This window comes from Arthrobacter koreensis, from assembly GCF_009193255.1.
Taxonomy (GTDB): domain Bacteria; phylum Actinomycetota; class Actinomycetes; order Actinomycetales; family Micrococcaceae; genus Arthrobacter_B; species Arthrobacter_B koreensis.
Genome location: NZ_WACG01000003.1, coordinates 1 through 112884 on the forward strand (window position 1 = coordinate 1; position 112884 = coordinate 112884).

Annotated in this window: 107 protein-coding genes, 6 tRNA genes and 1 other RNA gene (1 of these 114 only partly in view); 42 read left to right on the plus strand and 72 right to left on the minus strand. The window is 65.5% G+C overall.

Annotation, left to right across the window (positions count from 1 at the left end; translation table 11 throughout):
• Positions 1-215: 215 nt before the first annotated feature.
• The 5 genes from GD628_RS09915 to GD628_RS09935 all read right to left on the minus strand — a co-directional run bounded on the left by GD628_RS09915 (position 216) and on the right by GD628_RS09935 (position 4475).
• Entirely contained in the window at positions 216-1262 is a 1047-nt protein-coding gene (locus tag GD628_RS09915; protein WP_152274622.1) for a hypothetical protein, read from the minus strand.
• A gap of 55 nt (positions 1263-1317) precedes the next feature.
• Complete coding sequence (locus tag GD628_RS09920; protein ID WP_152274623.1) at positions 1318-1971, minus strand: hypothetical protein; 654 nt, start codon at positions 1969-1971, stop codon at positions 1318-1320.
• 111 nt (positions 1972-2082) lie between these two features.
• Entirely contained in the window at positions 2083-2874 is a 792-nt protein-coding gene (locus GD628_RS09925) for a pullulanase X25 domain-containing protein (RefSeq protein WP_091604343.1), read from the minus strand.
• Between the two features lie 41 nt (positions 2875-2915).
• The gene (locus GD628_RS09930; RefSeq protein ID WP_226802476.1) at positions 2916-3686 is read right to left on the minus strand and encodes a lipoate--protein ligase family protein; all 771 of its coding nucleotides are present in this window, start codon (positions 3684-3686) and stop codon (positions 2916-2918) included.
• 3 nt (positions 3687-3689) lie between these two features.
• Positions 3690-4475 (minus strand): thioesterase family protein, encoded by a 786-nt coding sequence (locus GD628_RS09935; RefSeq protein WP_152274624.1) that lies wholly within the window; start codon positions 4473-4475, stop codon positions 3690-3692.
• 188 nt (positions 4476-4663) lie between these two features.
• On the opposite strand from GD628_RS09935, the gene GD628_RS09940 reads away from it, so the two are divergent.
• The gene (locus GD628_RS09940; RefSeq protein ID WP_152274625.1) at positions 4664-5632 is read left to right on the plus strand and encodes an aldo/keto reductase; all 969 of its coding nucleotides are present in this window, start codon (positions 4664-4666) and stop codon (positions 5630-5632) included.
• Positions 5633-5647: 15 nt separating this feature from the next.
• On the opposite strand, the gene GD628_RS09945 is transcribed toward GD628_RS09940, so the two are convergent.
• Positions 5648-6361 carry an SOS response-associated peptidase gene (locus tag GD628_RS09945; protein ID WP_152274626.1) on the minus strand — a complete coding sequence of 238 codons (714 nt, stop codon included), beginning with the start codon at positions 6359-6361 and terminating at the stop codon, positions 5648-5650.
• A gap of 93 nt (positions 6362-6454) precedes the next feature.
• On the opposite strand from GD628_RS09945, the gene GD628_RS16675 reads away from it, so the two are divergent.
• Both GD628_RS16675 and GD628_RS16485 read left to right on the plus strand, forming a co-directional pair.
• Positions 6455-6799 (plus strand): hypothetical protein, encoded by a 345-nt coding sequence (locus tag GD628_RS16675; RefSeq protein WP_152274627.1) that lies wholly within the window; start codon positions 6455-6457, stop codon positions 6797-6799.
• A 33-nt stretch (positions 6800-6832) separates the two neighbouring features.
• Positions 6833-6979: a hypothetical protein gene (locus tag GD628_RS16485; RefSeq protein WP_176697574.1), complete on the plus strand. Its 147-nt coding sequence runs from the start codon at positions 6833-6835 to the stop codon at positions 6977-6979.
• A gap of 45 nt (positions 6980-7024) precedes the next feature.
• On the opposite strand, the gene GD628_RS09955 is transcribed toward GD628_RS16485, so the two are convergent.
• The 4 genes from GD628_RS09955 to GD628_RS09965 form a co-directional block, all read right to left on the minus strand.
• Positions 7025-7417 (minus strand): VOC family protein, encoded by a 393-nt coding sequence (locus tag GD628_RS09955; RefSeq protein WP_091604331.1) that lies wholly within the window; start codon positions 7415-7417, stop codon positions 7025-7027.
• Positions 7414-7743, minus strand: a complete 330-nt coding sequence (locus GD628_RS09960; protein ID WP_152274628.1) for an ArsR/SmtB family transcription factor — start codon at positions 7741-7743, stop codon at positions 7414-7416. Before GD628_RS09960 ends, GD628_RS09955 begins: the two co-directional genes overlap by 4 nt.
• A 62-nt stretch (positions 7744-7805) precedes the next feature.
• Entirely contained in the window at positions 7806-7955 is a 150-nt protein-coding gene (locus GD628_RS16490; protein ID WP_176697573.1) for a hypothetical protein, read from the minus strand.
• A gap of 70 nt (positions 7956-8025) precedes the next feature.
• The gene (locus tag GD628_RS09965) at positions 8026-8727 is read right to left on the minus strand and encodes a nucleoside/nucleotide kinase family protein (protein ID WP_226802477.1); all 702 of its coding nucleotides are present in this window, start codon (positions 8725-8727) and stop codon (positions 8026-8028) included.
• 89 nt (positions 8728-8816) lie between these two features.
• Between GD628_RS09965 and GD628_RS09970 the strand changes: the two genes are divergently transcribed.
• On the plus strand, positions 8817-9230 hold the full coding sequence (locus tag GD628_RS09970; protein ID WP_152274629.1) for a LexA family protein: 414 nt from the start codon (positions 8817-8819) through the stop codon (positions 9228-9230).
• Positions 9223-10548 carry a Y-family DNA polymerase gene (locus tag GD628_RS09975; RefSeq protein WP_152274630.1) on the plus strand — a complete coding sequence of 442 codons (1326 nt, stop codon included), beginning with the start codon at positions 9223-9225 and terminating at the stop codon, positions 10546-10548. The genes GD628_RS09970 and GD628_RS09975 overlap by 8 nt, the downstream gene beginning before the upstream one ends.
• Positions 10549-10583: 35 nt before the next feature.
• Here GD628_RS09975 and GD628_RS09980 read toward each other — a convergent pair whose 3' ends face one another.
• The 7 genes from GD628_RS09980 to GD628_RS10010 all read right to left on the minus strand — a co-directional run bounded on the left by GD628_RS09980 (position 10584) and on the right by GD628_RS10010 (position 16756).
• Complete coding sequence (locus GD628_RS09980; RefSeq protein WP_152274631.1) at positions 10584-12179, minus strand: Na+/H+ antiporter; 1596 nt, start codon at positions 12177-12179, stop codon at positions 10584-10586.
• 82 nt (positions 12180-12261) lie between these two features.
• Complete coding sequence (locus GD628_RS09985; protein WP_152274632.1) at positions 12262-12864, minus strand: GNAT family N-acetyltransferase; 603 nt, start codon at positions 12862-12864, stop codon at positions 12262-12264.
• A 60-nt stretch (positions 12865-12924) separates the two neighbouring features.
• The gene (locus GD628_RS09990) at positions 12925-13521 is read right to left on the minus strand and encodes a DnaJ family domain-containing protein (protein ID WP_152274633.1); all 597 of its coding nucleotides are present in this window, start codon (positions 13519-13521) and stop codon (positions 12925-12927) included.
• A 26-nt stretch (positions 13522-13547) separates the two neighbouring features.
• Positions 13548-14537 (minus strand): aldo/keto reductase, encoded by a 990-nt coding sequence (locus GD628_RS09995; RefSeq protein ID WP_152274634.1) that lies wholly within the window; start codon positions 14535-14537, stop codon positions 13548-13550.
• A gap of 135 nt (positions 14538-14672) precedes the next feature.
• Entirely contained in the window at positions 14673-15152 is a 480-nt protein-coding gene (locus GD628_RS10000; RefSeq protein WP_152274635.1) for a YbaK/EbsC family protein, read from the minus strand.
• Positions 15153-15242: 90 nt separating this feature from the next.
• Positions 15243-16118, minus strand: coding sequence for an aldo/keto reductase (locus GD628_RS10005; protein ID WP_091604302.1), 876 nt, complete (start codon positions 16116-16118; stop codon positions 15243-15245).
• Between the two features lie 68 nt (positions 16119-16186).
• Positions 16187-16756, minus strand: coding sequence for a CGNR zinc finger domain-containing protein (locus tag GD628_RS10010; protein ID WP_152274636.1), 570 nt, complete (start codon positions 16754-16756; stop codon positions 16187-16189).
• A gap of 26 nt (positions 16757-16782) precedes the next feature.
• On the opposite strand from GD628_RS10010, the gene GD628_RS10015 reads away from it, so the two are divergent.
• The gene (locus GD628_RS10015) at positions 16783-16995 is read left to right on the plus strand and encodes a hypothetical protein (RefSeq protein WP_152274637.1); all 213 of its coding nucleotides are present in this window, start codon (positions 16783-16785) and stop codon (positions 16993-16995) included.
• Here the strand turns inward: GD628_RS10015 and GD628_RS10020 are convergent.
• The 3 genes from GD628_RS10020 to GD628_RS10030 all read right to left on the minus strand — a co-directional run bounded on the left by GD628_RS10020 (position 16992) and on the right by GD628_RS10030 (position 19676).
• Positions 16992-17681, minus strand: coding sequence for a M15 family metallopeptidase (locus GD628_RS10020; protein ID WP_152274638.1), 690 nt, complete (start codon positions 17679-17681; stop codon positions 16992-16994). The genes GD628_RS10015 and GD628_RS10020 overlap by 4 nt on opposite strands.
• Before the next feature lie 61 nt (positions 17682-17742).
• Positions 17743-19131, minus strand: coding sequence for a flavin monoamine oxidase family protein (locus GD628_RS10025; RefSeq protein ID WP_226802478.1), 1389 nt, complete (start codon positions 19129-19131; stop codon positions 17743-17745).
• A gap of 113 nt (positions 19132-19244) precedes the next feature.
• Positions 19245-19676, minus strand: a complete 432-nt coding sequence (locus GD628_RS10030; protein ID WP_141653656.1) for a hypothetical protein — start codon at positions 19674-19676, stop codon at positions 19245-19247.
• A gap of 172 nt (positions 19677-19848) precedes the next feature.
• Here GD628_RS10030 and arfB point away from each other — a divergent pair, with 172 nt between their 5' ends.
• Positions 19849-20271, plus strand: a complete 423-nt coding sequence (gene arfB, locus GD628_RS10035) for an alternative ribosome rescue aminoacyl-tRNA hydrolase ArfB (protein ID WP_152274639.1) — start codon at positions 19849-19851, stop codon at positions 20269-20271.
• Positions 20272-20464: 193 nt separating this feature from the next.
• Positions 20465-25039 carry a metallophosphoesterase gene (locus GD628_RS10040; RefSeq protein ID WP_152274640.1) on the plus strand — a complete coding sequence of 1525 codons (4575 nt, stop codon included), beginning with the start codon at positions 20465-20467 and terminating at the stop codon, positions 25037-25039.
• A 99-nt stretch (positions 25040-25138) separates the two neighbouring features.
• On the opposite strand, the gene nrdF is transcribed toward GD628_RS10040, so the two are convergent.
• The 4 genes from nrdF to nrdH all read right to left on the minus strand — a co-directional run bounded on the left by nrdF (position 25139) and on the right by nrdH (position 29196).
• Positions 25139-26113 (minus strand): class 1b ribonucleoside-diphosphate reductase subunit beta, encoded by a 975-nt coding sequence (nrdF, locus tag GD628_RS10045; RefSeq protein WP_091604277.1) that lies wholly within the window; start codon positions 26111-26113, stop codon positions 25139-25141.
• A gap of 39 nt (positions 26114-26152) precedes the next feature.
• A complete protein-coding gene (gene nrdE / locus GD628_RS10050) occupies positions 26153-28291 on the minus strand; it encodes a class 1b ribonucleoside-diphosphate reductase subunit alpha (protein ID WP_176697597.1) in 2139 nt (712 codons plus the stop codon).
• Positions 28288-28836, minus strand: a complete 549-nt coding sequence (nrdI, locus tag GD628_RS10055) for a class Ib ribonucleoside-diphosphate reductase assembly flavoprotein NrdI (RefSeq protein ID WP_152274641.1) — start codon at positions 28834-28836, stop codon at positions 28288-28290. Before nrdI ends, nrdE begins: the two co-directional genes overlap by 4 nt.
• Before the next feature lie 114 nt (positions 28837-28950).
• On the minus strand, positions 28951-29196 hold the full coding sequence (nrdH, locus tag GD628_RS10060; protein WP_091605847.1) for a glutaredoxin-like protein NrdH: 246 nt from the start codon (positions 29194-29196) through the stop codon (positions 28951-28953).
• Positions 29197-29541: 345 nt separating this feature from the next.
• On the opposite strand from nrdH, the gene GD628_RS10065 reads away from it, so the two are divergent.
• Both GD628_RS10065 and GD628_RS10070 read left to right on the plus strand, forming a co-directional pair.
• Complete coding sequence (locus GD628_RS10065) at positions 29542-30483, plus strand: LysR family transcriptional regulator (RefSeq protein WP_152274642.1); 942 nt, start codon at positions 29542-29544, stop codon at positions 30481-30483.
• A gap of 78 nt (positions 30484-30561) precedes the next feature.
• Complete coding sequence (locus GD628_RS10070; protein WP_091604266.1) at positions 30562-31656, plus strand: FUSC family protein; 1095 nt, start codon at positions 30562-30564, stop codon at positions 31654-31656.
• On the opposite strand, the gene GD628_RS10075 is transcribed toward GD628_RS10070, so the two are convergent.
• Together GD628_RS10075 and GD628_RS10080 are read right to left on the minus strand one after the other, a co-directional pair.
• Complete coding sequence (locus GD628_RS10075) at positions 31653-32741, minus strand: App1 family protein (RefSeq protein WP_226802479.1); 1089 nt, start codon at positions 32739-32741, stop codon at positions 31653-31655. The two genes, GD628_RS10070 and GD628_RS10075, sit on opposite strands and share 4 nt — an antisense overlap.
• Before the next feature lie 119 nt (positions 32742-32860).
• Positions 32861-33931, minus strand: a complete 1071-nt coding sequence (locus tag GD628_RS10080; RefSeq protein WP_091604261.1) for a fatty acid desaturase family protein — start codon at positions 33929-33931, stop codon at positions 32861-32863.
• A 227-nt stretch (positions 33932-34158) separates the two neighbouring features.
• On the opposite strand from GD628_RS10080, the gene GD628_RS10085 reads away from it, so the two are divergent.
• The 4 genes from GD628_RS10085 to GD628_RS10100 all read left to right on the plus strand — a co-directional run bounded on the left by GD628_RS10085 (position 34159) and on the right by GD628_RS10100 (position 38616).
• On the plus strand, positions 34159-35121 hold the full coding sequence (locus GD628_RS10085; RefSeq protein ID WP_091604259.1) for a patatin-like phospholipase family protein: 963 nt from the start codon (positions 34159-34161) through the stop codon (positions 35119-35121).
• Between the two features lie 42 nt (positions 35122-35163).
• Positions 35164-35949, plus strand: a complete 786-nt coding sequence (locus GD628_RS10090; protein WP_152274643.1) for a MerR family transcriptional regulator — start codon at positions 35164-35166, stop codon at positions 35947-35949.
• Between the two features lie 79 nt (positions 35950-36028).
• Positions 36029-37273 (plus strand): amino acid deaminase/aldolase, encoded by a 1245-nt coding sequence (locus GD628_RS10095; protein WP_152274706.1) that lies wholly within the window; start codon positions 36029-36031, stop codon positions 37271-37273.
• Positions 37270-38616: a D-arabinono-1,4-lactone oxidase gene (locus tag GD628_RS10100; protein ID WP_226802480.1), complete on the plus strand. Its 1347-nt coding sequence runs from the start codon at positions 37270-37272 to the stop codon at positions 38614-38616. The genes GD628_RS10095 and GD628_RS10100 overlap by 4 nt, the downstream gene beginning before the upstream one ends.
• Positions 38617-38620: 4 nt before the next feature.
• Here the strand turns inward: GD628_RS10100 and GD628_RS10105 are convergent, their stop codons facing one another.
• Positions 38621-40249, minus strand: a complete 1629-nt coding sequence (locus GD628_RS10105; protein ID WP_091604253.1) for an MDR family MFS transporter — start codon at positions 40247-40249, stop codon at positions 38621-38623.
• A 114-nt stretch (positions 40250-40363) separates the two neighbouring features.
• Between GD628_RS10105 and GD628_RS10110 the strand changes: the two genes are divergently transcribed.
• Positions 40364-41062, plus strand: coding sequence for a lysoplasmalogenase family protein (locus GD628_RS10110; RefSeq protein ID WP_226802481.1), 699 nt, complete (start codon positions 40364-40366; stop codon positions 41060-41062).
• Here GD628_RS10110 and GD628_RS10115 read toward each other — a convergent pair.
• On the minus strand, positions 41059-41961 hold the full coding sequence (locus GD628_RS10115) for an NUDIX domain-containing protein (protein WP_152274645.1): 903 nt from the start codon (positions 41959-41961) through the stop codon (positions 41059-41061). The genes GD628_RS10110 and GD628_RS10115 overlap by 4 nt on opposite strands.
• 140 nt (positions 41962-42101) lie before the next feature.
• On the opposite strand from GD628_RS10115, the gene GD628_RS10120 reads away from it, so the two are divergent.
• Entirely contained in the window at positions 42102-43196 is a 1095-nt protein-coding gene (locus tag GD628_RS10120) for a saccharopine dehydrogenase NADP-binding domain-containing protein (RefSeq protein ID WP_152274646.1), read from the plus strand.
• Positions 43197-43254: 58 nt separating this feature from the next.
• On the opposite strand, the gene GD628_RS10125 is transcribed toward GD628_RS10120, so the two are convergent.
• The 12 genes from GD628_RS10125 to GD628_RS10180 form a co-directional block, all read right to left on the minus strand.
• A tRNA-Ala gene (locus GD628_RS10125) sits at positions 43255-43330 on the minus strand.
• A 70-nt stretch (positions 43331-43400) separates the two neighbouring features.
• A tRNA-Ala gene (locus GD628_RS10130) sits at positions 43401-43473 on the minus strand.
• A 179-nt stretch (positions 43474-43652) separates the two neighbouring features.
• On the minus strand, positions 43653-44039 hold the full coding sequence (gene rsfS / locus GD628_RS10135) for a ribosome silencing factor (RefSeq protein ID WP_152274647.1): 387 nt from the start codon (positions 44037-44039) through the stop codon (positions 43653-43655).
• Positions 44040-44057: 18 nt separating this feature from the next.
• Positions 44058-45515, minus strand: coding sequence for a hypothetical protein (locus GD628_RS10140; protein WP_152274648.1), 1458 nt, complete (start codon positions 45513-45515; stop codon positions 44058-44060).
• Between the two features lie 25 nt (positions 45516-45540).
• Positions 45541-46197 (minus strand): nicotinate-nucleotide adenylyltransferase, encoded by a 657-nt coding sequence (gene nadD / locus GD628_RS10145; RefSeq protein WP_091604238.1) that lies wholly within the window; start codon positions 46195-46197, stop codon positions 45541-45543.
• A 30-nt stretch (positions 46198-46227) separates the two neighbouring features.
• Complete coding sequence (locus tag GD628_RS10150) at positions 46228-46461, minus strand: hypothetical protein (RefSeq protein ID WP_091604235.1); 234 nt, start codon at positions 46459-46461, stop codon at positions 46228-46230.
• A 106-nt stretch (positions 46462-46567) separates the two neighbouring features.
• Positions 46568-47884, minus strand: coding sequence for a glutamate-5-semialdehyde dehydrogenase (locus GD628_RS10155; protein ID WP_152274649.1), 1317 nt, complete (start codon positions 47882-47884; stop codon positions 46568-46570).
• A complete protein-coding gene (gene proB / locus GD628_RS10160; protein ID WP_193313242.1) occupies positions 47881-49122 on the minus strand; it encodes a glutamate 5-kinase in 1242 nt (413 codons plus the stop codon). The genes GD628_RS10155 and proB overlap by 4 nt, the downstream gene beginning before the upstream one ends.
• A 52-nt stretch (positions 49123-49174) precedes the next feature.
• Positions 49175-50746 carry a GTPase ObgE gene (gene obgE / locus GD628_RS10165; RefSeq protein ID WP_091604229.1) on the minus strand — a complete coding sequence of 524 codons (1572 nt, stop codon included), beginning with the start codon at positions 50744-50746 and terminating at the stop codon, positions 49175-49177.
• Positions 50747-50852: 106 nt separating this feature from the next.
• Positions 50853-51110, minus strand: coding sequence for a 50S ribosomal protein L27 (rpmA, locus tag GD628_RS10170; RefSeq protein ID WP_055240884.1), 258 nt, complete (start codon positions 51108-51110; stop codon positions 50853-50855).
• Positions 51111-51204: 94 nt separating this feature from the next.
• Positions 51205-51516 carry a 50S ribosomal protein L21 gene (gene rplU / locus GD628_RS10175; RefSeq protein ID WP_055240883.1) on the minus strand — a complete coding sequence of 104 codons (312 nt, stop codon included), beginning with the start codon at positions 51514-51516 and terminating at the stop codon, positions 51205-51207.
• Between the two features lie 351 nt (positions 51517-51867).
• The gene (locus GD628_RS10180) at positions 51868-55260 is read right to left on the minus strand and encodes an Rne/Rng family ribonuclease (protein WP_152274650.1); all 3393 of its coding nucleotides are present in this window, start codon (positions 55258-55260) and stop codon (positions 51868-51870) included.
• A gap of 422 nt (positions 55261-55682) precedes the next feature.
• Between GD628_RS10180 and GD628_RS10185 the strand changes: the two genes are divergently transcribed.
• Positions 55683-56333, plus strand: a complete 651-nt coding sequence (locus GD628_RS10185) for a vitamin K epoxide reductase family protein (protein WP_420837571.1) — start codon at positions 55683-55685, stop codon at positions 56331-56333.
• 22 nt (positions 56334-56355) lie between these two features.
• Here the strand turns inward: GD628_RS10185 and GD628_RS10190 are convergent, their stop codons facing one another.
• From GD628_RS10190 to GD628_RS16495, 7 genes are all read right to left on the minus strand, one after another.
• Entirely contained in the window at positions 56356-56997 is a 642-nt protein-coding gene (locus GD628_RS10190) for a CG0192-related protein (protein ID WP_091604222.1), read from the minus strand.
• A gap of 92 nt (positions 56998-57089) precedes the next feature.
• Entirely contained in the window at positions 57090-57509 is a 420-nt protein-coding gene (gene ndk, locus GD628_RS10195; protein WP_091604219.1) for a nucleoside-diphosphate kinase, read from the minus strand.
• A 53-nt stretch (positions 57510-57562) separates the two neighbouring features.
• A complete protein-coding gene (locus tag GD628_RS10200; protein WP_091604216.1) occupies positions 57563-58021 on the minus strand; it encodes a DUF4233 domain-containing protein in 459 nt (152 codons plus the stop codon).
• Positions 58022-58025: 4 nt separating this feature from the next.
• Positions 58026-59405 (minus strand): bifunctional folylpolyglutamate synthase/dihydrofolate synthase, encoded by a 1380-nt coding sequence (locus tag GD628_RS10205; RefSeq protein ID WP_152274651.1) that lies wholly within the window; start codon positions 59403-59405, stop codon positions 58026-58028.
• Positions 59405-62689 (minus strand): isoleucine--tRNA ligase, encoded by a 3285-nt coding sequence (ileS, locus tag GD628_RS10210; RefSeq protein WP_226802482.1) that lies wholly within the window; start codon positions 62687-62689, stop codon positions 59405-59407. The genes GD628_RS10205 and ileS overlap by 1 nt, the downstream gene beginning before the upstream one ends.
• 308 nt (positions 62690-62997) lie before the next feature.
• Positions 62998-63741 (minus strand): SDR family oxidoreductase, encoded by a 744-nt coding sequence (locus GD628_RS10215; RefSeq protein WP_152274653.1) that lies wholly within the window; start codon positions 63739-63741, stop codon positions 62998-63000.
• Positions 63742-64576: 835 nt separating this feature from the next.
• Complete coding sequence (locus GD628_RS16495; protein WP_193313243.1) at positions 64577-65032, minus strand: DUF559 domain-containing protein; 456 nt, start codon at positions 65030-65032, stop codon at positions 64577-64579.
• A gap of 841 nt (positions 65033-65873) precedes the next feature.
• Between GD628_RS16495 and GD628_RS10225 the strand changes: the two genes are divergently transcribed.
• Entirely contained in the window at positions 65874-66317 is a 444-nt protein-coding gene (locus tag GD628_RS10225) for a PGPGW domain-containing protein (RefSeq protein WP_091604201.1), read from the plus strand.
• Here GD628_RS10225 and GD628_RS10230 read toward each other — a convergent pair.
• Entirely contained in the window at positions 66290-66667 is a 378-nt protein-coding gene (locus tag GD628_RS10230; RefSeq protein WP_152274655.1) for a DUF488 domain-containing protein, read from the minus strand. The two genes, GD628_RS10225 and GD628_RS10230, sit on opposite strands and share 28 nt — an antisense overlap.
• A gap of 111 nt (positions 66668-66778) precedes the next feature.
• Here GD628_RS10230 and valS point away from each other — a divergent pair, with 111 nt between their 5' ends.
• Positions 66779-69394: a valine--tRNA ligase gene (valS, locus tag GD628_RS10235; protein ID WP_152274656.1), complete on the plus strand. Its 2616-nt coding sequence runs from the start codon at positions 66779-66781 to the stop codon at positions 69392-69394.
• Positions 69395-69458: 64 nt separating this feature from the next.
• Here valS and GD628_RS10240 read toward each other — a convergent pair whose 3' ends face one another.
• From GD628_RS10240 to GD628_RS10265, 6 genes are all read right to left on the minus strand, one after another.
• A complete protein-coding gene (locus GD628_RS10240) occupies positions 69459-70070 on the minus strand; it encodes a mycothiol-dependent nitroreductase Rv2466c family protein (RefSeq protein ID WP_152274657.1) in 612 nt (203 codons plus the stop codon).
• A gap of 65 nt (positions 70071-70135) precedes the next feature.
• Positions 70136-71428 carry an ATP-dependent Clp protease ATP-binding subunit ClpX gene (gene clpX, locus GD628_RS10245; protein ID WP_091604188.1) on the minus strand — a complete coding sequence of 431 codons (1293 nt, stop codon included), beginning with the start codon at positions 71426-71428 and terminating at the stop codon, positions 70136-70138.
• Between the two features lie 235 nt (positions 71429-71663).
• Complete coding sequence (locus GD628_RS10250; protein ID WP_226802483.1) at positions 71664-72335, minus strand: ATP-dependent Clp protease proteolytic subunit; 672 nt, start codon at positions 72333-72335, stop codon at positions 71664-71666.
• 47 nt (positions 72336-72382) lie between these two features.
• Positions 72383-72997, minus strand: coding sequence for an ATP-dependent Clp protease proteolytic subunit (locus GD628_RS10255; RefSeq protein WP_091604185.1), 615 nt, complete (start codon positions 72995-72997; stop codon positions 72383-72385).
• A gap of 304 nt (positions 72998-73301) precedes the next feature.
• On the minus strand, positions 73302-74648 hold the full coding sequence (tig, locus tag GD628_RS10260; RefSeq protein ID WP_152274658.1) for a trigger factor: 1347 nt from the start codon (positions 74646-74648) through the stop codon (positions 73302-73304).
• Between the two features lie 55 nt (positions 74649-74703).
• Positions 74704-74777: transfer RNA gene (locus GD628_RS10265), tRNA-Pro, on the minus strand.
• A 150-nt stretch (positions 74778-74927) separates the two neighbouring features.
• On the opposite strand from GD628_RS10265, the gene GD628_RS10270 reads away from it, so the two are divergent.
• Positions 74928-75001 (plus strand) — tRNA-Gly (locus tag GD628_RS10270).
• 93 nt (positions 75002-75094) lie between these two features.
• On the opposite strand, the gene GD628_RS10275 is transcribed toward GD628_RS10270, so the two are convergent.
• Together GD628_RS10275 and GD628_RS10280 are read right to left on the minus strand one after the other, a co-directional pair.
• Positions 75095-75985, minus strand: a complete 891-nt coding sequence (locus tag GD628_RS10275; RefSeq protein WP_091604180.1) for an Fpg/Nei family DNA glycosylase — start codon at positions 75983-75985, stop codon at positions 75095-75097.
• Complete coding sequence (locus tag GD628_RS10280; RefSeq protein ID WP_152274659.1) at positions 75985-76461, minus strand: ribose-5-phosphate isomerase; 477 nt, start codon at positions 76459-76461, stop codon at positions 75985-75987. Before GD628_RS10280 ends, GD628_RS10275 begins: the two co-directional genes overlap by 1 nt.
• Positions 76462-76687: 226 nt before the next feature.
• On the opposite strand from GD628_RS10280, the gene GD628_RS10285 reads away from it, so the two are divergent.
• From GD628_RS10285 to GD628_RS10305, 5 genes are all read left to right on the plus strand, one after another.
• Positions 76688-78835, plus strand: coding sequence for a zinc-dependent metalloprotease family protein (locus GD628_RS10285; RefSeq protein WP_152274660.1), 2148 nt, complete (start codon positions 76688-76690; stop codon positions 78833-78835).
• Between the two features lie 132 nt (positions 78836-78967).
• Positions 78968-81520, plus strand: a complete 2553-nt coding sequence (gene pepN, locus GD628_RS10290; RefSeq protein ID WP_152274708.1) for an aminopeptidase N — start codon at positions 78968-78970, stop codon at positions 81518-81520.
• 85 nt (positions 81521-81605) lie between these two features.
• Complete coding sequence (locus tag GD628_RS10295; RefSeq protein ID WP_152274661.1) at positions 81606-82073, plus strand: OsmC family protein; 468 nt, start codon at positions 81606-81608, stop codon at positions 82071-82073.
• Between the two features lie 87 nt (positions 82074-82160).
• Positions 82161-82823 carry a mechanosensitive ion channel family protein gene (locus tag GD628_RS10300; RefSeq protein ID WP_226802484.1) on the plus strand — a complete coding sequence of 221 codons (663 nt, stop codon included), beginning with the start codon at positions 82161-82163 and terminating at the stop codon, positions 82821-82823.
• Positions 82820-83266, plus strand: coding sequence for a globin (locus tag GD628_RS10305; RefSeq protein ID WP_091604164.1), 447 nt, complete (start codon positions 82820-82822; stop codon positions 83264-83266). The genes GD628_RS10300 and GD628_RS10305 overlap by 4 nt, the downstream gene beginning before the upstream one ends.
• Here the strand turns inward: GD628_RS10305 and GD628_RS10310 are convergent.
• Both GD628_RS10310 and GD628_RS10315 read right to left on the minus strand, forming a co-directional pair.
• A complete protein-coding gene (locus tag GD628_RS10310) occupies positions 83263-83925 on the minus strand; it encodes a DUF8185 domain-containing protein (protein ID WP_152274662.1) in 663 nt (220 codons plus the stop codon). The two genes, GD628_RS10305 and GD628_RS10310, sit on opposite strands and share 4 nt — an antisense overlap.
• Positions 83922-84407, minus strand: a complete 486-nt coding sequence (locus GD628_RS10315) for an acyl-CoA thioesterase (RefSeq protein ID WP_152274663.1) — start codon at positions 84405-84407, stop codon at positions 83922-83924. The genes GD628_RS10310 and GD628_RS10315 overlap by 4 nt, the downstream gene beginning before the upstream one ends.
• Positions 84408-84609: 202 nt before the next feature.
• Here GD628_RS10315 and GD628_RS10320 point away from each other — a divergent pair, with 202 nt between their 5' ends.
• A complete protein-coding gene (locus GD628_RS10320; protein ID WP_152274664.1) occupies positions 84610-85503 on the plus strand; it encodes an acyl-CoA thioesterase in 894 nt (297 codons plus the stop codon).
• Between the two features lie 82 nt (positions 85504-85585).
• On the opposite strand, the gene ettA is transcribed toward GD628_RS10320, so the two are convergent.
• The 4 genes from ettA to GD628_RS10340 form a co-directional block, all read right to left on the minus strand.
• Entirely contained in the window at positions 85586-87268 is a 1683-nt protein-coding gene (gene ettA, locus GD628_RS10325) for an energy-dependent translational throttle protein EttA (protein ID WP_091604150.1), read from the minus strand.
• 102 nt (positions 87269-87370) lie between these two features.
• On the minus strand, positions 87371-87838 hold the full coding sequence (locus tag GD628_RS10330; protein WP_152274665.1) for a DUF6993 domain-containing protein: 468 nt from the start codon (positions 87836-87838) through the stop codon (positions 87371-87373).
• 23 nt (positions 87839-87861) lie between these two features.
• Complete coding sequence (locus GD628_RS10335; RefSeq protein WP_152274666.1) at positions 87862-88428, minus strand: single-stranded DNA-binding protein; 567 nt, start codon at positions 88426-88428, stop codon at positions 87862-87864.
• Positions 88429-88643: 215 nt separating this feature from the next.
• Positions 88644-88719, minus strand: a tRNA-Arg gene (locus tag GD628_RS10340).
• Between the two features lie 211 nt (positions 88720-88930).
• On the opposite strand from GD628_RS10340, the gene GD628_RS10345 reads away from it, so the two are divergent.
• The 5 genes from GD628_RS10345 to GD628_RS10365 all read left to right on the plus strand — a co-directional run bounded on the left by GD628_RS10345 (position 88931) and on the right by GD628_RS10365 (position 92704).
• Positions 88931-89761, plus strand: coding sequence for a DUF4397 domain-containing protein (locus GD628_RS10345; protein ID WP_152274667.1), 831 nt, complete (start codon positions 88931-88933; stop codon positions 89759-89761).
• A gap of 151 nt (positions 89762-89912) precedes the next feature.
• Positions 89913-90584 carry a class F sortase gene (locus GD628_RS10350; RefSeq protein WP_226802485.1) on the plus strand — a complete coding sequence of 224 codons (672 nt, stop codon included), beginning with the start codon at positions 89913-89915 and terminating at the stop codon, positions 90582-90584.
• 68 nt (positions 90585-90652) lie between these two features.
• Positions 90653-91222, plus strand: coding sequence for an RNA polymerase sigma factor (locus GD628_RS10355; protein WP_152274668.1), 570 nt, complete (start codon positions 90653-90655; stop codon positions 91220-91222).
• Positions 91203-91967 (plus strand): anti-sigma factor, encoded by a 765-nt coding sequence (locus tag GD628_RS10360; RefSeq protein WP_152274669.1) that lies wholly within the window; start codon positions 91203-91205, stop codon positions 91965-91967. Before GD628_RS10355 ends, GD628_RS10360 begins: the two co-directional genes overlap by 20 nt.
• On the plus strand, positions 91964-92704 hold the full coding sequence (locus tag GD628_RS10365; RefSeq protein WP_152274670.1) for a M50 family metallopeptidase: 741 nt from the start codon (positions 91964-91966) through the stop codon (positions 92702-92704). Before GD628_RS10360 ends, GD628_RS10365 begins: the two co-directional genes overlap by 4 nt.
• A gap of 35 nt (positions 92705-92739) precedes the next feature.
• Here the strand turns inward: GD628_RS10365 and GD628_RS10370 are convergent, their stop codons facing one another.
• Positions 92740-93213 carry a DUF3224 domain-containing protein gene (locus tag GD628_RS10370; protein ID WP_091604130.1) on the minus strand — a complete coding sequence of 158 codons (474 nt, stop codon included), beginning with the start codon at positions 93211-93213 and terminating at the stop codon, positions 92740-92742.
• A gap of 121 nt (positions 93214-93334) precedes the next feature.
• Here GD628_RS10370 and GD628_RS10375 point away from each other — a divergent pair, with 121 nt between their 5' ends.
• A complete protein-coding gene (locus GD628_RS10375; protein WP_152274671.1) occupies positions 93335-94594 on the plus strand; it encodes a glycosyltransferase family 87 protein in 1260 nt (419 codons plus the stop codon).
• On the opposite strand, the gene mptB is transcribed toward GD628_RS10375, so the two are convergent.
• On the minus strand, positions 94557-96095 hold the full coding sequence (gene mptB / locus GD628_RS10380; protein ID WP_193313245.1) for a polyprenol phosphomannose-dependent alpha 1,6 mannosyltransferase MptB: 1539 nt from the start codon (positions 96093-96095) through the stop codon (positions 94557-94559). The two genes, GD628_RS10375 and mptB, sit on opposite strands and share 38 nt — an antisense overlap.
• A gap of 305 nt (positions 96096-96400) precedes the next feature.
• Here mptB and GD628_RS10385 point away from each other — a divergent pair, with 305 nt between their 5' ends.
• The 5 genes from GD628_RS10385 (at position 96401) to GD628_RS10405 (ending at position 99682) form a co-directional block, all read left to right on the plus strand.
• Positions 96401-96934: a hypothetical protein gene (locus GD628_RS10385; protein ID WP_152274672.1), complete on the plus strand. Its 534-nt coding sequence runs from the start codon at positions 96401-96403 to the stop codon at positions 96932-96934.
• Positions 96935-96971: 37 nt separating this feature from the next.
• Positions 96972-97589 carry an oligoribonuclease gene (gene orn, locus GD628_RS10390; RefSeq protein ID WP_091605825.1) on the plus strand — a complete coding sequence of 206 codons (618 nt, stop codon included), beginning with the start codon at positions 96972-96974 and terminating at the stop codon, positions 97587-97589.
• A gap of 143 nt (positions 97590-97732) precedes the next feature.
• Positions 97733-97805: transfer RNA gene (locus tag GD628_RS10395), tRNA-His, on the plus strand.
• Between the two features lie 120 nt (positions 97806-97925).
• Positions 97926-99113: an acyl-CoA dehydrogenase family protein gene (locus tag GD628_RS10400; RefSeq protein ID WP_152274673.1), complete on the plus strand. Its 1188-nt coding sequence runs from the start codon at positions 97926-97928 to the stop codon at positions 99111-99113.
• Positions 99110-99682 (plus strand): peptide deformylase, encoded by a 573-nt coding sequence (locus GD628_RS10405; protein ID WP_091604120.1) that lies wholly within the window; start codon positions 99110-99112, stop codon positions 99680-99682. Before GD628_RS10400 ends, GD628_RS10405 begins: the two co-directional genes overlap by 4 nt.
• An 81-nt stretch (positions 99683-99763) precedes the next feature.
• Here the strand turns inward: GD628_RS10405 and GD628_RS10410 are convergent, their stop codons facing one another.
• The 3 genes from GD628_RS10410 to rnpB all read right to left on the minus strand — a co-directional run bounded on the left by GD628_RS10410 (position 99764) and on the right by rnpB (position 103243).
• A complete protein-coding gene (locus tag GD628_RS10410) occupies positions 99764-101194 on the minus strand; it encodes a glyceraldehyde-3-phosphate dehydrogenase (RefSeq protein ID WP_386887615.1) in 1431 nt (476 codons plus the stop codon).
• Positions 101195-101417: 223 nt separating this feature from the next.
• Positions 101418-102725, minus strand: coding sequence for an MFS transporter (locus GD628_RS10415; RefSeq protein ID WP_193313246.1), 1308 nt, complete (start codon positions 102723-102725; stop codon positions 101418-101420).
• Positions 102726-102858: 133 nt separating this feature from the next.
• Positions 102859-103243, minus strand: an RNA gene (rnpB, locus tag GD628_RS10420) — RNase P RNA component class A.
• Between the two features lie 44 nt (positions 103244-103287).
• Here rnpB and GD628_RS10425 point away from each other — a divergent pair.
• Positions 103288-104058, plus strand: coding sequence for a YaaA family protein (locus GD628_RS10425; RefSeq protein WP_152274675.1), 771 nt, complete (start codon positions 103288-103290; stop codon positions 104056-104058).
• Here GD628_RS10425 and GD628_RS10430 read toward each other — a convergent pair.
• The 3 genes from GD628_RS10430 to GD628_RS10440 form a co-directional block, all read right to left on the minus strand.
• Entirely contained in the window at positions 104055-104987 is a 933-nt protein-coding gene (locus GD628_RS10430) for a reverse transcriptase-like protein (protein ID WP_152274676.1), read from the minus strand. The genes GD628_RS10425 and GD628_RS10430 overlap by 4 nt on opposite strands.
• Positions 104988-105020: 33 nt before the next feature.
• A complete protein-coding gene (locus GD628_RS10435) occupies positions 105021-105761 on the minus strand; it encodes a zinc ribbon domain-containing protein (protein ID WP_152274677.1) in 741 nt (246 codons plus the stop codon).
• Between the two features lie 74 nt (positions 105762-105835).
• Entirely contained in the window at positions 105836-106756 is a 921-nt protein-coding gene (locus GD628_RS10440; RefSeq protein ID WP_152274678.1) for a Nif3-like dinuclear metal center hexameric protein, read from the minus strand.
• A 123-nt stretch (positions 106757-106879) separates the two neighbouring features.
• Between GD628_RS10440 and msrA the strand changes: the two genes are divergently transcribed.
• The 3 genes from msrA to epsC all read left to right on the plus strand — a co-directional run bounded on the left by msrA (position 106880) and on the right by epsC (position 109055).
• Positions 106880-107404, plus strand: coding sequence for a peptide-methionine (S)-S-oxide reductase MsrA (msrA, locus tag GD628_RS10445; protein WP_091604098.1), 525 nt, complete (start codon positions 106880-106882; stop codon positions 107402-107404).
• 84 nt (positions 107405-107488) lie between these two features.
• Entirely contained in the window at positions 107489-108424 is a 936-nt protein-coding gene (cysK, locus tag GD628_RS10450; RefSeq protein ID WP_091604095.1) for a cysteine synthase A, read from the plus strand.
• 46 nt (positions 108425-108470) lie between these two features.
• Complete coding sequence (gene epsC / locus GD628_RS10455) at positions 108471-109055, plus strand: serine O-acetyltransferase EpsC (protein WP_152274679.1); 585 nt, start codon at positions 108471-108473, stop codon at positions 109053-109055.
• 62 nt (positions 109056-109117) lie between these two features.
• On the opposite strand, the gene gndA is transcribed toward epsC, so the two are convergent.
• Positions 109118-110554, minus strand: a complete 1437-nt coding sequence (gndA, locus tag GD628_RS10460) for an NADP-dependent phosphogluconate dehydrogenase (RefSeq protein ID WP_091605822.1) — start codon at positions 110552-110554, stop codon at positions 109118-109120.
• A gap of 172 nt (positions 110555-110726) precedes the next feature.
• Positions 110727-112133, minus strand: coding sequence for a DUF2252 domain-containing protein (locus GD628_RS10465; RefSeq protein WP_338083417.1), 1407 nt, complete (start codon positions 112131-112133; stop codon positions 110727-110729).
• A gap of 288 nt (positions 112134-112421) precedes the next feature.
• On the opposite strand from GD628_RS10465, the gene GD628_RS10470 reads away from it, so the two are divergent.
• Positions 112422-112884: the 5' portion of a cation:proton antiporter gene (locus GD628_RS10470; protein WP_193313247.1), read on the plus strand. It continues 752 nt past the right edge of the window; only the first 463 of its 1215 coding nucleotides appear in the window; the start codon lies at positions 112422-112424; its stop codon lies beyond the right edge, outside the window.

Here is a 112884-nt window from a genome sequence, read left to right on the forward strand (position 1 = left end):
CCCCCCCCCCCCCCCGCCCCAAGGGTACCCGCCGGGCCACTCGGGGCCCCCCCCCCCCCCCCCCCCCCCCCCCCCCCGAAAGGGCAGTTACGGCTCGAATGAGGCTTCAAAGCAGCCGTAACTGCCCTTTCGGCGTGTCCGGAGGGTATCGGGGCGGAGCGGGATCAGGGAACGGCGTGGATCAAGGTACAGCGTGGATCAAGGTACAGCGTGGATCAAGGTACTTCTGCCGCCTGGACCTGCCAGCCGGTGTGGTCCGGGGTGGCCGTCCAGTTCACCGGGTCGCCGGCCGGGACCAGGACGTCCTTGAGCCACCAGGTCTCGGCGGGAGCCCAGCCGGCCAGCATGGTCTTCATGCCGGCGGCATCCAGTACGCTGCCGGCTGTGCGGAGGTAACCCGCGACGCTGAGATGGACGCCGTCGTAGTCCCGGGCAACCGCCTGCCAGTCCGGGATCGCCCAGAACCAGGTGTCGGCCTCCGCGTTCCCTGAGCTGACCGCCCAGCTGCGTCCGCGCGAACGCGTCACCTCCAGCGGATAGGCCGAGACCAGGTCCTGCCAGCTGCGCGCCTCCCGGATTTCGTAGATCCGGGCGTTTTCCGCCGCCCGGAGCGGATAGGTCCGCGCCATGTTCCACGGCAGCGGATCTTCCACCATCCGCAGCCCCGCCGGGCCGTTTCCGGGAATCGCCGGGGTGGTGACCGGAACGTCTGACAGCGCCGGAACGGACCACCAGCGGCCGGTCCAGGTGGCGACCAGAGGTGTGTTGCCTTCCTCGGCTGAAATCGACTCGCGCCAGCGCTGCAGTCCGGCGGCACTGCCGGCCAGGGTTGGCGGGTCCGTCCCGGGAACCGTGGTGCTGGCGATCCACTGGACGTAATACTGGGTCAGCGCGCCGGGGGCCAGCCACCACTGCGGCCGGGCACGAACGACGGCGACGGCTACCGGGATGAGCAGGTCCCTCACATCGGGGTCGGCCAGCACACGCGCAGTTTCCGACGGCGGCTGCCAGTAGGACGCGCCCTTTACGACGCGGTCCAGGCTCTGGAGGACTTGTGCAACAGTGATTTCGGGGCGGCTGGGAAGGGCCCTGAGCACCTGGAGCACCCGCTTGGATTCCTGCCCCAGGCCGCGGGGCAGCTGGTCGCTGCTTCCGCAGGAGAACGCTGGATATTGGGGGGCGAGTGACCGGGCAAGGTCCAGGCAGAGTTCCCGGCCGCGGGGTCCAGACAGCAGCAGCTGGGCGGCAGGAAGTTCTTCCATACATCCACGCTAGCAGTGGCTCCGGCTGCCCGGTGAGCGGTGCTCCTGGATTGGCTCAGCGCTTCCCCAAACGGGTTGCCGAACGGAGCACGGCCCGGTCCCGGATGGCCAGCATGGACCGCCGGACGGATGCCCAGTAGACGGCGTCGAGAGGAAGCGAGGTCAGGGCACCGGGACGCCGGAAGCCGTACTGGAAACGGGCACGCACCACCAGCAGGGTCTGCCCAGGCCGCAGAGGTTTCAACAGCCAGAGCCAGGTGGACCGGCCGTCCCCGTTCGCCCACAGCATCCAGTCCCGGGGCTGGACTTCCTTGATCCGCAGGCGGTGCCCGGTTCCGGTGCTCAGCAGGTCTCCGATGTCCAGGTCCCGCAGCTGCGGGACGGCCCGGTCAGCCTCCCGCTGGTCCGGCAGGCCCACCCGGTCCAACACGAACCAACCGGCCCGGCCGTGCCCTATCCGGTTCAGGAACGGCCAGACGTCCGCCGCGGGTGCCGGAATGAGGATGCTGCGGGTGTACTGCAGCACGGGGCCGGTAAGGACCGCATCCCCGGGCATCCGCGGGCCGGCCCCCGCTTCGGTGCGCCGGCGCAGCGGCCGGACGAGCCGGAAGTAGACACCCGCGGCCGATCCTGCGGCCGCTGCGGCCGCCAGGACCCTGCGGTACGGCCGGCCAGCCGGGCCAAGCGCATCGCGCCAACCTGCCGCCAAAAGCCGCTAGCCCTGTTCCGGGATGGAGGGGACGTTCATGGGCACTCCTTCGCCGTTGCCGTGCCCCTGATGATAGTCCCGAGGCACCGGTGTCCGGCACCGGCTGCGCGGTTATAGCCCGTCGGGTTTGGTTACCACCGTGTGGGTCGCGTGGTCATACAGGAAGGTCACGGGCCCTCCCGCGTGCCCCATCTGGTAGTTGGCGCCGTCGAAGTGCGCGCCCTCACCGTAGTTCTCGTCCCAGCTGCGGTTCAGCGCAGCCTTGAACTCGTAGCTCCCCGCAGGCAGGTCAACGCTGAGTTTCCACAGTTCATCGCTGCGGTCGAAGCCCAGCTGGACGGCGTCGGATGAGGGATCCCAGTCCTCACCGCCGAGCGCGGAACCGAACGTTCCGGGCACTGCGACGGCGTTCGGCTGGGGGAAGGACGGTCCGTCGTAGTGCTCGTCGGCGTGCGCACCGTGGACCGACGCTGCCGGTTCGGCGGCGGCGTCGGAGACCACCAGGGCCTCCTCCAGCACGGCTTCGCTGTGCGCCTCTGCCTTTGTCACTGCCGTGACCGAGTGCTCGCTGCCGCTGAGAGCAGCGTGCAGGTGTTCAACATCGGGGAAGTCGGAGAGCGCGGAGCGGCCCTCGGAGGTGATGCTCCACCCGGCGCGGCCTTCCTTCAGGATCCAGCCCGCCTTGACCAGTTTGGTGCTGGCCGTAACCAGCGCCCGTTCGCCGCGGGCGACGCCGCTGGCCAGCAGCTCCGCTTCAGTGCCTTCTAGCGGAACCTGTTCCAGTGCCTGGCGCAGCACGTCCGCCCGTGATGTCTTCTTCTCCGCTGACGGGTCCTGGCGCGCCAGGACTTCCAGGACGGCCTTGAGCCGCAGGGCAGTGTTCTCGACGCTCTTCTTAGGCAACGTGCGGGTCCTTTTCTTGGGGTGGCTTCCGCTGCCCGAGCCTAACGGGCCGGGGCAGCGGTTGGAAAGACGGTGGTCCCGGGCGCGGTGATCCGCTCCAGGTGCCGGGGATCTGCGGTGCGGAGCGCGGCGTACCTGCCGTAGGCGGCAAGAAGGGACGCCTCGGCCCCGGCGACGGTGAGCCCGGGACGCAGGTCCTCGGCGGCCCCTGCCGTGGATGGATCCCAGTCCAGGCCCAGGGCGTCATACACGGCGGTAAGGACTCCGCGCAGCGGTGCGGAGTCCTCGATGACAACCACCGAGGAAAAGAGCCAGGCACCGGAGACTACGCGCTGCGCGGTACCCACGAGTTTGACCCGGGCTTCGGTTCCCCCGTGGACGCTGTACTCGCCCGGGCAGTACTCGCCGGGGATCTCGCCGACGCCTGCTGGTACGCCGGCGTGCTGCAGGGCTCCGGCGAGCAGCTGCGCGAAGTCAGCAAAGCGCGCCAGCGAGTGCCTGACGGCGTCGGCTTCGGGTTCTATGTGGTCAAGGACCAGACAGCCCTCGTGGTAGGCGGCCGCCCGCCCGCCGGCCTTGCGGACCAGGGGCTCGAAGCCCAGGTCCCGGCAGGCCGCGGCGGCGTCGGGAAATCCGGGCAGGCGGGCATCGCGCTGCCCGAAGGCCACGGTGGGACGCGGCTGGTAGATCCGCAGCGACGGACCCAGCTCGCCGCCGCGGGCGGCTGAGAGCAGGTCGAGGGCGTGCTGCAGGTCTCCGGCGGCGCCGAAGGATTTTTCCTGCCGGTAGACGTCCAGCACGCGTGCTCCCACCGGTCAGTTCCGTCCCAGCGGACGGACCGTGAGGATCTGTTCGCTGCGTCCGAAGGGCCCGGACTCGTCGTGCAGTACCGAGGACGTCAGGCCGATTCCGTCCGTACCGAAACTGACCCGTGTATCCAGCCCGAGCCATTGTCCCGCAGGCCGGCGGTAGAGATGGATCTGCAGGTCCACGTTGGGGAACATCCAGCTGTCGCCTCCCGGCGGGACGCGCGCGGCAATGCCGTTGGCGGCGTCGACCAGGCCGAGGAGCCGCACTGTGGAAGGCGTCTGCACGCCGTCGAGCATTTCTAACGGCGAGCGCACCCACACCTGGCCGCGTCCGGGCCGCAGTCCCGGAACCGCCCGGAACTCGAGGCCGTTGATGAAGTCCCCCGGCCAGGCGGTCATGCCTTCGAATCCTTCAGCCTGCCCGGGGCCGGGCATTGGCTCGTCTTCCACAGCAGCAACCTCGGTGGTGTCTCCAAGCGCGAGGCGCCAGGCCGTGGCACGCACGGCTGTCCGTCCGCCGGCCGTCAGCTCGGCCTCCAGCAGTTCGATGGTGCGTCCGGGACGGATGACCTTGGTGGTGACATCAAAGACGCCCTGCGGGATGACGCCGAGGATTTCGAAGCTGACCCGTGCCAGCCGCATCCCGGGACGGGGATCGGCCTCTTCCAGGCAGTGCACCAGCAGCCCGGCTACCGGCGCCATATGCTGCTCGTCCTCGTTCCAGGCACCCTGCGTGTGATGGGTTGATTCGAAAGTCCCCTCACCCAGTGAGCGGTAGTACGATTCGGCCACTTATCCTCCCGGCGCGTCCTGGAATGTGCGTACTCAGGCTATCCTGCCCGCGGCCCCGCCACGGTGCCGGCCCCTTCCCCGTGTCTCCGCGGCGGTGTTGAATGGCCCGTGGAGCAAACCTTGCATGAGCGGGCGACTCCAGCCTGACCCTTGCACCCCTGACCCTTCCACCGAGGAACCGAGGAACCATGAAGTACACGCATCTGGGCCGCGCCGGCCTGCAGGTCTCCCGCCTCTGCCTGGGCACCATGAACTTCGGCCCCAAGACTCCGGAGGACCAGGCGCACGGCATCATGGATTCGGCGCGTGAGTCCGGAATCAACTTCTTTGACACGGCGAACGTGTACGGCTGGGAGAACAAAGGGCTGACCGAGGAGATCATCGGGCGCTGGTTCGCCAAGGGCGGCGGACGGCGTGAGTCGACTGTTCTTGCCACGAAGCTTTACGGGTCCATGGGGCCGGGGCCCAACCAGACCTTCCTCTCGGCGCTGAACATCCGGCAGGCGCTGGATGCCAGCCTGAAGCGGCTGCAGACGGACTACATCGACCTGTACCAGTTCCACCACATTGACAGGAATACCCCGTGGGACGAGATCTGGCAGGCCATGGAAACCGCGGTTGCCCAGGGCAAGATCATCTACAACGGGTCCAGCAACTTTGCCGGCTGGAATATCGCCCAGGCCCAGGAAAGCGCCCGGCGGCGCAATTTCGCCGGCCTGATCTCGGAACAGAGCATCTACAACCTGGTCAACCGGTCCGTGGAGCTGGAAGTAATTCCTGCGGCGCAGGAGTACGGGCTGGGCCTCATCCCCTGGTCTCCGCTGCAGGGCGGTCTGCTGGGCGGCATCCTGAAGTCCCAGGAGGACGGTGGCCGGCGTGCGGAGGGACGGGTCCAGGAGCTGCTGGCAAAGCACCGGGAACAGATCCAGGCGTATGAGGACCTCGCGGCTGAGCTGGAGATTGAGCCCGGGATCCTCGCCCTGGCCTGGCTGCTGCACCAGCCCGCGGTCAGCGCCCCGATCGTTGGTCCGCGCGTCATGGGCCAGCTCGACGACGCCCTGGCCGCCCTGGAGGTGGAACTGGAGGACGCCGCGCTGCGGAAACTGGACGAGATCTTCCCCGGCCATCAGCCGGCTCCGGAGGACTACGCCTGGTAGATCCTTCCGCCGGACCTAGTCCGCTGCCGGTTCCGCGGGACGGATCAGCTGCGGACCGTTGTTCCTCACCGAGTTGACTTCGCTGGACACTACGCGCGGGGTGAGGACCGGTTCGGGCATCGCATCCAGCAGGGTCGCGATTGCCTCGGCGTCCGTCAGCTGAGGGTCCAGCCATTTGGAGTAGAGGTCCCTGGGCACCACCAGCGGAGTCCGGTCGTGGATGTGCCCGAGTTCGTCGGCCGCCTCGGTGGTAATGATGGTGACGCTGAGCAGCCACTTGTGCTCGTCGTCGTCGGGCAGGTTGGGGTCGGGCCAGAATTCGTAGAGTCCGGCGAAGGCAATCGGATCAGGAACCGTGGGGGAAAGGTAGGTCGGGATCTTTCCGTCCTCGGTCTTTTCCCACTCGTAGTAGCCGTCTGCGGGCACCAGCGCCCGTCTCTTCACCGCCGCCTTGCGGAACGCGGGCTTCTCCAGGATGGTCTCCCGGCGGGCGTTGATCATCCTGGATCCCACCTTGGGGTCCTTTGCCCACACCGGCACCAGGCCCCATTTGGCTGTGGCCAGGCGGCGCTGCGTGCCGTCCGGGCCGCGGCGTTCCGTGATGATGCGCACATCATCCGTCGGGGCTATGTTCCAGGACGGTCCCACGTCCTCCCCCACCACCTGGTCCGCCGCGAAAGCCGAAACCAGGTCCGACGTGGCCCGGGCCATCACATATCGTCCGCACATGGACAGCATTGTGCCGCACTTCGGCGGCGGAACCCAGTGCAGTCGTTCCTCGCCTACCGGCTAAAAGATTCGAACGTATGTTCTACTTAAACCATGGATCCTCAGGCTGCGGCGCGGCTGGCGGCCAGGTATGCCAGGCGCGCGGAACCCATCGGGCTGACTCCCGAAGAACTTGATTTTGACCACTTTCCGCCCACCACGGCCATGCCCGCCATCCCGGTGTGGGCGTGGATCCGCTTTCCGGGCTGCGCAGAGCACGTTGCCGGCGAAACCTGCACCTGGTCAGCGAAAGCGGTCCAGGTGCTGTGGGAAGACGCCGGCGTCAGGCGCTCCACCTGGGTGTGGGCATCGGCGGTTTCCCGGCGCTCCAGCGGCCGGTCCCGGACCGCGCTTCGCGAGAGGACTCAGGCTTCGGGGAGTAAAAATGGAAGAACCTAGTTCCGGTTTCCAGCAGTAGAAAGGTCCAGGCACGTGAACGCCCCGTGCACCTGCATCCGCTCTGCCGATCCCGCAACCGGCCGGATCGGCGTCGCCGTCTATGACCCGTTTTGCCGCCAGCGGATGCACCGCATCAGCGGCTCCACCCTGCGCGAGCCTAGCTACGGTTCCAAGCATTAGCCTCCCGCCGGGTGTGTGAGGGCCCCCGGCGCACATCGAGCCGTCTCAGTCCTGGCTCATGGAGGCGATCTGCAGGAGATTCCCGCAGGTGTCGGAAAAGACCGCGGTGGTCACCGGACCCATGTTCGCCGGTGGCTGCGTGAATTCGACGCCGAGAGCCAGCATCCGCTCGTACTCCTTTGCCACGTCATCCACTGCGAAGGAATTGAAGGGAATCCCGTCACCCGCCAGTGCTTCCTTGAAGGGGGCCACGGCAGGATGCGAGCTGGGCTCCAGCAGCAGTTCGACGCCGCCCTCCTCCCCCGGATTCCCCACAGTCAGCCAGCGGGCGCCTCCGGCTGGCTGGTCCTGCCGCTTCTCGAATCCGAGAACACGGGTGTAGAAATCCAGTGCCTTTTCCTGGTCATCAACAAAGATGCTTGCCGTCACAATCCTCATGGCTCCGGTCCTTCCGCTTCGTTTCGTTCGGGTTGCCGCGGCGGCAGCGGGAGTGCCAGGGTGCCAATCCATCCGGCAACTCCCAGGGTCAGCGGCTCAGGGCAGAGGTGGTGCCGCCGGTAGCGGCCGTCTGCTTCCACCCTGACCAGTCCGGCTGATTCGAGGACCGCCAGATGCTTTGAGACTCCCTGCCGCGTAATACCTATTGCGTGATTGCTAATCAGCCGGACGCACAGTTCATACAGCGTCTGTCCCGCCTGGGATGCGAGTTCCTCCAGCAGGATCCGGCGGACCGGATCAGCCAACGCCCGGAAGACAGCATCCATGCAGACACCATAGGCAACCGGCAGGTTGCATGGAAGGGGTTGGCGGAAAACTCAGCGGGCGGCTAGGACTGGACGTGGTTCCGGCGGTGGCGGTGCTCCAGCAGCAGGCGGGCTCCGTTGAGGATCAGGGTCTCCACCGGAACTTCCTGTTCTGCGGCCAGCTCTTCCAGCTCCCGGCCCAGCTTGGGCGGGATGTACACCTCGACGTTCATGCGCTTAACGGTATCGCCGCTGCGGAGCCAGTCCGAACCGGGCACCTCTCCGGGTGCGCAGGCCTCTGCCTCAGCTGTTACCCCCGCCGGCATTCCGGAAGGACTGCGGCGGAGCCGGACGGACCAGCCGCGGCGCCGCGGCGTCGTTGTAATCCACCACCACTGACGCGGCAGCGCATGGATTGCAGGCCGCGAGGTAGATCTGCTGGCCGCCGACGTAGCGGCGATTCGACGGCGCCAGCGGGTCAGGATCGGCCCCGTCCCGGAGTTCCATTCTTCGGCAGGATGTTTCGAAAGACACATCCAGGAAAACCGTCGCGTCCCAGATGCCGGACAGTTCCCGCCGGTGCAGGAACAGTCCATCCACCAGCACCACCGCCGGATTGGGCACCGCGAGTTCCGGACCGCAGACTTGGTGGTCTGAGGCCAGGTCGTGGCTGGCCGCACGGTAGCGTCCCGAACCGCCGGGGCGCAGGGGCTCCACCGCCAGCCGCCGGAAGGCAGCATAGTCATAGGAGTCTTCGAAGAATCCGAGCGGCGATGCCCTGCCCTGCCGGTAGCGCTCGCGGCTGGGCCGGTGGAAACCATCAAGCGAAATCCTGATCACCGGCCAGCGGAGGCGGGCGCCCAGGGCGTCCGCGAAGGTTGATTTGCCCGCCCCATCCACCCCGTCCACGCCGATGAAAACCCTGCGTCCCGCTGAGGGTACCGGCAGCGCCGCCGCGACCAGCCGGAGTACCGAGTCCGCCATCGGCGTGAAAAGTGGTTCCACAGCACCGCACTCTATCTTCCGGACGGCCGCACGGTGCTAGTGTTGGGTAATCGAAAGTATGTTCTAAAAGCAGCGGAGGTGCCCGGCGGATGCCTGTCTTCAATGTCTCCGGCAGTTCACGCTCCGCTTCGGTGTCCGACGCCGATGCCGCCTCCGGCTTTCCCAGTCCCTCACGTGATTATTTCGACGGGCGCATCGACCTCAACCGGCATCTGATCCGGGACGTTACGTCCACCTACATCGTCCGGGTTTCCGGGGACTCAATGTCCGGCACCGGAATCAGTGACGGAGACGAACTCATTGTGGACCGTTCCCTGACACCCCGTGACGGCTCAGTGGTTGTCGCCGTCCTGGACGGGGAGCTGACAGTGCGCCGCCTCAGGCTCACCGGCCGGGGCATTGTCCTGGCCGCTGAAAACGCGGGGTACCGGGACGTAGCTGTTCCGGACCCGGCGGCGCTGACCATCTGGGGTGTCGTGACCCGCTGCCTCCACCATGTCTGAGCATCCGGCCGGTGCCGGTGTCCGCTCCCCCGCAGGGCAGCTCCACCGGATCGCCCTGGTGGATGTCAACAGTTTCTATGTCTCCTGCGAGCGCGCCTTCGACCCCCGGCTGGAAGGCGTGCCCGTCGTCGTGCTGTCAAACAATGACGGCTGTGTGGTGGCCCGTTCCGATGAGGCGAAAGCCCTGGGAATCAAGACCGGGGAGCCCTGGTTCAAGCTGGCCGAAGCTGCACCTCATCTTGGCCTGATCCAGCGTTCAAGCAACTACGAACTTTACGGAGACCTGAGTTCCCGGGTCATGGAACTGCTGGGCCGGTACGCCCTGTGGCAGGAGGTCTACTCCATCGACGAGTCCTTCCTGGGCCTGGCCGGCACGCCGCGTGAACTCGATGCGCAGGGCGCGCGGATCCGCGCCGCGGTAGCCCGCAATACCGGCCTGCCCGTCTGCGTGGGCATCGGGCCCACCAAGACGCTGGCCAAGTTCGCCAACCGGATCGCCAAGCAGAACGGGCACCTGAACGGCGTCTGCAACCTGGACACCATGGACCCCGGTGCCGTAGCGACGATCATGTCCCGGGTGCCGGTCACCGGGCTCTGGGGCGTGGGAGCCAAGCTGGGCAAACGGCTCGAAGCGATGGGCATCCGGACCGTGGCGGACCTCAAAGCCGCCGATCCGTCTGTGATCCGCAGCCGTTTCTCCGTGACGCTGCAGCGGACCGTCCTGGAACTCAACGGCACGCCGTGCCTGCCGCTGGAAGAGGAGCGCGCGGAACGGCAGCAGCTGATCTTCTCGCGCAGCTTCTCCGTGCCGGTGACAACTGCGGCTGAGATGAGGCAGGTGATGAGCATCTATGCCCAGCAGGCGGCTTCCCGGCTGCAGCGCGAACACCAGCAGGCACGGGTACTCACCGCCTACGCCGGGACGTCCCACTTCAGCCACAAAGCGGCGTCGTTTCCTTCCGTCACCGTCAAACTGCAAAGCCCCACCTCGGACCCGGTGGTACTGACCCGTGCGGCGGTGGGCGCGCTCGAAGACCAGATCGTTGAAGGCGTCCCCTACACCAAGGCGGGAGTAATGCTCAGCGGCCTCTCCGACGCGGGAGCCCAGCCGGTCCTCGATGCCTTCGTCCCGGAGCAGGAACACCGCCACCTTGGGGAGCTGCTGGGCAAGGTCGCGGACAAATACGGCTCCGCCAGCATAGGACTTGGCGTGGCGGGGATGCCCAGTGCCCGCCCGGAATGGACCATGTCCCGCAAGTACTCCTCGCCGCGCTACACCACGGTCTGGGGTGAGCTTCCGGTGGTCACAGCACGCTGAGCCGGAACCGTGGACAGGGCCCGGCTGCGCCCGGATCAGTCGTCGCGGTCCGGCTGCGTCAGGCGCAGTTCCTCCACGTCCAGCCGCGTCTCCAGCATCCGCAGCACCCGGTCATCAATGGTGCGCTCGTCCCGCAGCGCCAGCAGTACCGTGCGTTTGCGCTCCAGCAGCGCCAGCCGCAGCTCCGTCTCCTGCTGCCAGTGTGCCAGCGCCGGCGCCGGTTCCCCCGCCGGCTGGGCGGCTCCGTCCGCCCGCAGGACTTCCAGGTGGTGCCGGTACTCATGGGTCACCCGTTCCACCACCCGGCCGTCCGTGCCCAGCCTGGCCGCGAGTTCCGGCAGGGAAGACAGGCCGTCCTCGGCGGCCCGCACTTCTGCCAGGCGTCGTTCCTCCTCCAGCCGCGTGTCCTGGGGCAGCCGTGCCCACCGGACGATCACCGGCAGCAGCGGGCCCTGCACCGTAAGCGTCACCAGGATGACCCCTGCTGTCACGAAGATGATCTGCCCCCGGTCCGGGAACGGCGTACCCGCGGCGGTGAGGGCCGGAACGCCCAGGGCCGCTGCCAGGGACACCGCACCACGGAAGCCCGCCATACCGCTGAGGACACGCGAGCGGTTACTGACCCGGCGGAGTTTCTGCGACGGACGCCGATCGATCATCCTGATCATGTAGGTGGTGACGAACAGGAAGGCGATGCGCACCACCACCAGCACGATCGACACTGCGGCGACCGCCACCAGGCCCACGGCGATCTGCGGCCCGCTCAGCAGCCGCACTGCCACGTGCAGCTCGATGCCGATCAGCACGAAGAGCGCGGCGTTGAGCATGAACGTGGAGAAGGACCAGAAGGCCTGCGACTGGCGGCGGGCCAGCGCGGCCGTCACCCGCGGACCGGCCTGGCTCATGATCAGGCCAACGACGACGACGGCCAGCACCCCGGACCCGCCCGTCTCCTCAGCGAGCAGGAAGGCCGCGAAGGGGGTGATGAAGGTGGCGACGTTGTTCAGCACGGGATCCTGGATCCGGCGGCGCACCCAGATCCCGGCCCACGCGACCAGCAGCCCCGAGACGATGCCGCCCCCGTAGGACAGTGCCAGGATCCCTGAGATGGAAAGCGGCGTATAGTCGCCGTCACCCGCCACGATCCCCACGGCAACGGCGTAGATCACCAGGGCCGTGCCGTCGTTGATGAGGCTCTCGGCCCGCAGCACCGTGACATTGCGGTGCGGCAGGCTGCGGGCCAGGACGGCCACGGCCGTGGCATCGGTGGGAGCCAGCGCGGCGCCGAGGACCCAGGCCGGGCCCCAGGGCATGCCCAGGGCGTTGGCCGTGAAGGCAACGGCCGCCGCAGTCACCAGGACCAGCCCGGTGCCGGAGAGGACAATGCCGCGCAGGTTGCTGCGGATCTCCCGCAGGGACGTGGTGAGGCTCTCCCAGTACAGCAGGGCCGGAAGAAAGAGCAGCAGTACCACTTCCGGCGGCAGTTCAACCTGCCGGAACGCCGGCACGAACCCCAGGGCCACTCCCCCGGCCAGCAGCAGCAAAGGGGCGCCAATGCGGAACCGTTCCGCGCCCAGCGAGCAGGCCAGGATGGCAACCCCCAGGGCCACTACGAGTTCCAGACCTAGCACGGGCCAACCTTCCGTCGGGCACTTACGGCTGGAGGGACTCCTTAAGTGTGCCGAGCGCGGGCAGCCCCGTCGAGGGTGCGGCCTAGGCGGATACAGCCTCGACGGGTGCGTCCGGAGAGCGCAGCATTGACCACACCGGCGGGCCGCCGTCGGGCATCTCCGAGACCGCCCACACCTCGAACCCGAACCGGCGGTAGAAAGCCACGTTGGATTCCGAGGAGGTTTCAAGGGCTATGGTCCGTCCGGGACCGGCGGCCAGCACGGATTCCAGAAGCCCGGTACCCTGCCCGCTGCCCTGTTCCCGGGGAGCGACGCCGATGGTCGCCAGGGTCCAGGCCCCGGGCGGCGGCTCAGGCAGGGCATGCGCCAGGTTCCGCACCGATTCGCCGTGCAGGGACGCGAGTTTCTCCTGCAGCTCAGGGGTCAGGGGCGCGGGGTCGAGCTCCGCCAGGTCCGGCGGAAGCAGGACGGCGACGGCGGTTCGGCCCTCATTGACCCACACCTCTCCGTGCGGCAGGGCCAGATGCTCCAGGTAGAGCCGCTGGATGGCGGCCGTCCGGGCCTCCCGGCGCTCGCTGTCTACGGTCCAGCGGGTCCAGGCATAGTCCGCGAAGGCCTCCGCCAGGACCGCTGCCAGGTCCGTTATCTCCGCTGCGGAGGCGTGCTCCAGCCGTACTGCTCCCATGGTCCTGCCTTCTGTGTGTCTGTGTGTTTCACGTTCGTGCCCGGGCAACCGGGCGGGGTTCTACTGCGCGCGGTTCCTGGCCCGGCTCCACCAGCGACGGCGCCACCAGGGACGGCTCGGCTCGGGCGCCGGCTCGGGGGTAGCTGCACTGCCCCGCCGTTCCTGCCAGCGCTGCACTTCCAGTTCCACGTCCCGCAGTTTCGTAATGACGGGCGGGCCTCCCAGAAGCTGCCTGCGGGCTTCGATGATCCGCTGGTTGAATTCTTCCACGGTTTCCCTTACCTGCGCTGCGGAGGACCTGGCGTCCAGTACATTGTCCAGCTCCGCGTCCTCGACCCGCAGCAGCAGGGCGGGCGGTCCCAGGCCGCTGATGTTCTCGCGCTGGATCAGCCCCTTGATCCACCAGTCGGGGTCGTTGGCTTCCGCAAGGTTCGGGAGGGGTTTTCCGGCGTACTGCAGGTTCTCGAATTCCCCGCGCAGCATGGCATCGCGGATCAGGTAGTCAGCCTTGTCAGCCGGATCCACCTGCTCCTTCCGCCGCCGCAGCGCCGTCTCCTCAGGCGTCTCGCCATCCGCTTCAGCAGGAACTCCTGCCGCACGTATCCTGGCGGCCCGTTCCATTCGGCGCCGGTAGGCGTCGGCCCCGCGGTTGCCCATTGCTGCGTGTCCTCCAGTTCCATTGGCTAACGGTCGATCGTTTTCTCCAGCTCTTCAGGGTAGCGGGCGCCTTGAACCGCTATGCGGGCAGCGGCGTCGTCCAGCGCTTTTATGTCCTCTGCGCTGAGGCCCACGCTGGTGGCCCCAAGGTTCTCTTCGAGCCGTTCGAGTTTCCGGGTGCCCGGAATCGGTACGATCCAGGGTTTCCGGGCGAGCAGCCAGGCCAGGGCGATCTGGGCGGGCGTCGCGTCTTTGGCCCGGCCCGTGGCCTCCAGCAGTTCCACGACCGCCCGGTTCGCTTCCCGGGCCTCGGGAGTAAAACGTGGCAGCTTGCCGCGCATGTCACCGGAGGCGAACTGGGTGGAGGGGGAGATCTTTCCGGTGAGGAATCCCCGTCCCAGCGGGCTGAAGGGCACAAACCCGATGCCGAGCTGTGCACAGGCCGGCAGCACATGTTCTTCCGGCTCACGCCACCACAGGGAGTATTCGCTCTGCACCGAAGTGACGGGCAGGACCGCATGGGCGGCACGGATAGTGCCCGCGGAAGCTTCCGACAGCCCGAAGTGCTTCACCTTGCCTTCGGTGATGAGCTCCTTCACCGTTCCGGCGACATCCTCGATGGGAACCTGCGGATCTACCCGGTGCTGGTACAGCAGATCAATGTATTCCGTCCCCAGCCGCCGCAGCGAACCGTCCACTGCTTCCCGGATGTGTTCCGGACGGCTGTCCAGGCCAACCTGACGTCCGTCCCGGTTGATCTTGAAGCCGAACTTGGTGGCCAGGACCACCCGGTCCCGGAACGGAGTTACGGCTTCGCCCACCAGCTCCTCATTCGTGTAGGGGCCGTACACCTCGGCGGTGTCAAAGAGCCGGACACCGCGGTCGAACGCCGTGCGGATCAGGTTGATGGCCTGTTCCCGGCTGCCGGACGGTCCGTACCCCTGGCTGAACCCCATGCATCCCAGCCCCAGCTCGGATACCTTCAGGGCGGACGGCCCCAGTTCGCGTGTCTTCATCCTTGTCCTTCCGCTGCCCGGACGCCTCAGCGCACGACGCCGGCTGGCTGGCTGCGGTCCGTCTCCTCTGGTCTGCCTACCACCCTGCGCCCGCCCGCCGGCGCCGTCAACAGGCCGCAGGCGGCGCATTTGATCTCAGTCGACCTTCACCACTGTGCCGCCGGTCAGCCGAACGAGCTCCGCAAGGTTTGTCCGGAACACCGAATACGGCGTTCCCGCGGCGACCCACACAGCGGGATAGCCGCCCAGGTCCTCGTCGATGGCGGTTTCCACGGGCACGGGGTGCCCGAGGGGAGCAACGCCGCCGATCTCCTGGCCCGTTGCCTCCCGCACCTGCTCCGGTGTCGCCCGCCTGATCTTCTGCTTGCCCAGGCGCTGGGCCAGCGCCGCCGTGTCCACCCGGTGCGCACCGGACGTGATGACCAGGAGGGGCGCTGAGTCCGCCATGAACACCAGGCTGTTCCCAATCGCTCCCACCTCACAGCCCAGCGTCTGCGCAGCCTCGACGGCGGTCCGCGCGGATCCGTCCGTCACCACTACCTGCGCTGCCGATCCGCGCTCGGTAAGCGCCTGTTCAACCCGTGCCGACGCCGCGGCCCACTGGGGATTCTCCATGGCCGTGAGACTAGCAAAGCGCGGCGGAGCGGCGTCGTACTGTGTCCTCCCGGGACGGTATCTTTCCGGGACGGCGCCGTGCGGGCCGTGTCAGCTCCGGGTGATGGTTCCCGGATCGGGGCCGGCGCGGACACCGGTGTCCAGGGCGCTGATGTCGGACAGTTCGGCGGCGCTCAGGGAGAAATCGAAGAGGTCGATGTTCTCCGCGATCCGCTTGGGGGTCACCGATTTGGGAATCACGCAGATGCCCAGCTGGATCTCCCAGCGGAGGATCACCTGGGCAGGTGTCTTGTGGTGAGCCGCGGCGATGCGGACGATCACCGGGTCATGCAGCGGGTCCTTCGGCGCTGCCCCGGATCCGTGCCGCCAGTACCGGGTGACGCCGCCGATCGGCGACCATGCCTCGGTCAGGATACCGTTCTCCAGGTTGAAGGCGCGCAGCCCGGGTTCACTGAAATAGGGGTGCACCTCTATCTGGTTTACGGCCGGTACGACGTCGGTGCGCGCAAGCAGGTCACTGAGCTCTTCCGTCCCGAAGTTGCTCACCCCGATGGCCCGCACCCGGCCCTGTTCGTACAGGGTCTCAAGCGCCCGGTAGGAAGCTACGGTGAGGTCGAAGTCGGACGGCAGCGGCTGGTGGAGCAGGTACAGGTCCAGCACGTCCAGGCCCAGCCTGGCCATGCTGGCGTCGAAGGCACGCAGGGCCGCGTCATAGCCGTAGTCATCAACCCAGAGCTTGGTGGTGATGAACAGTTCGGCCCGGTCGAAGCCGGACTGGGCGAGGGCAGCGCCAACTTCAGTTTCGTTGCGGTAGGCAGCTGCCGTGTCGATGAGCCGGTAACCGTTGGCCAGCGCGGTCTCCACCGCAACCGTGGTCTCCGCCGGGGCGCTTCGATAGACACCGAAGCCCACCGCATCCAGGACCACGCCGTTGTTCAGGGTCAGCTTGGGCATGATGGCATTCATCGAAAAGCTCCTAGCGTGCGCAGGGTCTGGCTTCCAGAATCCCGCACTCTGCCTTCCCTGCACAGCCTTCAGCGCCCGGGACGGGACCGGCCCGCCGACGCGGGCCAGTTCTGCGCGGCCCGGTGCCGGCGGACGGCTGCCCGGTTGCCGCAGCGGACAGAACAAAACCGCTGGCGGCCGTTGCGGGTGACGTCCACGACGACGTTGCGGCATGGATCCCCCGGGGCGTCACCGGCTTCGCACCGCTTCAGCCGAGTCATTCCCCGCGTGGTCAGGTGCAGGGCCGTTCCCACGCTGAAGACTGCCAGCAGCACCCCGGCCAGGGGCTGCCCGTCGTCGCGGTAGTGCAGGTGCCAGCCTTCCTGGTCATGGTCGGTCAGCCGGGGGTAGGCCGCAGCGTCCTTCATCAACTCGTTCAGCAGTTCGGCGCGGAGGGCTGGGGCGCCGGCATCCACCACCTCCAGCCACCGCTGGATGACCCGGTGAACCGCTTCGTGGTCCCCAGGCGCGTGGGGAAAGTCCATGGTCATACCGTGTTCGCGGGTCCGGGCGATGATGCCCGCCCGTGATTCCGGCCAGTCGTTGGCCAGCGACGCCGCCAGAAGGACAGCGTACTCGCCGTAAGGGTTGAGATGCATAAGAGCATTACAGCATGCTCGGAGGCATGAACATCGATCTCGACCGGCGGACACCGCCGCAAGCCCCTCCCGCCGCCTGCGAACACGGGTGGGTGACGGCATCCAGACACGCGACCTCGCAGGGTGTCATCGTCTATGTGCGCTGCGTGCGCTGCCGCACCCACCGGGTGGAGCTGGCTTCTCCCGAAGCCGCGATGCCGGCGCGGGCACTGAGCCGCCCGGTGCGGGGCGCGGTCTAGTAGTTCGGTGCCGGCGGCAGGCCGGCGAACTGTTCCAGGGTCTGGCCGGAACGGTGGAGCTTGGCGGCGAGCTCGGTCCCCACGAAGCGCAGGTGCCACGGCTCGTACGCAAATCCGGTAACCGGTGCGGCGCCGTCGGGGTACCGGACCACAAAACCGTACCGGTGGGCGTTGGCGGCAGCCCAGGCCCCCGCCGGTGTCGCTTCGAAACAGGCCTCGAGGGCGCAGGATCCGTCCGCGTTGCCAATGTCCACGGCGAGCCCGGTCTGGTGTTCGCTGTATCCGGCGCGGGCCGAGATGCCGTCCGCTGTCTCAGGCCCGTAGCTGGCTGTGTACGAGTCATGGATGTGAGCCTGGTCCGCGGCCGTGCGGTAGCCGCTGACAGCCGTTATACCAACGCCGGCGGCAGCCGCGTCCGCGTTCAAGCGGCTGAAGGCACCCGCTGCCTCGCGACGCAGAAGCACGCCCCCGGCGTCGTGCAGTTCCGCCGGAACGTAGGCGGGATCGGCCAGCGGCCGGTTCTTGTTGACGACGACGGCGAGGCTGGAGGGCGAGTCGAAGTCCAGCTGCGCTGTTTGTGCCGCTGCCTGCTGCGCCTGGGATTCGAACCATGAGAGATATCCCAGCAGGCACAGGCACACACAGCCGATGAGGGCGATGTGGGTCTTGACGAGCTGGCGCGGCATTTGTTCCTCCCCTGCAACTTTCCCACAATCCGGCAAGGCGGAGCAGTACCGACGCGGATATTCACGACGCGCGGAACGACGCCTGCAACGGTTCAGCCAGGGCTTCGTAGGGCGCTTGCGTTCCGAGGATCCGTTCCGCTGCCCGGTGCCCCGAGCAGAGGGCCGCGTTGACGGTGGCTGGATCTTCCTCCCAGGTGGCCTCCCCGGCCAGATGCAGCACGCCGTCGATGGGCGCTGCGATGAGCGTGTGGTCCTCCCCGGTGCATCCCCGCGCCATGTAGGCATAGGCACCGCCGGCGAACTCGTCGCCCTGCCAGTCGGTGATCCGGGCGTGCACGGGGGAAGGAATTTCGGAACCGTATATTTGCTGCAGTGAAGCCATCACTGAGTCCACCACGCGTGCTTGCGGCCACCCTCGAATCTCCCGGGCGCACTCCCCCGCCGCGAAGGTCAGGAGCGTGGGTTCACCGGAGATGGCAGTGAGGTCATACCAGGAATGCCACCAGCTGGCAGCTTCGCCCTGCCGGCGGACCGCATACACGTCCTCATCCCAGAACCGCTCCGGGAAGCGCAGGAAGATCTTCTCGAAGGTGTTCATCCGGAACTTCGCAACCGCGCCCGCAATTGTCTCCGGCAGCGGCGGTTCAAACGTGAGGCGGCCTGACTGAAGGACACCGACCGGAACCGTGATTACCGCCTGTGCCGCCGCAAAGGTTCCCGCGCTTGTCTCCACGATGACGCCGGATTCGACCCCTGCTGCTCCGGGCCGCAGGACGCGGGTCGCTACATGCCCAAGCCGTACGTCGAGGCCGGCCGCAAGGTTGTATGCCAGCTCGTCGTATCCGCCGGGGAAGACCACCTCGTCGCCGAGAATGACCTCGTCTTCCAGGCCATGCGCGTCGAGCAGGTGCGAGTCGGCACCATACTGTTCCTCGGAACGGTGATCGAGGTATTCGATGACGCGCGCCGCCCGCTCCGGTTCCCAGTTGCCGGCCTCGGCCACCTGCCCGACGGCGGTGCGCGCCGCTTCTGCGTAGCTGTTGCCCGGTGGCGTGACCTCGATGACAGCGGTGAGCTGGTCTTCCACGCGGGCCGCATCGGCGATGAACTGGCCGGCGGCAGTGTCGGAGAGCCGGACGCCGTCGGGCCCGTAGTACGCGATGGGCCGGCCGCCCGGCTGGTAACTGCCAACTGTGAACTCGACGTCGGCCATCCCGAAGGCACGTGTCAGCGCGTGCAGCGGGCCGCCGTCGATCCCGTGGATCCAGGATGCGCCGAGGTCCGTGACCCGGCCGTCGAGGCGTTCGGTGTGCAGCCTGCCGCCGATCCGGTCCCTCGCCTCAAGTACCACCACGCGGTGTCCCCTGGCTGCCAGCAGCCGCGCAGCGGTAAGGCCCGACACTCCTGCCCCCACAACAACCGTGTCGAATTCTTCGGCCGGGATAGTCACGTTCAAACTCGCTTTTCAGATTCCGGAAACACTATTCGAACCTCACAGTAATTCGGCACCGGGTGAGCCTGGCTATTCAGCGTCATCTGTTTCAGTGGTTGGGCAGCCGGGGATTATCCCTCTGCCATGAGGTCCACGTAGCGGCCACCCAGCTGATAGGCAAGGTCCTTCAGTTCCTTCTCGCCGGGAGCCGCGGTTCCGGGCCGAGGCAGCACGTGCCAGTTGGCACCCTCAGCCACGCCGAGCGGTCCATTCTGGGCGTTCGGCAGCATGTTGGAAACGGTGATTCTGTCGTCCTCATTTTCGTAGCGGACAATCTGCAGCCCTTCGGAGCACATGGCGTACTGCGGCAGGTATCCGTCGAAGACGATTGTCCCCGGCTCCGCTGCCGTTTCGGGATCGCAGCCATACAGTCCGTTGACGGCGGCCAGCAGCTCATCCGCGGAGCCGAATCGTGACAGCTGCACGTCCGGCGCGGGTTCCCCGGCGGCGCCGGATGCGCAGCCCGCGAGCAGCGCCGCTGCTGCCAGAAGTGTTCCAGCCACAGAATAACCAGTGTTCCCTTTGCCCATGTCCAGCGTCTCCCCCATGAGATTTCGGTGCCCTTCACTGCGGCATGCGCAGGTCCCGCCCTCTGTCGGTCCTCAGCTTAGCTGCAGGCTCAACGGGCATGGGGTGCCTGACGCAGGGATCGAGCATTCGTGCGACGCTGGTGCCATGGACCTATCGGTATCGCCTGCGCTGACGATCCCTGCCTCGGAGCTGGTCTGGCGCTTCTCCCGCTCTTCCGGACCTGGCGGGCAGCACGTGAACACCACGGACAGCCGCGTCGCGCTGTCCTGGAACGTTGCGCATTCTCCGGTGCTGTCGGACGAGCAGCGGGCAATGCTGCTCCAGCGTCTGGGGCACCGCCTGATTGCCGGATCACTGGTTGTGACGGCGTCGGAACAGCGGTCCCAGCTGCGCAACCGCGAGATCGCCCTGGCAAAGCTCGCCGAGGCGGTGGCACGTGGGCTGGAACGTGGCCCTGCCGTCCGCCGCCGTACCAAACCCACACGGGGATCGAAGGTTCGGCGTCTCGACGCTAAGAAGCAGCGGTCAGCGACCAAACAGCAGCGGCGGAAGCCTATGGGCGATTAGTTTCATGGCCCTGCTGCTGTCCAGGCAGAACCGGATGAAGGCGCATACCTCCCATTGGTCTTTTGTTCAGCTGCAGGACACGTTCCATCCCTAGGCTCTGGGAATCACCCGATCCTCTCCTAGGAGTCCTCCCTTGCCGCAGTCCCACTGCCAACCCGTGCCCGGAAGGTGTGGCCGGAATTCTCTTTCCTCCGTGACCGCCGTGTTCCTGGCTGCCGCTGTTACCGCCGGTTTCCTGACCACGTCAATGGGCGCAGCGGCCGCTGCCCCGGCGCCCGTTTTACCCGCTTTGATGGTCACCGAAATCGCACCGGACAACACCGGATATGACAACTTCGAATTCTTTGAGGTCCTGAACACCACAGGCACCGACATTTCCGTTGGAACGGCTGGAGCCCAGCTCTCCTACACCTACACCGATTCCGATGACCAAAGCCGGGATGTTCCTCTCTCGGTTCCGGACGGAACAGTGATTCGGCCCGGCCAGGCAACCGTGTTCTGGGTCCAGTATCAAACAGCGACCGTAGACACTGCCGGGAGGACCGACGCCGACTTCCGCTCTTACTACGCGTCTTTGGACGGGACGGCTCCGGGCGGGTACCCCCTGGTTAGGGTGTCCGGACAGGCCGGACTAGCCAATGGCGGCGAACGCGGCATCCGGGTCTCCGATAATGCCGGCCAAAGCATCAGCTGGTCCTACTACCCTGCCGGCTCGACCGGCATTGACGTTTCCGCCCATTTCAGGCCCGGAGACGGCGGCACGCCTGCACTTCGCGTTCTCGGTTCCGGAGTTCCCACCCCGGGCGCGGTAGATCCAGCCGCACTGGAGCCAGCCGGCCCGGCCCCCGGGCCGGCTCCGTCCGAGCCGCAGCCAACACCTGCTCCGGCCGAACCCGTACCCGTTCCGTCCCCAACCGGAGCGCCTGCGGAACCGAACCCGGCGGAGGGCGCTGAACTTCAGATCACCGAGCTCCTCGTGGACTCACCGAATGTGGGCGGCTCTGACGGATACGAGTTCATCGAGGTTTACAACCCCACCAGCCGCGCCATCAACTTCGGCGACTATCAGCTCCGCTATCTCTACCCGCTGGAGGACCTTAGCAACTCCAGCATCACGGACTGGCCAGCCAGCCCCGGCAACGTCTCGATCCCCGCCGGCGGCACCCTCGTGTTCTGGATCAAGAACGGCCCCAACGATGGCATGGACGCCGAAGAGTTCAACCGGATCTACGGCACCACCCTGGCCGCCGGCACCGATATCGTGGAAATCCATACCGGGGGCATGGCGAACGGCAGCGCACGGGGCATCGAGATCACCACCAAATCCGGAATACCCGTGAACCGGGCCTACTACAACCTTGGCGGAACCAAAGACGTCGCCGCGGGCCAGGGGCTGCAGTACGCTGCGGATGCGAAGGACAGGACACGGCAGGCACTGCTTGGCAACGCGGCCCCTACGCCGGGCGCAGTATCCGGGCAGCAGGCCGCCAACCCGCTGCAGGTCCTGCCGCTGGACGGGTCGGCACCGGAGATCACTGATGCCACATCGTCCACCTTCAGCGCCGGCACCGAGCTGACCATCGCCGCTGAAGCCCGGGACAACTCGATAGTCCGCAGCCTGACCCTTTACCTCAAAAGCAGCGCAGACCAGGACTTCACCGCCATCAACCTCCAGGCTGCCAATCCCGGGACGCCGTCCAGCCTGCAGTTCACCCACAAAGTGGCGGCGGCCGACCTCACCGGGAAGAAGTGGTACGAGTACTACCTGGTAGCCAGTGACGGGGGCAGTACCTCACAGACTCAGTTGCGCCGCATTAATGCCGAAGGCGCGGACAACGCCCCTGTCCGCCTGAACCTCGAAGAGGGTCAGTTCGTTTCGGGTACCACCACCGTTGCCGCCGCGGCGGACCAATACCCCTCTCCCGTACAGCTGGACATCGACGGGACGACGGTGGAGAGCACCGACCCGGCGCTCGAAGACGAACCGGTTTTCGCCTTCGAAGCCGCCGGCGTCGATACCTTCTTCCGCAACGGTGTCCTTGCCGGCGAAGACATCCTGCACATCTTCGACGACGGAATCTATGAGGGCTACGAAACCATCACCGTTTCCGTACCGCTGTCCAAGGTTTCTCCGGGCCAGGACACGGTCCTCAGCGTGTACTCAGGCACGAAGGCGGCCCCCGAAATTGATCCGGATGAAAACAATGACGACTTCCAGATCAAGAACCTGAGAATGATCCTGCCCGATGGCCGCACCCTGTACCCCGCCGGGTACACGGACCCCAACCGGGTGCTGAACATGGGCGACAGCGCGGGCAAGCTCGACTTCTTCGATGCCTCCTTCACAATCCCGGAGAACGCGTTCACCGCCCGTTCCTATGCCTGGGACACCACGGCCGTTCCGGACGGCGGACACAACGTCAGCGCCGAAATTCCCGGGTACTCACTCATCCGCACCGTCAGGGTCGACAACACCGCACCGGAGCTCACAACAACCATCGAGGAGGGGCAGGATTACCAGGGCGCCTTCACCATCGACGCCTCTGCTTCGGACGCCGGGTCCGGCGTTGACTCCATCAGCGCCCTCCTCGACGGGGAAACGATCCCGCTCCCCTACGAGACGTCGTCGCTCACCCTCCAGGCCGGATCCCATGACCTGGCCATTTCGGGCCAGGACAAGGCCGGCAACATTGCCCAAAAGACCATCCGGTTCACCACTCCGGTGGAGCAGCCCTCCGCAGAGGAACTCTCCCCCGCAGACAACACCGCGGTCGACGGCGGTCCCGTCACGTTGAGCGCCCGCGTCACGGACCCCAGCGCAGACCTCCTGGACGTGTGCTTCCGGGAAGGCTACCGCCTCGCCCCCGGGACATCATCCGTAGCGTCGTACCGCGGCACCACCAGCACCGCCGCCGGTCTGGACAGATCAGCGAAGACTCTGCTGGATGAGCGGGAACTGCAGAAAATCACCGGCTCTGACGGAGTGGAATCCGAGGTGTCTTCCAGCAGCGAATTCCCGTACCAGCTCTTCGAAGTCACCGTCCCGCCGAACGCAGGAACGGACTACACCGCCAGGCTCGAGTGGACCGGATCGGCCAATCCCGATGCCAAGGTCCTGATGTATGTACTCAACAGGACCAGCGGTGCGTGGGAAGAGGTGGACCGCCACGTCACCACCGGAGCCAGCGGCTCGTCCGCCTTCGACCTCACGGCCATGGTTCCGGCAGCGGAACACGAAGCGGAGGGGAAAATACAGGTTCTAATTCAGCACTCCGAAGGATTTGCCGGGGCGGACCGGTCCACCCGGTCCACTGTGGTGGAGCCGGCCCACTCTGAGGACACGCCCCGGAACGAATACGACTTCACGCTCGGCTGGGAATCGGATACGCAGTATTACAACGAGACCTTCTACGAGCACCAACTGAACATCCACCGATATTTCCTGAACCGCCGCGATGATCTTAACCTGCAGTACGTGTTCCACACCGGCGACATCGTCGATGAGTCGGACAAGCAATACCAGTGGGAAAACGCAGACGCCGCCTACCGGCAGCTGGACCAAGCAGGACTGCCGTACGGGGTGCTTGCCGGAAACCACGACGTCGGACACAAGACAGGAGACTACGGAGCCTTCTCCAACTGGTTCGGCGCCGGCCGGTTCAACCAGAACCCCTGGTACGGCGGCACGTACCAGGACAACAGAGGACACTATGACCTCATCACCGCCGGCGGAATCGACTTCATCATGCTCTACATGGGCTGGGGACCTGCCGACAAGGAAATCGACTGGATGAACAGCGTCCTGGAGAAATACCCGGAACGCACCGCAGTGCTGAACCTGCACGAATACCTCCTAACAACCGGCGGGCTGGGGCCGGTTCCGCAACGGATCCAGAACGAGGTCGTTGCGGCAAACCCCAATGTGGCCATGGTCTTCTCCGGCCACTACCACGACGCCTACACCCGGGTGGACGAATTCGATGACGACGGCGACGGCACCACCGACCGGAAAGTCCATCAGATCCTGTTCGACTACCAGGGCCTGCCCGAGGGCGGTCAGGGATTCCTGCGCCTCCTGCACTTCGACAACGCCGCAGGGGACGTCACCGCCCGCACCTACTCGCCGTCGCTGGACCAGTACAACTCGAACGATCCTTCGCTGGAACCCCACCATCAGGAATTCACCATGAGCTATGCGGACCTGGGCATCGAGGTCCGCACCAAGGAACTGGCCACCGATGCGTTCTCAGTGGACATTCTCTCCACTGCCGACATCAGCTGCCAGACCGGTGTCGAGAGCGGATCGCTTGTTACAGCAACCTGGGCCGATCCCGGCGAAGGCGAGCGGGGCTGGTACGTGGAGACGCGTGACCCCCATGGTGCCGTGCACTACTCACCGGTGAACCTGCTGTCCTTCAACCAGGGGCCGGTACCCGGCCCCACGGATCCTGCTGATCCCGTGGATCCAGGGAATGGGAACGACGGCGGCACCGGGAACGGTGGTGGCACGACGCCCGGTCCGGGTACCGGAGGGACGGGCCAGGCGCCGGACACTTCGGGCCCGGGAACGAATACCGGAAGCGCAGACCCCGGGCAGGCTGGCGGTATTCTGCCGTCTGCCGCATCGGACACTTCGAACGGCCGCGGCGCACTGGCCGCAACCGGCGTCCAGCGGGGATGGATGCTTGCTGCTGGAGCAGGACTTCTGCTGATGGCAGCTGGCACTGTTCTGCGGTTTGCCAAGCGGGGCCGCGCCGCCGGTAACTGATTTGTCTCCGGCATAAAACAAGGAGGGCCGCCTATCCGGGATTTTCCCCGGATAGGCGGCCCTTTGCCGCTTGCGGAACGAGTTTGCTCCGGCAGCGTACTAGAAGTCCCAGTCCTCGTCTTCGGTGTTCACGGCCTTGCCGATCACGTAGCTCGAGCCCGAGCCGGAGAAGAAGTCGTGGTTCTCATCCGCGTTCGGGGACAGCGCCGAAAGGATTGCCGGGTTCACGTCCGTCAGGGTGGACGGGAACATAGCCTCGTAGCCCAGGTTCATCAGGGCCTTGTTGGCGTTGTAGTGCAGGAACTTCTTGACGTCCTCAGCCAGCCCGACGCCGTCGTACAGGTCGTGCGTGTACTGGACTTCGTTCTCGTACAGTTCATACAGCAGCTCGTACGTGTAGTCCTTCAGCTCCTGGCGGCGCTCTTCGGAAACAGTCTCCAGGCCGCGCTGGAACTTGTAGCCGATGTAGTAGCCGTGCACGGCCTCGTCACGGATGATCAGGCGGATCAGGTCTGCAGTGTTTGTCAGCTTGGCCCGCGAGGACCAGTACATCGGCAGGTAGAAGCCGGAGTAGAAGAGGAAGGACTCCAGCAGGGTGGAGGCCACCTTGCGCTTCAGGGGATCATCGCCGCGGTAGTAATCCGTGACGATGTGGGCCTTCTTCTGCAGGTTCTCATTCTCCGTGGACCAGCGGAACGCTTCTTCGATCTCCTTGGTGGAGCACAGGGTGGAGAAAATCGAAGAGTAGCTCTTGGCGTGGACGGACTCCATGAACGCGATGTTCGTGTAGACCGCTTCCTCGTGCGGGGTGAGCGCATCGGGGATCAGGGAGACGGCACCCACAGTTGCCTGCACGGTGTCCAGCAGGGTCAGGCCGGTGAAGACCCGCATGGTCAGCTGCTGCTCTTCCGGCGTCAGCGTGTTCCATGACTGGACGTCGTTGGACAGGGGCACCTTCTCAGGCAGCCAGAAGTTGTTCACCAGGCGGTTCCAGACTTCTACGTCCTTGTCGTCCTGGATGCGGTTCCAGTTGATCGCCTGCACGTGGTCGATCAGCTTAAGCTTCTCGGTCATTGTTTTCCTTGTCTTGAAGAAGTCGAAGCGGGACGGCGGCTACAGCATGCAGCTGACGCAGCCCTCAACTTCGGTGCCTTCCAGGGCGAGCTGGCGCAGGCGGATGTAGTAGATGGTCTTGATGCCCTTGCGCCAGGCGTAGATCTGCGCCTTGTTGATGTCACGCGTGGTGGCGGTGTCCTTGAAGAACAGCGTCAGGGACAGGCCCTGGTCCACGTGCTGCGTGGCAGCGGCGTAGGTGTCGATGATCTTCTCGTAGCCGATTTCGTACGCATCCTGGTAGTACTCCAGGTTGTCGTTGGTCAGGTACGGAGCCGGGTAGTAGACACGCCCCAGCTTGCCTTCCTTGCGGATTTCAATCTTCGACGCCACCGGGTGGATAGAGGAGGTGGAGTTGTTGATGTAGGAAATCGAACCGGTCGGCGGAACAGCCTGCAGGTTCTGGTTGTAGATGCCGTGCTCCATGACCGAAGCGCGCAGCGCGGCCCAGTCGGCCTGGGTGGGAATGTGCACGTTCTCGAACAGTTCCCGCACACGCTCGGTCTGCGGAACCCATTCGCCGTTCACGTACTTGTCGAAGAACTCGCCGGAGGCGTACTTGGACTTCTCGAAGCCGGCAAACGTGCGGCCGGTTTCAATGGCCAGCAGGTTGGAGGCTCGCACGGCGTGGTAGACCACCGTGTAGAAGTAGATGTTCGTGAAGTCAATGCCTTCTTCGGAACCGTAGTGAACCCGCTCGCGGGCAAGGTAGCCGTGCAGGTTCATCTGGCCCAGGCCGATGGCGTGCGACTGGTCGTTGCCCTTGGCGATGGACGGAACCGAACCGATGTGGCTCATGTCCGAGACGGCGGTCAGGGCACGGATCGCGGTCTCGATGGTGAGGCCGAAGTCCGGGGAATCCATCGTCTTCGCAATGTTCAGCGAACCCAGGTTGCAGGAAATGTCCTTGCCGGTCTGGTCGTAGGAAAGGTCATCGTTGTACGTGGTGGGCTGGGAAACCTGGAGGATTTCCGAGCACAGGTTGGACATGATGATCTTGCCGTCGATCGGGTTTTCCCGGTTCACCGTGTCCTCGAACATGATGTACGGGTAACCGGATTCGAACTGGATTTCGGCCAGGGTCTGGAAGAACTCGCGGGCCTTGATCTTGGTCTTCTTGATCCGGGAATCGTCAACCATCTCGTAGTACTTCTCGGTGACCGAGACGTCGGAGAACGGCATGCCGTAGACCTTTTCGACGTCGTACGGGGAGAACAGGTACATGTCCTCATCACGCTTGGCCAGCTCGAAGGTGATGTCCGGAATGACGACGCCGAGGGAGAGGGTCTTGATGCGGATCTTCTCGTCCGCGTTCTCACGCTTGGTGTCCAGGAACCGGTTGATGTCCGGGTGGTGGGCGTGCAGGTACACGGCACCGGCGCCCTGGCGGGCACCGAGCTGGTTGGCGTAGGAGAAGGAATCTTCAAGAAGCTTCATCACGGGGATGACGCCGGAGGACTGGTTCTCGATCTGCTTGATCGGAGCACCGACCTCGCGGATGTTGGTCAGCGCGAAGGCAACGCCGCCGCCGCGCTTGGAGAGCTGCAGTGCGGAGTTGATGGACCGGCCGATCGACTCCATGTTGTCTTCGATGCGCAGCAGGAAGCAGGAGACCAACTCGCCGCGCTGCTTCTTGCCGGCGTTGAGGAACGTGGGGGTGGCGGGCTGGAAACGGCCCTCGATGATCTCATCCACCATCTGGGTGGCGAGCTGCTCGTTGCCGCGGGCCAGGTGCAGGGCAACCATGCACACGCGGTCCTCGTAGCGCTCCAGGTAACGCTTGCCGTCAAAGGTCTTCAGTGTGTAGGACGTGTAGAACTTGAAGGCCCCGAGGAAGGTTTCGAAGCGGAACTTCTTCTTGTAGGCCCGGTTGTAGAGCTCACGGATGAAGTTCATCGTGTACTGGTCGAGCGTCTCGCGCTCGTAGTAGTCGTTCTTGACCAGGTAGTCCAGCTTCTCTTCCAGGTCGTGGAAGAACACGGTGTTGTTGTTGACGTGCTGAAGGAAGTACTGGCGTGCAGCCGCACGGTCGGCGTCGAACTGGATTTCACCGTCCTTGCCGTAGAGGTTCAGCATGGCGTTGAGCTCGTGATAGCCCAGGCCCTTGTAGGCTTCCGGCAGCTCCTTGGAGTCCGTCATGCCGGCTTCTGCGACTGATGTGTCCAAAACTCTTCCAATCCTTGGTTTACCGTGGCAGCGTCCTCCGACGTGCCCATGAGTTCAAATCGATACAAAACGGGGACCTTGCACTTGGCGGAAATGATGTCCGCCGCCAGGCAGTAGTTCTCACCGAAGTTCGTGTTGCCCGCGCCGATGACGCCCCGGATAAGTTCCCGGTTCGACTCGACGTTCAGAAATTTGATGACCTGTTTGGGAACCGCACCCTTGGCTGCGGCTCCCGGCTGCGCTGCCGTTCCGCCGTAGGTGGGAAGCAGCAGGACGTACGGCCGGCGCGCCAGTAAAGTCGGCGCGGAGGTCAGCAGCGGAATCCGGGCGGACGGCCGGTTCAGTTTGGCTGCGAACCGTCCGGTGTAGCCGGACGCAGAGGTGAAGTACACCAGGTCTGCGTCAGTGACCGGATTCGGCTCGGGGGAATCCGCGTTCCCGGCCGAGCGGCCCGGGACGTGCACCCTGCCGGAGCCTGAGGCGGCTCCGGCTCCCGGAATCACGGTTCCCAATGTCATTGCATCCTGCTTCTTTGACAGCGGTTTGGCTTTTCTTGGCGGCTGCGCCGGTACTGCGTTCGTGCGGCCCTTGTGCCTTCCCGGCAGGGGCCGGCAGCGTGCGTCTAGTCCAGGCTAGGCGACGGAGGTGACGCTGGCCTGGGCCAGTTCCTCGATCTTGTCCGGGCGGAAGCCGGACCAGGAGTCCTGATCCGTGATAACCACGGGAGCCTGCATGTACCCCAGTGCCCGTACGCGCTCGAGTGCCTCCGGGTCCTGGGACATGTCGACGCTCTGGTACGCGATCCCCTTCTTGTCGAGGGCGCGGTAGGTGGCGTTGCACTGTACGCACGAGGGCTTGGTGTAAACCGTGACGGTCATGGTGGTCTCCCCTAGGTAATGCTGAAGTCTGTCCATTGATACTACATCCAGCCACTACATCTAGTGCGACAGCCGATGCCCTACCCCTAGATGATGTATTACAAGTATGTCATTCGACACGTCCGTCGTCCACAGTTTCTGCACAGGAAGAGCCGTGGATTTACGTGGGATTCCGCTGGGAAACACGTACTTCTCCACAGCCTGTGGAGACCGGGTGCACATGCTGTGGGGCTGGCGGAATGATCGCGTGTCGCCGCTGCTGGGCGTGTCGCGCGTAGTAGCTGCCACCACTAGATATTGTGGTCGACGTCGATTCGACGCACCACAGAGGGGAAAACGACGGCCGTGGTCAATCCGATCCACCTCAAGACCCTGCTCGAAGTTATGCGCAGCGGGTCCTTCGCAGCAGCCGCAGTGCACCTCGGCTACACCGCCTCCGCCGTTTCCCAGCAGATGTCCGCACTGGAGCGCGAGACCGGAACCACCCTCTTCGAGCGGTCCGCGCGCGCGGCAGTGCCTACGGAAGCCGCCGTCGTCATGTCCCGCCACGCCGCCAAGGTGCTGACCGACATGGACGCACTGCTGGCCGCCGCGGCCCGCGCGGAAGCCGGCACCGGGCACGAACTGCGCCTGGGCATCTTTCCCAGCCTCGCCACGTTCGCCCTCCCCCGGCTCGTGGGGTCCCCGGACTGGAAGGACCTGGGGATTGACCTGAAGATCTTCGTGGCCGAGCCCGGGCAGACAATCCAGGGGCTCCGCAGCGGCGGGGAACTGGATGTGGCACTGGTGTTCCAGGTGGGACAGGGCGGCCTGGCCTGGCCCGGGACCGTGAGCCGGCAATGGCTTGGGGATGACAACTTCCGTGTGGTGCTTCCCGAGGCATGGGGAATCCGGCCGGGTGCCAAGGTCACCGCCGAACAGCTGTCGGACATGCCGTGGATCATGCACCACCCGGGCACTCCGGATGCGCTCGTCATTGAACGGCTGTTCGCCAGCTGCAGCCTCCATCCGAGGGTGGCTGCCTACTGCGACGACTTCAATGCCAGCCTGGAGATGGCCGCCGCGGGCATCGGGGCCGCGCTGGTACCGGAACTGGCCATGCTGAACCACAGCCGCGGCGTCGTTGTCCTTGACGTTCCGGAGATCCGGCTGGCCCGGAGCATCTTTGCCCTGGTCATCAATGACCGTCAGGGTCCGCGCACCCGGGTCTTCCTGGACCGGCTGGCCGATGTGCTGGAAGGCATCAGCATCTCGCCCTCCCCCGGCCCGGTTCCTCCGCCGCGGTAGGCAGCCGGGCGGCTGGCCCGGGCAGTGGGACAGGTCGCATAAATCGACGGCCCGGCAGGCAGCAGGCATACTGGCCAAATGGCTCTCCGCGGCAAGTCCTTGCCCAAACCGTCCCTGGCAGCTGTGTCCAACCGGCTCACCGGGATGCTGCGCTACACCCGCTTCCAGCTCGCGGTGAAGGCGGCCGTGGCAGTCGGCATCGCCTGGAGCATCGCCCCGCTGATTCCCGGAGTCGCCTCCGAGTACCCGTATTACGCGCCCCTGGGCGCCCTGGTCAGTATGTATCCGACGGTCGCCGGCACGGCGCGGGCGGGAATCCAGACCCTGATTGGCCTCGTCAGCGGAATCGGCCTGGCCCTGATCGCCCTTTTGTTTGGCGGACCCACCGTGTGGACCATCTCCCTGATTGTGGGACTCGGCGTGCTGCTCGCCGGCATTCCCCGGCTCGGCGCAGGGCGGGACTACCTGCCGGTAGCGGCACTGTTCGTGCTGGTACTGGGCGGCGACGACGCCGACGGTTACTCCTACGGCTACGCCGTACAGATGCTCGTGGGCGTTCTCGTGGGCCTAACCGTCAACGCAGTGCTCTATCCGCCGCTGCACCTGAACGGCGCGGTGGACGGACTGGCCTCGCTGCGGCTTACCCTGGCCCGCCAGCTGCGGGAAATGGGCATGGCCGTTGGCGAGTCGTGGCCGCCGGAGCACGAGGACTGGTCCAACCGCCGCACGGAGCTGATTTCCTTCAGCCGCGAAGTCCGGGAAGCGGTGCAGCTGGCCGACTCCAGCCGCCACGGCAACCTTCGGCGGCGGCGCCACCAGCGTGACCTGAACGCAGATTTCCGTGCGCTGCGCGCCATGGAACGCGTCACGCTCTATGTGGAGGACATGACAGAGGTCCTGGCCACGGCCATCTGGACCTCGCCGGAGGAGACTCCGGTTCCCGGGACGGTGTCCGAGGCACTGGAACGCGCCATGCTCACGTCCGCGGACGCAGTCGAAACCTGGGACGCCGATGCGCAGGAGTACGCCGAGGCGGTCAACGCCGTCCGGGAGCTCGTCAGCACCATGAACGGACAAGCGTCACCGGACACCCCGATGGACGCCACCGCCTCGCTGGCGATGAGCCTGCGGCGCATCATGCGCACCATCCGCACGGAGGAAGACCAGCCTTAGCCGGCCTCGGGCAGGATCCCCTTCTCCATCAGCTGCCGGGACATTCCTGCACCGTCCGGAGCGTAGATCCAGGGAATGTCCCGCGGCGGGGCGCCGGGACCGGATGACCGTCCGCCGGCCAGGACGGCCTCGCTCGGGGAAAGTTCCCGAATGGCCACGGCCCGCACGTTCTGTGGATGGGTCCGGCTGAACTCCGCATAAATTGCCTCATCATGCTGGCCGTTGTCTCCGATGAGGAGCCAGCTGATGTCCGGGAACTCCTTGGCCAGACGCTCAAGCTGGGTGCGTTTATGCTCCGGACCGCTTCGGAACCAGCGGTCACGGGTGGGGCCCCAGTCAGTGAGCAGCAGCGGCCCGGCCGGGTACAGGTTGCGGGTGATGAAGCGCGTCAGGGTTGCGGCTACGTTCCACGCCCCGGTGGAGAGATAGAAAACCGGTCCGCCTTCGTTCTCCCGCATCAGCCGGTCCATCAGCACTGCCATCCCCGGGGTGGGAGTCCTGGCATGCTCATCGAGGACAAAGGTGTTCCACGCGGCGAGGAAGGGACGCGGCAGGGCAGTGACCATGATGGTGTCGTCGATATCGGATATGACGCCCGTCGTGGCCGCCGGATCGACGATGTAGACCGGGGAGGCAACCGGCGCGGCGTCGGGCTCTGCCTCCGGACGCAGCGTAATGCTCTGCCAGCCCGGCGCCAGGGATGCCGGAAGTACGGTGTCGATGACACCGCCGCGGTCTGCGGTGACAAGGTGTTTTTCATCGCCGATCTCGACGCAGACGACGGCGTCGTTGACCGGCGGGCTGATGAAGTTCCGCCACCCGCGCACCCCGTCACGCAGCGCCTGCGCGGTTCCGGTGCGGGCCGAGAGTTTGCCCGGCTTGGCCAGGACCACCCTGCCCAGCACCCGCACCCAGGTAGTCGAGCCGTACCCGGTGAAGGACAGCACCGTCTGCACGCCCCCGCCTTTGCGGGCAGCGTTCATGCGGGTGGAGTGGATCCGGTCCTCGAGCCTGGCACCAATATGCATTGCCTGGTCCTTGGTGCGTTTAACGGCGGGCAGTCCGGCTACGGGAGTTGAAGGCATGCCCCCAGTCTTGCAGACAGCCAGGGCACTTTATATCCGGCTTCGGCTCCGGACAACGCAAAAGGACGGCCCCCCGGACCGGGAGCCGTCCCTGCCTGCCTGTTCCGGCAGCGCGTGGCCTAGCGGTACTGGGACCGCACCGGGCAGTCGAACGGATCGCGGGCGGAAAGACCCACGCGGTTCAGATAGCGGACCACAATCGCATAGGACTGCGTCAGCGTTGCCTCGGTGTACGGAATCTTGTGCTTGGCGCAGTGCTCTTTCACGATTTCCGAGGCACGGGCCAGATGCGGGCGCGGCATGCTCGGGAACAGGTGGTGCTCCACCTGGTAGTTCAGTCCGCCCATGAACGTGTTCATGCCGCGGCCGGTGATGTTACGCGAGGTCAGGACCTGACGGCTGAGGAAGTCAACCTTGGAGTCACGCGGAATCAGCGGCATGCCCTTGTGGTTCGGCGCGAAGGACGCGCCCATGTAGACACCGAAGACGCCGAGCTGGACGCCGAGGAAGGCGAACGCCATACCCACGGGCAGGAAGAAGAACACTGCGGCCACGTAGAGGCCCAGGCGCAGGAAGACCATGGTGATCTCCGTGTAGCGGCCCTTGACTTTGTTCTTGGAGAACAGGTGCCGGATGGAGGTTGCATGCAGGTTGATGCCTTCGAGCAGCAGCAGGGGGAAGAAGAGCCAGCCCTGGCGGCGGGTCAGCCACGCCAGAAAACCCTTGCGGGTTTCGGCCTGCTCAACCTGGAAGGAGATGGTGTCCATCTCGATGTCCGGGTCCTTGCCCACCGTGTTGGGGTTGGCATGGTGCCGGGTGTGCTTGTTCATCCACCACTGGTAGCTGATGCCTACGACGGCGTTGGCGAGGAATCGACCGGCGCGGTCGTTCGCGGGACCGGACTCGAATACCTGGCGGTGGGAAGCTTCATGGGAAATAAAGGCAAGCTGCGTGAACAGGATGCCCAGTGCTGCTGCGATCAGCAGCTGGAACCAGCTCTCCCCTATCAGGAAGAAGCCGGTGCCGGCAGCGATGAGGCCGGCGCAGAGGAACACGAAGGTGGTGATGTAGAAAGCACGGCGCCGCTTGAGCAGCCCTTCGTCGCGGATGATCTTCAGCAGCGCTGAATAGCTGCTTGCAACAGCGTTCTCGCGGTTCCTGGTGGTACGTGGTTGTGCAGCAATGCTCATAAGCGCCTCTGGAGTCTCTTCGACTTCCCAGCCGCGTAGTAGAGCAATTGCCCTGTAGATGTGGCAAGCGTAACCCGGAATACTGGCAATACGCTGTGACCGCTCCGTAACAAAGAGGTTCCGGCCGTTGGCTGGCGGAACGGGCGCGCACCGTTGACCGGCTCCGAGGCCGGCAGCCAGCATGGCTCCCACGTACCGCCACGCCCGCCACAACCCTGGGAGCCGCAATGATTCGAGTCCTTTCACTTGACGGCGGCGGAATCCGGGGAATCCTCCCGGCCTCCTGGCTTGCCGCCCTCGAGGAACAAACCGGAAAACCGGTCTCCCAACTCTTTGACGTAGTGGTCGGAACGTCAACCGGGGGAATCCTGGCCCTGGGGCTCACCAGCCCCGGCACGAACGGCGTGCCGCCCACCGCCGCTGAATTGCTCAGCCTCTACGTTGACCACGGAGCGGAGATCTTCTCCGGCACCGGGCAGGAACCCCGCGGCACCGTTTCCCCGGGTCCGAAGGCCCGCTACTCCTCGGAGCCCCTGCGCCGGTACCTGAATGGCTTCTTTGGGGACCTGCCGCTTTCCGCGGCCCTGAAACCGGTGGCAGTTGTGACGGTGGACATCCGCAACGTCGCCGGGCTGCTCTTCAGCGGCGGAGGGCTTGGACAGGACCCGCTCGGGGACGCACCGATGCAGCTCGCGGCACTGGCGACGTCGTCCGCCCCCACCTATTTTGAACCGGTGCCTTACCGCGGGCCGGACGGCGTGGACCGGCTGCTGGTGGACGGCGGGCTGGCCGCGAACGATCCTGCCTTTGTGGGGTTCGCCATCGCCCTGGTGCAGCAGCGCACGGTCCGGAAAGGTGAGGACATCCTGCTGGTGTCCATGGGAACCGGCCTGCAGAACGGTGGAGAGTCCCTTGAGCCCAATGCGGTGTCCCAGCTGGCACACCCTGAGCAGCTCGCCGCCCTGGAACCGATCATCGAGTCCCTGTATGGAGCACCCGGCCGCCTCACCCGAAACCTGCTGGGCCTCGCCATTGGCGAGCGGTACGTGCGCCTGCAGGTCCCGTTGCTGCCCGGCGTCGGGCATGCACTGGACGATGCCAGTCCGGAGAACATCGGCGGTCTGCTGCGAACCGCCGCAACGCTGACAGCTGCCGGCGAGCTGCGGGACCTGGCAGCACTGCTCAGCTGAACGGTTTGACATTGACGCTGCGTCAACCCTTAGCGTTGCAGTATGAACACGCACAGCGCGGAACCGGCACGTGAGTTCAGCGTGCAGGACGTGGCGCGCCGGGCCGGCATCACCAGCCGGACGCTTCGGCACTATGACGCGATTGGCCTCCTGCCCCCTGCGCGGACCGGCAGCAATGGCTACCGCTACTACGGACGCGATTCCCTGGTACGGCTGCAGCGCATCCTGCTGCTGCGCGAACTGGGGTTGGGCCTGCCGGAGATCGCCGGCTTCCTGGAACGCCGCGAAGACCCCGCGGCGGCGCTGCGGAACCACCTGGCCTGGCTGGAGAAAGAACAGGACCGGCTGCTGCGGCAGGCCGCATCGGTCCGGAAGACCATCACAGCATTGGAGAAAGGACAGCAGATCATGCCCGAAGAAACCTTCGACGGATTCGACCACACCCAGTACAAGGAGGAGGTTGAAAGCAGATGGGGGACCCAAGCGTACGCGCGCTCCGAGAAATGGTGGAAGAACATGGACGACGGGGAGCGCGCCGCCTGGCAGGAACAAACGCAGGAACTGGGGCGGGCCTGGTCAGAGGCCGCTGAACAGGGAGCTGATCCCACCGGCCCCGTGGCGCGCGGACTCGCGGAACGGCACGTCGCGTGGCTGAAGAGCGTCCCGGGAGCTCCCACGGGTGAGGGAGAGCTGGATGGCTACGTCCGCTCCCTCGCGGAAATGTACGTGTCGGATCCGCGGTTCGCGGCGAACTACGGCGGGGACGGCGGCGCAGCCTTCGTCCGGTCTGCGCTCCTGGCCTATCTGGGAGACGAACCTCAGCCTTAAACGCACTTGCCGCCGCTAGGATCCAGGCATGGAAGATACCGGTTCCCCCGATGTCCTGCGTTCCGGACCGAGCGGCACGATGCTGGACCTGGCCGCCGGCGCCATCGCCGGCCCCGACGCCGAACCCTGGCTGAACCCGGATGCCCACTGGGCATCGCTGACCGGCGCGGTGGCCGGGATTCCCGCTCCTGCCGCGGTACTGGAACTGAATGCCCTGCGCTGGAACACCCGTGACCTGGTGCGCCGCGCCGCGGGAGTACCCCTGCGAATCGCCAGCAAGTCCCTCCGGGTGCGCGGGGTGCTTCAGTCGCTGCAGCAGGTGCCGGGCATTTCCGGAATCCTTGCCTTCACGCTCGCGGAAGCCCTGTGGCTCGCCCGGGACTTCGACGACGTGGTGGTGGGCTACCCAACCTCGGACCGGGAAGCGCTGCGCCGCCTCGCGGGGGACGAACTGCTGGCCTCCCGGGTCACGCTGATGGTCGACGGCGAGGAGCAGCTTGACCTGATCGACGCCGTGCTGCCCCCGGCCAGCCGCTGCACGCTGCGGATCTGCCTGGACGCCGACGCTTCCTGGCGCTCACGGCTGCTCGGCTTCATCGGCACACGCCGCTCTCCCCTGCAGACCCCGGCACAGGTTGCCGAGCTTGGCCGCGCGGTCGCTTCCAGGCCCGGGTTCCGGCTGGTGGGCCTGATGATGTATGAAGCGCAGGTGGCCGGCGTAGGGAACGCTGTCCCCGGTGTCGCCGTCCGCAACCGGCTCATGCGCCTGGTCCAGGACCGGTCCATGGCCGAACTCACCGCCCGGCGCGGTCGGATCGTGCAGGCACTGGGCGAGGTGGCCAACCTCGAGTTCGTCAACGGCGGCGGCACCGGCTCGGTTGAAGCCACGGCCGCTGATCCGGCGGTCACTGAAATCACCGCCGGATCCGGTATCTTTGCCGGGCACCTGTTCAATAACTACCGGTCCTTTTCACCCGCCCCGGCAGCCGCCGTCGCCCTGGATGTGGTCCGGCGCCCCGGTCCCGGGTTTGCCACGGTGCTTGGCGGGGGGTGGATCGCCTCCGGCCCTCCCGATTCCAGCCGGGTACCGCAGATTGCGTGGCCCCGGGGCCTGCGCCTGGTGCCGCGGGAGGGTGCCGGCGAGGTCCAGACGCCGCTCGCAGGACCGGCAGCGGGCGGTCTCAGGCCCGGAGACCGCGTCTGGCTGCGGCACGCTAAGTCCGGAGAACTGTCCGAGCGGGTGAATGAGTTCCATCTGGTCAGGGACGGGCAGGTGGCAGCCGTCCTGCCGACGTACCGCGGCGAAGGCAAGGCCTTCCTGTGAAACGGGTCGATCCCAGCCCGGACATCCGGCGCGGGCCGGTGAAGGGACGCAGCTGGCAGAACTGGGCCAGGACCGTCCGGGTGCGGCCGCAGCGGATCCAGGTTCCGGCGTCGGTCGCTTCCCTGCAGCGCGCCGTGGCGGGCGCTGCCGCGGAAGGACTGCGGGTGAAGGCCGTGGGCGCCGGGCATTCATTCACCGGGATCGCGGAAGCGCCGGATGTGCTGCTGGACCTCTCCCGGCTGCAGGGACTGGTGAGCGCTGATCCGGGAACGGGCCGGGTGACACTGCTGGCCGGCACCCGCCTGCATGCGGTTCCGCGGCTGCTGGCTCCCTACGCCCTGGCGATGCCGAACCTGGGCGACATTGACCGGCAGTCGATCGCCGGCGCCGTTTCCACCGGCACCCACGGCACCGGTGCCGGATTCGGCGGACTGTCCACCCAGGTTTGCGGGCTGGTCCTCATCCAGCCCGACGGCGGCCGCCTCAGCCTGCCGGAGGGGGACCCGCTGCTCCCGGCCGCTGCCCTCGGACTCGGAGCGCTGGGGATTATTGCCGAGGTCACGCTGCAGTGCGTGCCGGCATTCCTCCTGCGTGCCGAGGAACGTTCGGAATCCCTCGAGACCGTCGTCTCCGGTCTGGCCGATCGGGTGGAAGAAGGGGACCACTTCGAGTTCTACTGGTTTCCTCACACCGGCCGGGCCGCCACGAAGACCAATACCCGACTGCCCGCCTCTTCTCCCCCGGCCCCGCTGCCGCCGCTGCGCCGCTGGGTTGATGATTCGCTGCTCTCCAACACTGTGTTCCGGGCTACCTGCGCCGCCGGTTCTGCGATACCCGCGATGGTTCCGGCCGTGAACCGGGTGGCGGCCGCAGCGCTCGGCGGCCGCGAATACACGGACCGGTCTTCCCGGGTTTTCACCCAGGACCGGACGGTGCGGTTCCGTGAAATGGAGTACGCCGTTCCCGCACAGAACCTGCCTTCCGCCTTCGCCGGTCTGCGGCAGCTCGTGGCGGACAATCCGCACTGGCGGATCTCTTTCCCGGTGGAAGTCCGCTGGGCGGCCGCGGATGACCGCTGGCTCTCCACGGCGTACGGCCGGGACACCGCCTACATCGCCGTACACCGCTATTACCGCGAAGACCCCGGCGAGTATTTCGCCGCTTTCGAAGCACTGATGCTGGCCCACGGAGGCCGGCCGCACTGGGGCAAGGAACACAGCCTCGGTGCGGCGAGTCTGGCGGAACGCTATCCGCTCTTTGGCCGGTTCGTCCGCCTGCGCGATGACCTGGACCCTGACCGGGTTTTCACGAACGCTTACCTGGACCGGGTGCTGGGTCCCTGACCGTTTAGTGGGCTCCTCCCGGTTCGGCAGGGGCGGCGTTCTTCGGCCGGCGCACCAGGAAGGACACCGCCAGGGCGCCAACTGACACCACGGCGCCCCAGAAGAAGGCAGTATGCACGCCCGCGGCTGCAGCCTCGACGGCGTCGGCACCGTTGCTGAGCGCGTCCGCGGTTCCGGTGGTCATGAGGGTGATGAACACTGCCGTTCCGGCGCCTCCCGCCAGCTGCTGCAGGGTATTCAGGATCGCGCTGCCATGGGAGTAGAGGGAACGGTCCAGTGACCCCAGCGAGGACGTGAACAGCGGGGTGAAGATGAACCCAAGACCGGCGTTCAGCAGGCAGTGCAGGGCGATCACCAGGGCAACCGGAGTGTCCTGGTCCAGCATGGTGAGTCCCCACAGGGCGGAGGTAAGCACCAGCGCTCCGGGGATCACCAGCGGGCGGGGGCCCACGCGGTCATAGAGCCGGCCCACGATCGGCGACAGGACAGCCATAACGACGCCGCCGGGCAGCAGCAGCAGCCCGGTATCCAGAGCGGTCAGGCCGAGGACGTTCTGCAGGTAGAGGGGAAGGACGATCAGGGCACCGAAGAGTGCCATCATGCTGATCAGGACCATGATGATTGCGACGACGAACGGCCGGCTGGAGAACGTCCGCAGGTCCATCAGCGCACGGTCACTGCGCTGCAGGAACAGCTGCCGGGCAACGAAGGCGGCCAGCGAGAGTGCGCCCAGGGCTACGGGGATCCACACCGGGACAGGTGCCTCGCCGGCAGCCGCTTCGCCAATGCTGCTCAGCCCGAAAATCAGGCCACCGAAGGCAACCGTGGACAGCAGGAGGGAGAGCACGTCAAACGGCGTCCGCCTGGTCTCGGTCAGGTTTTGTACCTTCAGCGCTCCAAGTCCCAGCGCCAGGAGGGCGATGGGCAGGACGAGCCAGAACATCCAGCGCCAGTCGAGCACACTGAGGATGAGGCCTGAGACGGTGGGGCCGATTGCCGGAGCCACCGCGATGACAATGGAGATGGTGCCCATGATGGTGCCGCGCCGGTGGACAGGGACGGTGTTCAGCACGGTTGTCATCAGCAGCGGAATCATGATGGCCGTGCCGCTGGCCTGGATGATCCTGCCGCCCAGAAGCATTCCGAACCCCGGGGCGAGGGCTGCCAGCAGCGTCCCTGCGCTGAACAGTGACATGGCAGCCAGGAACAGGGCGCGCATGGTGAAGCGCTGGAGCAAGTATCCCGTAGCCGGAATGACTACGGCCATGGTCAGCATAAAACCGGTGGTGAGCCACTGGGCCGTGGGCGCGGTGATCTGCAGGTCCGCCATCAGCCGGGGCAGTGCCACGCTCATGATGGTCTCATTCAGGATCACCACGAAGGATGAGACCAGCAGCAGCCCAATCACGGTCTTGGTTCGTGCATCCAGGCGGTCCGTGCCGGGGCTGTGGTTGTTTGCCGGACGAAGGGCCGGGCGGGTTTCGGTACTCAAGGGTGAAGATATCCTCTGCGGGGTTCTTGGTGCTGGCTGACACAGCGGAAAAGTCCGGCTCTGCGCGGCGGCAACGCCGGCTGCGTCCGGCCCGTTCCGGGCCGCGCACCTCAGGAGTAACGCGCGTACCAGCGCTTTCATTCCTGCAGCAGGCCAGCTGGGTTGCCACGACTCATCTTACGGGCCCCGTGGCGCGCCGTTCCGAGGCAGCAAGGTTCGTTTAGGATGCTCACAATCCGATCCAAAGGAGTGTCCGTGTCCACTGCCCCTGCCCGTGACCAGGTCCAGGCAGCGCCGCGCAACTGGTGGTGGGCGTTTGCTCCGTTTGCCGCCATGTCCGCGGTGCACGTGGCCGCCCGCGCCGTCGAAGCCGACTGGCTGGCCGCACCCACCAAGCTGACGCTCATGCCGCTGCTGGCCGCTGCAGCACTGTGGGGCCTGCGCGGCCGGTGGCAGAACGGTCCGGCGGCCCTGATCCTCGCTGCCCTGCTCTTTTCCTGGATTGGCGACGGCGCAGCCGCCCTGCTTCCCCGGCTTCCCGAACTGCCGGTGATGCTGGGCGCTTTTGGCCAGGCGCACCTGTGTTACATCAGGCTGCTCTGGAAGTACGCGTCGGTGCGCGGCTTCCCCCGCTGGGCGCTGGTCTTCCCGCTGTGGTGGGCCGCCATGCTGCTGGTACTTTGGCCGTCGCTGGGATCCCTGGCTCCCGCCGTCGCGCTTTACGGTGTGGTGCTTGGCGGAACGGCAGCCACGGCGGCCCGCTGCAGCCCGCTGATCGCCGCCGGCGGTGTGCTCTTCCTGGGCTCGGACACCATTCTTGCCTTCCGCATCTTCATGCCTGAGTCGATGCCGGACATCACCAGCGCGCTCGTGATGCTGACGTACTGCGCCGGACAGGGCATGATCGTCGCGGGTTTCCTGCGCACCTTCTGCCGCCCCGGGATCCGGGCCTAGGGCTCCAGCACGGTACGCAGTACTCCGGCACCCGCCACGTGGGCGCCCAGTGCCCGGCAGGTTTCGGCAAGCGCCCGGTCACTGGTGGCGACACTTACCGTGCGCCCCTCGGCTGCGAGCCGGCGCACAGCCTCCACGACGGCGTCGTCCCCGGAGCCTTCGGCACGGATGATCTCCAGGCCGCTTGTGTCCCTGGCCGTACGTGCCCGGCCCTCAAGCACCACAGTGATCTCCGGGTACCAGAGGTCCTCCGGGAGTCCCAGCAGGTCTGCCGGCATACCAGCCGGCCCGCGTCCTGCCAGGGCTTCAAGGATCCTTTCTGCCGCGGCGGCGCGGTCCTTCCACCAGCCGTCGGGAACGGTGCCCACCAGGTTGGCGGCGTCAACAACCAGCGCCGGCCTGATTCCCAGCAGTGGCCGCAGCCGCTGCCATGCCTCGGCAAAGGCCGGATGCAGCGGCAGCCCGTCCACGTTCTCCGGTGCCACCCATGCCAGTTCCACGCTCTCCTGGTCACTGATCACCGGGTCGAACGGTTGTTCAACATCGGCCATGAGCGTGGCATAGGACCAGATGCCCAGGTCAAGGACACTCATAAACCTGGGGCGCAGTGAAGCGGGCGGAACGCCGGCTTCCTCGGTGGACTCCCGCAGCGCCGCATCGAGTGCCGACTCACCCTGGTGCCTGGCACCGCCGGGCAGCGCCCAGGTACCGCCGTGGTGACTCCATGAAACCCGGTGCTGGAGCAGGATGCCGCGGCCGGGATCGCAGGCGAGCAGCCCTGCTGCACCGAACCTGCCCCAGTACCGTTGTCCGTCGGGGGCTACAACCCAGGCATCGCCGGCGTCGCGTGGTCCGTGCGGGCGGCGGGGCTCTCCGGGAGCCGGGGGTTCAATCGTCATCCCACCCAGCCTGCCACACGGCTCCCCGGGTCCGCTGAACGTTGCTGTTTCGATCCAGCCTGTGCCGCTAGACTGCGCGTACTGTGCGCGTCACTGCCCGGTGTCAGCGCCTGGGCAATCCGAGGAGGCTGGAAACAGGGATGGCACCCAGGATCGTTGTTTTTGGAGCCTCCGGTTACACCGGCCGGCTGGTGGTCGCCTCGCTGCTTGCACGGGGCGTGGACCCTGTACTTGCGGGGCGCAGCGCAGCGTCGCTGCAGGCCCTCGCGGCTCCGAACGGCCTTACGTACCGGACTGCCGACGCCACTGACCCTTCCACTGTCCGGGCCCTGGTGGGAGCCGGAGACGTGCTCGTGTCCACGGTTGGTCCTTTCAGCAGGTACGGCTACGCGGCCGCCGCAGCTGCAGCGGACGCCGGCGCCCACTACGTAGACTCGACCGGCGAAGTCGATTTTGTCCAGCGGCTCCAGGAGCAGTTCTCGGACCGGGCTGCCGCAAACGGCGCCACCATGGTTCCCGCCTTCGGCTACGATTACGTGCCCGGAGTCCTGGCCGGCGCGCTGGCAGCGCAGGCAGCAGGCACACCCGGGGGTTACCTGCGCATCGGTTATTTTGCGCTTGGATCGCTGCGGCGCGGCATCAGTGGAGGGACGCGGGCAACCCTCGCGGAGGCGCTGACCCGCCCAACTGCGGTGTACCGCTCCGGCTCGCTGTTCACCCGCCGGATGGGAAGCGCCAGATACGAGTTCAGGGTGCAGGACCGGAGGAGGCAGGCGTTCCTCGCAATGGGCACGGAGGTATTGTTCCTGCCCGGGACCTACCCCGGCCTCGCCGCCGTGGAAGTCTACAACGGATGGTTTCCCGCGCTCGCCCGTGTGGCTGGACCGCTCACGCGTGCCGCCGGCGCCCTGCAGAGGCTGCCGGGTGGCCGAAAGGCCCTGGCCAGGGCTGCGTCTCTGGGAGGTTTGCCGGGCGGCGGTCCGGACGAACGCGAACGGTCCAGGTCCGGGAGCTACACGGTGGCAAACCTGTCGGACAGCCGCGGGTATACCGCCGTCGAGGTCCGTCTGCAGGGTCCCAACGTCTATACCCTGACCGGGGAGCTGCTCGCCGAAGCAGCCGTGGCACTCCGGGACGGACAGGCCGGTGCGTCCGGAGTGCAGGGGCCGGTGGGCGCGTTCGGCCTCGAAGGGCTGACGGCCCTTAGCGCGCGGGCCGGACTGCGGGTCCTGTGAACGGGCTCCCTGCGTTAACGAAAATCCACCCCGGTCCGAAGACCGGGGTGGATTCATGTGGTGGAGCTGAGGGGACTCGAACCCCTGACCCCCTGCATGCCATGCAGGTGCGCTACCAGCTGCGCCACAGCCCCAATTCAGTTGTATTGTCCACCGAATGGCATTCATTCAGCCCTAGATGCCGGCTGCCCGGCGTTCTATCGGTGGAGCTGAGGGGACTCGAACCCCTGACCCCCTGCATGCCATGCAGGTGCGCTACCAGCTGCGCCACAGCCCCGGATTACCCGTACCAGTACAGGCAGTTTTCGGATGTTTCTTCAGTCCGGTTCTTTCCCTCCGGGCCGAAGCAACTCCTCTACTTTAGTACAGATGGGCCACAGTGCAAAATCAAACTACACCTATGAAATTCAGGCGGTGCGGAGCAGTTCCGGTAGTCCTGCCCCGCACCCGGATAGCTTATTCCTGCCCGGAAGCCGGCTCGGAGTCAGGCAGCAGGAGGTCCACTGAGGGGCAGTCCTTCCAGAGGCGCTCAAGAGCGTAAAAGACGCGGTCTTCCTCATGCTGTACGTGCACCACCACGGTGGCGTAATCAAGCAGTACCCAGCGGCCTTCGCTCCGGCCCTCGCGGCGGACGGGCTTCAGCCCTTCCTTGGCGAGTTCCTCTTCGACGCCGTCCACGATCGCGTTGACCTGGCGTTCGTTGGAGGCCGAAGCGATGAGGAAGATGTCCGTGATGGCCAGCCGTTCGCTCACATCGATGGCTACGATGTCGTCGGCCAGCTTGTCCGAAGCCGCTTTGGCTGCGGTCCGGGCAATACTCATGGATGATTCGGTGGCGCTCACATGTCTCCTAGTTTGGTATCAGCTGCCAAAGCCGCCGACGATCATTAGTACTCCGATGGTGAGGGCAATGAGCCCTACACCCACGATTCCCAGGGATACAAACCGTATCCGCCGGGTGCGGCCGAGGCCTGCGGTCATGACATCCAGCGGGTCCAGGCCGAAGGCGCTGCGGGCACCCACGGGCTTGGCACCCTGGTCAACTTCCAGTGGTGCGTTCACCAGGGCGTCGGCACGGGCCAGAATCTTGGAATGGCGCACTTCCGCACGGGCGGCGGGGGCGGATTCCTCCAGCCTGGCGGGCCGGCGTTCGGTCCCTGGCCTCGCTGCCGGAGCCATCCGTCCTGCGGGCGGCTTGCGCGCAGCAGGGTTCGACGACGTCACTACGGGCACGTGCGAAGTGGCCGGCGGCCGCATCACCGGACGGTCGAGCCCAGGCACCTCCACGAATTCAAGGGGGGTCACCATGGCCAGGTTGTGCGCGGTGGTGGGGTCCGAGGGTGATGAGCGGCGCTGCTCATTTTCCTGGGCCAGGCGCTGCATGTTCTGCGTCCTGCGGTTGAGCACAGCCGCGCGTTCAGCCAACGCCCGCTGCTGTGCCAGCAGTTCGAGGTCCACGGCATGCGGGTCGGACTGCTGGAGCGCTTCCATTGCAGCAACCTGGTTGCGGGCCTGGTGCTTCAGAGCTTCGCGGGCTGCCAGCGCCTGCTCCACCGTCATGTTGGCAATATCGGCGTTCGGTTCCGGCGCGGGCTGCCGCTCCTCCGCCGCCTGTGCTCCTGCCGCCGAGTCTTCGCGGACTGCTGGAGCGCGTTGGGGAGCAGGAGTTAGGGGTTTGACGACGGGCGCCTGGACGGCGGACGCTTCCGCAGCCTTTTCGTTCGGTGCAGGTTCCTCGGCCGTTCCAGGTTCCTCGGCCGTTCCAGGTTCCCCGGCCGGTTCGGATGTGTCCGCAGATGCGGCCTTGCCGGAGGGAGCCTCGCCGGCTGCGGCCCGGCCCGCCGCTGCGTCATGTTCTGCTGCGTCATGGGCGGGTACAGCTGCCGGATCAGCTGCTGCCGCGGCACGCCGGCGTTCCCGGCGGGTTCCCGGCTGGGGCGCGGAGTTCTGGCCGGCAGCTGTTCCGTCCCTGCGGCCCTGCCGGGACACTGGAGCATCGTTCCGCTGTTCTGCCGCGGGCGGCTGCTGCCGGTCCGTCGGTTCGGCCGGTGGGGCATTCTTCCGGGCGGCGGCCTGCTGGGCGGCGGCCTGCTGGGCGGCGGCCTGCTGGGCGAGACGGAGCTGGCGACGGGTTGGCGGGTTGGCATCAGCCGCATCAGGCCGGGGCTGGCTGTCCGTCAGCGCTTTGTAAGCGCGCAGCGCCTCGCGGTCCCTGGCCCGCTGCTGGGACTCCCGTTCCTGCGCTCCGGCAGCAGTCCCGGTGCCGGCCGCGCGGCGGCTGCGTCGGGGTGCGTCTGCGGACTCTGGACCGTTCGTCATTTCCTACCCATCAGGTGTTGATTGCTCAGGCTACTGGCTCAGTGGTGGCGGGCCTCGTCTGCTGCTGAACAGGGGTGTACAGGTTGTGCTTGGCGATGTACTGGACCACGCCGTCCGGCACCAGGTACCAGACGGGCTCCGATGCCGCCACGCGCGCCCGGCAGTCCGTCGAAGAGATGGCCATCGCCGGAACCTCCAGGAGACTGACGTCATCGCGGCCCATGTTCTGCAGTTCATGCCCGGGCCTCGTGACGCCCACGAAGTGGGCCAGGGACCACAGTTCCTGGACGTCCTTCCACGAAAGGATCTGCGCCATCGCATCGGCGCCGGTGATGAAGAACAACTCTGCGTCCGGGCGCGCATGGCGCAGATCCCTCAGCGTATCAATCGTGTAGGTGGGTCCCGGACGGTCGATGTCCACGCGGCTGACCTTGAATCGCGGATTCGACGCGGTGGCGATGACCGTCATCAGGTACCGGTGTTCAGCCGGGGTGACCTCCTGGGCGGACTTGTGCCACGGCTCGCCGGTGGGCACGAAGACGACTTCATCCAGGTCGAAAACCGAGGCCACTTCACTTGCGGCCACGAGGTGGCCGTGGTGGATGGGATCGAACGTCCCGCCCATCACGCCCAGCCGGTAGGGACGCGGGCTTTTCGCCTGCTCCTGATCTGCGCTTTCCATGGTCCCAGCCGGTTCAGCTGCTCCCGAAGCCTATTCAGGGATGCCCTGGCCGTGGTCGTGCTTGTTCGGGAACTGGCGCTGGGGATCAACGTGTTCCGGCACCGCTTCATGGCGGTGGCCAAGGCTGGTGAATGCCATGGTCGCGAACATCAGCACCATGAAAATCGCAAAGATCACTCCGCCGTACACGAACGGCGACGTTTCGGCGTGTTCTTCGGCAACTTCGGCCGCCATCAGCGCAGCACTGGAAAGCTGGATCAGCATGAATCTCCCTAAATCAACCGCCGGGCATCCCGGCGGAGCATCGTTTCTAGATCAATGGTACGCGTACGGGGCGATAACTCCGCAGTCCGCACGCCTGCAGCCCTGCCTAGGCGCGCACCTGGCCATCGCCCTGGATGATCCACTTGGTGGTGGTCAGTTCCTTCAGTCCCATGGGTCCGCGCGCATGCATCTTCTGCGTGGAGATGCCTACCTCGGCACCGAGTCCCAGTTCGCCGCCGTCGGTAAACCGGGTGGAGGCGTTGACAATCACGGCTGCTGAATCGATCTCCGCGATGAAACGCTCGGCGTTCGCGAGGTCATTGGTGATGATCGCCTCGGTATGGCCGGTGGAGAAAGTCCTGATGTGCTCCAGCGCTTCGTCCATCGAGTCCACCATGGCCACGGCGAGGTCCAGGTCCATGTATTCCCGGCCCCAGTCCTCCTCCGTTGCCTCCAGCACCGCAGTGCCCTGCGGCAGGATTCCACGGATGCGCTCGTCGGCGTGCAGGCGGACTCCCGCAGCGGCCAGTGCCGAGAGCACTTCCCGAGCGGCAGCACAGTCAGCGTGTACCAGGAGGGTCTCCACGGTATTGCAGACACTGGGGCGCTGCGTCTTGGCGTTCAGCAGGATGTCCACCGCCATCTCCTCGGGCGCGGTTTCGTCCAGGTAAATGTGGACGTTGCCTTCCCCGGTTTCGATGACAGGTACCGCCGCATTGGTGACCACGTTCTGGATCAGATCCCTGCCACCGCGCGGAATGAGGACATCAACCTTGCCGCGCGCCTTCATCAGGAAGTTCGCTCCCGGCCGCCCGTACTGGTCGATTGTCTGCACGGCGTCGGAGGGCAGCCCCACGGTGTCCAGTGAATCGCGGATCAGGTTCACGAGCACGGTGTTCGTGGCTGCTGCCGCGCTGCCGCCGCGCAGGATGACGGCGTTGCCGCTCTTGAGTGCGAGTCCGGCAATGTCCAGGGTTACGTTGGGGCGGGCCTCGTAGATGGCTCCGACGACGCCCAGGGGAACGTGCACCTGGCGCATCCGCAACCCGTTGGGAAGCGTCTGGCCGCGTGCCACCGAACCAACCGGGTCCGGCAGGCCGGCAAGGTTCCGCAGGGCGGAGGCGAGGGCATCGATACGCTCCGGGGTCAGTGTCAGCCGGTCGAGGAGCGCCTCCGACGTGCCGCTGGAACGCCCGCGCTCCACATCCTTGGCATTGGCGGCCAGGACGGCGTCACGACGCGCGACCACATCCTGCGCAATCTGTTCCAGGGCCAGGTCCTTCCACGCCCGGTTCACGCGGGCCATCCGGCGGGAAGCGGCGCGGGCCCGGTCTGCGATGCTGTGGACTCCGGCTTCGACTTCCTCCGGCGTGGGCACGGATTCAGCGTTGCGGTTCACGGAAGCGGTCTCTTGGACGGTCATGCTCCCAGTGTAGCGGCGGCGCCGTCGTCCTGGAGGGTGCGTGACGCAGGCTGAACCGCCGAAGAACCGTGCGGCTGGAGGATCACGAGGTCATTGACGTGTACCACTGAGCGTTCATAGCCGCGGCCGAATTCCTTCGCCAGTTCGCGCGTGGAGCGTCCGAGCATCCGGGGCAGTTCATCGGATGCGTAGTTGGTGAGGCCGTGGGCCAGGACCCGCCCGGATGTATCGGCCAGGGCCACCGGATCCCCGGGTTCGAAATGGCCTTCAACGGCCACGATTCCGGCCGGGAGCAGGGAACGGCGGCGCTCCCCCACGGCCCGCGCCGCGCCGTCGTCCAGGACGAGCGTTCCCTGGATGCGGGCCAGATGGGCCAGCCAGAGCAGGCGGATGGGCTGGCGGACGCCCCGCGTGGTGAACCAGGTACCCACGTCTTCGCCGGCCAGGGCCGCCGCTGCGTTTTCAGTGGAGGTAACCAGGGCGGGAATGCCGGACTGGGCGGCGATGGTCGCGGCCTCCACTTTGGTGGCCATGCCCCCGGTACCCACGCCCGCTTTGCCGACCTTGCCGATCCGGACATCTTCCAGGTCCTTCATTCCGGTAACCTCCGGAATACGGCGGGCTCCGGCCGACGGCGGACCGTCGTAGAGGGAGTCGACGTCGGAAAGCAGGATCAGGGCGTCTGCCTTGACCAAGTGCGCCACCAGCGCGGCCAGGCGGTCATTGTCGCCAAAGCGGATCTCGTGACTGGCCACAGTGTCATTTTCGTTGACGATGGGCACGACGCCGAAGTTCAGCAGGCGTTCCAGCGCCCGGTGCGCATTGGCGTGGTGCGTGCGCCGCATGAGGTCTTCGATGGTCAGCAGGACCTGGCTGACCGTGACTCCGTGGCGACCGAACGCTTCCGTGTAGCGGGCCATCAGCAGGCCCTGCCCAACACTGGCAGCAGCCTGCTGTGTGGACAGCTGTGAGGGCCGCTTGGACAGCCCCAGCGGGGCCAGTCCGGCGGAGATGGCACCGGAGGACACGAGGATGACTTCGGTTCCTTGCCGGCGCCGCGCTGCCAGCACGTCCGCCAGCGAGGTCAGGGCCTCATCCGAGATACCGCCCGCAACCGACGTCAGGGAGGAGGACCCCACCTTGACGACGACGCGGCGGGCACGTGCCAGTCCGGCACGGGACATCAACGGGCGCTTGGGTGCGGCGGTGGACTTGGCTTCAGCGTTTTCTTTCCTCATGACCGAACCAGCCTATGCCCAAGCGGGCCCGTGCCCCGCGTCTGTGAAGCGATTAGTCGTCATCGCCCGACGTGGGACGGGAGTGCTTGTAGTTCACCGACTCGGTCCAGATTCCAGCCTTGCGTTCGGCTTCCAGCTCCGCGCGGGCTGCCGCACGGGCATCCTTGCGCTTCTGGTGGTCTTCACGCTTCTCGTTGCGGGTGGGACGGGAGAACTCTTCGATGCGGATGTCCGAGCCGCGCGGGGACGCTGCAAGGAGCTCGGCTCCGCCGATCATGGTCGGCTCCCAGTCGAAGACAACGCCGTCGCCCTCGCCGATCACCACGGCGTCGCCGGGCTTTGCGCCTGCCTTGAAGAGCTGGTCTTCAACGCCAAGCTTCGCCAGGCGGTCCGCGAGGTAGCCCACGGCTTCGTCGTTGGTGAAGTCTGTCTGCTGGACCCAGCGCACGGGCTTCTCACCCAGGACGCGGAACAGCGGCTCCAGGTTCCGCTCTTCCCGCCGGATGGTGAATCCACCCTTGGCGTTGACGGAGCGGGGACGGACAACGGGGGGCGCGACGCGCGGCGGCGCCGTTTCCACGGCCTTGCGGGCCTCGGCGACGATGGCAGCCATCGCGAAGCCGAGTTCGCGCAGTCCCTCGTGGCTGGCCGCGGAGACCTCGAAGACACGATAACCGCGCTTCTCGAGTTCGGGACGGACGAATTCAGCCATGTCGCGGCCGTCAGGAACGTCCACCTTGTTCAGCGCCACCAGGCGGGGCCGCTGGTTCAAGGGCACGACGTCGCCGTCAGCACCGGCGTAGCTCATGTCCACTTCGTACTTTTCGAGTTCGGCCTCGATCACGTCGAGGTCGCCAAGCGGATCGCGGTCCGTTTCGAGGGCCGCGCAGTCCAGCACATGGACCAGGGCGGCGCATCGCTCAACATGCCGGAGGAAGTGGTGTCCCAGTCCCTTGCCCTCCGAAGCACCTTCAATCAGGCCGGGAACGTCCGCCACCGTGAACCGGACATCGCCGGCCTGGACAACGCCGAGGTTCGGAATAAGCGTAGTGAAGGGGTAGTCGGCAATTTTTGGCCGGGCAGCGGACATCGCAGCGATCAGGGAGGACTTGCCGGCGGACGGGAACCCAACCAGTGCAATGTCTGCGATGGACTTAAGTTCCAGGACGATGTCCCGCTCGTCGCCGGGGGTGCCGAGCAGGGCGAAGCCGGGGGCCTTGCGCTTCTGCGAGGAGAGCGAGGCGTTGCCCAGGCCGCCCTGTCCGCCTGCCGCGGCGATGTATTCGGCGCCCATGCCAACCAGGTCTGCAAGGACCTTGCCATCCTTGGTCTTGACGACGGTTCCTTCCGGTACGGAAAGCACCAGGGTCTCCCCCGTCTTGCCGGCGCGCCAGTCGCCCATGCCCGGTCCGCCGTTGCCGGCGTGGCGGTGCGGTGCGTGGTGGTAGTCCAGCAGGGTGGTGGTCTGGCCGTCAACGCGCAGGATGACGTCCCCGCCGTCCCCGCCGTTGCCGCCGTCGGGACCGCCAAGCGGCTTGAACTTCTCACGCTTTACGGACACGCAACCATGGCCGCCGGCACCGCCTGAAACATGCAGTACAACACGGTCTACAAAGCTGGCCATGGTTCTCCTTGTTGAAAAATTTTGGATCAAGCCAATTCTACTCGGCTTAAAAAAACAGTGGGGCGGGCCATCTGGCCCGCCCCACCGGAAAAGCTGTGTGCCGAAATTACTCGGCTGCTGCGACGATGTTCACGACGCGGCGGCCACGACGGCTGCCGAACTCAACAGCGCCTGCCTCCAGGGCGAACAGCGTGTCGTCGCCACCGCGGCCAACGCCTGCGCCGGGGTGGAAGTGGGTGCCGCGCTGGCGAACGATGATCTCGCCGGCCTTGACAACCTGGCCGCCGAAGCGCTTTACGCCCAGGAACTGAGCGTTGGAGTCGCGGCCGTTGCGAGTAGAGCTCGCACCTTTCTTATGTGCCATTTTCTAAATCCTGCCTTTGCTATGACTGACTTTGATGCCTAGGTGCGGGCACAATTCCCGCGGTCCGGGACCGAGCGGTCCCCGACGTTAGGAATCAGGAGTTGATGGAGGTGACCTTGACCTTGGTCAGCGAGGAGCGGTAGCCCTGACGCTTCTTGTAACCGGTCTTGTTCTTGAACTTCTGGATGACAATCTTCGGACCCCGGAAGTTTTCGATAACTTCTGCCGTAACCGTAACCTTGGCCAGGTCCTTGGCGGCAGAGGTGACCTTGTCGCCATCAACCAAAAGCAGGGCAGGCAGCTCAAAGGTGCTACCGGCTCCACCGGGGACGCGGTCCAGGGTTACGAGGTCTCCGACGGAAACCTTTTCTTGGCGGCCGCCAGCGCGGACAATCGCGTACACCACTTGGGAACTCACTTCTCTCGACGTTTAATACTTGGATGCGCACTCCGCCGGACCAACAATGTGTCCGGCCTGCGCCATGCAGTCACGCCCTGTACCGAATAACGGCTTAGAAGGCGTTCGCACCGAAGTTCAAGGCTACGCTAAGGGACCCATGTGCCGCAAATGCACGGCAAGTCCAGCGTGCCATCCTCCGGGTGAACTGGGGACGTCACTGCGCTTAGAAACATTCTATAGCACTCCCGGACCGAGGCCGACCGGCGCTCCCGCGCGTTCGGACGGCAGCGCGCGGACAACCGTTAAACAGTTCAGCTCCCGGACGGTGCCGCCGGGAGCTGAACTGTTTGCTGACTGCTAGAGGTCAGAAGCCGGAACGCCGACGCCGAGGATCACCGGAGCCGAACCTTCCGTGCGCGGGGCTGCCGGAGCAGCCGGAGCTGCCGTGGTGCTGCTTCCCTGGGCACCCGCAGCCTCCTCGGGGCCCGCCTGAATGATCTGGGCGTCAGCCGAACCCTGCGGACTGCGTGCTGCACGGCGCCGCCGCGGCCGGCGGGCCGGTTCAGCAGAAACCGGTTCGGAGGACCCGGAGACGTTTTCCCGGGGATTCAGGCTGTCGCTGCCCGCGGGGACGCGCGCGCCTTCACTTTCCCCTTCCGGCTTCCGGACCTGCGGCTCGGAAGATTTCGGCGACACCTCGTTGAACGCCTCGGTGAGGCTTTCGAGCGTCAGCTGCACGTCCTGGCGTACCGGCCGGCGGCGTTCGCGGCGCGGAACCACCACCGTCTCCCCCTGAATGCGCAGGACGGCGCCTGCTTCCGCCGGTGCGTCATCCTTGGGCTCGCGGATGAGGGGCTTATCCTCGGCACCGGCGTTGCCGCCTTCGCCTGCTGAAGCAGCGGACTCGGCAGCGCTGCGGTCAGCGTGCGGGGCATCGGCGTCGTGCGCTGCCGCGGTGGCCGCCGCAATGCTCGCGAGGGCTGCGCGGGCTGCCTCCGCCTTGGCCGCGCGCTCAGCATCCTCCGCCTGCGGCTCTTCTGCCTTGGGCTGCTCCGCCGGTACCGCCGGAGGCTGCTGGTTCTGCTGCTGGTTCTGGTTGCCTCCGCGGTTCCGGCGCTTGCGTTCCCCGCGGGAAGCCTTCTCCTGCTTCAGGTGCTGGGAGTGGTTGTCATCGGAGACAGCGTGGCTCGTGCTGCGGCGGTGTTCCACCGGGATGTCGTGGGTGATCACGCCGCGGCCGGCGCAGTGCTCGCACTCTTCGCCGAAGACTTCCAGCAGGCCCGTGCCCATGCGCTTGCGCGTCATCTGCACCAGGCCCAGCGAGGTGACCTCGGCAACCTGGTGCTTGGTGCGGTCCCTGCCAAGGCACTCAACCAGGCGGCGCAGCACAAGATCCCGGTTGGCTTCGAGCACCATGTCGATGAAGTCGATGACGATGATGCCGCCGATGTCCCGCAGGCGCAGCTGGCGGACCACTTCTTCCGCCGCTTCCAGGTTGTTCTTGGTGACGGTCTCTTCGAGGTTGCCGCCGCTGCCGGTGAACTTTCCGGTGTTGACGTCCACCACGGTCATGGCTTCGGTGCGGTCGATGACCAGCGAACCGCCCGAGGGCAGGAAGACCTTGCGGTCCAGCGCCTTGGCGATCTGCTCGTCGATGCGGCTGGCCGCGAAGATGTCCTCGTCCTTGGTCCACTTCTCCAGGCGTCCCACGAGGTCCGGAGCCACATAGGTGACGTACGCCTCGATGGTGTCCCAGGCTTCCTCGCCGGAGACGATGAGCTTGGAGAAGTCTTCGTTGAAGACGTCGCGGACAACCTTGATGGTGAGGTCCGGCTCGCCGTACAGGAGTTCGGGCGGAAGGGTTTTGGTGGACTTCGCCTTCGCTTCGATGTTCTCCCACTGGGCGCGGAGGCGGTTGATGTCATTCATCAGCTCTTCCTCAGAGGCACCTTCAGCCGCCGTGCGCACAATGACGCCCGCGTTCTGCGGAAGGTGGTCCTTGAGGATCTTCTTGAGCCGGTTGCGCTCCACATCCGGAAGTTTGCGCGAGATACCGGTCATGGAACCGCCCGGCACATAGACCAGGTAGCGGCCGGGCAGAGAGATCTGGCTGGTCAGGCGGGCGCCCTTGTGACCCACGGGGTCCTTGGTGACCTGGACCAGGACGGAGTCACCTGACTTCAGGGCAAGTTCGATGCGGCGCGGCTGGCCGTCCAGGCCTGCCGCATCCCAGTTGACCTCACCGGCGTAGAGCACGGCGTTGCGGCCGCGGCCAATATCCACGAACGCTGCTTCCATGCTGGGCAGCACGTTCTGGACCTTGCCAACGTAAACGTTGCCGATCAGCGAATCCTGCTGGGTGTTCGAGACGAAGTGCTCGGCCAGGACGCCGTCCTCAAGGACGCCGATCTGGATCCTGTCGTCGCGCTGGCGGACAATCATCTGCCGGTCCACTGACTCGCGGCGGGCGAGGAACTCGGCCTCAGTGATGACATGGCGGCGCCGGCCGGACTCGCGGGATTCGCGGCGGCGCTGCTTCTTGGCTTCGAGGCGGGTGGAGCCCTTCACAGAGGTGACACGGTCACTCACCGGGGCGTCTGCGTGCGCACGCGGGGCACGGACACGCGTGACGGTGTTGGGCGGATCGTCGTCGGATCCGCCGGTCAGTTCCAGGTCCGCGTCTCCGCGGCGGCGGCGTCTGCGACGGCGGGAGGTCACGCCTTCCGCGTTCTCTTCGCCCGAATCACCGGACTCAGTCTCCTCGCCGTCGGCGCCTGCTTCGCCTTCAGTTCGCGTGCGTCCGCGGCTGCGACGACGGCTGCGGCGGGACCGGTTCGTCTCCCGTCCGTCGTCCTCGGGTGCCTCGTCTTCATCGCTTTCGGCGGCTGCGGCCGCAGCGGCTGCCTGCACGGCAGTGAGGTCAGGGGCGTGGAAGAGCACGGAGGTGGGTGATTCAGGAATGGCAAAGGGGTCAAGCACGGATGACTGCGCGGGCTTGGTTTCTTCTTCGTCGACCGTGTCCTGTCCGGACTCCCCGGTTTCGGTCTTGGGTTCGCCGGAATCGGCCGCTTCCGAGGCTGGACCGGCCTTGGCTGAGGCGCGGCGGCGCGTCCGGGTCTTGGCCGGGGCGGGCTCGGCCGCTTCAGCACCAGCGGCTGCTTCTGCGGAGGCTGTTTCAGCGACGGGTTCCGGTGCGGAGTCCTTGTTACCGGCACCTTCTGCGCCTGCAGCTGCTTCGGCGGCCTCAGCTGCCTCGGCAGCTTCGGGGGCAGCCTTCTTGGCCGACGCGCGGCGGCGCCGGACGGTCTTGGCCGGCGCCTCAGCGGCGGAAGCCTCAGAAACCGGGGCCTCGGCGGGTGATTCGGCGTCGGGCGATACAGTGGCAGCTTCTTCGGGCGCGCCTTCGGATGCGGTTTCGTCAGAGGCGGTTTCTTCAGCCTTCGGCTCTGCTGCGGCCTTGCGGCGGGGAGCCCGGGTGCGCTTGAGCTTCGCTGCGGGCTCGGAAGCTGCCGTTTCCGCAGACTCCTGTTCCGCCGGGGTTTCCAGCAGGGCCGGTTCCTGCGCAGCAGCCGGTACTTCCGCTGCTTCTGCGGCTGCCGGCTTGCGGCGGGCACGCGGTGCCCGCTTCGCGGGTGCCTTCGCCGGCGCGTCCGTCTCCGTGGCCTCGACGGCAGCCGAACCCGGCCCGTCAGCAGCCTGGACCTCTGCGGCTGGTTCGACTGCTTCTTCTGTTGTGCGGTCAGTATTCATATACAGCTATGCTCCGGCCCCCGCGGCACTGGCCACATTCCAATGCCCGGAGGGCAATGTATCGGCTGTGCGGGGGCATCGGAGCCTGCGCCAGCCGGAAGTCGTCTAAATGTCTTCCAAGGTCGCACCATCTTGAGGGCGCGGCATCACTTGCAAGACCAGCGGCGCTTTTCCTGCTACCTGCTCGGAACGGCTAGGCGTTTTGGGCTGTGGTAGGGCTGTTCAGCGGATTCCCCTGCCCCATCCGGATTGATGGGCATTCCTACTTGGGAAGCATCGCCGACAGCACCGGAAGCCTGTCGCTGGACCAATGACGGAATGTGGATCCGACACCAGCCACAGCCATTATCTCACACGGAGGTCATTTAGGTATCTGGAACACATAGAATCGGACCACCGATACCCGGCAAAAGGAGCAGCACGTGCCTTCCAGTTCCACCAGCACCACCAGCGGAGCCGATCTGGGCGGGAGGACCGGCGAGGCAGGACTGGTCCGCTCCGTTCAGCAAAAACCGTTTGCCTGGCTGGTGCTCATCACCTCGGTCATCGGCTGGCTGGGCTCCGCAATCCTGGTCATTGAGCGCCTGAAGGTCTACGCCGACTCCAGCTATATTACGAGCTGCGATATCAGCCCGTGGGTTTCCTGCGGAACCGTCTTCCAGACCTGGCAGGCTTCGCTGTTCGGTTTCCCGAATCCCCTGATCGGCATCGTGGCCTTCGCCGTGATGATCACCGTTGCCATGTCCATGCTCGCCGGTGCACGCTTCAGCCGCTGGTACTGGGCTGCAGTACAGGCGGGAGTAACGCTGGGCATGGTGTTCGTGGTCTGGCTCTGGAGCCAGGCACTGTTCGACATCTATGTGCTGTGCATCTACTGCATCGTCGTGTGGACCGCCATGATCCCACTGTTCGTCTTCACCACGGTGCGTAACCTGGCACACGGCGTCATTCCGGCACCGGTGGGCCTCGTGCGTTTCGTTTCGGAATGGGCCTGGGCCATTACGGCCCTCATCTGGGTCGCGACGGCCGCTTCGATCTTCTTCCGGTTCATGAACGCATTCCTCGGCAGCTAACCAGTTCCCGCCAGGACGTTCCCTACCCCAGAGGCAGGCCCCAGCCGAGCACGACGGGTTCGCGCTGTCCCTCCCACGTACCCACCAGCGACGGAGGCGGCGCGGCCCGTCCGCCCAGGTCCAGCACCCGGACCAGGGACAGCTCCCAGCCATCGTGGTGCATAAGGGTGGCAGTCCACCCCGCCGGTTCACGTTCGGGTGCTTCCACGAGTTCCTCGCCGTCGGGCATTCCACTCGTTTCAAGCTTCATGGACTGCGGCAGCTCACGGCGCACCCCGCCCTCCTCGGCATACAGCGGAGCCTGGTCCATGCCGTCGACCACCGCCGCAGTGAAAGCCCTGACGTACACCGGGTCCCCGCAGCCGTCATAGACCCAGCGGCGGCCCAGGACAGAGTGCTCCATGGTGCCCACCAGGTATCCGTCCCCGCCTTCCAGGGGCCCGGCGCGGTAGGTCAGCGGCACCTGCAGGGTCAGGTTCCCGCTGCGCACGATGTGCGTCTCCATGCCTACCTGGCCCTCGGGGTCATCGAAGCGGTACGCCGCCAGCGGCTCAGCCAGGTTCCCCGTGCCGTCCGCAGCGGTGAACCAAGGCACCGTTGAGAGCCAGCCGGAGATCAGTTCAATTTTTGTCGGGTTCAGGTCTGCCTTGTGGATGAGTGCCATGCGCCCCAGCCTAGCCAGCGCACCACGGATGTACAGGAGGCCGGCACCCGTGGCGGGTGCCGGCCTCCTGAGGAACTGTGTGGATCCGTGGACTACTTGCCGAACCAGATGCCAATCTCGCGTTCAGCGGACTCGGGCGAATCCGAGCCGTGAACGAGGTTCTGCTGCACCTTGGTGCCCCAGTCGCGGCCGAAGTCGCCGCGGATGGTGCCGGGTGCTGCCGTGGTGGGCTCGGTTGCGCCGGCCAGGGACCGGAAACCTTCAATGACACGCTGGCCTTCGAAGACGGCTGCGACAATCGGACCGCTGAGCATGAACTCGACCAGCGGCTCGTAGAACGGCTTGCCGACGTGTTCCGCGTAGTGCTCTTCGAGCAGTTCCCGGGTGGCGTCCATTTTCTTCAGCTCGGCCAGGGTGTAGCCCTTGGCTTCGATGCGGGCCAGGATGGCGCCGGTCAGGTTCCGCTTGACGCCGTCCGGCTTGATCAGGACGAGAGTGCGCTCGGTGCTCACGCTTGGTTTCTCCTTGGAGGTTGAGTGGGAATGCGGTTCAGCTGTTCCTAAGCCTAGCTGCTGGCTTCGCCGGATTCCGTACCAGCCGGGTGGGCAGCTTCCCATTCCGCCTGTTCACGGTCCCGTTGCCGGTTTTCCCTGTCCAACCGGGCGCCGGCGCGGAGTCCGTACCACCAGGTTCCGGCGAACAGAGCTCCTACCAGGAACATCATGGGTTCCAGGAAGCCGGTGGCGATGATGGCCAGCTGCAGGATCCAGCCGATCGCCGGGCCGGCCGGCTTGGACAGCAGGGCGCAGGTGAGAACCAGGGCAGCCGCCAGGATGATTCCACCGGCCAGGATAGCTGCCGGTGCCACCCGGTCCCGCTGCAGGCCAAACACCGCCAGCGTGCCGAAGAGCACCACGAAGGCCTCCAGGCTCAGGACGGTGGAAGCAAACATTACGCGGATGGACCGGCGCTTCTTGGGCATGCCGGGACGCCATTCGCGCTGTGCCTTGGTCATTCGTGCCATGTGCTTACTTTCCGAGAAGGGTGCGCGCTTCCGCGACCACCGTGATGGAGCCAATCACCAGGACGCCGCCGCCGAGGTCGTTATTCTCCTCGGCCTTGGCTACGGCCCACTCGATGGCGTCATCGAGAGCCGGTTCAACCTGGATATCCTCATCCGCGAAGCCTGCGTCTACCGCGTCCTGCACCAGCTCGTCCGCCGGAATGGCCCGCGGAGAGCTGGACTGGGTGAGGCAGACGCCGGAGACAATGTCACCGAGTACTTCGTGCAGCTCAGCCAGGATGCCGACGGCGTCCTTCTCACCCAGGATGCCGACGACCAGCACCAGGGACGAGAGATTGAAGGATTCAAGCACCGCCTGGGCGCTTGCCTTCGCTCCGGCCGGGTTGTGTGCCGCGTCCACGATGATGGTCGGTGCCGTGCGGACTACTTCAAGGCGTCCGGGGGACGTGACGGTCCGGAAGCCGGTGCGCAGCAGGTCCGCATCCAGTTCCTTGGCTCCTCCCCCAATGAAGGCTTCCAGTGCGGCCACGGCGACGGCCGCGTTCTGTGCCTGGTGTTCACCGTGCAGCGGAACCAGCAGGTCCTCGTAGCGTCCGGCGAGTCCGTTGATGGTGACCATCTGGCCGCCGACGGCCATGGTGCGGGACTCGACACCGAACTCGATGCCTTCGAACCGGAAGGGCACTCCTGCCTCGTTGGCCTTCTCCAGGAGTACCTGGGCGGCCTCGACCGGCTGCGCCGCGCTGACCAGGAAGCCGTTTTCCTTGATGATTCCCGCCTTCTCGAAGGCGATGTCCGCGACGTCGTCGCCGAGCAGTTCGGTGTGGTCCAGGGAAATGGGGGTGACCACCGAGACGGTTCCGTCCCCCACGTTCGTAGCGTCGGTGATGCCACCCAGGCCCACCTCGATCACGGCCACATCCACGGGTTCGTCCGCGAAGACCGCGAAGGCCAGGATGGTTACGCACTCGAAGTACGTCAGGCGGGGCTCACCGGCGGCGTCCAGTTCGGCGTCGACCATGGCCAGGTAGGGGCGGATTTCGTCCCAGATGCGCACGAACGTCTCATCCGCAACGGGCTCGCCGTCGATGCTGATCCGCTCGGTCACCTTGCTCAGGTGCGGGCTCGTGTAGCGACCGGTGCGCAGGCCATAGGCGCGCAGGCCGCCCTCGATCAGCCGCGCCGTCGAGGTTTTGCCGTTGGTGCCGGTGATGTGGATGATGGGGAACGCCCTGTTCGGCTCGCCCAGGATCTCCATGGCCCGGAACAGCGGAGCCATACGCGGCTCCATCTTGTTTTCGGGGGCGCGGCTGAGCAGCTCGGCGTAGACGCTTTCCACCGAGAAACCGTCAATTGAACCCGAGGGGGTGTCTTCGGTGCTCATCAGATCTTCTCCACGGTCACGGTGAATGAGTCGTCCTGGTTTCCGGAGCCGTCAACCACCAGTTCTCCGGTCAGGGTTTCGGCCTTGACCAGGTCTGCGTTGTCTTCCAGCGCTGCCGCACTCTGCGCTCCGGTAACCACCGTGGTGCGGATGCGGTCGCTGATGTGCAGGTTTGCGTCGCGGCGGGCCTGCTGGATGGCGCGGATGGCATCGCGGGCGGTGCCTTCCGCTGCCAGCTCGGGCGTGACTTCGGTGTTCAGGACCAGGAACCCGCCGCCGGGCAGGACTGCAACGGCCTTGGAGGACTCGCCCTCGCCGGATTCAACCACGGTCTCCAGGGTGTACTCGTGCGGTTCCAGGGCCAGGCCGCCGGCAGTGACGGTTCCATCCTCGGCAACGGACCAGTCCCCCGTTTTGGAGGCCTTGATGGCGCTCTGCACGTTCTTGCCCAGCCGCGGTCCGGCTGCACGGGCGTTGACGACCAGCTTCTGCGTGATCCCGAACTCGGCCGGATCAGCGGATCCGGCTTCAACCAGGCGAACGGACTTCAGGTTCAGTTCATCGGCGATGATGGCCGCGAACTGGCCCTTGAGTGCTTCAGCGTCCGGTGCCACCACGGTCATTTCGGACAGCGGAAGCCGTACGCGGAGGTTGGCGGCCTTGCGCAGCGAGGAACCAACGGACGCGATCTTCCGGGTCAGGTCCATGCGGGCCACCAGGTCCGGATCCCGAGGGAAGGCACCGGCTTCGGGCCAGTCGGTCAGGTGTACGGAGCGGCCGCCAGTCAGCCCGCGCCAGATCTCCTCGCTGACCAGGGGCAGCAGCGGAGCAGCGACGCGGCAGAGCGCTTCGAGGCAGGTGTAGAGCACGTCGAAGGCCTGGGTGTCTTCCTCGAAGAACCGGGTGCGGCTGCGGCGGACGTACCAGTTGGTGAGCGTGTCCATGTAGGCGCGCAGCATCTCGCAGGCGACGGACACGTCATAGGTGTCCAGCGCCGTCGTCATGTTCCGGATGAGGTCTCCGGTGGCGGCCAGCATGTAGGTGTCCAGCGGCTCGGTGGACTCATGGCGCAGGGTTGCCTCGTAGCCAGCGCCGTTGTTCGCGGCGTTGGTGTAGAGGGTGAAGAAGTGCCACACGTTCCACAGCGGCAGGATGACCTGGCGGACGCCGTCGCGGATGCCCTGCTCGGTAACAACCAGGTTGCCGCCGCGCAGGATTGGGGAAGCCATCAGGAACCAGCGCATGGCGTCGGAACCGTCGCGGTCCAGGACCTCGGAGACATCCGGGTAGTTCCGCAGGGACTTGGACATCTTCTGCCCGTCCGAACCGAGGACGATGCCGTGGCTGATGACGTTGCGGAACGCCGGGCGGTCAAAGAGTGCCGTGGCGAGGATGTGCAGCGTGTAGAACCATCCGCGGGTCTGGCCGATGTACTCCACGATGAAGTCGCCGGGGTTGTGGTGCTCGAACCAGTCGGCGTTCTCGTGCGGGTAATGCACCTGCGCATAGGGCATCGAGCCGGAGTCGAACCAGACGTCCAGCACGTCCTCGACGCGCCGCATGGTGGACTTGCCGGTGGGGTCGTCCGGATTGGGGCGGGTCAGTTCATCGATGAACGGACGGTGCAGGTCCGGCTGGCCCTCCTTGTTCAGCGGCAGCCGGCCAAAGTCCGCTTCCATCTCCGCGAGGGAACCGTAGACATCCGTGCGCGGGTAGTTGGGGTCATCCGAAACCCAGACGGGGATGGGACTGCCCCAATAGCGGTTGCGGCTGATCGACCAGTCACGGGCGTTTTCGAGCCACTTGCCGAACTGGCCGTCCTTGACGTTCTCCGGGATCCAGTTGATGTCCTGGTTCAGCTCGATCATGCGGTCCTTGATCTTGGTGACCTCCACGAACCAGGATGAGACAGCCTTGTAGATCAGCGGGTTCCGGCAGCGCCAGCAGTGCGGGTAGGAGTGCTCGTAGCTGGCCTGGCGCAGCAGGCGGCCCTCGGACTTCAGCTCGCGGGTGATCGCCTTGTTGGCATCGAAGACCTGCAGTCCGGCGATTTCGGACAGCGGACCCTCACCGAACATGGGCAGGAACTTGCCGCCCTCGTCCACGGAGAGGATGACGGGGATGCCGTTGGCTTCGCAGACCTTCTGGTCATCTTCACCGTAGGCCGGGGCCTGGTGGACGATGCCGGTGCCGTCGGTGGTGGTGACGTAGTCGGCCACAACGATCCGCCAGGCGTTGGCAGTGCCCCACTTCTCGGCGTCGGCGTAGTAGTCCCACAGCGGGGTGTAGCGCAGGCCCTCAAGTTCCTTGCCGGTGTGCACGGAGGTGACAGCGGCACGCGCCGCATCGGCGTCGTCGTACCCCAGGTCCTTGGCGTAGGAGCCAACCAGGTCCTCGGCGAGCAGGAAGCGGCCTTCGCCGGCCGTTTCCTGGTCCAGCAGAGTGCCGTTGGGTCCGGCGGGCACGACGGCGTAGCGGACCTCGGGCCCGACGGCGAGTGCCATGTTGGTTGGCAGGGTCCACGGCGTCGTGGTCCAGGCGATCGCGTTGACGCCCTCGAGCTCCGCAGAGAGCACATTGTCTCCGGCGATGATCGGGAAGGTCACCGTGACGGTCTGGTCCTGGCGCATCTTGTAGACGTCGTCGTCCATGCGCAGCTCGTGGTTGGACAGCGGCGTCTCGTCCTTCCAGCAGTACGGGAGCACCCGGAAGCCGCTGTAGGTCAGGCCCTTTTCATGCAGGGTCTTGAACGCCCAGATCACCGACTCCATGTACTCGACGTTGAGCGTCTTGTAGTCGTTCTCGAAATCCACCCAGCGTGCCTGGCGGGTGACGTAGTCCTGCCACTCGCCGGCGTACTTCATGACTGAGGCGCGGCAGGCATCGTTGAACTTGTCGATGCCCATCTTCTCGATCTGCACCTTGTCGCTCATGCCCAGCTGCTTCATGGCCTCGAGCTCGGCGGGCAGGCCGTGGGTATCCCAGCCGAAGCGGCGCTCCACGCGGTGTCCGCGCTGGGTCTGGTAGCGGGCCACCAGGTCCTTGACGTAGCCGGTGAGCAGGTGGCCGTAGTGGGGCAGGCCGTTGGCGAAGGGCGGACCGTCGTAGAAGACGAATTCGTTGGAGCCGTCCTGCCCGGCGGGCCGTGCGTCAATCGAGGCCTGGAAGGTCCCGTCCTGGTCCCAGTACTTCAGGACCCGTTCTTCGATTTCGGGGAACCTGGGTGAGGACGCGGCAGCTTCGGAAGCATCACCGGTGGTGGCCTTGGGGTAGATCTGTGGCATATTCGTCATCCTGATAGCGGCAAGTGAATCTGGCTGTAAAAACAGGATGCAAGGGCGAACTCTGCCCGGCGCGAACGCCGGAGATAAGCCGCGGTACCACCTCGCTTGCCGCCGTCGTACTCCCCTGTACCGGGTGCGCGACGGCTGCCGCTCATTGACTGCTGTGACGGGCTTACCCGTCCGGTTCTACTGGGCGCCTGGATCGGCGCTGTTCTTCCGGAAGCTCACCGGTGATGGCCGGGTCAAAGCTGCTTGGGCCAGTTTAGGCCACGGCCGGGGCGTCTGTCGAAGCCCCGGCCGGCCACAGCTTAGCGGCGGATGACTTTGTGCTGTGCGGCCTGGGCCACCGGGCGGATGACCACCTGGTCCAGGTTGACGTGGTGGGGCGCGTTCAAGGCGTAGGCCATCACGTCCGCGACGTCGTCAGCGGTGAGCGGCTTCTCGACGCCGGCGTAGATTTTCTCCGCCGCAGCTGCGTCGCCGAGACGGTTCAGGGAGAACTCCTCGGTCTTGACCATGCCGGGCAGGATCTCGATGACGCGCACGTTGTGTTCGGCTTCCTCCAGCCGCAGTGCCTGTGTCATCGCTTCCTCGCCTGCCTTGGCGGCACAATAGCCGGCTCCGCCCTCATAGGCTGCGAGCGCGGCGGTGGAGGTCAGCATCAGTATGGACCCCTCACCGTTCTCGCGCAGGGCAGGCAGGAAGGCCTGCGTGACGTTCAGTGCGCCCAGGACGTTGACGTTGTACATCCGAACCCAGTCCTGCGGATCGCCGGTTGCCACCGGGTCCATTCCAAAGGCGCCGCCGGCGTTATTCACGATGGCGTCCACTCCCCCATCAGCGAGCACTTGGCGGGCCAGGGACTCCACGGAGCTGCGGTCGGTGACGTCGCAGGCGATGGTCCGCGCACCGGTTTCCTCTGCGAGGTCCTTCAGCCGGTCTTCCCTGCGGGCGACGGCGATGACGTCCCAGCCCGTCTTCCGCAGGGCACGGACTGCTGCCGCACCGATTCCCGAGCTTGCTCCGGTCACTACCACGCGCTTGTTTGTCATGACCGCTACCCTAGCGAACCGCCTCAGGGTTGGCCCCGGTGCGCGTCGTGCTGTGTCGCCGGGGGGTGCCGTCGGCGTGTGCTGGGCTGATTCCCAGCCGTCGTTGCTGGTATGGCCGCCGGGACCTCGTGCCGGCGCACGTGCCGGCGCAGTTTCCCAGCCCTCGTTACTGGCGGGGCCGCCGGGACGCGTGACGGCCCAGTTTCCCAGCCCTCGTTACTGGCGTGGCCGCCGGGACGCGTGACGGCCCAGTTTCCCAGCCCTCGTTACTCCTGTGGCTGCCGGGACCTCGTGACGGCCCAGTTTCCCAGCCCTCGTTACTGGCGTGGCCGCCGGGACGCGTGACGGCGCAGTTTCCCAGCCCTCGTTGTTGGTTTGGCAGATGAGACCCCAAGGGTCACTATCCGTCACAGACTCTGGGAAGGCGGGACAGCCCCAGGACGGCTTCTGCCCCCGAGTGGGAGCGTCGAGTTCACCGCCCGAGGGGACATTTGCGATGAAGGTCTGTCCTCTCGGAGACACTCCCCCGCGGCAGCAAGTCCTTTCCAGCGGCCGCGGTGTTTCACATCTGGGGATCCTCGTGCCCGTGCAGTTTCCCAGCCGTCGTTACGTGTGTGGCTGATGAGACCTCGTGCCCGTGCAGTTTCCCAGCCGTCGTTACGTGTGTGGCTGCCAGGGTCCGGTTCGAGCATGGCTTCCCAGGCTCCGTGGCAGAAGTGACCCGCGGGACGCCGTCCTGCACGGATTCCCAGGCTCCGCTACTGGCGAGACAGCTGAGACCCCATCAGCGCCGCACGCAACGACGGCTGGGATTCCCAACATTCTCGGCGGTGCTTTAGGTACGGGCCAGAGCGGCCCGGACCAGACGGATGAACTCCTCCGGGCGGCGCAGGATCATCTCCGCGGTGATGCGCAGCGTTACGAGCCCACGGGCATTAGCCCGGTTCCATCTCGCCCGGTCATTCCGGTATTCAGCGCGGCCGCTGTGAAACTCGTAACCGTCCAGTTCGACGATGAGCCGGTCCCCAACCAGGAAATCGACCCTGCCCACACCTTCCACCACCACTTCCCGCTGGATCTTAAACCCAGCAGCGCAGAGGTGATAGCGGGCGCAGACTTCCAGCGGAGATGCCGTCCTCCGGCCGAATCCCTCGAGAAGTGCACGGACCCGCCAGTCCTGTGGCCGGTTAAAGGCTCGGATCAGTGCGGCCTTCGAGACGGCGTTACGGGCGACGGCAGATTCGGCAATCACCAGTGCCTGCAGCGGAGGAAGGCACCGAAAGGCGTCCATGACGACGTCCGCCGGCAAACACACCAGCCTCGCCGCCGACCTTCTACCCCGATGGAGACAGATTCCGGGCATGTTTACAACCTTGTCGGCTCTCAGATGGAGGACCTCCGGCGACTCCAGGACCCACCAGCCCTGGACTTGAGCAGCTGAGACACATGTGAGGGAGGTCCCGAGTGAAGCCGCCGCAACCAGCTCCGGAGGAGCATCTTGAAGCCTGTAGTACCCGCGCCCGGCGCGCTGGAGGACGCCGCTGCGCTGCGCAGCCGTCGCCCTGGCACGGCCGAACCCGTTGGCTGCGAGCGCCCCGACGCTGATCACTCCATAGTGTGCCCGGCACACTGCTTCTATCGGGTGCACTGTTCTTAGCGCCTGTACGGCTTTCGGAGGCTCCACCATCCAAGCTTGGACCGGGCATGCGCAACGAGTGCGGCCTGGGGCCGAACCTGTGGACGCGGTGGGGATTCACTCCCTGGGTCCGGAGCCGTGGAGGAAGACACGGCGCCGGTGGACAACTCCCGGCTCGCGGCTTCCCACCCGCCGTTGTCGCTGCATATCTGTGTGACCCCACCCGTCCCACGCGCAACAGAGACTGGGAACCACCGCACAGCCGACACCCCACCCGTCCCACCCGTAACAGAGACTGGGGACCAGCGGACAGCCGACACCCCACCCGCGCCACCCGCAATACAGAGAATGGGAACTCCCGCACCGCCAGCGGCAGGAAGCCCATCGAAGACAGGGACCCAGCGCGCAGCTCGCCCCAGGATTACCCCCCCCAGGATTACCCCCTAGGCAGACCCGCCGCCTCGGTCCCGGAAGAGGGCTGTGTAAAGCTAGTTCCATGCCGCGCACCGACAGAATCCCTGCATGGGTCCGCCGCACGGGCATCGAAGTGGCCGGCTGGACCCTCATTGTGCTGGGAGCTGCCGCACTCGTCCTGCCGGGACCGGGTCTGCTGATGCTGGTTGCCGGCCTGGCCATCTTGTCCCTGCGCTACCACTGGGCCAACCGCTGGTTGCACCCGGTCAAGGTGCAGGCCTACCGTGCTGCCGAGCAGGGCGTGCAGTCCTGGGCCCGTATTATCATCGCCCTGGCAAGTGCTTCCACCCTCATCGCTGCCGGAATCACCTGGGGACTGTGGCGCACGGTGCCGGACTGGTGGCCCCTGGAAGATCAGTGGTGGCTTCCGGGCGGCTGGACCACGGGCACGGCGCTCATCCTCTCCGGCTGCATTGCGATCGCCCTGGTGGGCTACAGCTATGTCAGGTTCAGGCCCAGCAAATAGTCCCGCAGCACCACAGCCTCGTTCTCTTCCTCGTTCCGCGCAGCGAAGAGCAGGACAGTGTCCGGCCGGCCCACACACTGGGCTGCGAAGTCAGCCACGGCTCTGTTGCCCTCGAGCTCCTGGATATAGCGCTCCGTGAAGCCTTCCCAGCGCTCGGACCGATGGCCAAACCACTGGCGCAGCTCGTTATTCGGGGCGGCGTCCTTGAGCCACTCGTCAAGCTCCGCCCGGGCTTTGGAAACCCCGCGGGGCCAGAGCCTGTCCACAAGTACCCGGAAGCCGCCGTCGGGCTCTGCATAGATGCGCCGAACGCGCACCTGGGACGGATCCAGCCTGCCGATATCAGCCATACACGGATGCTAGGCGGTTGCGCACGCACCGGAAAGGTCCAGGCGGGGCCATGCGGCACGGCGCCGCGACACAGATGACGGCGGCACCGGCGCCCGTGGGAGAATGGCCCCATGGCTGACAATATCCCGGGCACAGACACGCCCGCTGCGACCGTTTCCGTTCCTGACAAACCCGCCCTCGAAGGGCTGGAAGAGACCCTGAGCCGCCGCTGGCGCGAAGAAGGCACCTACGCCTTCAACCCGGACACGGTCCGGGAAGAGGTCTACTCGATCGACACTCCCCCGCCGACCGCATCGGGTTCCCTGCACGTGGGCCACATGTTCTCCTACACCCAGACCGACGTCCTGGCCCGCTACCAGCGCATGAAGGGGAAGAACGTTTTCTACCCCATGGGCTGGGATGACAACGGCCTGCCCACTGAACGCCGGGTGCAGAACTACTACGGCGTGCGTTGCGATCCCACCAAGCCGTATGACCCGGACTACCGTCCCCCGGCAACGGCCCCGAAGAACCAGCGCGACTTCGACGTCATCTCCCGCCGCAACTTCATCGAGCTCTGCGAAGAGCTGGCTGTTGAGGACGAAAAGGTCTTCGAGAACCTCTTTTCCACCCTTGGCCTGTCCGTCGACTGGACCCGCACCTACCGCACCATTGACGACCACTCCCGCGCCGCCAGCCAGCGCGCGTTCCTGGAGAACCTGAAGGCCGGCGACGCCTACATGGCCGAAGCCCCCACCCTGTGGGACGTCACCTTCCGCACCGCCGTGGCCCAGGCCGAACTCGAAGACCGCGAACAGCCTGGCGCGTACCACCGCGTCAGCTTCCACGCGCCCGACGGCGAGAAGATCTTCATCGAGACCACCCGCCCGGAGCTCCTGCCGGCCTGTGTGGCACTCGTGGCACACCCCGACGACGAGCGCTACCAGCGCCTGTTTGGCACCACGGTGACGTCCCCGCTGTTCGACGTCGAGGTCGAGGTCAAGGCGCACCCGCTGGCTAAGCCGGACAAGGGCTCGGGCATCGCCATGATCTGCACCTTCGGCGACCTCACCGACGTCACCTGGTGGCGCGAGCTGAACCTGCCCACCCGCGCCGTGATCGGCCGTGACGGCCGCATCCTCACGGAAACGCCCGAGTGGATCAAGACCCCCGCCGCGCAGGAGAACTACGCCGCAGTCGCCGGCAAGACCGTCTTCAGCGCCAAGGAGGCCGTCGTGGAACTCCTCCGCGCGAGCGGCGATCTGGACGGCGAACCCAAGAAGATCACCCACCCGGTGAACTTCTTCGAAAAGGGCGACAAGCCGCTTGAAGTTGTCACCAGCCGCCAGTGGTACATCCGCAACGGCGGCCGCGATGCCGACCGCCGCGAACGGCTCATATCCCGCGGCAAGGAAATCGACTTCCACCCCGCGTTCATGCGCTCCCGCTACGAGAACTGGATCGAAGGCCTCAATGGGGACTGGCTGGTTTCCCGTCAGCGCTTCTTCGGCGTGCCGGTTCCCGTCTGGTACCCGCTGGATGCCTCCGGCAACCCGGACTATGACAACCCGATCCTGCCGTCGTTCGAGTCCCTGCCGGCTGATCCGGCAGCCGACCCGGCACCGGGGTACGAAGAGTCCCAGCGCAACCAGCCAGGCGGCTTCATTGGCGACGCCGATGTGCTGGATACCTGGGCAACCTCCTCCCTCACCCCGCAGATCGTGGGCGGGTGGGGTGTGGATGAGGACCTCTTCGCCAAGGTCTTCCCGTTTGACCTGCGCCCCCAGGGACACGACATCATCCGGACCTGGCTGTTCTCCTCCGTGGTGCGCGCCGATGCCCTGCAGCACGCTGCCCCGTGGAAGCATGCGGCAATCTCCGGCTGGATCCTGGATCCCGACCGCAAGAAGATGTCAAAGTCCAAGGGCAACGTGGTGGTACCCACCGATGTGCTCAACGAGTACGGGTCCGACGCCGTCCGGTACTGGGCTGCCTCGGCCCGCCTGGGCGCCGACACGGCCTACGAGATCGCCCAGATGAAGATCGGCCGCCGCCTGGCCATCAAGCTGCTCAACGCCTCCAAGTTCGTCCTGAACCTCGGCGCCACCGAAGCCAACGTGGTTGATGCTGACACCTCGGCGATCACCAATCCGCTGGACCAGTCGCTGCTCGTGCAGCTGGTGGACGTGGTCAACAACGCCACCAAGGCGTTCGAGAGCTACGACTACGCACGGGCGCTGCAGATCACCGAGTCCTTCTTCTGGTCCTTCACGGATGACTACGTTGAGCTGATCAAGGACCGCGCCTACGGTGCTGCCGGCGGCGCTGAGCAGGCCTCGGTGCTGGCCACCCTGGCCACCACCCTGGACTCGCTGCTCCGCCTGTTCGCCCCGTTCCTGCCCTTCGCCATCGAAGAGGTCTGGAGCTGGTGGCGCGCCGGATCCGTCCACCGCGCGTCCTGGCCCACCGTCGACGGCCTGGCCGCCGGCGTCTCCGGTGCCGACGCAGCAATTCTCGGAACCGTTGCCCAGGCTCTGGGCGGCATCCGCAAGGCCAAGTCCGAGGCCAAGGTCAAGCAGCGCACCGAGGTTCTCAACGCGGCCGTCACCGCCCCCGCGGCCCAGGTGGAACGCCTGCGTGCAGGCCTGCCGGATCTGCTGGCAGCGGGCAACGTGCGGAACCTTGAGCTGGTGTCCGGCGACGGCGAGCTGTCCGTCAGCGGCGTCGAGCTGGCTCCCGCGGAGTAAGCAGCACAAGGCACAAAAGTGCCCGGCCGGATTCGATCCGGCCGGGCACTTTTTTGTTCTGCGTTTAGTCGAACTGCGGGTCCTCTGTGCGGCTGCGCTTGATCTCGAAGAAGTGCGGGTTCGAGGCCAGCGCGAGAGCCCCGTCGAACATTTTCCCGGCTTCCTCGCCGCGCGGGATCCGGGTCAGCACCGGACCGAAGAAGGCCGTGCCGTTGAAAGCGACCACCGGGGTTCCGACGTCGTCGCCCACCTTGTCGATCGCTTCCTGGTGCGAGGCACGCAGCTGGGTGTCGAACTTATCCGTGGCGGCGACGTCGGCCAGGTCGGCCGGCAGGCCTGCCTCGGCGAGGGACTCCACGATGACTGCGTCATAGTCCTTCATCCCCTGGACGTGGATGCGGGTGCCCATGGCGTCGTAGAGCTTCTTGATGTTCTCCGGGCCATGCAGTTCTGCTGCCGCGATGATGACGCGGACCGGACCCCAGGCCTTGTCGATCCGTGCACGGTAATCCTCGGCTAGGTCACGGCCTTCGTTGAGCACGGAAAGGGACATGACGTGCCATTCGGTGCGGACGTCTCGAACCTGCTCGACTTCGCCCATCCAGCGTGAGGTCACCCAGGCGAACGGGCAGGTGGGATCGAACCAGAAATCGGCAACAGCAGTATTTTCGGGCACAGGCTTACTCCTCGTTAAGAATCGGTGCGGACCGGAAATCATGTCCCACTTGCGCCAGCGCGCAATCAGGCTGACTTATTCCGGCGCTTCGCAATGACGTCGTGGGAAATGAGCGTCGGTTCGGCCTTCTCCGTGACCGCCTCAGGGGTGATCACCACACGGGCAATGTCCTCGCGGCTGGGGAGATCGAACATCACCGGCAGCAGGACTTCCTCCAGGATGGCGCGCAGTCCGCGTGCGCCGGTTCCGCGGCCCAGGGCCTGGTCCGCAATGGCGTCCAGTGCCTCCGGTTCAAAGACCAGCTCCACGCCGTCGAGCTGGAACATCTTCTGGAACTGCTTGACCAGCGCATTCTTCGGCTCGGTGAGGATCTGGATCAGCGCCTTGCGGTCCAGGTTGGACACGGTGGTGATGACGGGGAGGCGGCCGATGAATTCGGGGATCAGGCCAAACTTCAGCAGGTCTTCGGGCATGACGTCCGCGTAGGAGTCCGTGTCCTTGCTGGTCTCGTTCAGCGGGGCACCGAAGCCGATGCCCTTGCGGCCCGAGCGGGACCCGATGATTTCCTCGAGGCCGGCAAAGGCACCGGCCACGATGAAGAGGACATTCGTGGTGTCGATCTGAATGAATTCCTGGTGCGGGTGCTTCCGTCCGCCCTGCGGCGGTACGGAGGCCACGGTGCCTTCAAGGATCTTCAGCAGGGCCTGCTGGACACCCTCACCCGAGACATCACGGGTGATGGAGGGGTTTTCACTCTTACGGGAAATCTTGTCGATCTCGTCGATGTAGATGATTCCCTGCTCGGCCTTCTTGACGTCATAGTCAGCAGCCTGGATGAGCTTGAGAAGGATGTTTTCAACGTCCTCGCCCACATAGCCTGCCTCGGTCAGGGCCGTCGCGTCCGCAACGGCGAACGGGACGTTCAGCCTGCGGGCCAGGGTCTGTGCGAGGTAGGTCTTGCCGCAGCCTGTGGGACCGATCAGCAGGATGTTGGACTTGCCAATCTCCACGTCCTCGGTGCCGACGGCGTCGCTGAGGTTGGCCGTGGAACGGCTGGCGTGGCCGGACTGGATGCGCTTGTAGTGGTTGTACACGGCGACGGCGAGGGAACGCTTTGCGGGTTCCTGGCCGATCACGTACTCCTGCAGGGAGTCGAAGATCTCCCGTGGCTTCGGCAGGACAAAGGAGTCACCTTCAGCAGTCTCCGAAAGCTCTTCCTCGATGATCTCGTTGCAGAGTTCGATGCACTCGTCGCAGATGTAAACGCCGGGACCGGCGATCAGCTTGCGCACCTGTTTCTGGCTCTTTCCGCAGAAAGAGCACTTAAGCAGATCTGTGCTCTCACCAATGCGAGCCATAATTCAGTCCCCTTTAGATGGTCCTCGTCAGGCGGGCGCCGTGCCGAAGAAAAAACGTGCCGGAAGGAAAACCATGCCAGTCAACCATGATCCACTCTAGGACACTTGGGTGAGGTAATCAGCAATTTCGGGCCCGTGGTGCGGCTTTTTACTTGCCGCCTGCACGCGCCCTGCCGCCCCAGACAGCACAGCCGTCCCCGTCCATGTCTGGGCGGGGACGGCTGTCATGATCCTGCTAGCCCTTGTTGATTGCCGGTGTCTTGATCTTGCGGGAGTCGAGGACCTGGTCAATCAGCCCGTATTCCAGGGCGGACGCTGCGGTGAGAATCTTGTCCCGCTCGATGTCCCGGTTGACTTCCTCCGACGTCTTGTTCGAGTGCAGTGCCAGGGTGTCCTCGAGCCAGGTACGCATGCGCATCACCTCGGCGGCCTGGATTTCGAGGTCCGAGGCCTGTCCGCGCTCTCCGCCGCCGAGTGCCGGCTGGTGGATCAGCACACGCGCGTTCGGCAGGGCAAGACGCTTGCCGGGGGTTCCGGCTGCAAGCAGGACGGCTGCCGCGCTTGCGGCCTGGCCCAGGCAGACGGTCTGAATCTCGGGACGGATGTACTGCATCGTGTCGTAGATGGCAGTCATAGCCGTGAAGGAGCCACCGGGCGAATTGATGTACAGCGTGATGTCGCGGTCCGGATCGGTGGACTCCAGGACCAGCAGCTGGGCCATGATGTCATCCGCTGAGGCGTCGTCCACCTGCACGCCGAGGAAGATGATGCGGTCCTCGAAGAGCTTGGTGTACGGGTCCTGGCGCTTGAAGCCGTAGGGCGTGCGCTCCTCGAACTGCGGCAGTACGTAGCGGCTGGACGGCATCTGCGGTGCCATGCTGCCCGGGGTTCCAAAATTGTGGTTCATTGCTTTACTCCTGAAGTCTGTGGTGCGCTGGCCGGCTGGGAGCTGGACTAGTCCTGCTCGCCGTCCTGGTCCTGGTTGGTTCCGCCGCCGCCGGTGACGCCGCCGGCATGAGCGGAGATCTTGTCGAAGAAGCCGTAAGCCAGGCCCTCTTCTGCGGTGAACCACTTGTCGCGGTCATTGTCCTTCAGGATCTGCTCAACGGTCTGTCCGGTCTGCTCGGCAGTGAGCTCGGCCATGACCTGCTTCATGTGCAGGATCAGTTCTGCCTGGATCCGGATGTCCGAGGCGGTGCCGCCGATGCCGCCCGACGGCTGGTGCATCAGGATGCGGGCGTGCGGGGTTGCGTAACGCTTGCCCTTGGTGCCGGAGGAGAGCAGGAACTGGCCCATGGAAGCAGCCAGTCCCGTGGCGACGGTGACGACGTCGTTCGGGATGAACTGCATGGTGTCGTAGATCGCCATGCCGGCAGTGACGGACCCGCCGGGAGAGTTGATGTAGAGGAAGATGTCCTTCTCCGGGTCCTCGGCTGAGAGGAGGAGAAGCTGGGAGCAGATCGCGTTGGCGTTGTCGTCCCGGACTTCCGAGCCGAGCCAGATGATCCGTTCCTTCAGCAGCCGGTTGTAGATGTAGTCATCCCGGCTGGCCGGGTCCACAGTAGCCATAGTGGGTGTGCTGGGTGCATTTGCCATACTGAGTGACCTCTCGCTCTGGCGGAGAGGGTCTGGTTTTGGTGCCCTTGATGCACCGCCCCAGCTCCCGCCGTTTATCTCTTCTTGGACACTAACCGTTCCCGCCGGTCTTTTGCTCCCGTTACGCGCGCTGTTCGCTGACGGCGCACGTTGCCGGGGCGGGGCGCGGGGCGGGCTGAATGCGCCGCTGGCTGGTGCCTTTAACGGGATGGAGCACCGCAGCATGCTGCGGTGCTCCATCTCGCTGCGCCCGGAAAACGTCCCGGGCAGCCAGCGGCTATGCCTTTTCTTCGCTGGCCTCTTCCGTGGCTTCAGCGGCTGCTTCTTCGCCTTCCGGACGCACGAAGGCGGTCAGGTCGACGTCGGCACCGGTGGTGTCGGTGACCTTCGCCAGTTCCAGGACCTTGGCAAGGGCCTTGCGGCGGCGGACTTCGCCAACCATCATCGGGACCTGGCCGCCCTGATCGATGAGCTGGGCGAACTGGTTCGGATCCATGCCGTACTGGCCGGCCATGGAAACGATGTAGTCGATGAGCTCGTTCTGGTTGACGCCGACTTCTTCCTTGTCAGCAACGGCGTCGAGGATGATCTCGTTCTTGAACGCCTGCTCGGTGTTCTCGCGGATCTCGGCGCGGTGTTCTTCGGTGTCGTGGTCTTCACCGGCCGCATGTGCCGACTCGGAGTTGAAGTGCTGGTCCAGCTGCTCTTCGATGACGGACTCCGGAACCGGAACCTCGATCATTTCGAGGAGCTTCTCGAGGACCTTGTCGCGGGCTTCAACGCCCTGCTCCATGACCTTGGCTTCGGCAGCGCGCTTGGCCAGGTCTTCGCGCAGTTCAGCGATGGTGTCGAATTCGCTGGCCAGCTGCGCGAAGTCATCATTGGCCTCGGGAAGCTCGCGCTCCTTGACGGCCTTGACGGTGACGGTGACCTCGGCGTCGGCGCCTGCGTGCTCGCCGCCTGCAAGCTTCGTGGTGAAGGTGGCGGATTCGTCGGTGGAGAGGCCGGTGACGGCTTCGTCCATTCCTTCGAGCATGGTTCCGGCGCCTACCTGGTAGGACAGATCCGAAGCGGAGTCGACCTCTTCGCTGTCGACCTTGGCAACCAGGTCCATGGTGAGGAAGTCATTTTCAGCCGCCGGACGGTCGACGCTCTTGAGGGTGCCGAAGCGGCCGCGCAGCTCTTCGAGGGCCTTTTCAATGTCCGCGTCGCTGGCTTCGGCGGGCTCAACGGTGACCTCGATGCCGGCGTAGTCCGGAAGCTCGATTTCGGGACGGATGTCCAGCTCTACGTTGAAGACCAGCTGGCCCTCGTCGGAGGTGGGGTCCGGAACTTCGCTGATCTCGACCTCAGGGCGGCTCAGCGGACGGATGCCCGTCTCCTGGACTGCTGCCTGGTAGAAACCGTTCAGGCCGTCGTTGATGGCGGTTTCGAGGACGTAGCCGCGGCCAACGCGCTGATCGATGAGCTTGTTGGGGACCTTGCCCTTGCGGAAGCCGGGGACCTGCACCTGGGTGGCGATGGTCTTGTAGGCCTCGTCGATGCTCGGCTTCAATTCCTCAAGCGGAACTTCTACGTTGAGCTTTACCCGCGTGGGTGTGAGGTTTTCTACAGCGCTCTTCACAGCGTTAGTTCTCCTGAGGGTTCTGGGGTTGGTCTGCACCGTCGTTTATACAGAGTCGGGGTGACAGGATTTGAACCTGCGACTTCCTGCTCCCAAAGCAGGCGCTCTTCCAAGCTGAGCTACACCCCGTCAGTGCACCTGACAGCCTACCGGCATTGACTTCCACATGCACAATTCCGAGGCGCCGAGACCCTCCGCTGACCCGTCAGGAAGGAGGGAAGCCGCCGATTATTCATCCTCCGAATTACCGTGCTAAGGTAAATCCTGCCTTACGGCGCCGGGGATGTAGCTCAATGGTAGAGCCTCAGTCTTCCAAACTGATTACGCGGGTTCGATTCCCGTCATCCCCTCCACGGAATTATTCCGCACAGGCTCCCGTTCCACCACCGAGACCAATGGTTACCGGAGGTGGACCGGGGGCCTTTTTCGTGCCCGCCGAGGCCTGGTTAACCGGCCTGGCAAAAAGGGCACCAGTAGAGTTTGCGCGCCGCCATCTCCGTCAGGGCAATGTCCGTGCCGCAGATCCGGCACGGCAGGCCCTGGCGCTTGTACACGTAATGGGCCTCCGAGACCGGAACCGGCTCAGCCTGGTCACTCCGGTCCCCGGGAAGGGTCGTCACAATGCGGCCCTGCGCAACGCCGTCGGCCATGACATCGACGATGTCGTTCCAGAGTGCGTGCGCCTGTTCCGGCTGCACGGACCTTCCCGTCGTCCACGGAGAGATGCGCTGCCGGAAAAGCACCTCGGCCCGGTAGACGTTGCCCACCCCCGCCAGGACTTCCTGGTTCATCAGCAGCGCAGCTATGGGCGACCCTCGGCTGGCTAGACGACGGGCGAAGTCCTCGGCACCGTCCTTGGCCTGCTGCAGCGGATCAGGACCCAGCCGTTGCAGCACCACGTGCCGTTCCGCGTCCGTTATGACTTCGCACGCCGTCGGCCCGCGCAGGTCCGCCCAGCCATGGGGCGAGACCAGGCGCACCCGGACGGCCCCCTTGGGCGGTGGCGGACCGGTGTAGGTGCCCAAGCCGCCGTCGTCCGGGGCTTCCTGCTCCCCCACCCGGCGCGGGGCACCAATGCTTGAGGCGCCGCGGAAAGACTCATCCCCGCCGAAATCGAAGGCACCGTACAGCCCCAGATGGATCCGCAGGAACAGGTCGTTGTCGAACTCGAGGAAGAGCTGCTTGCCGTGCGCCTGCGCTCCGGTCAGGACATGACCGTCCAGCCGCGCGGCGCCGGCCGCGAAACGGCCCTGGGGGCTGGAAACCTGCAGCGCCTGCCCGGCGAACACCGAAGTGAACTGCCGGGCAAGGCGGTGGATCGAATGCCCTTCAGGCATTAGTGCGCTGCGATGGTGCCGTTGGCTTCAAATTCGGCGATCTGCGCGATCCGGCGAACGTGACGCTCGGCTCGGCTGAAGGGTTCGGCAAGGAACGCCTCGATGATTTCAGTTGCCTCAGGCAGTGAATGCTGCCGTCCGCCGACAGCGACGACGTTCGCGTCATTGTGCTGGCGTGCCAGACGGGCGGTGTCCAGATTCCAGGCCAGGGCGGCACGGATGCCGTGGACCTTGTTCGCGGCGATCTGCTCGCCGTTGCCGGAGCCGCCCAGGACAATGCCCAAGGCTTCGATCCCGGCCTCCTGGTCGGCCACCACGGCCTTTGCGGCGTCGATGCAGAAGCCGGGGTAGTCGTCCTCGGCGTCGTACTCCTTGGGCCCGTGGTCTACGACGTCGTAGCCCGCGGCTGCAAGGTGTTCCTGGAGGTGGGCGCTGAGTTCAAGTCCGGCGTGGTCGGTGGCGATGTGGACGCGCATGATTTCCGTTCATAGATATAGGTTTGTTTCAACTGCCGGCTTTAGCTTAACTTTTTTGGCACTCCAGCCCCCAAACGTGTAACGCTAACCGCACGTCTGCCGATACCAGAGAGTGCAAGTGGTTTCGCTGGGAACGAGTCTCGTCCGTCGGCAGGTCCGGCATTGGAGGTTCCCGGCGGAACCACGTCCACTGCCCCGCGCCGTTTAGCTATGCAAGGATTCACCATTGAAAACCGGAAAACTCGCCCTTCTGGCAACGCTGACCGGGGCCCTGGTCTTTGGCGGACTGACGCCTGCAGGGGCGGTAGACAGGGAACCCGTCCCTCTGCCGTCCATGTCAGAACAGTCTCCAGAAACGGCGCTCGTTAGCCCCGAAGAAGGGGGATCGCCATCGGACATGGCTACGGTTGCGCCTTCCCCCGCAATCACCGACCCGGAGCCGGAAACCAGCGAATCGGCGCTGCCTCCAAGCGCCCCTGTTTCTCCCAGCCCGGAAGACCCTGACGGTTCCGACGATGATGCAGACGATGGCTACGAATACGTTCCAGTGGGCGAAGGGCATGTAGTTCCAGGGCCCGATACTCCTCTCATAACCGAACCTGATGGCAGCGTACGTTCCGCCGTCGAGACCGAGCACGAAGACGTGGACCCGATGCTGGCCAGAGGCGGTGCAGCCAGCATGCTTGGAGCGCAGTCTCGGGCAGGCAACATCCGGGTCACCCTCGTACGGGCAACGATTCCCGGCTATGGCACCCCGGTCGACCTGTCTGCTGCCCGGAACGCAGTCGCATCCTCCAGCGCCTACTGGCAGACGATGTCCAACGGCCGTTTGTCGATGTCAGTGGCCAGCGAAAAGGTGCACTACTCCTCGTCCGTAAGCGCCAGCGATGACTACTCAACCATGATGAACAAGCTTGCACGTGAGCTGAAATGGGTAGACAACCCGTACACGGCTCTGGTCGTCTTTGTACCGACCGCTGACCTGCGTTCGGGAGGATTCGGTGGGATTCTCGGCGGGGGCTGGACTGTGGGCGGCACATCGGGTCGGATCTTGATGCCTAAGCCTTCGAACTTCACGGACAACGTGGTGACCCACGAGTTTGGTCACCTTCTGGGTCTCCTACATGCCAATAGTCTCCAGTGCTCCAACGGACGTTCCGACGTCGCCGGCGGTTCGAACGGCCGATGGGTTGATGGAGCCTGTTCAAGTCGAGAGTACGGCGATACAACCGACCTCATGGGTTCGGCGCAGTATTACCATCCAGTGATTAATTCTTACTTCTGGGAGGCTGGAGGATTCGGTCGCGGTAACGAAATCCGAAAGGTAGGGGCAGTCCGCTCGCCCCAGACTTATACGCTGACCCCCTGGGGCGGCACAGCGTCCAACCGTGCCGTCAAGTTCAACGACCCGATTTCCGGAGACGCCTACTATCTGGAGCTCCGTCAACCGGTTGGTTACGACGCGCACCTTTCCTGGGGCAGCGCAGGCAACCGCGGGGTAAAAATCGTCAAAGCCGACGCGGCGAACTCCTGGGCGGTAAATTCCCTAGTCATTCCGCCCTCCACCAAACCCTTCCAGGGCTATTACAACAACAACCATGCGTGGCAGCAGGGCCAGACTTTCACGACCCACACCGGCACAGCAGTTAGGATCAATTCGGTCTCGGGATCGTCCGCTTCGGTGACAATCACCCCTGGACGTATTCCCGCTTCTTTGTATTTCGATTCGGGGGCCGCGTCATATTTCGGCAGCCCAGACGACGAATTCCTCAGCTGCGACTGGAACGGTGACGGTATTGCCGAGCCCGTCACCTTCAGCCGAGGCATCTGGCAGATGAGCTCCGGCCTCACCAACAACTCAGTGGCTCTGCGTTTCCATTTCGGTGATCCGGGCGATCAGCCCATCTGCGGAGACTGGGACGGGGACGGAATCGACACGGTTGGTGTCTACCGCAACGGTGTTGCGTACTTGAAGAACTCCAATAGCAGCGGCATGGGCGACGGCGTCGTCGTCTTCGGTGCCAAAGGCGATAGGGCAATTGTCGGAGACTGGAACGGCGACCGGTACGACACCCTTGGCGTTGCCCGCGGAGAGGGTGCCGCGAAGCGCTTCTACCTCACAAACAGCAATATCCGGGCAACCACAGACGGCGCATTCCTCTTCGGCAACGCGACGGACATTCCAGTGGCCGGCGACTGGAACGGTGACGGGTTCAGCACAGTCGGCGTCAAACGGGGCAACGCCTGGTTCCTGACTGACAGTAATATCCGCCCCCTGGCGACTCAGTCCTTCCGGTACGGAAATCCTCAGGATGCTCCGATGACCGGTGAGTGGCTGAGCGGACGGGCCACCGGCGTGGGAGTTGCGCGGTAGCGGTTGCCTTCCCCACTTGGCAGAACGGCCCCAAGTGAGAGATTGTTGCAATTGTTACTTTTGACGCCGGTGCCCTGGACACAAGGGCACCGGCGCTCTATCTCTCCTTCGAAAGGCTCTTCCTTGCCAGGTATGAATCTCACCCGCGCTGAAGCGCGTGAACGGGCGGAACTGATCAGTGTCGACTCCTACGACATCAATCTGGACCTGACCCGCGGCGACGAAGTCTTCGGCAGCACCACCGTAGTGCGCTTTGCCGCAACGCCGGGAGCCTCCACCTTCATCGACGCCGTCACCGCCAAAGTGCACCGCGTCACCCTCAACGGCGTCGGCCTGGACCCGGAGGAAGTCTCCGACGGCGTCCGCATCCAGCTGCCGAACCTGGCCGCCAGCAACGAACTCGTCGTGGAAGCCGATGCGCTTTACATGAACACCGGCGAAGGCCTGCACCGCTTCGTGGATCCGGTGGACAACGAGGTTTACCTCTACTCCCAGTTCGAGGTTCCGGATTCCCGCCGGATGTTCGCCGTATTCGAGCAGCCGGACCTGAAGGCCGCCTTCCGCTTTACGGTCACGGCGCCAGAGCACTGGGACGTCATCTCCAACTCCCCCACGCCCGAGCCCATCCGTGCCAGCGCGGAGGATGCAGAGACGCCCGCGGCGACCTGGTCCTTCGAACCCACACCGCGGATCTCTTCCTACATCACGGCCCTGATTGCAGGTCCGTACCAGTCCGTCCGTTCCGAGCTCACCAGCTCAGACGGCCGCACCATTCCGCTGGGCGTCTTTGCCCGCAAGTCCCTCATGGAGTACCTCGACGCCGAGAACATCTTTGAACTCACCCGCCAGGGCTTCGAGTTCTATGAGGCCCAGTTCGGCACGCCGTACCCGTTCGAGAAGTACGACCAGCTCTTCGTGCCCGAGTTCAATGCCGGCGCCATGGAGAACGCCGGCGCCGTGACGTTCCTGGAGAGCTATGTTTTCCGTGGCCGTGTCCCGGATGCAACCGTAGAGCGCCGCGCCATCACCGTCCTGCACGAGCTGGCCCACATGTGGTTCGGAGACCTTGTCACCATGCGCTGGTGGAACGACCTCTGGCTGAACGAATCCTTCGCCGAGTTCATGTCTGCCCTTGCAGCCGCCGAAGCCACCGAGTTCAAGCAGGCCTGGACCACGTTCGCATCCATGGAGAAGGCCTGGGCCTACCGCCAGGACCAGCTCCCCACCACACACCCGATCGTCGCTGAGATCCGCGACCTGGAAGACGTCCAGGTCAATTTCGACGGCATCACCTATGCAAAGGGCGCTTCGGTCCTCAAGCAGCTGGTGGCCTGGGTGGGCCAGGACAAGTTCATGCAGGGCGTGCGCGAATACTTCGGGAAGCATTCCTGGGGCAACACCGAACTCACCGACCTGCTTTCCGAACTCGAAGCTGCCAGCGGCCGCGACCTGGGCGAGTGGTCAGCCCAGTGGCTGGAGACTGCCGGAGTCAACACGCTTCGTCCCGTCATTGAAACGAACGACGACGGCGTCATCACCTCGTTCGCTGTCGCCCAGTCTGCGGTGGCCGAGTACCCGACGCTGCGCCCGCACCGCCTGGCCATTGGTTTCTACACCACGGCAGATGACGGACGGCTGCGCCGTGCCCACCGGGTGGAGCTGGACGTCGACGGAGAACTTACCCAGGTTCCCGAGCTGGCAGGCCAGCAGCGCCCGGACCTGATCCTGCTGAATGACGACGACCTGGCCTACGCCAAGATCCGCCTCGACGACGCTTCCTGGCACCTGGCCACCCGGCGCCTGCGTGACATCGCCGAGTCACTGCCGCGCACCCTCGTGTGGGCGTCGGCGTGGGACGCTACCCGTGACGGCGAAATCCCTGCACGGAACTATGTTGAACTGGTGCTGCAGAACATTGCCTCAGAATCGGATTCGTCGGTAGTGCAGGTCCTGCTGCGCCAGCTGGCTACGACGCTGGCTTTCTACGTGGCACCCCAGGACCGCGAACCGATGACGGCCGCTGCTGCTGACAGCCTCTGGGACCTTGCCCGGGCAGCTGCACCTGGCTCAGACTCCCAGCTCCAGTTCGTCAAGGCCTTCGCCGCCCACGCCCAGACCCCGGACCAGCTAGACGCGGTCGCGGCCCTGCTCTCCGGTGACCTGGTCCTGGAGGACCTGGAAGTCGGCTCCGACCTGCGCTGGGAACTGCTGACCGCGCTGGTGGCCGGTGGCCGGATGGGCGAGGCTGAGATCGCAGCCGAACTGGAACGCGACGCAACGGCCACCGGCCAGCTCGCCGCTGCCGGCGCCCGGGCAGCGCTGCCCTCAGCCGAAGCCAAGGCCGCGGCCTGGGACGCGATTGTGGTCCGATCGGACCTGCCCAACGCTGCACAGCGGGCAGCCATCGGCGGTTTCAGCCGAGTCCACGACACCGCCCTGCTGGAGCCGTACTCCCAGCGCTACTTCGACTCCCTGCGTGAGGTCTGGGCTTCGCGGACCCACGAAATCGCCCAGCAGATAGTTGTGGGGCTCTACCCGGCACGGCTCACTACCCAGGAAACCGTCGACCGCACCGACGCCTTCCTGGACTCGCTCGGGGATGAGGCACCTGCGCTGCGCCGGCTGCTGCTGGAAAACCGCGACGGCGTCGTCCGGGCGCTCAAGGCCCAGGCGGCTGACCGCTAGCAGACTGGTCCTCCAGCCCGCCGTATTCGTGCCGGATTCCGGTCCCAGCTCATGGGATGGGGATCCGGCACGGTAGCTTAAAGCTGTGAACCTCTCTGAACACCGTTACGGCGTCAGCCTCGAATGGACCGGGAACCGCGGCACAGGCACGCAGACCTACCGGGGCTACGGCCGGGACCATGTGCTCCGCGCCCCGGGCCTGCCGGACCTGCCCGGCACTGCGGACCCCACGTTCCACGGCGACCGGGACCGCTGGAATCCGGAGCAGCTGCTGCTCTCCGCACTCGCCCAGTGCCACATGCTTTCCTACCTCCACGTGGCCGTGAAAAACGGCATCAGCGTCATCTCCTACCAGGACGACGCAGAGGGAACGCTGCGGCTGAACCGGGATGGAAGCGGCGAATTCACCTCCGTGCTGCTGCGTCCCGAAGTCCACATCTCAGAGGGTTCCCCGGAACTGGCCACTTCCCTGCATGAGGAAGCTCACCGCCTGTGTTTTATTGCCCGCAGCGTCAACTTTCCGGTGGAGCACGAGGCCCGGACGATCGGCTGACCAGGCTGCCGGAGAACGTTCCGCGAGCGGTTCGGCAGTAGGCTAGGTAAGGACCCCTCCCCCTATACCTAAGGACACCCAGCACCTGTGCAGCTAACGGCAACGACTGACACTCCGGGCATTGAAGTGAGCGAGTTCGATTTCAGCGGACTCCTGGAAGGCGGGATCATCGTCCTCGCCGCCTTGATTCTCTGGCTGGTGGCCCGCTTCCTCATTGCAAAGGTAGTAGCCCGCGCCCAAAAAGGCTCCACCCTCCTGCAGTCCCAGCGACTGCGCTGGGCCCAGCCGGTGATGCGCAACCTGGACAATAAGCGGCGGGCACAGCGCGCGGACACCATCGGCGCCCTGCTGCGCAGCTCCGTGAGCGTAGCCATTTGGACCGTGGCGGTCATCATGGTACTGGGCGCCATTGGTATCAACGTTGCGCCGCTGATCGCCAGTGTAGGCATTGTGGGCATCGCCCTGGGCTTCGGTGCCCGGGAAGTCATCCGCGATGCCCTGGCCGGTTTCTTCATCAGCATTGAAGACCAGTACGGGATTGGCGACGTCATAGAGGTGGGAACCATAACCGGCACCGTCCAGTCCGTAGGCATTCGCATCACCCGCCTGGTCGATGAACGCGGTGTTGTCTGGTACATCCGCAACGGAGAGCTCGCCATGGTCGGCAACCGTTCCCAGGGCACCTACGTCCCGCCGCGCGAACCCGCCGCAGCAACCTCGCTGGCCGCACAGGAAGAAGACAGCAAATGACCGAGCCGTCCCGTCCCGGGCCGTCACTGCCGCTGTCGGCAGCCGCCTCCGGTACCGGTTTCAGCACCCCCGCCTACAACTTTTACGAGGCTGTGGGCGGCCATGACACGTTCGTGAAGCTCGTTGATGTGTTCTACGACGGCGTCGCTGAGGACCCGCTGATGCGGCCAATGTATCCGGAAGAAGACCTGGGGCCGGCCAAGGAGCGGCTCCTGCTGTTCCTTGAGCAGTACTGGGGCGGACCCAAGACCTATGGGGAACTGCGGGGCCACCCGCGCCTGCGGATGCGACACATGCCGTTTGAGGTCACCCCGGCAGCGAGGGACGCATGGCTGCGCCACATGCGCGACGCCGTCGACTCCCTCTCACTCGCACCGCTGCATGAGGCAACGCTCTGGGACTACCTTGAGCGCGCCGCGCACTCGATGGTCAACTCGGCTTAGAACAGGACCGACGGCGGACGCACCAGCACGTGTCCCGTGCTGGTGCTCAGCCGCTGCCACCGCCCGTTGCTGAAAAGCGTGGCCGTCCCCGTGCTCGGCAGGAACCCGAGAGTCAGGGCCGCGAACGCAGCCCCCGCGGGAAGCTGGGCGTGAAGTCCGGCGACCGGCTCACTCCAGATCGGCACCCGGACGTTGCTGATCATCGCAGCGCCGGGGTTCTCCGGAATGCGTGCCGCTACCTCTTTGATGCCGCGGTGCGCCGCCTGCTCAAGCAGTGTCACGTCTACGTCCTCCCCCCGCTCCCATCCTGCACGGGGTGCACTGATTCCGGCCCAGTTTTCGGAGACGGTCACGGGCGGCACCGGCAGCTCAGTGCCGCCGTCGTCCAGCCTGGCCAGCCGGTCCGCCACAGCGGACAGCTGCACCGTCGTATCCAGCGCAGCGGGTACCGCCAGCGGCATCGCCCGCATACCGATCACCGTGGGCATCGGCTCGCCCAGCACCCGGGGACGCAGGACACAGACATACGCAGCCAGGACCCCGCCGACCGCCTGCAGCCGGACAGCGCCGTCGTCAGCGCTGCGGGCACGGGAGACAAAGTTGCGCAGGTCCGCAGTTACCTGGGGATCGGCGAGAATGAGGCTGGGTGTTTCGGTCATCCGGCAACCCCCGCTGCTGCACGCCGGAACGGCACGTCGCCGCCGGACCATCCTGCGAGGATCTCCCGCTGCCGTTCAGTAAGCGGTACCGGGCGGCCGCTCTCGCGTTCGACCATCACCATGGCCGCTTCTGCCACGGCGTACACGGTTCCGCTGTCATCATCGGTCAGCCGGAAGCCGTAGGAGAAGCTGGACCGGCCCAGGGCGCTCACCCAGATCTCGATCCACACCGGATCCGGACGGTAGAGCAGCGGCGTGAAGTACTCGATCTCCTGCCGCGCCACCAGCGTGCTGCCTGCCTCACGGGTCACGGAACGGAAGGTTTCGGGTTCTTCGCCGGCGCTTCCGGAACCAGGCAGCGGGACCAGGGACAGGCGGACCCGTGCCTCTTCCAGGAACTGGACGTAGCGGACGTTGTTGACGTGGCCGTTTGAATCCTCGTCGCCGAAGCGCAGCTGGATGGGAAAGCGGTTGACAGGCATACACCCCATCTTCGCAGGAGAACCGTTCCTGACGCGAAAGCCCGCCCACCGGTGCCCGGCGGATGTGACGTTCCTCTGGCACGGCCCGCGCCGGGGCTGAAATGTTGGGGCTAGCCTGCGGGTACGTCTAATCTCGAAATTGGTTCGCAGCCCAACTGCAAACCGTGCTTGATGCATCCCGCCCGCTAGGAGACAGACCCACATGGCACCGAACTTTGACCCCACTGCAGCACTGATCGATCTACTTGATCTCAGCGACGCCGGAGGGGCTAAGACTGACGAGGACATCTTCGTCGGCGGCTCCCAGCACGAACCGCGCAAGAGGGTCTTCGGCGGCCAGGTCCTGGGCCAGTCCCTGGTCGCAGCCGCCCGCACTGTTTCCGCCGACCGGTTGATGCACTCCATGCACGGTTACTTCCTGCGCCCGGGGGACACTGAGGTCCCCATCACCTTCGGAGTCGAACGGCTGCGAGACGGCCGTTCGTTCTCGGCACGGCGGACGCACGCGTACCAAAACGGCGTGCCGATCCTTTCCCTGATTGCCTCATTCCAGATTCCGGATTCCGGCCTGGACCACCAGGAGCCCATGCCGGAAGGCATCCCTGATCCCGAGTCGCTGCCGACCACGGCAGAACTGCTTTCCGGGTTCGACCACCCGGTGGCCAAGGCATGGTCCTACTACCGGCCCATGGACATCCGCCACGTTTCCCAGCCGGTTTATTTCCAGGCGGACCCTGAGCGGACTGCACGCAACGCGGTTTGGATGAAGACCTTCGGTCCCATGCCTGATGACCAGAACCTCCACCGGGCGGCGCTGGCCTACGCCACCGACTACACCATCCTGGAACCGGTCCTGCGCCGGCACGGGATTTCCTGGGCCACACGGGGAATGTCCGTCGCCAGCCTGGACCACGCCATGTGGTGGCACCGGCCGCTGCGCGTGGACGAGTGGCTGCTCTACGTCCAGGAGTCCCCCAGCGCCTCCGGCGCCCGCGGCCTGTCCACGGGACGCATCTTCAACCGGAACGGTGAGCTTGTTGCCACCATTGCCCAGGAAGGGATGCTGCGCCTGCCGGATCTGACCGCAGCCGGCTAGCCCGCCCGTCCCCGCACACGAAAAAGCGCCCTGCCGAATGGCAGGGCGCTTTCTCGTGTGACCAGCGGCCGGGAACCCCGGACTAGTCGCGGGTCAGGCGGCGGTGCGTGACCCGGTGCGGCTTCGCCGCATCAGGTCCCAGGCGTTCAACCTTATTCTGCTCGTAGGCCTCGAAGTTGCCTTCGAACCAGTACCAGTTCGAGGGGTTCTCGTCAGTGCCTTCCCACGCGAGGATGTGCGTGGCGACCCGGTCCAGGAACCAGCGGTCGTGCGAGACCACAACGGCGCAGCCGGGGAATTCAAGCAGCGCGTTCTCCAGGCTGGACAGGGTCTCAACATCAAGGTCGTTAGTAGGCTCATCGAGCAGCAGAAGGTTTCCGCCCTGCTTAAGGGTCATGGCGAGGTTCAGGCGGTTGCGCTCACCACCGGAGAGCACCCCGGCTTTCTTCTGCTGATCCGGACCCTTGAATCCGAAGGCGGACACGTAGGCGCGGGACGGCATTTCAACCTGCCCAACCTGGATGAAATCATGTCCGTCGGAGACGACTTCCCACAGGGTCTTGTTCGGGTCAATTCCGCCGCGGGACTGGTCAACGTAGGAAATCTTGACCGACTCGCCGATCTTCAGCTCGCCGCCGTCCAGCGGTTCGAGCCCGACGATGGTCTTGAACAGCGTGGACTTGCCGACGCCGTTCGGGCCGATCACGCCAACGATGCCGTTGCGGGGAAGGGAGAAGGACAGCCCGTCGATGAGCTTGCGGTCGCCGAAGCCCTTCTCAAGGTCCTTCGCCTCAAGGACCAGGGAACCGAGCCGCGGGCCCGGCGGGATCTGGATTTCCTCGAAGTCCAGTTTCCGGGTGCGTTCTGCCTCGGCTGCCATTTCCTCGTAGCGGGCAAGACGTGCCTTGGACTTGGTCTGGCGGCCTTTGGCATTTGACCGGACCCAGTCGAGTTCATCGGCGAGGCGCTTGGCCAGTTTCTGGTCCTTCTTGCCCTGTACCTCCAGGCGGGCACGCTTCTTCTCGAGGTAGGTCGAGTAGTTGCCTTCGTAGGGGTACAGGTGCCCGCGGTCCACTTCGGCAATCCACTCGGCTACGTGGTCGAGGAAGTAACGGTCGTGGGTAACGGCCAGTACTGCGCCGTGGTACGAGGACAGGTGCTGTTCCAGCCAGAGGACACTTTCGGCGTCAAGGTGGTTGGTGGGCTCATCGAGCAGCAGCAGGTCCGGCTTCTGCAGCAGGAGCTTGCAGAGCGCAACCCGGCGGCGCTCACCGCCGGAGAGTACGGTTACGTCGGCGTCCGGCGGCGGGCAGCGCAGTGCATCCATCGCCTGCTCCAGCTGGGAGTCGATGTCCCATGCGTCGGCTGCGTCGATCGCTTCCTGCAGCTTGCCCATTTCTTCGAGCAGCGCATCGAAATCCGCATCCGGCTGGGCCATCTCTTCGGAGATCTCGTTGAAACGCTGGATCTTCGCGTAGATCTCCCCGACGCCTTCCTGGACGTTGCCCAGGACAGTTTTCTCTTCGTTCAGGGGCGGCTCCTGTAGGAGGATGCCGACGGTGTATCCGGGGCTTAGTCTGGCTTCGCCGTTGGACGGGGTGTCCAGGCCTGCCATGATCTTCAGGATGGTGGACTTACCGGCACCGTTTGGCCCCACCACGCCGATCTTGGCGCCGGGGTAGAAGGACATACTTACGTCGTCGAGGATAACCTTGTCACCAACGGCCTTTCGGGCCTTGGTCATTGTGTAGATAAATTCCGCCATGCTCTCAGGCTAGTGCGTAGACGCCATTATGTGCCATTTTCGGCAGTACCGGCGAGCAACCGGGTTTACCCGCTCCGGGTCCGGACCGGAATTAGCAGTCTCCTAGCGGTCGTCACCCAGCAGACATTGGCCATTGGTGAGTGCGGGCGCGGTGCTCATGGCGAGTTTCCCGTCTCGGATTTCTCCGATCAGGCATTCCGTTCCGTCCGGTGCCGCGGAGACGATGGCGTCCACGGCCAAACCAGTTGGGGTGCCGTCCTGCGACACCTCTACTTCTTCGGTGCTGAATCCCGCGCTGACCCAGGCAGCGCGCACGGCTTCACGGGACGGTTCGGGACTCTCCGCGACCAGTTTGGCGAGGGCCGTCTGGGCGGTTTGGGACCGGCCCTCCGGAGATGGCCCATGTGCTGCCGTCTCCGTATTTGCGGAGGTATCTGCGGAGGTATCCGCCGGCAGGGCAGGGCTGCTGTCCGCACCGGTACAGCCGGTCAGGACCGCCACCAGCAGTGCCGCCGCAGCCAGCCCTGCCCGCCGGCACGGTTGTACGTTGAATCCCTCCGCTGCCATCATGCTGACATTGTGCCATGCAGAGGTCAGTATGCCGCGGGCTCCGGTTCGGCCGTCCGGGCGTCGTCGAAGTCCTCTCCGAGGCCCGCCATGCCGCTTCCTGCGAATTCTGCCTCTGCACCGAGCAGCTCGCCAGTCGAAGGGTCAACATCGGCCTCGAATGAGCCGTCGCTCCCTTCACGCGGTTCTGCAAGCGCGGATCCGTCGCCTGCGCTGCGCAGCGGTGCCCTTTCCGCACTGTTGCGACGGAAGTTGGCAGTTCCCCACATGAGGTCGTGTCCGACTGAATCGGCATCGATGTCTACTGTTGTTCCGCTGCGTCCGGCGTCTGTGGCCCACTGCCGCACCCGGAGCCTCCCCGTGACGATTACCCGGTCCCCCTTGTGGATACTCACACCGGCATTTGTGGCCAGCTGCCGGAACATGGACACCGAATACCAGTTGGTGTGGCCGTCCTGCCACAGTCCTGTTTCCCGGTCGAAGCGGCGTTCTGTGGTGCACATCCGAAAGCCGGCAATCGCCAGCCCGCTGTCTGCCGTAGTGGTGCGGACCTCCGTTGCCACGAAACCCCGGAGGGTGATGTTGTCCGTCATCGCTCTGCCCTTCTGCTGCCGTTCGGTGCCGGCGGTTGGCCGGTTTCCCCAGTCTGGCCGCACCGAGCGGGACCAGGATTGGCTTCAACTCCAACGGTGGACAGGAGGGACGCGGTGCCTGACCGGGTACGTCTGTGGAGGAGAAGACGCGAGTCGGAGGCGGACCCCGGCACGCAAAAGCCTCCAGGCACACCGGTCCTGGAGGCTTCAGCGATTGGTGCCCCCGGCGCGACTCGAACGCGCAACCTACGGATTAGAAGGCCGTTGCTCTATCCATTGAGCTACGGAGGCAGACCAATAGATGATACTACGCACCGCCCGGCGACCCCCGCACCGGCATACCGGTTGCGGCCTGCGTGAACTGTCAGCCAGGGGCGGGGAAAAGTTTCCGGAAAAAAATCCATACATCTGCATCCAAACCACGGGGCCCGGAAGTAAAGGAGGTGTAGGCCACAAAGAGCCAGGGGCACAGCACCCGGCACCGAACCCAAGAGGAGAAGCCATGCGCAAGACCACCACACTTTTCGCAGCAGCAGGACTCGCCGCCGCAGCAGGACTGGCCGCCGCACCCGCAGCCTCGGCAGCGGATGAGGCCCAGCTCTCCGTCTTCCATGCAGTCCCGGATACGACTGTGGACGTGTACGTCAATGGTGAACTGACTCTCGACGACTTCACACCCGGCAGCATGGCAGGGCCGCTCTCGCTTCCCGCGGGCAGCTATGAACTGGCCATCACCGCTCCGGATGCCGCTGATGCGTCTGCACCGATCATCGGCCCGGTAACGGCAGACCTGACCGCCGGCGGGAACTTCACGGCAGTAGCCAACCTCACTGCGGACGGAACCCCGACTGCCAACCTCTACACGAACGACACCTCCACCCTCGAGGCAGGAAAAGCGGGCCTGACTGTCCGCCATGTAGCGGCTGCCCCGGCGGTTGATGTGTTGGCAAACGGCTCGCCGGTCATCAGCAACCTCGCCAACCCCGACGAGAAGACCCTCTCCGTAGATCCCGGAACGATTTCCGCTTCTGTCGCTGCAGCAGGAACCACCGAACCGGTAATCGGCCCCGCAGACCTGACGCTGCCCGAAGGCGTTCACACGATCGTCTATGCCTGGGGCTCACTGGACGCCGGTAACCTTGCCCTGGCAACCCAGACCATCGAAGGCATGGAAACCGCTCCGAACGCAGTTCCGGGCGCCCTGCCCGCTGCCCAGGACAACAACGGCGGCATCATGCTCGCGGCCGCCGGCGGCCTGACCCTGATGGTCCTGGCCGGCACCGCGGTTGCTGCCCGCCGCCGGAGCGCTGTAAGCGCAACCTCCGCGGAGTAGTCTCCGCGGGGCGTGTACTGCCGCCCTTACGAAGGTGCAGTGCGGCCGGCGGTCCGGCCGCACTGCACCTTCCGGCTTCCCGCTTTCCTCCCCGGCACCGGCCAGGCACCGGTCAGGCACCGGGGAACCGCAACACTCGAAAGGCTCCAACATGCACCAACCCGGACGCTCCCGCGGATACCTCGCTGCATGGCTGGCAGCCGGAGCACTGGCCCTGGGTTCCTGCGCTTCCGTTCCTGCCGCCAACGAGCCGGCCGAAACCGCCACCAGCGCAGGGCCGGCACAGCAGCAGTCCCCCGGCCCCGGCGCGGCCGTCGCTCCCGAGAGCTCTTCCGGAATCCCCATCCGCCAGGCCACGCCCGCGCCGGCCGAAACCATCCCGGCACCGGTCAGGGTCCAGGTAGAGGGCACCGGAATCGACCTCGAGGTCGTACCGGTGGGCGTCGAGGACAACGGGGCCATGACGATCCCCAACAACCACGTCCAGGCCGGATGGTACAAATACGGCCCGGCACCGGGTTCCGACGCCGGGTCCTCCGTCCTGGCGGCCCATGTTGACTCCCGGACGGAGGTCCTGCCCATCGCCGGACTCAAGGACATCACCCCGGGGACACGGGTCACGGTGACGCGTGAAGACGGCTCACAGGTCGTCTACCAGACCCAGCAGGTCGAGAACATAGCCAAGCGGTCCCTCGACGGACACCGCCTCTTCGACCGGACAGGAGACCATCTGCTCAAGCTGGTTACCTGCGGGGGAAAGTGGCTCGACACGGAGAATGACTATGAGGATAACGTTGTGCTCACGGCGACACCGGTATCATAGGGAAAATCGGCACGCGCACCCTCAGGATCGCGGCCCCTACAAAGGCTTACGGCAGGAGAACCGCCCCGATGTCATCCGGTGTCCCCGAGCTCGACGACGGCCTGGACCGGGCCTTCGCCGCAGGTGAGGAGGCAGCACTTGCCGAGGCTTACCGCCGCTTTGCGCCGCTGGTCCGGACCATGTCCCTCCGCCGCCTTATAGATACTGACGCGGCAGACGACGCCGTCCAGGAAGTTTTCATCCGAGCCTGGAGGTATCGGGAGACCTACTCCCCCGAGCGCTCCACCCTTGCGGCTTGGCTCATCGGTATTGCGCGAAACGTATCAGCGACCATGACATCCTCAAGGCTGCGCGAGGAAGATGTATTGGAGGGTGCGGCAGCAGCCGGTGAGCGTGCCGGGAGCGGCGGCCCTGATCCGGAGGGCGTCGCCGATAAAGTCGTCCTGGATGCCGAACTCACCCGCCTGGGCGAACCCCAGCACTCGATTTTGAGGCTCGCCTTCCACGAGGACCTGACACACCAGCAGATCTCGGAGCAGCTCAGCCTGCCGCTGGGAACTGTCAAAAGCCACATACGGCGGGGACTCATGCAACTGCGGCAGCGATTGGAGGTAAGCGATGCAGCACCTGCACGATGATGCATTGGCCCTCCTGGCACTCGGTGAGGAGCCTACGGCCGAAGAAACCGCACACCTGGCCCACTGTGAACAGTGTGCAGGAGAGATCAGCGCCTACGGCCGCGTGGTCAAGGCAGGGCGAAGCCCGGTTGAGGCCGGGTCCGTCCCGCCGCCTGCCGTCTGGGCAGGCATCCACGCAGCTCTTGGACTGGACCCCTCGCTTCGGAGAGACCCGCTGGAAGACCAGCAGGCGGACCGCACCCCCCGTCAGGACACTGACAGCTCATCCCGCCCGGCAGAAACGGCACCTCCGGTCTCACTGGCCGACGAACGGCGCAAACGCCGCGGTACAAAGTGGTTCGCTGCGGCAGCTGCCGCCGTCGTGGTAACCGGAGCGGCCACCTGGGGCATCGTCCGCGGGTTCGAGCCGCAGCCGGAGGTCCTTGCCTCGGTTTCGCTGGAACCGCTGCCCTCGTACAGCGACGAGGGAACCGCAACCGTGGATCTGCTGCCTGACGGCGAACGCGAACTGGTCATCACGTCGAGCAGCAGTGATGCTGACGGCTACCGTGAAGTCTGGCTGATTTCCCCCGACATCACCTCCATGGTCAGCCTCGGGGAGATGGAAGGGACCGAAGCCCGCCTCAAGATTCCGGATGGTCTTGACCTCAGTGCGTATCCGATCGTGGATATCTCCGACGAGCCCCACGACGGGAATCCGGAGCACTCGGGTAAGTCCATCCTGCGGGGCCAGCTGGAGCTTTGAGCTGGGCCGCTGACTTCTGGAACAAACTCACCGACGGATTCACCCGAGCGGAGGGCCTGGACACCCAACCCTGGCTCCTGCTGCCGGTTGCTGCTGCTGCGGTCATCCTGTCCATTCCGGCGCAGACCTGGCGCTGGTTTGGACTCTTCGTCACATTCGTCCACGAACTGGGGCATGCCTTCGCAGCCCTGACTGCCGGGCATCGCATCACCGGCATCGAATTGAGGTTCGATCATTCGGGACAGATGCGCAGCCTCGGGCGAACCCGCTTCGGCGCCGTCTGGGCGGGCTTCTGGGGTTATCCCGTTCCAGCGCTCACCGGCCTTGCCCTTCTCTGGGCAGCCACCACCGGCTGGGCTTCGGCCGTGCTGTCCGCCGGTGTCCTGGTGCTGGTGGCGGCCCTGGTCTTCATCCGCAATCTGCAGGGAGCGGCCATCGCGCTGGGCTGTGCCGCCGTCGCTGTCCTGCTGCTGTGGTTTGTGCCGCCGAGCGGGACAGCCTACGTCACGGCTGCGCTCGGAATAGCGCTCCTCGTCGGAGCGGTGCGCGACTGGCTGAACCTGCTCAGTGTCCACACCCGGCGACGGAGTGCGCTGCAGTCCTCGGACGCTTGGATCCTCGCCCAGCGTTCGAGCGTTCCGTCCGCCGTGTGGCTTGTGCTGTTCGCTGCCGTAATCGCGGCCTGCGCCTCAGCGGCAGTATGGCTGCTGATTCCCGGCATGCTCCCGGTGAACTGAGCGCCGGCAGCTGGAGCGCGGCGTTCGGCAGGGAACTACAGTGCGTCCGCAGGCCGGTCTTCCGATGGCTCCGACGGCTGCGGACCGTTGGTGTCAGGGGCGTCCGGGAAGGAGACCCTCAGTTCAAGGCGGTGCTGTCCGTCCTCGGTCTGGGAGAAAACCGCCTTGCCGGAAATGCCGGCCAGGCCCGCCGTCCCGGATCCGGGAATGATGTGGCCGGAAGAGGCCGTTGCTTCGCCCTCGGCCAGTCCCCAGTGCTGGATCACCATGGTGCCCTCGCGTCCCTCGACGCTGCCGGCAAACACCTCACTCCCCACGTACCCGGCCCCGGTGGCGTTCCCCGCCAGCAGGAGGTCGGAAACGCTGGTGCCGGAGATTGGCCCTTCAAAGATCTTCACCGCACGAACGGTGGAGAGTTCGCTGTTGGTTCCCTCCACCACGTAGGGAGTCGGTTCCCAGGAGGAAACGTCAAAATCGGCAGTGATCGAATGTTCTGTTCGGTCGGACATGCCTACAGTATTCCGTGTTCGGCTGCCGATTGCATGCCGCCCACGCGCCGCAGGTACCCTTATCGCTGGGGTGCGGCAGCCTGCGCGCCTCGGAATCCCCTGCTAAGGAGTACCACCGAGCATGTCGTCCATCCCCGTTGCCGGCCAGCCCAGCTACACGCGTTCCGGAGTCCTGTGGCTGACCTTCGCGGGTGTGCACCTGCTCTTTTTCGGCCTCCTTTCGCCATTGATCTTCACCGGCGAAGTGCTCAGCGATATCCAGTTCTACCGCCAGTGGGCTTTCGAAGGACTGCAGGACGGGCAATGGCAGGGAATCAGCACGGACTGGGTCTACCCCATCGGAGCGCTGGCCCCCATGCTGCTCGCGGCCGTCTTCGGGTACGGCCCCTACCAGTTCGCCTGGTTCCTCATCTTTACCGGACTCAATGCTGCCGCATTCGCCGTCCTCACCGCCGGGCGCACCCGGGTGCGCTGCATCGCTGCGTACTGGTGGCTGGGCATTACCGCACTGCTGGGGCCGGTAGCCATCGGGCGCATTGACGGCCTCACCGCTCCCCTGGTGATCATGGGCCTGCTGTGGCTTGCCACCCGCCCGGTCATCGCGTCCCTTCTGTTGTCTGCCGCCACCTGGATCAAGGTCTGGCCGGCTGCCGTGATCCTGGCCGTCCTGGCCGTATCGAAGCAGCGCCTGACGCTCCTGGCCACCGGCGCCGCCTTCTCTGCCGCAGTGGCGGCCGTCGTCGCCGCTGCCGGCGGGCTGCCGCACCTGTTGAGCTTCATGGGCGCCCAGGGCGACCGTGGAATGCAGCTGGAGGCACCCTTCACCACCCCCGGCCTCTGGCAGGCCATCCTGGGGCGGTCAGATGCCCACATCTACGAAGACACGGTCATCAATACCCGCGAAGTGCGGGGCGCCCTTGGAGAACCCGTTGCTGCGCTGATGACTCCGCTCCTCGCCCTGGCCGCCGTCGCCGTCGTGCTCCTGCTTGTCTGGGCGGTGAAGCGCGGAGCCGACGCGGGCGCGCTGCTGGCAGCCGGTTCGCTGGCCCTCGTCAGCGCGTTCATCGTCTTCAACAAGGTTGGCTCGCCCCAGTTCATGCTGTGGCTGGGCGCGGTAGTTGCCGTGGGCGTAGCCTGGGAAGGGCGCGCCTGGTGGCTGCCCGCTTCAATGATGATCGCCGTGGCAGCGCTGACCACGCTGGTCTACCCCGTGTTCTACGAGGCGCTGTACAACGACCTCAACGTTGCTGTGGCCGTCCTGCTGACGCTGCGGAACCTGCTCCTGATGGCCCTGCTGGCGTGGTCGCTCGGCAAGATCACTGCCCTGGCCCGTGCCGGGAAGATCAGCGAATCCGAAGTTCGCCCGGAACCGGCTCCGTAAGCTTCTTCCGGAACAGGACCTTCGTCTTCGGGTCCAGGAAGATCAGGTAGAGCGCAAAGGCGACGGCTGTCACAGCGGCAATCTGCCGAGCTGCGCTCAGGCTGAACTCGAAGTAGGGCCAGATGTCCAGCTGGTCGCTGATCGCGTAGACCATAAAGAAGGACACGAACAGGTACAGCGTCTTGACCTGCCAGTCATTGCGGATGCCGGTGACGGCAAACAGCGGAATCAGCCACACCACGTACCAGGACTGGATCATGGGGGCGAGCATGACAATCGCCGCGAATGCGAGGGCCAGGCGGCGGACCAGCCTGGAGTAGTCGCCCACGAACATCAGCCAGACGGCGACGGCGAGGGAAGCCAGGCGCCCGATGGTATGCACGACGTCGGCGAAGGACCAGCCGGGCAGCCCCAGCGAGTTACCCAGTGTGGCCACGACCAGGCCGACGAAGCCGACGGGCGCGTACCAGATCCAGACACTGCCGGGGGTGCTGAGCGCACCCACCCAGCCGAAGCCCAGCCCGTTCACGACGCCGAGAATGGCCAGCAGCCCCAGGGACAGCCCTGCGGTCATGAACCAGTACAGGAACTTCCGCGGCCACGAGGCTCCCTTGCCTGCCCACATCAGGCCGATGAACGGGAGGAAGATCAGGGTGATGGGCTTAATCCCCACGGACAGCGTGATGAGCACCGTCCCCAGGACGCCGCGCTTGTTTGCAGCGTAGTAGAGGCCGGCAAGGGCCAGGCCAATCATGAGCGCGTCGTTGTGGATGCTCGCAATGAAGTTGGTAAGGAAGAGCGGATTCGCTGCCGTGAGCCACAGCGCCCGGTTCGGGTTGATGCCGTGCAGCTCGGCGAGCTTGGGCACGTAGTAGATGCACATGGCCACGCCAATGAGGGCGATCAGCCGGAAAAGGAGGATGGAGAACTCGGTCTGTCCGCCGGTAATCCGCACCACGATCTCTTCGAGCCACAGGAAGATCGGCCCGTAGGGCGTGGGGCTCTGTGCCCAGAGGTCGTCCGCCCCCAGCTGGAGGTAGTTGGAGATCTGGGAATAGCCGTCTTTATAGGGGTTCAGGCCGCTAACCATGACCAAGCCCTGGGCAATGTAGGCAAAGACGTCGCGGCTAAAGAGCGGCAGCGTGAGGCACATCGGTCCGCCCCAGGCCAGGATGGCCTTGAGCACGTAAGGGCGTGACTGCGGCCCCCAATCTCCAATCCGCTGCCCGAAGCGCAGCCAGGAGCGCACCAGCAGCATGCCGCCCAGAGCCAGCAGGAGCACGGAAATCACCGCACCGGCGGGCTCGAAGCGAAGCCACATAATGAACTCGATACGGCGCAGCTCATAAGAGGATAGAGAGAGCCAGCCGACCCCGAAGGAGCCGGCAAGCATCATCACTGAGCCGATAAACCCATGGATGATCGCGACGTTGGGATGGTCGGTTTTCGTGCTCTCCGTTTCGGGAGACGAAGGCTCGGTCGCAGGGACCTGGGCGGTCATCGTGGGTCGTTCCAATCTCTGGTTCGTACGGCGGGTCCCAGCGAACGGGCACCAGGTTCGAAAGCAAACGCCTCCTCGGGCGGACGCAGGCGCCAGCCGCGGCGAAACCTTCCGGGCCCGGATTCCCTGTGCGGGGGCGGGTCAGGGCGGCTTCGTCAGGCCAAATATTAGCATCGCGACATGTGCATGCCCTCTGACGCGGCGCGCTGCGCGGCCAGTGGGGCGCGGCTCACATAGACTGTCTGGGTTGGATCGGACGAGGCAAGGCGGGACGGGCTGTGGGGCGCCACCGGGCAGAACCAGAAGTGAGGCGGCGCGGTCAGCGCGCCGCAAACCGGCCGGGCAGCGCACGCCGCAGCCCCGAGCTCCTCGGCTGGGGGCTGTTCATCTCCGCAACCACCCTGGCATCGCTGCTGTGGGCCCGCATCCCTGTGCCTGTCGCCGTCGGCACCTCGGCGTTTGTCCTCGCTGCCTTCGGCACGGCCTGGTACGCCTCACGGGTCCCGGCACTTCCGGAACGTGTCGGCGCGGCTGCTGCGCCGAGGCCTCAATCTACGGCGCCCGCCGCGGACCGCCGGCGAAGCATAGGTGCGCCGGGCGCACCGGAGCATCCACTGGCCCCCGCCGTTCCCCTGGCTCCGGGCGCGGCCCGGGGATTCCTGAGTGCCCCAGTCCCCGGCGGGACCGGCTCGCAGGCCAGCCGCTGGACCCGCACCTTCGGCCCACCGGAAACAGGGTCCCTGCCCCTGCAGCCTTACGTACCCGTTGCCGGGAAGCCGGTCCAGACTGCGGATTCCGATCGCCACGACCGTCGGCAGCGAAGCCACTCGAGCCTTTAGCCAGCAGCGGTCCGGCGCCGCGGGGTACATTTATCCCGTGCCAATAACAAATGAACGCATTGTCTGGATCGACTGTGAAATGACCGGGCTGGACATCAGCGCCGACGCCTTGATCGAGGTTGCTGTGCTGGTGACGGACTCCGAGCTGAATATCCTCGGCGACGGCGTCGACGTCGTCATCAAGCCGGAAGACTCCGCCCTGGAACAGATGGGCGACTTCGTCCGCCAGATGCACACCACTTCCAAGCTCCTGGATGAACTGCCCGGCGGCATGACCCTGGCGGAGGCCGAGGCCGAAGTCATTGAGTACATCACCAAGTGGGTACCCGAACCGAAGAAGGCCCAGCTGGCGGGCAACTCGGTGGGAACAGACCGGATGTTCCTGGCACGCGACATGCCGGAGGTCATCGACTACCTGCACTACCGCATCATCGATGTCTCCACCATCAAGGAACTTGCACGGCGCTGGTACCCGCGTGCCTACTTCCAGTCTCCTGCCAAGAACGGAGGCCACCGCGCCCTGGGGGATATCCAGGACTCCATTAACGAGCTGCGGTACTACCGTGAAGCGATCTTCGTTCCGGCGCCGGGACCGGACTCGGCTGCGTCGAAAAAGATCGCAGCCCAGGTCACCGAATCGGCTGCCGAAAGTTAGCTGCATCACTTTTGGGCCGCTGCGGCGCACTTGTGTCAAAAGCACCCAAAAAACCGTGTAAGCTTGTATCCGCTGCCTCAGATAAATGAGTTTGCAAAGACCACTCGCCTGGACTTTGGAAATGAATAATCTGAGTGCACATGGTGGGTATAGCTCAGTTGGCAGAGCGCCTGGTTGTGGTCCAGGAGGTCGCGGGTTCAACCCCCGTTACTCACCCGGAAGAGGCTGGTTTCCAGCTTCACAAAGACCGCCTCGGATTTTTCCGGGGCGGTCTTTTACGTATCCCCCCAGCTGACTCGACGCGCACGGGCAGGACAGAACTTAGGAGGCGCCGCGTTGGAACGCACGCTTTTCGATGAGGACCACGGGCTTTTCCGTGAACTCGCCCGCGAATTCAACCAGCGGGAAGTGGCTCCGGGGTATTCCGGCTGGGAAACAGACCACCGGATGCCGCGGCGGCTGTGGAAGTCCGCCGGCGAGCAGGGCCTGCTGGGCCTTGCCGTGCCGGAGGAGTTCGGTGGAGCAGGCATGCCTGACTACCGTTACCGCGTGGTCATGGATGAGGAGTTCGCGCGCGCCAACCACCTCGCCGTCGGGCTGGCCTTCCACCTGCACGACGACATGGTGCTCCCCCATCTCCTGGCTTACGGTTCGGAGGACCTCAAGGAGCGCTGGCTCCCCCAAATGGTCAGCGGAGACATCGTGACGTCCGTGGCGTGGACTGAGCCCGGCGCGGGAAGCGATCTCCGGGGCATCCGCACCAAAGCCGTCCGCAACGCAGACGGCGACTGGCTCCTCAACGGCCAGAAAACCTTCATCGGCAACGGAATCACCGGTGACGCGGCCCTCGTCCTGGCACGGACCGACGGCGGTACCGGCCGCGGAGGGGCACGCTCCTTCAGCATGTTCATGGTGGAGAAGACCTCCGGCTATTCAACCGGCCGCCAGCTCGACAAGATGGGCCTCAAAGCCTCGGACACTGCCGAACTGTTTTTCGATGACGTTGTAATCCCCGCCGGCAACCTGGTGGGCGAGGAGGGGCGCGGACTTGAATATGCCGCCGGACAGCTCCCCCAGGGCCGGTTGGCCATCGCCGTCGCGTCCTCCGCCGTGGCGCGGAGCGTCTACGACGCCACCGCCTTGTACACGGCGGAGCGGGGGGCCTTCGGCGCCAGGATCAGTGACTTCCAGAACACGCGCTTTGAACTGGCGGACATCCTGACCGAAGTGGAAGTCACCGAAGCGTATGTGGACTCGGCCGTGCGGGCATTCAACCACGGCACCCTGGATGCAGTCTCGGCAGCCAAGGCCAAGCTCTGGGCATCTGAACGGGCCAAATCCGTGACCGACCGCTGCCTCCAGCTGCACGGCGGCTACGGTTACATCATGGAATACCCGGTGGCGCAGGCCTTCCTGGCTGCCCGTTTACTCACGATCTTCGGCGGAACCTCCGAAATCATGCGTGAAGTTATTGGCCGCAGCATCACTCCCCCTTTGCCCCAGCACGGAAAGCAGAACCCATGACCGTCCGCCCTATCACCATCTACGGGGAACCCGTCCTCCACCGCCGGGCAGCGGAGGTGACGGAGTTTGACGATGCACTGCGCACGCTCGTTGCCGACATGTACGAAACGATGGACGTCGCCAACGGCGTGGGCCTCGCTGCACCCCAGGTGGGTGTGGGCCTGCGGATCTTCACCTTTGACTACCCTAACGACGACGACGCTCCGGACCGCGGCGTCGTGGTCAATCCGGTGCTGACAACGTCCAAGGTGCCCGGCTCCGCGCCGGACCCTGACGACGACACCGAAGGCTGCCTGTCCGTGCCGGGTGAGAACTTTCCGCTGACCCGTGCGGACTGGGCCAGGGTCACCGGCTTCGATGAGACGGGATCGCCCGTTCAGTTCGAGGCCACCGGATGGTTTGCGCGCGTCCTGCAGCATGAATATGACCATTTGGACGGCAAGCTCTACGTTGACCGGCTGAACGAACGCTGGGGACGCAAGGCCCGCAAGGTCCTGAAGAACAACGGCTGGAACGTCCCGGGACTCACCTGGATGCCAGGCGTCGATCCGGATCCGTTCGGCCACTAGTTACGCCGCCGACATACAGCCTGCACAGCAAAACGCCCCGCCGGCAGAACCGGCGGGGCGTTTTGCTGTGCAGGAACTCCGCTACACGCTAGCGACGAGTTCTTCGGCCCGCGGGAACGCCGGCGGGTTCACGTGCGCCATCTCTTCGAGCACGCGGATCACCTGGCAGCTGTAGCCGTACTCGTTGTCATACCAGACGTAGAGGATGGCGTTCTTGCCGTTGGAGATCGTGGCCAGCCCATCCACGATCCCGGCGCGCTTGGAGCCTACGAAGTCGGTCGAAACAACCTCAGGGGAATCGATGTAGTCGATCTGCTTGTGCAGCTCCGAGTTCAGCGAGGTCTCCCGGAGGAAGGTGTTCAGTTCTTCCTTGGTGGTCCCGGTTTCGAGGTTCACGTTCAGGATGGCCATGGATACGTCCGGGGTGGGGACACGGATGGCGTTGCCGCTGAGCTTGCCGGCGAGTTCCGGAAGGGCCTTGGCCACGGCCTTGGCGGCACCGGTCTCCGTGATGACCATGTTCAGCGCGGCAGAGCGTCCGCGGCGGTCGCCCTTGTGGAAGTTGTCGATGAGGTTCTGGTCATTGGTGAAGGAGTGGACTGTCTCCACATGGCCGTTGACGATCCCGAACTTGTCGTTGAGCACCTTCAGCACGGGAGTGATGGCGTTGGTGGTGCAGGACGCTGCGGAGAGGATCTTGTCTTCGTCGGTAATGGACTGGTGGTTGATGCCGTGGACAATGTTCTTCAGGTCGCCCTTGCCCGGTGCGGTCAGGAGTACCCGGGAAACGCCCTTGGCGCTCAGGTGCTGGGCCAGTCCGTCCGCGTCGCGCCAGCGGCCGGTGTTGTCCACCACGATCGCGTCCTTGATGCCGTACTCCGTGTAGTCGACCGCAGCCGGGTCGTTGGAATAGATGACCTGGATCAGGGTTCCGTTGGCGAGGATGGTGTTCGTTTCCTCATCGACGGTGATGGTGCCGGGGAAGGCGCCGTGCACCGAGTCGCGGCGCAGCAGGCTGGCGCGCTTGACCAGGTCATTTTCGGCACCCTTGCGCACCACGATCGCCCGGAGGCGCAGCCCATGCCCGCCGCCTTCGTGGTCGATCAGGATCCGCGCCAGCAGGCGGCCGATCCGGCCAAAGCCATAAAGGACTACATCGGTGCTGGTCCGCTCGTCCGCGCCATGCTTGCCGGCAACCTCCGAGAGTTCGTCCCGCAGGAAGTCCACGAGCGGCGCACCGTTGCCTTCGCGCTGGTACTTGGCGTTCATCCGGGCCAGGTCCACTGACGCCGCTCCGAGCTCAAGTTCGGTGAGGGCCTTCAGGATCGGCAGGGTTTCGGAAACCGGCAGCTCGACGTCGTCAATCTGGCGGGCGAACCGGTGCGCCTTCAGAATGTCGATGACTGAGCGGTTGACCAGCGGACGGCCGTGAACCGAGGTAACAACGCTGTTCTCCCGGTAGAGCCGGCCAATGAGCGGGATCATGGCTTCTGCCATAGCCTCCCTGTCCATCCACGCATCCAGGCAGGTATCGGACTTCTGGCTCACAGATCTTCACATCCTTTGTCTCAGCCGGCACTGCTTTGTGACCGGTTGGTAAGTCCTCCGGCGCCGGTGCCGGAGCAAGCCCGCTTGGGCCGTGTCTTGATGCTCCGCGGCGCTGGACACGGCCGCGAAACACTTACAAGTGTATTAGGCCACAGACCAACCTCAGGACGGGGATGGGAGATGTTCATCACAGCGTGGACTGCTCCTGGGCCGGCCTCCCGGGCTGCGCTGCGTCTGCAGGAGCCGGTTCGAGGTCCTCGAGGTGCCGGACGCCCCTCAGCGGTCCTCGCGAGGCAATAAACGGCGCCAGCACCGCGATGAGGATCCCGACGACGATACCGCCGCGCACTCCGATGGTGGTGGCAAGCACCCCGGCCAGGAGCGAAGCCACCGCCAGCATCCCCCAGCTCACCATCCTGGTGGCGGATCCCAGGCGCCCCATCATGTCCGGGGGACAAACCCGCTGCCGGAAACTTGTTGAAACCACAATGTTCATGGAGATGGCCAGCCCCGTCAGGAACATGCCGAAGAAGCCGGGCAGCATCCCCCAGCCGGGAGTCATCAGCAGCAGTGCGGCATATCCGGCTGCTGCCGGGAACATCGAGTACCGCCACACCACTCCCGAACCGAAGCGGTCGGCGAGCCGCTTCACGGTGAGTCCGCCCAGGGTGCCGCCCACCGCCGTCGCCGCCATCAGGAATCCGAGCCATGTTCCGTTCTCCCCCAGTGTGCGCACCACCAGCAGGACGATCAGGGACACAACAATGTTTCCCCCGAGGTTCCACAGCGCCGCCACGAGCAGCAGCACCCGCAGCGGAGTGGTACTGAGCGAGTAGCTCAAGCCGGATTTCATCTCCCGCCAGATGTGGCGCTTCTCGGAAGCGTCCGGGACGGCCTCTTCCACCTTGAGTCCAAGGATGGCAATGAAAGAGGCAACAGATGCGCCCAGCTGCACGAGGAGGGAATTCGACGCCCCCACGGCCTGGGTCATCCAGCCTCCCAGCCCGCGTCCGACGGCGTCGGCGGACGCACCCGAGCCGGTCATCAGCCCGTTGCCCTCAATAAGCTCATCCTTCGTGACCGCCCGCGGAATCAGGGCTGCTTCGGCGAGCGTGAAGTACACGGCCGCAAGTCCCGCCAGGAACGAAACGATGAACAGCTGCGCCGTGGTGAGCACGCCCATCCAATAGGCGATGGGAAGCGTTGCGAGCAGGACAATGCGGGCCACGAGCGAGAGCAGGATGACGGGACGGCGCCGGCGGCGGTCCACCACAACGCCAACCGGCAGGCCGAACAGGAGCCAGGGCAGGAACACCATCCCGGAGAGCGCCGCAACGGCGAAGTCGCTGGCCCCGAGTTCCACCGCCGCGATGACGGGCAGGACCACAGCGGTCACCGAGCCGCCCAGGATACCCATGGTGGAGGAAACCCAGAGTGCCCGGAAATTGGCGTTGCGCACCACGAGGTGCCGGCCGGGCGCGGGATGCGTGATCATCGACACAGAATAGCCGAGGTTCATGCAGGTGCATGACGCGCCCTACCGGTAGAAATAAGTCAGCCGAAATTCCCCTGGAACGCCTCAAGCTGCTTGTACGCGCAACAAGGGGTGTACATAATGCGCGGTGGGCGGGACGGGCTGGCCGATAAGCCGGGTTTTGTACCTGCGTACCGTTACCGGCGGTGCAGGCGGCAATCATCCATCTCCGGAAACCGTTACCGGTTTCCTCCAGCGGCCTACCCGGATGCTCGGGCGGGCAGCCCTCAAACGCACCCTGTATGGCCTTGCTCCGAGTGGGGTTTACCTAGCTGCCCCGGTCACCCGGGGCACTGGTGGTCTCTTACACCACCGTTTCACCCTTACCCGCGGATAAACGCGGGCGGTCTGTTTTCTGTGGCACTGGCCTGCGGGTTTCCCCGAGTGGGCGTTACCCACCACCCTGCCCTGCGGAGCCCGGACTTTCCTCGGCAGGTCCGGTCCAAAGACCGTCCTGACGCGATTGCCTGGCCAACCCGTCCCGCGGTCAATGCTACCTGCCGCAGGACCTTACGATTAATCAGTGCTGATCCTCCTGCCCCCTTCCGAAGGCAAGACCCGCCCGCCGGCGGGTCCGACCCTGAACACTGACTCCCTGCACTTTCCGGAGCTGGCCGCGGCCCGTAAGGAAGTCCTCGCCGCCCTCATGGAGGCCAGTGCCGCCCCGGACGCGCATGCAGTACTGGGCGTCGGCGCTTCCCTCGCTGAGGAAGTGCGCCGCAACACTGTCCTGGAGAGCGAACCCTGCGCACCGGCGCACCGAATCTACTCCGGAGTGCTCTACGACGCCCTGGGCTACACGACCCTCACCCCTGCCCAGCAGGACTCTGCCGAGAAAGCCGTCGTTGTCATTTCTGCGCTGTGGGGCGCCATCGGTTTTGGCGACGCCATCCCGGCTTACCGGCTCTCCATGGGCACGAGCCTTCCGGGCTGCGGACGGCTGGCTGCCTTTTGGAAGGCCGCGCTGGCGGACCCGCTGGGGCGACATGCCGAAGGCCGGCTGGTAGTGGACTGCCGTTCCAGCACGTATGCCGCTGCGTGGCAGCCACCGCAGCAGGACACCGCAGCCGTTAACGTCTTCCAGATCCGGAATGGTGAACGCAAGGTGGTGTCCCACTTTGCCAAGCACACCCGTGGAGAACTGGCGCGGCACCTGCTCACCCGTTCAGGGACTGCCCCGTCGTCCGCTGAGGAACTCCGTGACGCCGCTGCGGAGAAGTGGGAGGCGGAACTGGTACCGCCCGCGGGCCGCAAGCCCTACCAGCTCAACCTGATCCTTCCGGAAGACCACTAGGGCCGGTCGGCCACCAGTTCGACTTCGAACCCGTCCCCGTTTTCAAGGTAGGCAGCGTAGTGACCCGGTCCCCCGGCGTGCGGGTGCCGGTCCTGGAACATCAGTGTCCAGCCATGGCTGGCAGCACGGCGGACCAGCAGATCAACTTCCGCGGCCGTTCCGGCACCGAAGGCCAGGTGGTTCAGGCCCGGACGGCGGCGCTCGTGTTCGCCGGGAACGACGTCGGGTCCCGCCTCGATGACGATATGTCCTCCGGTTCCCGTCCAGCTGGCGCCGGTTTTCCAGGAGTCCGTACGCACGAATCCGAGTCGTTCAAGCAGCCAGCCGATGCTGGTTTCGGCTCGGGGAAAGTCCCGCACCCAGATCTCCACGTGGTGCAGGCGTCCGGTCGGTACGGGCTCCGGCGCTGCCAGCGCCGACGACGCGTCGTCCGCACCGGTTCCAGTTCCGGAACCGGTGTCCGCGGCGCCGGGAAGCTGCCGCCCCTTCCACGGGACACCGGCGATCCCTGCGTCCATGGCTTCGTTTGACAGCCGGTCCGCGTCCTTATTAATTTCCCGCGGTATCCACTGGTACTTCACACGGCGCGGGTCGACGACGGAGCGGGCTTTGCGGGCCAGTCGCTGCATGTCTTCGTGCTTGATCTTCCAGCGGCCGCTCATCTGCTCAACCACCAGCTTGGAGTCCATCTTGGCCAGGATCCAGGCGTCCGGGTCGATCTCATGTGCCAGTTCGAGGGCAGCGATTAATCCTGAATACTCGGCAACGTTGTTAGACGCAATGCCCAGGTACTCTGCTTTTTCCACCAGGATCTGGTTCGTTTCGGGATCACGCACCAGGGCACCGTAGCCGGCATGGCCGGGATTCCCGCGGGAGCCGCCGTCGGCCTCTACGATAAGGGTCCGCCGGGCACCCGCCGGTGCGGACACTGGCGTGTCCGAAGGGTCAAACAGGGTCACCGCTTAGCTGCCCCACTCCGATGAACGGACCAGAATGCACCCGGAGTCCGGGCAGAAGACGATGTCGTCTTCGGCTGCCCTGCGGATATCCGCAAGGTCGCCGGGGCTCAGCTGCATGCCGGAGCCTTCGGAGGTGCCGTGGAACAGCCGGGCTGCGCCGATTCCGTGGCGGGCCAGGGTCCGTTCGTAGACGGCGAGCAGATCCGGGGCGAAGCGCCCCGCCAGCTCGGTGCGCTGGCGCTGGGTTTCTGCACGCTCGGCTTCGATTTCCGCCAGCTCGGCGTCGCGCTTTGCTTCCAGGTCCGCAAGCTCAGCCTCGGCGGACACGGCCTCGGCGCGCCGCTCCGCTTCGGTCCCCCGGACAGCTTCGAGCCGCTCCATGACTTCGAGTTCGGTGTCTTCCAGGTCCGACCGGCGGCGGCTGAGCGACTCGATCTCACTCTGCAGGGCGGTCAGTTCCTTTGAACCGCCGGATCCGCTGTCCAGGTGCTTCTGGTCCCGCTCCAGGCGGGCGGTTACGGAGGCAACGTCCGCTTCGGCGCGGGCAAGCTCACGCTCAATATCGGCGCTCTGGGTCGCGGCTGTACCGAGAGCGGAACGCGCGGCGGCGGCCTTGGCGGCAAGGGCCTTGAGGTCGGGGTTTTCGCGGACGCTGCGGGCCCGCGAATCCAGCTGCCTCATCTTGGAATCCAACGCCTGCAGGTCGAGCAGCCGAAGCTGTTCGGCCGGTGATGCTTTTGCCACCAAATACCTCCACATATTCCGCTTGCCTGACTGGTGCGGCTTTCCTAGCCTATGCCACTGGCAGGCGTGATTGCCTAGCCAGGAGTGAGGATAAAGTCCCACGGGTCGGTGTTGCGCGTACTGACCCGGGTCTCCACACTGAACCCCTGGTCCGCAAGCACATTCTCCAGGGCACCCGCAGCGGGGGTCAGCCACAGCCACTCGCTGCCAAAGTGGGAGACATCAATCAGGTAGGGCCGGCCGTTGACCGCAGCTTCACGGGCTTCCGAGGCAGGATGATGGCGCAGGTCCGCGGTCACGTAAACGTCTGCCTGTTGTTCCCGGACAGCGCCGAAGAGGCTGTCCCCCGCCCCGCCGCACACAGCGACGCGCCGCACGAGCCCCTGCGGGTCTCCGGCCACGCGCACCCCGCCGGCAACGGCCGGCATGATGCTGAAGACCAGCTCGGCAAATTCGGCCAGGGTGGCGACCTCCGGAAGGTTGCCCACCCTGCCGATGCCTTCTTCCGGAAGGCCGTTGGCTGCAGGGGCCAGCGGAACGGTGTCCTGCAGGCCGAACGCGTCGGCGAGGACGTCGGAGACACCCCCGACGGCGCTGTCACCGTTGGTATGGGCTGTCACCAGGGCGCAGCCGCCTTCGATCAGCCGGTGCACGGCATCTCCCTTGAAACCCGTGCCGGCTACCGAATGCACGGGCTTGAGCAGCAGGGGGTGGTGCGTAATGAGCAGGTCTGCCCCCCACTCCAGGGCTTCATCGATAACCTCGTGCGTGGGGTCCACCGCAAACAGGATCCGTTCCACGCTGCGCTCGGGGCGGCCGGCAACGATGCCTACAGCATCCCAGTCCTCTGCGAGGGACTCGGGCCAGAGTTCCTCGACAGCCAGGAGCACGTCGCCGAGCCGGGCCTGCGCCGCCTCCTGTCCGGATTCACTGCCGCCTGCCCCGGCCGGTTCTTCGGCGCTGTCCCGGGCGTCTGGATTGCTTGGGGTTTCCATAGCAATAGTTCTACCGCACCGGCACCGCTGCCGGGTAAGGGAACACGGTGCTCCCGCGGGGGCGCCGCGGCGGAGGATTGCGGGCAGGGAATCTTTGCAGCGCGCGGAGGCTTATACATTGGCATGAAGACCTATGTTCTCGGCGGAGGCTGCTTTTGGTGCCTCGACGCCATCTACCAGAAGACCCGCGGCGTGAGCAGCGTCGTTTCCGGCTACACCGGCGGGTTTACAGCGCACCCGGACTATGAGAGCGTCTGCTCCGGCATCACCGGCCACGCCGAGGTTGTGGAAGTGACCTTTGACGAGGACGTTGTTCCCGCGGAGGTCATCCTGGACATGTTCTTCATCTCCCACGACCCGACCACCCTGAACCGCCAGGGCTACGACGTCGGCACGCAGTACCGTTCCTCGATGTTCTACCGGACCGAAGAGGAACGCGAAGAGATGGAGAAGGCGCGGGACCGTGCCCAGGCACTGTGGAGCGACCCGATCGTGACCGAGATTACCCGGCTGCCCGTGTTCCACCGCGCGGAGGAGTACCACCAGGATTTCTATGCGAAGCACCCGGAGCAGGGCTATTGCCAGGTGATCATTAATCCCAAGCTTGCCAAGGCCCGGAAATATTACGCCGAATGGCTTGACAACTGACCCTATGAATGCGTGCGGATACGCTTGAGGAAGAAAGCGTTCCGCATCCGGTTCACAGGCTCCGACGAACAGAGGACACACACCATGGCACGAATTTACGACGACGTCACCCAGCTGGTCGGCGGCACCCCGCTGGTCCGCCTGAACCGCCTCACCGAGGGCCTGCCCGGCGACGTCGCAGTCAAGCTCGAGTTCTACAACCCCGCCAACTCGGTCAAGGACCGCATTGGCGTGGCAATCGTCGATGCTGCCGAGAAGGCCGGCGCGCTGCGGCCGGGCGGCACGATCGTCGAAGGCACCTCGGGTAACACGGGGATCGCCCTTGCCATGGTGGGCGCTGCCCGCGGCTACAAGGTCATCCTGACCATGCCGGAAACCATGTCCACCGAGCGCCGGGTCATGCTGCGCGCCTTCGGTGCGGAGATTGTCCTGACCCCCGGAGCGGACGGCATGCGCGGTGCCGTGGAAAAGGCCAAGGAAATCGTGGCCACCACGGACAACGCCATCTGGGCACAGCAGTTCGCCAACGCAGCAAACGCGCAGATCCACCGCACCACCACGGCCGAGGAGATCTGGGCCGATACCGACGGCAAGGTGGACATCTTCGTGGCCGGCGTGGGCACCGGCGGCACCGTGACCGGTGTTGGCCAGGTCCTCAAGGAGCGCAAGCCGGGCGTGCAGATCGTGGCGGTCGAGCCGAAGGACTCCGCCATCCTTAACGGAGGCTCCCCCGGACCGCACAAGATCCAGGGCATCGGCGCCAACTTCATCCCTGAGATCCTGGACACTGAGATCTACGATGAGGTCTTTGATGCCTCCATCGAGGACTCTGTTGCCACTGCGCGTGCGCTGGGCACCAAGGAGGGAATCCTGGGAGGCATTTCCTCCGGTGCCATTGTCTGGGCGGCCCTTGAGCTCGCCAAGCGCCCGGAAAACGCCGGTAAGCTGATCGTGGCCGTTGTCTGTGACTTCGGAGAACGCTACATCTCCACCGTTCTCTACGACGACATCCGCGGCTAGCCAGCCCCGCCTGCGACGGCGGGTACCCCAAAGCAGAAAGTCACCCGTGAGTTTCCTGTCCCGCCTTCGCGAAGACCTCACCGCCGCCGCGTCCCATGACCCGGCGGCGCGCGGTTCCCTCGAGAACCTCATTGTCTACTCCGGACTGCACGCCATCTGGATCCACCGCCTGACCCACCGGATGTGGGCCAACCCGGCACTGCGTTTCCCGGCACGCGCACTCTCGCAGTTCGCGCGTTTCGCCACGGGCATCGAGATCCATCCGGGCGCCACCATCGGCCGGCGCTTCTTCATCGACCACGGCATGGGAGTGGTCATCGGGGAGACAGCGGAAATCGGCGACGACGTCATGCTCTACCACGGGGTGACCCTCGGCGGACGGTCCCTGGCCAGGGTGAAGCGGCACCCCACCCTGTGCAACGGCGTTGTCGTCGGCGCCGGCGCGAAGATCCTGGGGCCGGTAACCATCGGCGCCAACAGCGCGGTGGGTGCCAACGCCGTCGTGGTCAAGGACGCGCCTGCGGACTCGATCATCACCGGTATTCCCGCGACGTGGCGGCACCGTGACGCCAAGATGAACCAGCCTGCCGTTGACCCGGCGGAGTACGTGGATCCGGCGATCTACATCTAGCTACAAAAGCGAAAAGTCCGGCTGCCCCCTTTGGGGCAGCCGGACTTTTGCGTGCCGGAGGACTAGTGGGTGTCCACGGCTTCGATTTCGGAATGATCCCCGCTCCACAGCGTGTGGAAGGTACCTTCGGCATCCACGCGGCTGTAGGTGTGCGCGCCAAACAGGTCGCGCAGGCCCTGGGTCAGGGCGGCAGGCAGGCGCTTGCGGCGCAGGCCGTCGTAGTAGGCCAGGGAGGACGAGAAGACCGGAACCGGGATGCCCAGCTGAACAGCCACGGACACCACCCGGCGCCAGGCCGGAAGAGCCTGGGCGATGGACTCGGCGAACGCCGGGGCGAGCAGGAGGTTGGCCGGAGCCTTGCCGTCCGCATATGCCTTCATGATGTCATCGAGCAGCTCCGCGCGGATGATGCAGCCGGCACGCCAGAGCGAGGCGATCTCATCCAGCTTCAGGTCCCACCCGTAGGTCTTCGCCGCCCCGGTAAGCATGTCCAGGCCCTGGGCGTAGCTGACCAGCTTGGAGGCGTACAGCGCCTGCCGCACGTCTTCCACGAAGGTCTCGGGAAGCTCGACGGCGGCTTCCTCGCCGGCAAGGACTCCCTGTGCTTCCTCGCGCTGTCCGCGCTGCGATGACAGTGCGCGGGCGAACACGGATTCCGCGATGGCAGAGACCGGGGAACCCAGGTCCAGGCCGGAGACAACCGTCCAGCGGCCCGTGCCCTTCTGGCCCGCGGAATCCACGACGACGTCAACGAACGGCTTGCCGGTCTTCGCGTCGGTGTGGGCGAGGACTTCGGCCGTGATTTCGATCAGGAAGGAGCTGAGCTGGCCCTTGTTCCATTCAGTGAAGATTTCTGCCTGCTCGGCGGGCTCGATGCCCGCAGCCGAGCGCAGCAGGTCGTAGGCTTCGCCGATGACCTGCATGTCCGCATATTCGATGCCGTTGTGGACCATCTTCACGAAGTGCCCGGCACCGTCTGTACCCACCCAGGTGCAGCACGGCTCGCCGTTGTATTTCGCTGAAATCTTCTCCAGCATCGGACCCAGCGAGTCGTAGGACTCCCGGGACCCGCCGGGCATGATGGACGGGCCCAGCAGCGCACCCTCTTCGCCGCCGGACACGCCGACGCCCACGAAGTGGAGGTCCTTCTCAGCGAGGGCTGCCTCTCGGCGCCGGGTGTCCTCGTAGTGGGAGTTGCCGGCGTCGATCACGATGTCGCCCGGTTCCAGCAGCGGAACCAGCTGGTCGATGACGGAGTCCACCGGGCCTCCGGCCTTGACCATGATCAGGACGCGGCGCGGCTTCTCCAGGGAGTCCACCAGTTCCTGCAGCGACTCCGTGCGGATGAAGTCGCCTTCGTCTCCGTGCGCCTCAAGGAGGGCGTCGGTCTTTTCGATCGAGCGGTTGTGCAGGGCAACTGTGTAGCCGTTCCGGGCCAGGTTGCGGGCGAGGTTGGCCCCCATCACGGCCAGGCCGGTCACACCGATTTGTGCGCTCAAGTTCACTCCAAGGATTCTTCAGGTGCCGCTGACTGCAGCACGGACTCGGCGCGGAAATACGCCGTCTTCAGCCTCCAGCCTATTCTTCCGGCGGACCTGCCGCCACATGGCTCGTCGCGGACGTCCGGAAGCCGGAGCTGCCGGGCGTTCCCGGCACGCCCGGCCGTTGCCCCTACACGCCTTCGACGGCGCTGATCCGGCCGGAACGGACTGCCTCCGCGAAGGACTGGTAGTCGGCGTCATTCTGGTCCGCGTACCGCCGGCAGAATTCGGATGCGGCCTTGTCGAACTTCGTGCCGCGGCCAAGATAGGCCGCCAGGGCCACCGGATCCCCCGTCCGTGCATGCGCCCGCGCCAGGGTCCAGCCGCACAAGTGCGCGTAGAACTCCATGCCGGCCGGCCGCATTGCTTCCACCTCTGCGCTCCCCTTCATGTCCCGCAGCTGCCGCCAGTACATGTACCTGTTGGCCTGCACTCCCCTGGTCCAGCCCAGGAAGGGGTCACTCGCCGCCTGCATGCTGCGCTGGCCCTGGACAACCCGTTCGCCCGGCTGCCGGTACTCACTGGCGGGCAGGTGGTCCTCCAGCACGGACCGCGTTGCCTCCTTGACCTGCAGGAACAACGGGTCCCCGGAGTCACGTCCCTGCAGCAGGACGATGAATGAACGGGTTCCAACGCTGCCCACGCCCACCACCTTGCGCGCAGCGTCCACTATTTCGAATCTCTCCAGCAGGTGCCGCCGATCGTCCTGGAGCGTCTGCCGGCATGACGTGAACTGGTCGTTGACGGCACGCCGGAGCTCCGACGCCGACATACCGAACGACGCATGTGCCTCCCGGGCCGGAATCACGATGGGCGGCCGGCTGGCTATCCGGTACTTGCCGTCTACCAGCTCCGCCAGCTTGGACAGTGCCTGCAGGCTGTCCCTCGAGCGCGCCTTGAGGACGGTTTTCTCCGCGGCCAGCCCGGCCCGCCGGGCAGCTTTCTTCCGGTCCCGTCCCTTACCGGTTCCGGCTGCGAGGCGGATGGCCCGGAGTACGTCTTCTTCCTCCAACCGCGCATACCAGATCTGGAGGACGCCCATTGAGGCGAACCGGAGCATCGCTTCGCGGTAGGAGCGGACGGCGGCCTCCGTCACCTTCTGTGCCTTCTCCGGGCTGAAGAGGTTGTTCCTGGCTGCGACCGTGAAGCTCGCTCCCATCCGCAGCACGTCGTATTCGAACGGCCCCGGCAGGGTCTCGTCGAAATCGTTGAGGTCGAAGAGCATGCGCCGCTCGGGTGAAGCGAACAGGCCGAAATTGGATAGGTGGGCGTCCCCGCAGAGCTGGACATTCAGTCCGCTCCTCGGGATGTCCCGAAGGTCGGCTGCCATGATCTTGGCCGCACCGCGGTAGAACGCAAGCGGCGAGGCGAGCATGCGTCCGTGCCGCACGGGAACCAGGTCCGGCTCCCGAGTGAGGTTCTGCTCCTCCAGGAGCGCCACCGGATCCGGCCTGCGGGCGGCGGGTTCCCAGGCGGCGTGCAGGGACCGGGGCGTCTTCTCCCGGCGGGACCTGCCCCTCTCAGTGCGCGTCGACACGCTCGAATGGCTGATCCTGGTTCGAACCATGGCCGGCGACCTCCCGCCGCTTCGTGCTGTCCCGGGTATCAGCCCGGGCTCTGCCGCACCGCGGACTGCACCCACAGGATAGCGGGCTGCACCCGGCGGCGGGAGGCCCCCCGCCGCAATCCATGCGGCAGGAAGAACCTGCAGCGCTGCCTGCCGGGCCGGCGAACCCTGTACTGGAAGGGCGGGTTCTCGTACGTTGGTGCAAGGACGCTCACCGTGCCCGGCCCGCGGAATAACCGCCGGCACTGGAGGAACAGCATGATTGCCTTACTGCTCGGCTCCGCAGCCCTGATCCTGCTGAGTGCCTTCTCCGGTCCGCTGGGCCGCCGCGGTATCACCTCAGCCATGGCATTCGTCCTGGCGGGGTTCCTCCTGGCGCTGGCGTTCGGTGACAGGCTGGGGATTTCACTTGAGACAACCTCGGTGCTGCGGGTGGCCGAGCTGGCCCTGGTGTTCCTCCTGTTCAACGACGCGGCCCGGCTGGACCTGGGTGGGCTCCGCCGCAGCCCCGGCTGGCCGGTTCGCCTGCTCGGCGTGGGGCTGCCGCTGACGCTGCTGCTTGGATTCGCGGCCGGGGCCGCCCTCTTTCCGGATCTCTCCCCCGCAAGCGTTTTTCTTCTCTCGGCAATGCTCTGTGCCACTGACGCCGCGCTCGGCCACCGGGTAGTGGAGGATCCCTCAGTGCCGGTTCCGGTGCGCCGCGCCCTGAACGTTGAAAGCG

What these genes read in the sequence shown, in the direction of transcription:
- GD628_RS09915 (WP_152274622.1), bottom strand. Translation starts at nt 1,262, where the DNA reads ATGGAAGAACTTCCTGCCGCCCAGCTGCTGCTGTCTGGACCCCGCGGC.
- GD628_RS09940 (WP_152274625.1), top strand. Translation starts at nt 4,664, where the DNA reads ATGAAGTACACGCATCTGGGCCGCGCCGGCCTGCAGGTCTCCCGCCTC.
- GD628_RS09945 (WP_152274626.1), bottom strand. Translation starts at nt 6,361, where the DNA reads ATGTGCGGACGATATGTGATGGCCCGGGCCACGTCGGACCTGGTTTCG.
- GD628_RS16675 (WP_152274627.1), top strand. Translation starts at nt 6,455, where the DNA reads ATGGATCCTCAGGCTGCGGCGCGGCTGGCGGCCAGGTATGCCAGGCGC.
- GD628_RS09955 (WP_091604331.1), bottom strand. Translation starts at nt 7,417, where the DNA reads ATGAGGATTGTGACGGCAAGCATCTTTGTTGATGACCAGGAAAAGGCA.
- GD628_RS09960 (WP_152274628.1), bottom strand. Translation starts at nt 7,743, where the DNA reads ATGGATGCTGTCTTCCGGGCGTTGGCTGATCCGGTCCGCCGGATCCTG.
- GD628_RS16490 (WP_176697573.1), bottom strand. Translation starts at nt 7,955, where the DNA reads ATGAACGTCGAGGTGTACATCCCGCCCAAGCTGGGCCGGGAGCTGGAA.
- GD628_RS09970 (WP_152274629.1), top strand. Translation starts at nt 8,817, where the DNA reads ATGCCTGTCTTCAATGTCTCCGGCAGTTCACGCTCCGCTTCGGTGTCC.
- GD628_RS09975 (WP_152274630.1), top strand. Translation starts at nt 9,223, where the DNA reads ATGTCTGAGCATCCGGCCGGTGCCGGTGTCCGCTCCCCCGCAGGGCAG.
- GD628_RS09985 (WP_152274632.1), bottom strand. Translation starts at nt 12,864, where the DNA reads ATGGGAGCAGTACGGCTGGAGCACGCCTCCGCAGCGGAGATAACGGAC.
- GD628_RS09990 (WP_152274633.1), bottom strand. Translation starts at nt 13,521, where the DNA reads ATGGGCAACCGCGGGGCCGACGCCTACCGGCGCCGAATGGAACGGGCC.
- GD628_RS09995 (WP_152274634.1), bottom strand. Translation starts at nt 14,537, where the DNA reads ATGAAGACACGCGAACTGGGGCCGTCCGCCCTGAAGGTATCCGAGCTG.
- GD628_RS10000 (WP_152274635.1), bottom strand. Translation starts at nt 15,152, where the DNA reads ATGGAGAATCCCCAGTGGGCCGCGGCGTCGGCACGGGTTGAACAGGCG.
- GD628_RS10005 (WP_091604302.1), bottom strand. Translation starts at nt 16,118, where the DNA reads ATGAATGCCATCATGCCCAAGCTGACCCTGAACAACGGCGTGGTCCTG.
- GD628_RS10010 (WP_152274636.1), bottom strand. Translation starts at nt 16,756, where the DNA reads ATGCATCTCAACCCTTACGGCGAGTACGCTGTCCTTCTGGCGGCGTCG.
- GD628_RS10015 (WP_152274637.1), top strand. Translation starts at nt 16,783, where the DNA reads ATGAACATCGATCTCGACCGGCGGACACCGCCGCAAGCCCCTCCCGCC.
- GD628_RS10020 (WP_152274638.1), bottom strand. Translation starts at nt 17,681, where the DNA reads ATGCCGCGCCAGCTCGTCAAGACCCACATCGCCCTCATCGGCTGTGTG.
- arfB (WP_152274639.1), top strand. Translation starts at nt 19,849, where the DNA reads ATGGACCTATCGGTATCGCCTGCGCTGACGATCCCTGCCTCGGAGCTG.
- nrdF (WP_091604277.1), bottom strand. Translation starts at nt 26,113, where the DNA reads ATGACCGAGAAGCTTAAGCTGATCGACCACGTGCAGGCGATCAACTGG.
- nrdE (WP_176697597.1), bottom strand. Translation starts at nt 28,291, where the DNA reads ATGACGGACTCCAAGGAGCTGCCGGAAGCCTACAAGGGCCTGGGCTAT.
- nrdI (WP_152274641.1), bottom strand. Translation starts at nt 28,836, where the DNA reads ATGACATTGGGAACCGTGATTCCGGGAGCCGGAGCCGCCTCAGGCTCC.
- nrdH (WP_091605847.1), bottom strand. Translation starts at nt 29,196, where the DNA reads ATGACCGTCACGGTTTACACCAAGCCCTCGTGCGTACAGTGCAACGCC.
- GD628_RS10070 (WP_091604266.1), top strand. Translation starts at nt 30,562, where the DNA reads ATGGCTCTCCGCGGCAAGTCCTTGCCCAAACCGTCCCTGGCAGCTGTG.
- GD628_RS10075 (WP_226802479.1), bottom strand. Translation starts at nt 32,741, where the DNA reads ATGCCTTCAACTCCCGTAGCCGGACTGCCCGCCGTTAAACGCACCAAG.
- GD628_RS10080 (WP_091604261.1), bottom strand. Translation starts at nt 33,931, where the DNA reads ATGAGCATTGCTGCACAACCACGTACCACCAGGAACCGCGAGAACGCT.
- GD628_RS10085 (WP_091604259.1), top strand. Translation starts at nt 34,159, where the DNA reads ATGATTCGAGTCCTTTCACTTGACGGCGGCGGAATCCGGGGAATCCTC.
- GD628_RS10090 (WP_152274643.1), top strand. Translation starts at nt 35,164, where the DNA reads ATGAACACGCACAGCGCGGAACCGGCACGTGAGTTCAGCGTGCAGGAC.
- GD628_RS10095 (WP_152274706.1), top strand. Translation starts at nt 36,029, where the DNA reads ATGCTGGACCTGGCCGCCGGCGCCATCGCCGGCCCCGACGCCGAACCC.
- GD628_RS10105 (WP_091604253.1), bottom strand. Translation starts at nt 40,249, where the DNA reads ATGAAAGCGCTGGTACGCGCGTTACTCCTGAGGTGCGCGGCCCGGAAC.
- GD628_RS10115 (WP_152274645.1), bottom strand. Translation starts at nt 41,961, where the DNA reads ATGACGATTGAACCCCCGGCTCCCGGAGAGCCCCGCCGCCCGCACGGA.
- GD628_RS10120 (WP_152274646.1), top strand. Translation starts at nt 42,102, where the DNA reads ATGGCACCCAGGATCGTTGTTTTTGGAGCCTCCGGTTACACCGGCCGG.
- GD628_RS10140 (WP_152274648.1), bottom strand. Translation starts at nt 45,515, where the DNA reads ATGACGAACGGTCCAGAGTCCGCAGACGCACCCCGACGCAGCCGCCGC.
- nadD (WP_091604238.1), bottom strand. Translation starts at nt 46,197, where the DNA reads ATGGAAAGCGCAGATCAGGAGCAGGCGAAAAGCCCGCGTCCCTACCGG.
- GD628_RS10150 (WP_091604235.1), bottom strand. Translation starts at nt 46,461, where the DNA reads ATGCTGATCCAGCTTTCCAGTGCTGCGCTGATGGCGGCCGAAGTTGCC.
- GD628_RS10155 (WP_152274649.1), bottom strand. Translation starts at nt 47,884, where the DNA reads ATGACCGTCCAAGAGACCGCTTCCGTGAACCGCAACGCTGAATCCGTG.
- proB (WP_193313242.1), bottom strand. Translation starts at nt 49,122, where the DNA reads ATGAGGAAAGAAAACGCTGAAGCCAAGTCCACCGCCGCACCCAAGCGC.
- obgE (WP_091604229.1), bottom strand. Translation starts at nt 50,746, where the DNA reads ATGGCCAGCTTTGTAGACCGTGTTGTACTGCATGTTTCAGGCGGTGCC.
- rpmA (WP_055240884.1), bottom strand. Translation starts at nt 51,110, where the DNA reads ATGGCACATAAGAAAGGTGCGAGCTCTACTCGCAACGGCCGCGACTCC.
- GD628_RS10180 (WP_152274650.1), bottom strand. Translation starts at nt 55,260, where the DNA reads ATGAATACTGACCGCACAACAGAAGAAGCAGTCGAACCAGCCGCAGAG.
- GD628_RS10190 (WP_091604222.1), bottom strand. Translation starts at nt 56,997, where the DNA reads ATGGCACTCATCCACAAGGCAGACCTGAACCCGACAAAAATTGAACTG.
- GD628_RS10200 (WP_091604216.1), bottom strand. Translation starts at nt 58,021, where the DNA reads ATGGCACGAATGACCAAGGCACAGCGCGAATGGCGTCCCGGCATGCCC.
- GD628_RS10205 (WP_152274651.1), bottom strand. Translation starts at nt 59,405, where the DNA reads ATGAGCACCGAAGACACCCCCTCGGGTTCAATTGACGGTTTCTCGGTG.
- ileS (WP_226802482.1), bottom strand. Translation starts at nt 62,689, where the DNA reads ATGCCACAGATCTACCCCAAGGCCACCACCGGTGATGCTTCCGAAGCT.
- GD628_RS10215 (WP_152274653.1), bottom strand. Translation starts at nt 63,741, where the DNA reads ATGACAAACAAGCGCGTGGTAGTGACCGGAGCAAGCTCGGGAATCGGT.
- GD628_RS16495 (WP_193313243.1), bottom strand. Translation starts at nt 65,032, where the DNA reads ATGGACGCCTTTCGGTGCCTTCCTCCGCTGCAGGCACTGGTGATTGCC.
- GD628_RS10225 (WP_091604201.1), top strand. Translation starts at nt 65,874, where the DNA reads ATGCCGCGCACCGACAGAATCCCTGCATGGGTCCGCCGCACGGGCATC.
- GD628_RS10230 (WP_152274655.1), bottom strand. Translation starts at nt 66,667, where the DNA reads ATGGCTGATATCGGCAGGCTGGATCCGTCCCAGGTGCGCGTTCGGCGC.
- valS (WP_152274656.1), top strand. Translation starts at nt 66,779, where the DNA reads ATGGCTGACAATATCCCGGGCACAGACACGCCCGCTGCGACCGTTTCC.
- clpX (WP_091604188.1), bottom strand. Translation starts at nt 71,428, where the DNA reads ATGGCTCGCATTGGTGAGAGCACAGATCTGCTTAAGTGCTCTTTCTGC.
- GD628_RS10250 (WP_226802483.1), bottom strand. Translation starts at nt 72,335, where the DNA reads ATGAACCACAATTTTGGAACCCCGGGCAGCATGGCACCGCAGATGCCG.
- GD628_RS10255 (WP_091604185.1), bottom strand. Translation starts at nt 72,997, where the DNA reads ATGGCTACTGTGGACCCGGCCAGCCGGGATGACTACATCTACAACCGG.
- GD628_RS10275 (WP_091604180.1), bottom strand. Translation starts at nt 75,985, where the DNA reads ATGCCTGAAGGGCATTCGATCCACCGCCTTGCCCGGCAGTTCACTTCG.
- GD628_RS10280 (WP_152274659.1), bottom strand. Translation starts at nt 76,461, where the DNA reads ATGCGCGTCCACATCGCCACCGACCACGCCGGACTTGAACTCAGCGCC.
- pepN (WP_152274708.1), top strand. Translation starts at nt 78,968, where the DNA reads ATGAATCTCACCCGCGCTGAAGCGCGTGAACGGGCGGAACTGATCAGT.
- GD628_RS10305 (WP_091604164.1), top strand. Translation starts at nt 82,820, where the DNA reads ATGACCGAGCCGTCCCGTCCCGGGCCGTCACTGCCGCTGTCGGCAGCC.
- GD628_RS10310 (WP_152274662.1), bottom strand. Translation starts at nt 83,925, where the DNA reads ATGACCGAAACACCCAGCCTCATTCTCGCCGATCCCCAGGTAACTGCG.
- GD628_RS10315 (WP_152274663.1), bottom strand. Translation starts at nt 84,407, where the DNA reads ATGCCTGTCAACCGCTTTCCCATCCAGCTGCGCTTCGGCGACGAGGAT.
- GD628_RS10320 (WP_152274664.1), top strand. Translation starts at nt 84,610, where the DNA reads ATGGCACCGAACTTTGACCCCACTGCAGCACTGATCGATCTACTTGAT.
- ettA (WP_091604150.1), bottom strand. Translation starts at nt 87,268, where the DNA reads ATGGCGGAATTTATCTACACAATGACCAAGGCCCGAAAGGCCGTTGGT.
- GD628_RS10330 (WP_152274665.1), bottom strand. Translation starts at nt 87,838, where the DNA reads ATGATGGCAGCGGAGGGATTCAACGTACAACCGTGCCGGCGGGCAGGG.
- GD628_RS10335 (WP_152274666.1), bottom strand. Translation starts at nt 88,428, where the DNA reads ATGACGGACAACATCACCCTCCGGGGTTTCGTGGCAACGGAGGTCCGC.
- GD628_RS10345 (WP_152274667.1), top strand. Translation starts at nt 88,931, where the DNA reads ATGCGCAAGACCACCACACTTTTCGCAGCAGCAGGACTCGCCGCCGCA.
- GD628_RS10350 (WP_226802485.1), top strand. Translation starts at nt 89,913, where the DNA reads ATGCACCAACCCGGACGCTCCCGCGGATACCTCGCTGCATGGCTGGCA.
- GD628_RS10355 (WP_152274668.1), top strand. Translation starts at nt 90,653, where the DNA reads ATGTCATCCGGTGTCCCCGAGCTCGACGACGGCCTGGACCGGGCCTTC.
- GD628_RS10360 (WP_152274669.1), top strand. Translation starts at nt 91,203, where the DNA reads ATGCAGCACCTGCACGATGATGCATTGGCCCTCCTGGCACTCGGTGAG.
- GD628_RS10370 (WP_091604130.1), bottom strand. Translation starts at nt 93,213, where the DNA reads ATGTCCGACCGAACAGAACATTCGATCACTGCCGATTTTGACGTTTCC.
- GD628_RS10375 (WP_152274671.1), top strand. Translation starts at nt 93,335, where the DNA reads ATGTCGTCCATCCCCGTTGCCGGCCAGCCCAGCTACACGCGTTCCGGA.
- mptB (WP_193313245.1), bottom strand. Translation starts at nt 96,095, where the DNA reads ATGACCGCCCAGGTCCCTGCGACCGAGCCTTCGTCTCCCGAAACGGAG.
- GD628_RS10405 (WP_091604120.1), top strand. Translation starts at nt 99,110, where the DNA reads ATGACCGTCCGCCCTATCACCATCTACGGGGAACCCGTCCTCCACCGC.
- GD628_RS10410 (WP_386887615.1), bottom strand. Translation starts at nt 101,194, where the DNA reads ATGGACAGGGAGGCTATGGCAGAAGCCATGATCCCGCTCATTGGCCGG.
- GD628_RS10415 (WP_193313246.1), bottom strand. Translation starts at nt 102,725, where the DNA reads ATGATCACGCATCCCGCGCCCGGCCGGCACCTCGTGGTGCGCAACGCC.
- GD628_RS10440 (WP_152274678.1), bottom strand. Translation starts at nt 106,756, where the DNA reads ATGGAAACCCCAAGCAATCCAGACGCCCGGGACAGCGCCGAAGAACCG.
- msrA (WP_091604098.1), top strand. Translation starts at nt 106,880, where the DNA reads ATGAAGACCTATGTTCTCGGCGGAGGCTGCTTTTGGTGCCTCGACGCC.
- cysK (WP_091604095.1), top strand. Translation starts at nt 107,489, where the DNA reads ATGGCACGAATTTACGACGACGTCACCCAGCTGGTCGGCGGCACCCCG.